The 113,930-nt window shown below is 72.2% G+C and carries 97 protein-coding genes, 1 tRNA gene and 3 pseudogenes (1 of these 101 only partly in view); 45 read left to right on the top strand and 56 right to left on the bottom strand.

The window, feature by feature from the left end; all coding sequences use genetic code 11:
• A protein-coding gene (locus tag R2E43_RS22645) for a hypothetical protein (RefSeq protein ID WP_193486684.1) crosses the window boundary here: on the top strand, positions 1–348 show its 3' portion. 165 nt of this gene lie to the left of the window's left edge; the window shows 348 of its 513 coding nt (coding positions 166–513); the start codon falls outside the window, past its left edge; its stop codon occupies positions 346–348.
• Positions 349–397: 49 nt separating this feature from the next.
• Positions 398–1,297: a hypothetical protein gene (locus tag R2E43_RS22640; RefSeq protein WP_191849742.1), complete on the top strand. Its 900-nt coding sequence runs from the start codon at positions 398–400 to the stop codon at positions 1,295–1,297.
• Positions 1,298–1,364: 67 nt separating this feature from the next.
• On the opposite strand, the gene R2E43_RS22635 is transcribed toward R2E43_RS22640, so the two are convergent.
• The gene (locus R2E43_RS22635; RefSeq protein ID WP_003975704.1) at positions 1,365–2,141 is read right to left on the bottom strand and encodes an HNH endonuclease family protein; all 777 of its coding nucleotides are present in this window, start codon (positions 2,139–2,141) and stop codon (positions 1,365–1,367) included.
• A 146-nt stretch (positions 2,142–2,287) separates the two neighbouring features.
• On the opposite strand from R2E43_RS22635, the gene R2E43_RS22630 reads away from it, so the two are divergent.
• Entirely contained in the window at positions 2,288–2,485 is a 198-nt protein-coding gene (locus tag R2E43_RS22630) for an antitoxin (protein ID WP_003975703.1), read from the top strand.
• Between the two features lie 117 nt (positions 2,486–2,602).
• Here R2E43_RS22630 and mfd read toward each other — a convergent pair whose 3' ends face one another.
• The 4 genes from mfd to R2E43_RS22605 all read right to left on the bottom strand — a co-directional run bounded on the left by mfd (position 2,603) and on the right by R2E43_RS22605 (position 11,033).
• Positions 2,603–6,157, bottom strand: coding sequence for a transcription-repair coupling factor (gene mfd, locus R2E43_RS22625; protein ID WP_332056516.1), 3,555 nt, complete (start codon positions 6,155–6,157; stop codon positions 2,603–2,605).
• A 638-nt stretch (positions 6,158–6,795) separates the two neighbouring features.
• A complete protein-coding gene (locus tag R2E43_RS22620) occupies positions 6,796–9,360 on the bottom strand; it encodes an ABC transporter permease (RefSeq protein WP_011028773.1) in 2,565 nt (854 codons plus the stop codon).
• Positions 9,357–10,145 (bottom strand): ABC transporter ATP-binding protein, encoded by a 789-nt coding sequence (locus R2E43_RS22615; RefSeq protein WP_003975700.1) that lies wholly within the window; start codon positions 10,143–10,145, stop codon positions 9,357–9,359. Before R2E43_RS22615 ends, R2E43_RS22620 begins: the two co-directional genes overlap by 4 nt.
• Before the next feature lie 687 nt (positions 10,146–10,832).
• On the bottom strand, positions 10,833–11,033 hold the full coding sequence (locus tag R2E43_RS22605; protein WP_332056515.1) for a zinc ribbon domain-containing protein: 201 nt from the start codon (positions 11,031–11,033) through the stop codon (positions 10,833–10,835).
• 91 nt (positions 11,034–11,124) lie between these two features.
• Between R2E43_RS22605 and R2E43_RS22600 the strand changes: the two are divergent.
• Both R2E43_RS22600 and R2E43_RS22595 read left to right on the top strand, forming a co-directional pair.
• Positions 11,125–11,286 (top strand): annotated as a pseudogene (locus R2E43_RS22600) (DUF485 domain-containing protein); the annotation flags it as partial.
• Positions 11,276–11,659 (top strand): annotated as a pseudogene (locus tag R2E43_RS22595) (cation acetate symporter); the annotation flags it as partial. The pseudogenes R2E43_RS22600 and R2E43_RS22595, both read left to right, overlap by 11 nt.
• 23 nt (positions 11,660–11,682) lie before the next feature.
• Here the strand turns inward: R2E43_RS22595 and R2E43_RS22590 are convergent.
• The 3 genes from R2E43_RS22590 to R2E43_RS22580 all read right to left on the bottom strand — a co-directional run bounded on the left by R2E43_RS22590 (position 11,683) and on the right by R2E43_RS22580 (position 16,557).
• Positions 11,683–12,579, bottom strand: a complete 897-nt coding sequence (locus R2E43_RS22590) for a coiled-coil domain-containing protein (protein ID WP_030870471.1) — start codon at positions 12,577–12,579, stop codon at positions 11,683–11,685.
• Positions 12,580–12,779: 200 nt separating this feature from the next.
• A complete protein-coding gene (locus tag R2E43_RS22585; protein WP_332056513.1) occupies positions 12,780–15,533 on the bottom strand; it encodes an SUKH-4 family immunity protein in 2,754 nt (917 codons plus the stop codon).
• Between the two features lie 7 nt (positions 15,534–15,540).
• On the bottom strand, positions 15,541–16,557 hold the full coding sequence (locus tag R2E43_RS22580; protein WP_003975697.1) for an SMI1/KNR4 family protein: 1,017 nt from the start codon (positions 16,555–16,557) through the stop codon (positions 15,541–15,543).
• A gap of 293 nt (positions 16,558–16,850) precedes the next feature.
• Here R2E43_RS22580 and R2E43_RS22575 point away from each other — a divergent pair, with 293 nt between their 5' ends.
• Both R2E43_RS22575 and R2E43_RS22570 read left to right on the top strand, forming a co-directional pair.
• Positions 16,851–17,381, top strand: a complete 531-nt coding sequence (locus R2E43_RS22575) for a YwqJ-related putative deaminase (RefSeq protein ID WP_003975696.1) — start codon at positions 16,851–16,853, stop codon at positions 17,379–17,381.
• Between the two features lie 92 nt (positions 17,382–17,473).
• The gene (locus R2E43_RS22570) at positions 17,474–17,971 is read left to right on the top strand and encodes an SUKH-3 domain-containing protein (protein ID WP_003975695.1); all 498 of its coding nucleotides are present in this window, start codon (positions 17,474–17,476) and stop codon (positions 17,969–17,971) included.
• A gap of 21 nt (positions 17,972–17,992) precedes the next feature.
• Here R2E43_RS22570 and R2E43_RS22565 read toward each other — a convergent pair whose 3' ends face one another.
• The gene (locus R2E43_RS22565) at positions 17,993–19,312 is read right to left on the bottom strand and encodes a sensor histidine kinase (protein ID WP_003975694.1); all 1,320 of its coding nucleotides are present in this window, start codon (positions 19,310–19,312) and stop codon (positions 17,993–17,995) included.
• Positions 19,313–19,446: 134 nt separating this feature from the next.
• On the opposite strand from R2E43_RS22565, the pseudogene R2E43_RS22560 reads away from it, so the two are divergent.
• The 6 genes and pseudogenes from R2E43_RS22560 (at position 19,447) to R2E43_RS22535 (ending at position 25,025) form a co-directional block, all read left to right on the top strand.
• A pseudogene (locus tag R2E43_RS22560) lies at positions 19,447–20,172 on the top strand (hypothetical protein).
• A gap of 209 nt (positions 20,173–20,381) precedes the next feature.
• The gene (gene glmU / locus R2E43_RS22555; protein ID WP_030870483.1) at positions 20,382–21,830 is read left to right on the top strand and encodes a bifunctional UDP-N-acetylglucosamine diphosphorylase/glucosamine-1-phosphate N-acetyltransferase GlmU; all 1,449 of its coding nucleotides are present in this window, start codon (positions 20,382–20,384) and stop codon (positions 21,828–21,830) included.
• Positions 21,831–21,961: 131 nt separating this feature from the next.
• Complete coding sequence (locus R2E43_RS22550; RefSeq protein ID WP_003975691.1) at positions 21,962–22,936, top strand: ribose-phosphate diphosphokinase; 975 nt, start codon at positions 21,962–21,964, stop codon at positions 22,934–22,936.
• Positions 22,937–23,148: 212 nt separating this feature from the next.
• Positions 23,149–23,745, top strand: a complete 597-nt coding sequence (locus R2E43_RS22545) for a 50S ribosomal protein L25/general stress protein Ctc (protein ID WP_003975690.1) — start codon at positions 23,149–23,151, stop codon at positions 23,743–23,745.
• A 106-nt stretch (positions 23,746–23,851) separates the two neighbouring features.
• Entirely contained in the window at positions 23,852–24,454 is a 603-nt protein-coding gene (pth, locus tag R2E43_RS22540) for an aminoacyl-tRNA hydrolase (protein WP_003975689.1), read from the top strand.
• A gap of 52 nt (positions 24,455–24,506) precedes the next feature.
• The gene (locus R2E43_RS22535) at positions 24,507–25,025 is read left to right on the top strand and encodes a hypothetical protein (protein WP_011028783.1); all 519 of its coding nucleotides are present in this window, start codon (positions 24,507–24,509) and stop codon (positions 25,023–25,025) included.
• 80 nt (positions 25,026–25,105) lie between these two features.
• On the opposite strand, the gene ppc is transcribed toward R2E43_RS22535, so the two are convergent.
• Complete coding sequence (ppc, locus tag R2E43_RS22530; protein WP_003975687.1) at positions 25,106–27,841, bottom strand: phosphoenolpyruvate carboxylase; 2,736 nt, start codon at positions 27,839–27,841, stop codon at positions 25,106–25,108.
• Positions 27,842–28,147: 306 nt separating this feature from the next.
• Here ppc and R2E43_RS22525 point away from each other — a divergent pair, with 306 nt between their 5' ends.
• From R2E43_RS22525 to R2E43_RS22515, 3 genes are read left to right on the top strand one after another with little or no spacing between them, the layout of a single operon-like run.
• Complete coding sequence (locus R2E43_RS22525; protein WP_030870488.1) at positions 28,148–29,158, top strand: acyl-CoA desaturase; 1,011 nt, start codon at positions 28,148–28,150, stop codon at positions 29,156–29,158.
• Positions 29,155–29,832 carry a TetR/AcrR family transcriptional regulator gene (locus tag R2E43_RS22520; protein WP_003975684.1) on the top strand — a complete coding sequence of 226 codons (678 nt, stop codon included), beginning with the start codon at positions 29,155–29,157 and terminating at the stop codon, positions 29,830–29,832. The genes R2E43_RS22525 and R2E43_RS22520 overlap by 4 nt, the downstream gene beginning before the upstream one ends.
• Before the next feature lie 32 nt (positions 29,833–29,864).
• The gene (locus R2E43_RS22515) at positions 29,865–31,040 is read left to right on the top strand and encodes a CaiB/BaiF CoA transferase family protein (protein ID WP_003975683.1); all 1,176 of its coding nucleotides are present in this window, start codon (positions 29,865–29,867) and stop codon (positions 31,038–31,040) included.
• A gap of 12 nt (positions 31,041–31,052) precedes the next feature.
• Here the strand turns inward: R2E43_RS22515 and R2E43_RS22510 are convergent, their stop codons facing one another.
• Entirely contained in the window at positions 31,053–31,430 is a 378-nt protein-coding gene (locus R2E43_RS22510; RefSeq protein WP_003975682.1) for a VOC family protein, read from the bottom strand.
• Complete coding sequence (locus tag R2E43_RS22505; RefSeq protein WP_093456317.1) at positions 31,427–32,329, bottom strand: trans-aconitate 2-methyltransferase; 903 nt, start codon at positions 32,327–32,329, stop codon at positions 31,427–31,429. The genes R2E43_RS22510 and R2E43_RS22505 overlap by 4 nt, the downstream gene beginning before the upstream one ends.
• Positions 32,330–32,493: 164 nt before the next feature.
• Between R2E43_RS22505 and tamR the strand changes: the two genes are divergently transcribed.
• Entirely contained in the window at positions 32,494–32,991 is a 498-nt protein-coding gene (gene tamR, locus R2E43_RS22500) for a MarR family transcriptional regulator TamR (RefSeq protein ID WP_003975680.1), read from the top strand.
• On the opposite strand, the gene R2E43_RS22495 is transcribed toward tamR, so the two are convergent.
• A complete protein-coding gene (locus R2E43_RS22495; RefSeq protein WP_016326434.1) occupies positions 32,950–33,729 on the bottom strand; it encodes a response regulator transcription factor in 780 nt (259 codons plus the stop codon). The two genes, tamR and R2E43_RS22495, sit on opposite strands and share 42 nt — an antisense overlap.
• A 239-nt stretch (positions 33,730–33,968) precedes the next feature.
• Here R2E43_RS22495 and R2E43_RS22490 point away from each other — a divergent pair, with 239 nt between their 5' ends.
• Positions 33,969–34,424: a GNAT family N-acetyltransferase gene (locus R2E43_RS22490; protein WP_003975678.1), complete on the top strand. Its 456-nt coding sequence runs from the start codon at positions 33,969–33,971 to the stop codon at positions 34,422–34,424.
• A gap of 3 nt (positions 34,425–34,427) precedes the next feature.
• Here R2E43_RS22490 and galK read toward each other — a convergent pair whose 3' ends face one another.
• Genes galK through galT form a run of 3 tightly spaced genes read right to left on the bottom strand, consistent with a single transcriptional unit; the run spans position 34,428 to position 37,650 of the window.
• Positions 34,428–35,591, bottom strand: a complete 1,164-nt coding sequence (galK, locus tag R2E43_RS22485; protein ID WP_030870501.1) for a galactokinase — start codon at positions 35,589–35,591, stop codon at positions 34,428–34,430.
• 35 nt (positions 35,592–35,626) lie between these two features.
• A complete protein-coding gene (galE, locus tag R2E43_RS22480) occupies positions 35,627–36,592 on the bottom strand; it encodes a UDP-glucose 4-epimerase GalE (RefSeq protein WP_003975676.1) in 966 nt (321 codons plus the stop codon).
• Positions 36,589–37,650 (bottom strand): galactose-1-phosphate uridylyltransferase, encoded by a 1,062-nt coding sequence (galT, locus tag R2E43_RS22475; RefSeq protein WP_011028787.1) that lies wholly within the window; start codon positions 37,648–37,650, stop codon positions 36,589–36,591. The genes galE and galT overlap by 4 nt, the downstream gene beginning before the upstream one ends.
• Positions 37,651–37,848: 198 nt before the next feature.
• Here galT and R2E43_RS22470 point away from each other — a divergent pair, with 198 nt between their 5' ends.
• Both R2E43_RS22470 and R2E43_RS22465 read left to right on the top strand, forming a co-directional pair.
• The gene (locus tag R2E43_RS22470) at positions 37,849–39,537 is read left to right on the top strand and encodes a sodium:solute symporter family protein (RefSeq protein WP_003975674.1); all 1,689 of its coding nucleotides are present in this window, start codon (positions 37,849–37,851) and stop codon (positions 39,535–39,537) included.
• Between the two features lie 21 nt (positions 39,538–39,558).
• Entirely contained in the window at positions 39,559–39,855 is a 297-nt protein-coding gene (locus R2E43_RS22465) for a hypothetical protein (protein ID WP_003975673.1), read from the top strand.
• Between the two features lie 463 nt (positions 39,856–40,318).
• On the opposite strand, the gene R2E43_RS22460 is transcribed toward R2E43_RS22465, so the two are convergent.
• The 10 genes from R2E43_RS22460 to rsmI form a co-directional block, all read right to left on the bottom strand.
• A complete protein-coding gene (locus tag R2E43_RS22460; protein ID WP_011028791.1) occupies positions 40,319–40,993 on the bottom strand; it encodes a helix-turn-helix transcriptional regulator in 675 nt (224 codons plus the stop codon).
• A 219-nt stretch (positions 40,994–41,212) separates the two neighbouring features.
• Positions 41,213–43,036, bottom strand: a complete 1,824-nt coding sequence (locus R2E43_RS22455; RefSeq protein WP_319120938.1) for an outer membrane protein assembly factor BamB family protein — start codon at positions 43,034–43,036, stop codon at positions 41,213–41,215.
• A gap of 96 nt (positions 43,037–43,132) precedes the next feature.
• Positions 43,133–44,929 (bottom strand): outer membrane protein assembly factor BamB family protein, encoded by a 1,797-nt coding sequence (locus tag R2E43_RS22450; protein WP_332056512.1) that lies wholly within the window; start codon positions 44,927–44,929, stop codon positions 43,133–43,135.
• Positions 44,930–45,188: 259 nt separating this feature from the next.
• On the bottom strand, positions 45,189–47,003 hold the full coding sequence (locus R2E43_RS22445; RefSeq protein ID WP_332056511.1) for an ABC-F family ATP-binding cassette domain-containing protein: 1,815 nt from the start codon (positions 47,001–47,003) through the stop codon (positions 45,189–45,191).
• A gap of 57 nt (positions 47,004–47,060) precedes the next feature.
• Positions 47,061–47,960, bottom strand: a complete 900-nt coding sequence (locus tag R2E43_RS22440; protein ID WP_011028794.1) for a 4-(cytidine 5'-diphospho)-2-C-methyl-D-erythritol kinase — start codon at positions 47,958–47,960, stop codon at positions 47,061–47,063.
• Positions 47,961–47,974: 14 nt separating this feature from the next.
• Positions 47,975–48,835: a 16S rRNA (adenine(1518)-N(6)/adenine(1519)-N(6))-dimethyltransferase RsmA gene (rsmA, locus tag R2E43_RS22435; protein ID WP_003975667.1), complete on the bottom strand. Its 861-nt coding sequence runs from the start codon at positions 48,833–48,835 to the stop codon at positions 47,975–47,977.
• A gap of 30 nt (positions 48,836–48,865) precedes the next feature.
• Positions 48,866–50,233 (bottom strand): resuscitation-promoting factor protein RpfB, encoded by a 1,368-nt coding sequence (rpfB, locus tag R2E43_RS22430; RefSeq protein WP_319120943.1) that lies wholly within the window; start codon positions 50,231–50,233, stop codon positions 48,866–48,868.
• Between the two features lie 87 nt (positions 50,234–50,320).
• The gene (locus R2E43_RS22425) at positions 50,321–51,211 is read right to left on the bottom strand and encodes a TatD family hydrolase (protein WP_003975665.1); all 891 of its coding nucleotides are present in this window, start codon (positions 51,209–51,211) and stop codon (positions 50,321–50,323) included.
• A gap of 40 nt (positions 51,212–51,251) precedes the next feature.
• Positions 51,252–51,689, bottom strand: a complete 438-nt coding sequence (locus R2E43_RS22420; RefSeq protein ID WP_011028797.1) for a hypothetical protein — start codon at positions 51,687–51,689, stop codon at positions 51,252–51,254.
• A 156-nt stretch (positions 51,690–51,845) separates the two neighbouring features.
• The gene (rsmI, locus tag R2E43_RS22415) at positions 51,846–52,706 is read right to left on the bottom strand and encodes a 16S rRNA (cytidine(1402)-2'-O)-methyltransferase (protein ID WP_003975663.1); all 861 of its coding nucleotides are present in this window, start codon (positions 52,704–52,706) and stop codon (positions 51,846–51,848) included.
• 96 nt (positions 52,707–52,802) lie between these two features.
• On the opposite strand from rsmI, the gene R2E43_RS22410 reads away from it, so the two are divergent.
• The 4 genes from R2E43_RS22410 to R2E43_RS22395 all read left to right on the top strand — a co-directional run bounded on the left by R2E43_RS22410 (position 52,803) and on the right by R2E43_RS22395 (position 58,785).
• Positions 52,803–54,548 (top strand): dolichyl-phosphate-mannose--protein mannosyltransferase, encoded by a 1,746-nt coding sequence (locus R2E43_RS22410; RefSeq protein WP_332056510.1) that lies wholly within the window; start codon positions 52,803–52,805, stop codon positions 54,546–54,548.
• 62 nt (positions 54,549–54,610) lie between these two features.
• On the top strand, positions 54,611–55,141 hold the full coding sequence (locus tag R2E43_RS22405) for a hypothetical protein (protein ID WP_003975661.1): 531 nt from the start codon (positions 54,611–54,613) through the stop codon (positions 55,139–55,141).
• Between the two features lie 230 nt (positions 55,142–55,371).
• Entirely contained in the window at positions 55,372–56,997 is a 1,626-nt protein-coding gene (locus R2E43_RS22400; protein WP_003975660.1) for a penicillin-binding transpeptidase domain-containing protein, read from the top strand.
• 84 nt (positions 56,998–57,081) lie between these two features.
• A complete protein-coding gene (locus R2E43_RS22395) occupies positions 57,082–58,785 on the top strand; it encodes a penicillin-binding transpeptidase domain-containing protein (RefSeq protein WP_238363730.1) in 1,704 nt (567 codons plus the stop codon).
• Positions 58,786–58,800: 15 nt separating this feature from the next.
• Here R2E43_RS22395 and R2E43_RS22390 read toward each other — a convergent pair whose 3' ends face one another.
• Positions 58,801–59,181 carry an SsgA family sporulation/cell division regulator gene (locus R2E43_RS22390; protein ID WP_332056509.1) on the bottom strand — a complete coding sequence of 127 codons (381 nt, stop codon included), beginning with the start codon at positions 59,179–59,181 and terminating at the stop codon, positions 58,801–58,803.
• Positions 59,182–59,366: 185 nt separating this feature from the next.
• Here R2E43_RS22390 and R2E43_RS22385 point away from each other — a divergent pair, with 185 nt between their 5' ends.
• From R2E43_RS22385 to R2E43_RS22370, 4 genes are all read left to right on the top strand, one after another.
• A complete protein-coding gene (locus R2E43_RS22385; RefSeq protein WP_011028801.1) occupies positions 59,367–60,428 on the top strand; it encodes an energy-coupling factor ABC transporter permease in 1,062 nt (353 codons plus the stop codon).
• Between the two features lies 1 nt (position 60,429).
• Positions 60,430–61,191, top strand: a complete 762-nt coding sequence (gene cbiQ, locus R2E43_RS22380; RefSeq protein ID WP_003975656.1) for a cobalt ECF transporter T component CbiQ — start codon at positions 60,430–60,432, stop codon at positions 61,189–61,191.
• Positions 61,179–61,982 (top strand): energy-coupling factor ABC transporter ATP-binding protein, encoded by an 804-nt coding sequence (locus R2E43_RS22375; protein WP_037897854.1) that lies wholly within the window; start codon positions 61,179–61,181, stop codon positions 61,980–61,982. Before cbiQ ends, R2E43_RS22375 begins: the two co-directional genes overlap by 13 nt.
• Before the next feature lie 71 nt (positions 61,983–62,053).
• Entirely contained in the window at positions 62,054–63,262 is a 1,209-nt protein-coding gene (locus tag R2E43_RS22370; RefSeq protein WP_193486733.1) for a serine hydrolase domain-containing protein, read from the top strand.
• 42 nt (positions 63,263–63,304) lie between these two features.
• Here the strand turns inward: R2E43_RS22370 and R2E43_RS22365 are convergent, their stop codons facing one another.
• From R2E43_RS22365 to R2E43_RS22345, 5 genes are all read right to left on the bottom strand, one after another.
• Positions 63,305–63,580, bottom strand: coding sequence for a DUF1876 domain-containing protein (locus R2E43_RS22365; RefSeq protein WP_003975653.1), 276 nt, complete (start codon positions 63,578–63,580; stop codon positions 63,305–63,307).
• An 89-nt stretch (positions 63,581–63,669) separates the two neighbouring features.
• On the bottom strand, positions 63,670–64,515 hold the full coding sequence (locus tag R2E43_RS22360; protein WP_003975652.1) for a DMT family transporter: 846 nt from the start codon (positions 64,513–64,515) through the stop codon (positions 63,670–63,672).
• Positions 64,512–65,051, bottom strand: a complete 540-nt coding sequence (locus tag R2E43_RS22355; protein ID WP_003975651.1) for a YbaK/EbsC family protein — start codon at positions 65,049–65,051, stop codon at positions 64,512–64,514. The genes R2E43_RS22360 and R2E43_RS22355 overlap by 4 nt, the downstream gene beginning before the upstream one ends.
• Before the next feature lie 158 nt (positions 65,052–65,209).
• Positions 65,210–67,447, bottom strand: coding sequence for an MMPL family transporter (locus R2E43_RS22350; RefSeq protein ID WP_011028805.1), 2,238 nt, complete (start codon positions 67,445–67,447; stop codon positions 65,210–65,212).
• Positions 67,448–67,561: 114 nt separating this feature from the next.
• Positions 67,562–68,161 (bottom strand): TetR/AcrR family transcriptional regulator, encoded by a 600-nt coding sequence (locus R2E43_RS22345; protein WP_193486703.1) that lies wholly within the window; start codon positions 68,159–68,161, stop codon positions 67,562–67,564.
• A gap of 169 nt (positions 68,162–68,330) precedes the next feature.
• On the opposite strand from R2E43_RS22345, the gene R2E43_RS22340 reads away from it, so the two are divergent.
• Entirely contained in the window at positions 68,331–71,825 is a 3,495-nt protein-coding gene (locus tag R2E43_RS22340; protein ID WP_193486705.1) for a S41 family peptidase, read from the top strand.
• 88 nt (positions 71,826–71,913) lie between these two features.
• Here the strand turns inward: R2E43_RS22340 and R2E43_RS22335 are convergent, their stop codons facing one another.
• The 4 genes from R2E43_RS22335 to R2E43_RS22320 form a co-directional block, all read right to left on the bottom strand.
• The gene (locus tag R2E43_RS22335) at positions 71,914–72,141 is read right to left on the bottom strand and encodes a hypothetical protein (RefSeq protein WP_003975647.1); all 228 of its coding nucleotides are present in this window, start codon (positions 72,139–72,141) and stop codon (positions 71,914–71,916) included.
• Between the two features lie 88 nt (positions 72,142–72,229).
• On the bottom strand, positions 72,230–73,123 hold the full coding sequence (locus tag R2E43_RS22330) for an SDR family oxidoreductase (RefSeq protein ID WP_003975646.1): 894 nt from the start codon (positions 73,121–73,123) through the stop codon (positions 72,230–72,232).
• Positions 73,120–74,064 carry an alpha/beta fold hydrolase gene (locus R2E43_RS22325; protein WP_332056508.1) on the bottom strand — a complete coding sequence of 315 codons (945 nt, stop codon included), beginning with the start codon at positions 74,062–74,064 and terminating at the stop codon, positions 73,120–73,122. The genes R2E43_RS22330 and R2E43_RS22325 overlap by 4 nt, the downstream gene beginning before the upstream one ends.
• Positions 74,061–75,620 (bottom strand): flavin-containing monooxygenase, encoded by a 1,560-nt coding sequence (locus R2E43_RS22320; RefSeq protein ID WP_332056507.1) that lies wholly within the window; start codon positions 75,618–75,620, stop codon positions 74,061–74,063. Before R2E43_RS22320 ends, R2E43_RS22325 begins: the two co-directional genes overlap by 4 nt.
• A 159-nt stretch (positions 75,621–75,779) precedes the next feature.
• On the opposite strand from R2E43_RS22320, the gene R2E43_RS22315 reads away from it, so the two are divergent.
• Positions 75,780–76,427, top strand: a complete 648-nt coding sequence (locus R2E43_RS22315) for a MerR family transcriptional regulator (protein WP_030870553.1) — start codon at positions 75,780–75,782, stop codon at positions 76,425–76,427.
• Between the two features lie 18 nt (positions 76,428–76,445).
• On the opposite strand, the gene R2E43_RS22310 is transcribed toward R2E43_RS22315, so the two are convergent.
• Positions 76,446–77,249: an exodeoxyribonuclease III gene (locus R2E43_RS22310; protein ID WP_093456342.1), complete on the bottom strand. Its 804-nt coding sequence runs from the start codon at positions 77,247–77,249 to the stop codon at positions 76,446–76,448.
• A 68-nt stretch (positions 77,250–77,317) separates the two neighbouring features.
• Here R2E43_RS22310 and R2E43_RS22305 point away from each other — a divergent pair, with 68 nt between their 5' ends.
• Positions 77,318–77,803, top strand: coding sequence for a GNAT family N-acetyltransferase (locus R2E43_RS22305; protein WP_003975641.1), 486 nt, complete (start codon positions 77,318–77,320; stop codon positions 77,801–77,803).
• A 19-nt stretch (positions 77,804–77,822) separates the two neighbouring features.
• Here R2E43_RS22305 and R2E43_RS22300 read toward each other — a convergent pair whose 3' ends face one another.
• From R2E43_RS22300 to galU, 8 genes are all read right to left on the bottom strand, one after another.
• A complete protein-coding gene (locus tag R2E43_RS22300; RefSeq protein WP_332056506.1) occupies positions 77,823–79,574 on the bottom strand; it encodes a hypothetical protein in 1,752 nt (583 codons plus the stop codon).
• Between the two features lie 214 nt (positions 79,575–79,788).
• Positions 79,789–79,862 (bottom strand) — tRNA-Ala (locus tag R2E43_RS22295).
• 55 nt (positions 79,863–79,917) lie between these two features.
• Entirely contained in the window at positions 79,918–81,186 is a 1,269-nt protein-coding gene (gene sepX, locus R2E43_RS22290) for a divisome protein SepX/GlpR (RefSeq protein WP_003975639.1), read from the bottom strand.
• Positions 81,187–81,359: 173 nt separating this feature from the next.
• Positions 81,360–82,022, bottom strand: a complete 663-nt coding sequence (locus tag R2E43_RS22285; protein ID WP_030870558.1) for a GNAT family N-acetyltransferase — start codon at positions 82,020–82,022, stop codon at positions 81,360–81,362.
• Positions 82,019–82,558, bottom strand: coding sequence for a MogA/MoaB family molybdenum cofactor biosynthesis protein (locus R2E43_RS22280; RefSeq protein ID WP_011028812.1), 540 nt, complete (start codon positions 82,556–82,558; stop codon positions 82,019–82,021). The genes R2E43_RS22285 and R2E43_RS22280 overlap by 4 nt, the downstream gene beginning before the upstream one ends.
• Positions 82,555–83,067, bottom strand: coding sequence for a cyclic pyranopterin monophosphate synthase MoaC (gene moaC / locus R2E43_RS22275; protein ID WP_011028813.1), 513 nt, complete (start codon positions 83,065–83,067; stop codon positions 82,555–82,557). Before moaC ends, R2E43_RS22280 begins: the two co-directional genes overlap by 4 nt.
• 86 nt (positions 83,068–83,153) lie before the next feature.
• Positions 83,154–84,503, bottom strand: coding sequence for a molybdotransferase-like divisome protein Glp (gene glp, locus R2E43_RS22270; protein WP_408649116.1), 1,350 nt, complete (start codon positions 84,501–84,503; stop codon positions 83,154–83,156).
• Entirely contained in the window at positions 84,500–85,411 is a 912-nt protein-coding gene (gene galU, locus R2E43_RS22265; protein ID WP_003975635.1) for a UTP--glucose-1-phosphate uridylyltransferase GalU, read from the bottom strand. Before galU ends, glp begins: the two co-directional genes overlap by 4 nt.
• Positions 85,412–85,504: 93 nt before the next feature.
• On the opposite strand from galU, the gene R2E43_RS22260 reads away from it, so the two are divergent.
• Positions 85,505–86,119, top strand: a complete 615-nt coding sequence (locus R2E43_RS22260; protein ID WP_030870564.1) for a 5-formyltetrahydrofolate cyclo-ligase — start codon at positions 85,505–85,507, stop codon at positions 86,117–86,119.
• Positions 86,120–86,207: 88 nt separating this feature from the next.
• Here R2E43_RS22260 and R2E43_RS22255 read toward each other — a convergent pair whose 3' ends face one another.
• Positions 86,208–89,006, bottom strand: a complete 2,799-nt coding sequence (locus R2E43_RS22255; RefSeq protein ID WP_030870569.1) for a penicillin acylase family protein — start codon at positions 89,004–89,006, stop codon at positions 86,208–86,210.
• Positions 89,007–89,320: 314 nt separating this feature from the next.
• Between R2E43_RS22255 and R2E43_RS22250 the strand changes: the two genes are divergently transcribed.
• From R2E43_RS22250 to mscL, 6 genes are all read left to right on the top strand, one after another.
• On the top strand, positions 89,321–90,868 hold the full coding sequence (locus R2E43_RS22250; protein ID WP_003975632.1) for a potassium/proton antiporter: 1,548 nt from the start codon (positions 89,321–89,323) through the stop codon (positions 90,866–90,868).
• Between the two features lie 248 nt (positions 90,869–91,116).
• Complete coding sequence (locus R2E43_RS22245; RefSeq protein WP_003975631.1) at positions 91,117–92,382, top strand: MFS transporter; 1,266 nt, start codon at positions 91,117–91,119, stop codon at positions 92,380–92,382.
• A gap of 67 nt (positions 92,383–92,449) precedes the next feature.
• Positions 92,450–92,782 carry an FmdB family zinc ribbon protein gene (locus R2E43_RS22240; protein WP_003975630.1) on the top strand — a complete coding sequence of 111 codons (333 nt, stop codon included), beginning with the start codon at positions 92,450–92,452 and terminating at the stop codon, positions 92,780–92,782.
• A 130-nt stretch (positions 92,783–92,912) separates the two neighbouring features.
• Positions 92,913–93,755 carry an S-methyl-5'-thioadenosine phosphorylase gene (locus R2E43_RS22235; RefSeq protein ID WP_093456349.1) on the top strand — a complete coding sequence of 281 codons (843 nt, stop codon included), beginning with the start codon at positions 92,913–92,915 and terminating at the stop codon, positions 93,753–93,755.
• A gap of 285 nt (positions 93,756–94,040) precedes the next feature.
• Complete coding sequence (locus R2E43_RS22230; protein WP_093456350.1) at positions 94,041–94,511, top strand: hypothetical protein; 471 nt, start codon at positions 94,041–94,043, stop codon at positions 94,509–94,511.
• A 111-nt stretch (positions 94,512–94,622) separates the two neighbouring features.
• Positions 94,623–95,093, top strand: coding sequence for a large conductance mechanosensitive channel protein MscL (gene mscL / locus R2E43_RS22225; RefSeq protein ID WP_003975627.1), 471 nt, complete (start codon positions 94,623–94,625; stop codon positions 95,091–95,093).
• A 25-nt stretch (positions 95,094–95,118) separates the two neighbouring features.
• On the opposite strand, the gene R2E43_RS22220 is transcribed toward mscL, so the two are convergent.
• Positions 95,119–95,295, bottom strand: a complete 177-nt coding sequence (locus R2E43_RS22220; protein WP_003975626.1) for a hypothetical protein — start codon at positions 95,293–95,295, stop codon at positions 95,119–95,121.
• Between the two features lie 113 nt (positions 95,296–95,408).
• Here R2E43_RS22220 and R2E43_RS22215 point away from each other — a divergent pair, with 113 nt between their 5' ends.
• The 4 genes from R2E43_RS22215 to R2E43_RS22200 all read left to right on the top strand — a co-directional run bounded on the left by R2E43_RS22215 (position 95,409) and on the right by R2E43_RS22200 (position 100,110).
• Positions 95,409–96,641: a low temperature requirement protein A gene (locus tag R2E43_RS22215; RefSeq protein WP_016326457.1), complete on the top strand. Its 1,233-nt coding sequence runs from the start codon at positions 95,409–95,411 to the stop codon at positions 96,639–96,641.
• Positions 96,642–96,761: 120 nt separating this feature from the next.
• A complete protein-coding gene (locus tag R2E43_RS22210) occupies positions 96,762–97,808 on the top strand; it encodes a P1 family peptidase (protein ID WP_193486715.1) in 1,047 nt (348 codons plus the stop codon).
• Between the two features lie 160 nt (positions 97,809–97,968).
• On the top strand, positions 97,969–99,192 hold the full coding sequence (locus R2E43_RS22205; RefSeq protein ID WP_003975623.1) for a L,D-transpeptidase: 1,224 nt from the start codon (positions 97,969–97,971) through the stop codon (positions 99,190–99,192).
• Positions 99,193–99,360: 168 nt separating this feature from the next.
• Positions 99,361–100,110 (top strand): DUF6227 family protein, encoded by a 750-nt coding sequence (locus R2E43_RS22200; protein WP_003975622.1) that lies wholly within the window; start codon positions 99,361–99,363, stop codon positions 100,108–100,110.
• Between the two features lie 34 nt (positions 100,111–100,144).
• On the opposite strand, the gene R2E43_RS22195 is transcribed toward R2E43_RS22200, so the two are convergent.
• From R2E43_RS22195 to R2E43_RS22180, 4 genes are all read right to left on the bottom strand, one after another.
• Entirely contained in the window at positions 100,145–102,256 is a 2,112-nt protein-coding gene (locus R2E43_RS22195; RefSeq protein ID WP_332056505.1) for a PTS fructose transporter subunit IIABC, read from the bottom strand.
• A gap of 127 nt (positions 102,257–102,383) precedes the next feature.
• Positions 102,384–103,331, bottom strand: a complete 948-nt coding sequence (gene pfkB / locus R2E43_RS22190) for a 1-phosphofructokinase (protein WP_011028823.1) — start codon at positions 103,329–103,331, stop codon at positions 102,384–102,386.
• On the bottom strand, positions 103,328–104,089 hold the full coding sequence (locus R2E43_RS22185; RefSeq protein ID WP_003975619.1) for a DeoR/GlpR family DNA-binding transcription regulator: 762 nt from the start codon (positions 104,087–104,089) through the stop codon (positions 103,328–103,330). Before R2E43_RS22185 ends, pfkB begins: the two co-directional genes overlap by 4 nt.
• 210 nt (positions 104,090–104,299) lie before the next feature.
• Positions 104,300–105,817 (bottom strand): MFS transporter, encoded by a 1,518-nt coding sequence (locus R2E43_RS22180; protein ID WP_030872415.1) that lies wholly within the window; start codon positions 105,815–105,817, stop codon positions 104,300–104,302.
• Between the two features lie 62 nt (positions 105,818–105,879).
• On the opposite strand from R2E43_RS22180, the gene R2E43_RS22175 reads away from it, so the two are divergent.
• Positions 105,880–106,851 (top strand): helix-turn-helix transcriptional regulator, encoded by a 972-nt coding sequence (locus R2E43_RS22175; protein WP_003975617.1) that lies wholly within the window; start codon positions 105,880–105,882, stop codon positions 106,849–106,851.
• 298 nt (positions 106,852–107,149) lie between these two features.
• Here R2E43_RS22175 and R2E43_RS22170 read toward each other — a convergent pair whose 3' ends face one another.
• Together R2E43_RS22170 and R2E43_RS22165 are read right to left on the bottom strand one after the other, a co-directional pair.
• Positions 107,150–107,860, bottom strand: coding sequence for a TetR/AcrR family transcriptional regulator (locus R2E43_RS22170; RefSeq protein ID WP_329431668.1), 711 nt, complete (start codon positions 107,858–107,860; stop codon positions 107,150–107,152).
• A 426-nt stretch (positions 107,861–108,286) separates the two neighbouring features.
• Positions 108,287–109,285 carry a sigma-70 family RNA polymerase sigma factor gene (locus R2E43_RS22165; RefSeq protein ID WP_003975615.1) on the bottom strand — a complete coding sequence of 333 codons (999 nt, stop codon included), beginning with the start codon at positions 109,283–109,285 and terminating at the stop codon, positions 108,287–108,289.
• 215 nt (positions 109,286–109,500) lie between these two features.
• Between R2E43_RS22165 and R2E43_RS22160 the strand changes: the two genes are divergently transcribed.
• Positions 109,501–110,016, top strand: a complete 516-nt coding sequence (locus R2E43_RS22160; RefSeq protein ID WP_003975614.1) for a GNAT family N-acetyltransferase — start codon at positions 109,501–109,503, stop codon at positions 110,014–110,016.
• Between the two features lie 32 nt (positions 110,017–110,048).
• Here R2E43_RS22160 and R2E43_RS22155 read toward each other — a convergent pair whose 3' ends face one another.
• Positions 110,049–110,810 (bottom strand): dioxygenase family protein, encoded by a 762-nt coding sequence (locus tag R2E43_RS22155; RefSeq protein ID WP_003975613.1) that lies wholly within the window; start codon positions 110,808–110,810, stop codon positions 110,049–110,051.
• A 119-nt stretch (positions 110,811–110,929) separates the two neighbouring features.
• Between R2E43_RS22155 and R2E43_RS22150 the strand changes: the two genes are divergently transcribed.
• Positions 110,930–111,421 carry a MarR family winged helix-turn-helix transcriptional regulator gene (locus R2E43_RS22150; RefSeq protein ID WP_011028826.1) on the top strand — a complete coding sequence of 164 codons (492 nt, stop codon included), beginning with the start codon at positions 110,930–110,932 and terminating at the stop codon, positions 111,419–111,421.
• A 100-nt stretch (positions 111,422–111,521) separates the two neighbouring features.
• On the opposite strand, the gene R2E43_RS22145 is transcribed toward R2E43_RS22150, so the two are convergent.
• Positions 111,522–113,066 carry an MFS transporter gene (locus tag R2E43_RS22145; protein ID WP_003975611.1) on the bottom strand — a complete coding sequence of 515 codons (1,545 nt, stop codon included), beginning with the start codon at positions 113,064–113,066 and terminating at the stop codon, positions 111,522–111,524.
• Between the two features lie 141 nt (positions 113,067–113,207).
• Entirely contained in the window at positions 113,208–113,861 is a 654-nt protein-coding gene (locus R2E43_RS22140; RefSeq protein WP_030872400.1) for a TetR/AcrR family transcriptional regulator, read from the bottom strand.
• Positions 113,862–113,930: the final 69 nt, after the last annotated feature.

Raw genomic sequence — 113,930 nt, 5'->3', positions numbered from 1 at the left:
GCGGACGGCGCGAAGGCGGACGGCGCGTCCGAGGCGAAGCCCGCGGAGGACAAGGCCGCCGAGAAGGCCTCCCAGGCCGAGCAGTTCAAGGCGTTCGTGCAGAAGAACGGGACGCCCAAGGAGAAGGACGCCGTCTCCCACGTCACCAAGGTGCAGGGCGCCGACGAGCAGAACGACATCCTCGACGCCGCCGACGTCTACACCGACTTCACCGGCGGCATCATGGGCTCCGGCACGGGTCCGGCCAAGCTCATCGCCTCCGCGTTCGCCGACTGGAAGGACAGCGAGAACGGCCTCGTCACGATCTACGATGCCGACGGCGAACTGCTCGGCAACGGCCAGTTCTGAGCTCCGGACCGCGCTCCCCGTTCACCGAGAATCCCTGGGGGGATCCACCATGCGCCGTCGCGCGCGCCGCACCGCACTCACCGCTCTTCTCCTCGCCGCCGGCGCCACCGCCTGCCTGACCGGCTGCCAGTCCGGCCAGGACGGCGACGGCGCGTCCGACGGGGCCGCCCGGTCCGCCGCGTCCGGCGGATCCTCGGCCGCGTCGCCGTCCGCCACCGCACCCGGCTCGACCGCAGCGCCGGCAGAGGCGTCCGCATCCGCCCCGGCCCCGTCACCGGACGAGCCGTTCGCCGGGCTGAGCGGCGCCGAGATATCCGAGCGGGCGCTGAAGGCCACCACCGGGGCCCGCTCGCTGCGCATGACGGGCAGCGTCCCCGACGACGAGAGCGGCGACACCATAGAGATCGACCTCGCCCTGGACCGGCGGGGCGACTGCGCCGGGACCATGGGCATGGACGGCCAGGGCGAGGCCGAGTTGATCAAGACCGGCGACACGGTCTACCTGAAGTACGACGAGCGGTTCCTGCGGGCCCAGAGCAAGGGCGAGCCGCAGGCCGACACCGAGGCCCTGGTGTCGCTGCTGGCCGGACGGTGGACCAGCATGTCCGCCGACGGCGCGGACGCGAAGGAGATGGCCGGGTTCTGCGACCTGGACAAGCTGCTGGAGGACGCCGGGGGCAGCGGCGACGACGCCCCGACGAAGGTGACCCGCGGCAGGGCCACCACCGTCGACGGCAAGCCCGCGTTCACCCTGTACGAGACGGACGGCTCCGTGCGCAACACGGTGTACGTCGCCACCGAGGGCAAGCCGTACCTGCTGCGCTTCGAGAGCGGGTCGAAGCAGGAGCCCGGCGCCCTGTCCTTCACCGGGTACGACGAGCCGGTGCCCGCCGAGTCCCCCTCCGGAGAGGTCCTCGACCTGGACAGCCCGGACGGGACGAGCACCTGAGCCGCGCGGGACGATCGCGGCGCCGCTCCGCCCTCGCGGCGCCGAGGACACCGGCGACGCAGCCGTGTCAGCCCTCGCACTGCTTCGCCATCATCGCCCGGTCCGCCTCCGTCACCGCCAGCTCGTACTTGGCGGCGACCTGGGCGAAGCGGACCGCGTACGCGCACCGGACCGCCTTGTCCGGCGGCAGCCAGGAGGCCGGGCCGGAGTCGCGCTTGGCGGAGTTGGCGCGGCCCTCGACGGGGAGCAGGTTGAGCGGGTCGTTGGCCAGCTGCTCGCGCTTGTTCTCCGGCCACCGCGAGGAGCCCATCTGCCAGCTGTAGGACAGCGGCACGACGTGGTCGATCTGGACCTCGCTCGCCTTCTGCTTGCGCCACTCGATGCTCGTCCCGGTGTACGGGTCGTCCAGCGTCATCGCGATGACCACACAGTCCGAGCCGGACTTGAAGCGGACCTCCTGGCCGTCGCGTTTGAGCAGGTCGTTGCGGGTGTCGCAGCCGTTGCGGGCGAGCGGGACGCCGTCGGCGGTGTCCATCCAGGCGTAGCCGAACTCGTCCCGGTCGTACCCGGTCTTCGGACCGCGCCCCTTGGTGGGCAGACCGTCGATCAGCTTGCGGGCGGCCGCCTGCGGGCTGTCGCCCGTGACCGGGGCGAGGCCCGGCTCGGTGCCGTCCGGGTTGTCCAGCGGGCTGACGGCGTGGCCCGCGGCGGGAGCCTGGGCGCCGCCGCCCGAGGCCGGGGCGTCGCCGTCGGCCTCCAGGCCTTCGCAGCCGGTCACCAGGGCCAGGGCGAGGGCCGCCGCCCCCGCGGCCCAACCGGTACGGATCCTGCTGTGCCGCGTCATGCGCGCCCCTCCCCTTGCCGTTCGCAGCCACCACCGTAGCGAGGGAGAGGCCCGGCCCATAGGGGGCCTTAAGTGGGCGTTAGTGGGCACCCGGGACATATCTGTCGTACCTTCGACAGTGAGTCACGCCTCGGAAGGAGCTCTGCATGGGCATCCTCGACAAGATGAAGAGCATGGCCGGCAAGGACAAGGACAAGTCAAGGAAGATGTCCGACGCCGCCGAACGCCAGGTCAACCAGAGGACCGGCGGCAAGTACGAGAAGCAGGTCGACGCCGCGCAGCAGCAGGCCGAGGGCAAGCTCGGCTTCGGACGCGAGCAGGGCGGCGGCCGGGAGCAGCAGTAGAAGCCCCTCCCCCGTACCGAACACGTCGAAGCCGTCCACGGAACTGTCCCCGTGGACGGCTTTGCCGTGAGCCGGCCCGGGCTCACGGCTTCCCCGTGAGCCGGCCCGGGCTTCGGGTTACGACCCGAGGATCGAGGTCAGGAACTCGCCCACCCAGCCGAGCAGTTCCCGCCCGACCAGCGGCTTGCCACCCACCTTCGCGGTCTTCGGACGCGGCACGAGCACCTGGTGCGTACCCGGCTTGATGACGCTGCCGGGGTAGAGCCGCTTGAGCCTCAGCTCCTGGGACTCGCGCAACTCCACCGGCGCGAAACGGATGTTGTTGCCCTGGAGCACGATCTCGCCGACGGCGCACGCCCGCGCGAGCATGCGCAGGCCGGCGACCAGCAGCAGGTTCTCCACCGGCTCCGGCAGCTTGCCGTAGCGGTCGACGAGTTCCTCGCGTACGGCCTTGACGTCCTCCTCGCTGTTGGCGGAGGCGATGGACCGGTAGGCCTGGAGACGCAGCCGCTCGCCGGGCGCGTAGTCGTGCGGGACGTGCGCGTCGACGGGCAGCTCGATCTTGACCTCGAGCGGCGGCTCCTCCTCGACGCCGCCCTCCAGGGAGGCCCGGTAGTCGGCGACGGCCTCGCCGACCATCCGCACGTACAGGTCGAAGCCGACGCCGGCGATGTGGCCGGACTGCTCGCCGCCGAGCAGGTTGCCCGCGCCGCGGATCTCCAGGTCCTTCATCGCCACGTACATGCCCGCGCCCATCTCGGTGTGCTGGGCGATGGTGGCCAGGCGCTCGTGCGCGGTCTCCGTGAGGGGCTTCTCCGGCGGGTACAGGAAGTAGGCGTAACCGCGCTCGCGGCCACGGCCGACCCGGCCGCGCAGCTGGTGGAGCTGGCTGAGGCCGAAGTTGTCGCCGCGCTCCACGATGAGGGTGTTGGCGTTGGAGATGTCGATGCCGGACTCGACGATGGTGGTGGAGACCAGCACGTCGAACTTCTTCTCCCAGAAGTCGACGACGACCTGCTCCAGCGCCTGCTCCGACATCTGGCCGTGGGCGGTGGCGATGCGGGCCTCGGGGACGATCTCGCGCAGCTTGGCCGCCGCGCGGTCGATGGACTCGACCCGGTTGTGGATGTAGAAGACCTGGCCCTCGCGCAGCAGCTCGCGGCGGATCGCGGCGCCGATCTGCCGGTGCTCGTAGGGACCGACGAAGGTCAGCACCGGGTGGCGCTCCTCCGGCGGGGTGGTGATCGTGGACATCTCGCGGATGCCGGTGACCGCCATCTCCAGGGTGCGCGGGATGGGGGTCGCGGACATGGTGAGCACGTCGACGTTGGCGCGCAGCTTCTTCAGCTGCTCCTTGTGCTCGACGCCGAAGCGCTGCTCCTCGTCGACGATGACCAGGCCGAGGTCCTTGAACTTCGTCTCCGAGGAGAACAGGCGGTGGGTGCCGATGACGATGTCCACCGAGCCCTCGCGCAGCCCCTCCAGGGTGGCCTTCGACTCGGTGTCGCTCTGGAAGCGGGACAGCGCCTTCACGCTCACCGGGAACTGGGCGTAGCGCTCGCTGAACGTCCCGAAGTGCTGCTGCACCAGCAGGGTGGTGGGGACGAGCACGGCGACCTGCTTGCCGTCCTGGACCGCCTTGAACGCGGCGCGGACCGCGATCTCCGTCTTGCCGTAGCCGACGTCGCCGCAGATCAGGCGGTCCATCGGGACCGTCTTCTCCATGTCGTCCTTGACCTCGGCGATGGTGGTGAGCTGGTCCGGCGTCTCCACGTAGGGGAAGGCGTCCTCCAGCTCGCGCTGCCAGGGGGTGTCCGAGCCGAACGCGTGGCCCGGCGCCGCCATCCGCGCGCTGTAGAGCTTGATCAGGTCGGCGGCGATCTCCTTGACCGCCTTCTTGGCACGGGCCTTGGTCTTGGTCCAGTCGGCGCCGCCCAGGCGGTGCAGGGTGGGGGCCTCGCCACCGACGTACTTGGTGATCTGCTCCAGCTGGTCGGTGGGGATGTACAGCCGGTCGCCGGGCTGGCCGCGCTTGGCGGGCGCGTACTCCACGACCAGGTACTCGCGGGTGGCGCCCTGGACGGTGCGCTGCACCATCTCGATGTAGCGGCCGACGCCGTGCTGCTCGTGGACGATGTAGTCGCCCGTTTCCAGGGTGAGCGGGTCGATGGTCTTGCGGCGCCGGGCCGGCATCCGCGCGCCCTCGCGCCCGGCGGCCTTCTGGCCGGTCAGGTCGGTCTCGGTGAGCACCGCCAGCTTGAGCGCCGGGTCGACGAAGCCGTGGTCGATCGAGCCGCAGGAGACGTGCACGACGGAGGGGCTGAGGGCTTCGAGGTCGTTGTCGAGGCGGGCGGCGATGCCCTCGCCGCCGAGCACCTCGACGGTGCGGGAGGCGGGGCCGTGGCCCTCGGTGAGGTAGACCGCGCGCCAGCCGTCGGCGAGCCAGCCCTTGGTGTCGGCCAGCGCCTTGGCGGTGTCGCCGCGGTAGGTCTCGGGGGCGTGCATGCCGAGCTTGAGGGTGTCCGAGTCGCCCTCCGCGTCCAGGTCGGACGTCAGCGTCTCGTCGGCGGCGAAGGGCGAGACCGACCACCACATCATGTCCAGCTCGCGGGCCCGCTCCCGGACGTCCGCGATGGACCACAGGGAGGCCGGGTCCACGTCGATCGGCGCCTCACCGCCGCCCGCGGTGGCCGCCCAGGACGCCTGGAGGAACTCCTGCGAGGTCGCCACCAGGTCGGCGGCCCGCGTGCGCACCCGCTCCGGGTCGCAGACCACGGACATCGAGCCCTTGGGCAGCACGTCGAGGAGCAGCTCCATGTCGTCGACGAGGACGGGCGCCAGGGACTCCATGCCCTCCACCGCGATGCCCTCGGCGATCTTGCCGAGCAGTTCGCCCAGCTCGGGATGGTCCTCGGCGAGGACGCGGGCGCGCTCGCGCACGTCGTCGGTGAGCAGCAGCTCGCGGCAGGGCGGGGCCCACAGGCCGTGCTCGGCGACCTCCAGGGAGCGCTGGTCGGCGACCTTGAAGTAGCGGATCTCCTCGACGTCGTCGCCCCAGAACTCGACCCGGAGCGGGTGCTCCTCGGTCGGCGGGAAGACGTCCAGGATGCCGCCGCGCACGGCGAACTCGCCGCGCTTCTCCACCAGCTCGACGCGCGCGTACGCCGCTGCCGCCAGGGCCTGGACGATCTCTTCCAGGTCGGCGCCCTGTCCGGTGCGCAGCGCCACGGGCTCCAGGTCGCCCAGGCCCTTGACCTGTGGCTGGAGCACGGAGCGCACGGGTGCGACGACGACGGAGACCGGGCCGGTCTCGGGGTCGTCGGGGCGGGGGTGGGCCAGGCGCCGCAGGACGGCGAGGCGGCGGCCGACGGTGTCGCTGCGCGGGCTGAGCCGCTCGTGCGGGAGGGTCTCCCAGGAGGGGTACTCCACGATGCCCTCGGGGGGCAGCAGGGAGCGCAGGGCCGCCGCCAGGTCCTCCGCCTCACGTCCCGTCGCCGTCACCGCCAGCACCGGGCGGCCCGTCTCGCGGGCCAGGGCGGCGATCGCGAAGGGGCGGGCCGCGGGCGGGCCGACCAGGTCGACGTGCATGCGGTTGCCGTCTGCGGCCGCCGCGATCGCTTCCGCGAGGGCGGTGTCCTTGACTACGGCGTCGAGCAGACCGTGCAGGCTCATTCGGGGCGCTTTCCGTGCGGGGGTGTACAACACGACGGGCCCGACGCGCGCTGCGGGCCGGGGTGTCTCCAGCGTACGTCGCTGCGCTGGGGTGTGTCGGGGGCTGTGGACGACGCCGGGTGCGTGGTGGCCGGCGCCGCGGTGGCCGTACCAGGGGGCTCCGCCCCCTGGACCCCCGGGCCTGCGCCCACCCACCACCCGACTCGGTGGGCTGAAAGGCGAACGCCGGGGTGACGGATGACTCGGGGGCTCGGACGGCTCGGGGCACGGGGCTCGGGGCTCGGGGCTCGGGGCTCGAGGGAGGGAGACTCACGGGGGCGGAGGCTCCGGGAGGAGCGAGGCTCGCAGGACAGGGGCTCGCAGAGGCAGCGGCTCGCGGGACAGCGGCTCGCGGGGCGGAGGCTCACCGCGGCAGCGGCTCACGGAACAGAGGCTCACCGCGGCAGAGGCTCGCAGGACAGGGGCTCGCAGGGGCAGCGGCTCACGGAACAGCGGCTCACGGGGCAAAGACTCGACGGGGCAGAGGAGGTCGCGGTCTGGTCGCGCAGCGCAAAAGGCCCGGCGTCTTCGTCCCCGTGGGACGTCGGCGCCGGGCCCTCCTCCGCAACCCCCGTGTGCGGTGGCTGTCGGGTCGGGTGTTACTCCGTGGCGATGGCGTTCAGGACGTTCATCCGGCCGGCCCGGAAGGCCGGGACCAGTGCGGCGAACAGGCCCACGAAGGCCGAGCCGATGAAGACCCCGATGATCGTGGGCCAGGGGATGTCCAGGACGTTCAGTCCCTCCAGGGCGAGCAGCTTCTGGGCCGTGGCGCCCCAGCCCATGCCCAGGCCGAGGCCGAGCAGGGCACCGAAGAGGGCGATGACCACGGACTCCATGCGGATCATGCGGCGCAGCTGGCGGCGGGAGAGGCCGATGGCCCGCATCAGGCCGATCTCCCGGGTCCGCTCGACCACCGACAGCGCCAGGGTGTTCACCACACCGAGGACGGCGACGATGATCGCCAGGGCGAGCAGGCCGTAGACCATGTTCAGCAGCTGGCCGATCTGGTCCTTCAGCTCCTGCTTGTAGTCGGTCTGGTCGGCCACCTGGTACTGCGGGTAGGCGTCCAGCGACTTCTTCAGCGCGGCGTACGCCTGGTCGGCCTGGCCGTCCTTCGCCTTGGCGAACATGATCATGTTCGGCGGGACGTTCTCGGCCGGCAGGTACTTCTGCATCGTCTCGATGCTGATGTACCGGGCGCCCTGGTCGATGGCCACGTCGTCGCTGGTGATCGCGGCGACCTTGAGCTTCGCGGTCTCGCCGCCCTTGAAGGCGACGGAGACGGTGTCGCCGACGTGCACGCCGTGCTTCTCGGCGTAGTCCGAGCCGACCGACATGGCGTCGGTGCCGTAGGCGGCGGAGAGCTCGCCCTCGGTCGTCGCGCGGCGCACGTCCTCGGCGTAGGTGGGGTCGGCGGCCGTGACGCCGTCGTCGTCCGTCTTGCCGTCGGGCGAGGTCAGCGTGGCGTCGAGCACCTTGTAGCGGGTGACGTGCTCCAGGCCGGGGGTGTTGGTCATGGCCTTCTCGGCCTGCGGCACGATCCGCTGGTTGCCCTGGACGATGAAGTCCGCGCCGACCGTCTTGTCCAGCTCGCTGGTGGCCGAAGCGACCATGGAGGAACCGACGACGGAGAGGCAGGCGACCAGTGCGAGGCCGATCATCAGGGCGGCGCCGGTGGCACCGGTGCGGCGCGGGTTGCGCAGGGCGTTGCGCTCGGCCAGGCGGCCCACGGGACCGAAGGCCCGCAGCAGCACCGCGCTGATCACCCGCACCACGAACCCGGCCAGCAGCGGGCCGATGACGACGAAGCCGATGAGGGAGAGCACGATGCCCGCGCCGAGCATCATCGAGCCGTCGCTCGCCTTGTCGGCGGAGGCGGCCGTGAGCAGGGCGGCGACGCCGGAGCCGGTGAGCACCAGGCCGATCAGGCCGCGTATCCAGCCGGCCTTGGCGTCGGCCGGGGTACCGGCGTCGCGCAGGGCGGCCATCGGGGAGATCTTCCCGGCCCGGCGGGCCGGCAGGTAGGCGGCCAGGACGGTGACGACGACGCCGAGGATCAGGCCGGTCACGGGGGTCGCCGTCTTGATGGTGAGGTCGTCGGTGGACAGGTTCATGCCCGCCGCCGACATCAGCTTCATCAGGCCGATGGCGATGCCGACACCGGCCGCGACACCGAGGACCGAGCCGACGACGCCGAGCAGGAGCGCCTCGACCAGCACCGAGCGGTTGACCTGCCGGCGGGAGGAGCCGATGGCCCGCATCAGGCCGATCTCGCGGGTGCGCTGGGCGACCAGCATGGAGAAGGTGTTGATGATCAGGAAGATGCCGACCAGGAACGCGATCCCGGCGAAGCCGAGCATGGCGTACTTGATGACGTCCATGAACTCGCCGACGTCCTCGCGCCCTTCGTCGGACGCCTCCTTGGCCGTCTGGATCTTGAACGTGTCCCCCAGGGCGCCGGACACGTTCTGCTTGAGCTGCGCGTCGGTGACACCGGCGGCTGCGGTGACGTTGAACTGGCTGAACCGGTCCGCGCCGCCGAGCAGTTCACGCTGGGCGGTGGCGGTGTCGAAGTAGACGACCGCGGCACCGGGGTTGGTCACGGTGAAGGAGGCGATGCCGACGATCTTCGCCTTGAAGTCGCCGGTCTGCGCGATGGTGCGCAGCTCGTCGCCGATCTTCAGGTCGTGCTTGTCGGCGGTGTCGGAGTCGACCATCGTCTCGGTCGGGCCGCGCGGGGCGTGGCCCGAGGTGATCTCCATGGACCGCAGGTCGTTCTTGGTCCAGTTCCCGGCGATGGTGGGAGCGCCGCTGGTGGCCCCGACGTTGTCGTTGTCGGAGTTGACGACGGTCACGTTCATCGAGACGACCGCGCCCTCGACGGACTCCACGCCGTCGACCGAACGGATCTTCTCCAGCGTCGACGCCGGCAGCGACTCGGGCACCCCGTTCTGCGGGGTGTCCTCGTCCTTGACGTCCTTCGGGGCCACCGACACGTCCGAGGAGGTGACCGCGAAGAGCTTGTCGAAGGTGGTGTTCATCGTGTCGGTGAACACCAGGGTGCCGCACACGAACGCCACCGACAGCAGCACCGCCACCGCCGAGAGCGCCATGCGGCCCTTGTGCGCGAAGAAGTTGCGCATCGAGGTCTTCACGACGGTCATGACGTGCGCCCCCGGGCGTCGAAGTCCTTCATGCGGTCCAGCACGGCCTCCGCGGTGGGCTTGTGCATCTCGTCCACGATCCGGCCGTCGGCGAGGTACAGCACCCGGTCAGCGTAGCTGGCGGCCACCGGGTCGTGGGTGACCATCACGATGGTCTGGCCCAGCTCGGTGACCGACCGGCGCAGGAAGCCGAGCACTTCGGCACCGGCGCGCGAGTCCAGGTTTCCGGTCGGCTCGTCACCGAAGATGATCTCGGGCTGGGCGGCCAGGGCCCGGGCCACGGCGACCCGCTGCTGCTGGCCGCCGGAGAGCTGGGTGGGCCGGTGCTTGAGCCGCCCGGCGAGCCCCACGGTCTCCACGACGCGGTCCAGCCACGCGCGGTCGTACTTACGGCCGGCGATGTCCATGGGCAGCGTGATGTTCTCGATCGCGTTGAGCGTCGGGAGCAGGTTGAACGCCTGGAAGATGAAGCCGATCCGGTCCCGGCGCAGCTGCGTGAGCTTCTTGTCCTTCAGGCCGGTGATCTCGGTCTCGTCGAGGTAGATCTGCCCGCCGGTGACGGTGTCCAGGCCGGCCAGGCAGTGCATCAGCGTGGACTTGCCGGACCCCGAGGGGCCCATGATCGCGGTGAACTGGCCGCGCGCGATGTCCACATCCACGTGGTCGAGGGCGACCACCCGGGTCTCGCCCGATCCATAGGCCTTCACGACCTGCCGCGCTCGCGCGGCAACGGCCGTACGCCCTCCAGTGCTCCCGTGCGTGGGAATACTTACGGCCGATGTCATGTCAAGTCTCCTATGTCGGTCATCGAGTGAGCCACCGGTGCCCGGCGCGGCGGCCGTACCGTCGCGCAGGTGCCTCGCTGCTGTCTCGAAGAGTCTGTCCGGAACCGGGGGCCGGCCGCGCTGGTGTTCAGCGCAGTCTTTTACTGAGGAAAACCCCACCCCCGCGGGTCCGGTTCACCGCCCCCCAGCGGCGTAAAGCCAGATTAAGGACGCCACCGGCCCCGTCTCGTCCTCCGTCGGTACGAACCCTCCCCGACCCGTAGTACGGAGGTACCCCTAAGGGCAGTCCACCCTTCGGTGGAGTGCGTGTAGGGGTCGCCCTCCACCCTGAGACGCACCAGGCGTCCACCCGCGCACATACCGACCGACCAGTTCGGCCAGAACGCGGCGCACTCCCCAACCCGCGAGTAACGTGCCTGGCTCCCGCCCCCCCCCCCCACCTCCTGCGGTCCACCGCTCGGACCCTAGCCGCGCAAGGAGAACCGGGATGTCCTACGACCCGTCCCCGTCGTACCCGCACCGCCCGTCGCCACCCTCGCCCCCGTACGCCCCGAGGCACCACGCCCAGCACGCCCAACCCGTCCATCAAGCCCATCGCGCGCCCCGCCGCGACCCGTTGGGACACCACAGCGACCTGCGGATCCTGCGCAGCGCCTACCGCCGGCAGCGGCGCACCGCCACGCTCGGCTACCAGGGTTCATTCGCAGTGCATCGGGCTTCAGATGCCGCCAGTCCGGCGGCCTGTTTGACGTTGATCGCGGCGTTGTGGTCCCGGTCGTGGACGGTGCCGCAGGCGGTGCAGGTCCATTCCCGGACCTGCAAGGGGCCTGCGGAGCGCCGGTAAGACCGGGAGCGATCCCGGCACAGCGCGAAGAAACAGGAAGTCACGGACTCCTGACCGAGTTCCGTGCCGCGTAGCGGCACGGAACTCGGTCAGGAAGGCCAGAATTCTCGGGCTTCAGCCTGAGGAGCAAGCCAATTCACCCTCTTCCTGCTCCTGTCCGCCTACGCGCCCGGGCTGATGACCGGCACCGCCGCCGGCGGACTGCCCACCGGACTGCTGCTCGCCCTGGTCCAGCTCCCCGTCACCTGGCTGGCGATCGCGCTGTACGAGCACACCGCCCGGCGCCGCGTCGACCCTGGTCTACGGCCTCTTCTGGCGCCGCTACACGCGGGCCGGACTGCTCTGCACCCTGATCGGGGACTCGCTGGCCGTGCTGCTGCTGATACCGGGCACCAACCTGGTCTCCGGCTCGCCGGTGTCCGCCTTCCCCGAAGCCGACTTCAACTGGTTCCCGTTCACCACGACGGGCCTGGTCTCCATCCCGCTGGGCTTCGCCTGCGGCTGGCTCGGCACGATGCTCTCCGGCCGGCGCGAGGCGCAGGAACAGCGCCAGCACTACGAGGCGGTGGAGGGCTGGATCCTGGCGGGCGCGGTACGCAGGGGGACTGACGGCACACGGCATGCCTCGGAACCCGGCGCGCCGTACGCCTGGGGACCCGGCGCGCCGTAGTCAGCAGGCTCGCGGCGCCGGCGTCATTCCACCTCCACCGCACGCCCCGTCAGCGCCTGAAGGCTGCTGCGTACGGAGGCCATGTGGGCCTGCAACTCGTCCCAGCGCTCCCCGTGTTCGCGCAGCACCCGTTCCGTGTCGCGGGCGATGCGCTCACGACGTGCCCGGGCCTCGGCGACCACCTCGGCCGCCCGGTCCCGGGCCTCCTCCTGCCGCCGAACTGCCGCCTCCCCGGCGTCGGCCAGCTCCTGCTCCGCCTCGCGCACTCCCTGCTCCGCGCGCGCCAGCAGCTCCGCGTGGTGGGCGTCCAGGGCCCGGGCGCGCTCCTCCTCGGCCCGCTCCGCGGCGGCCCACCGCTCAGCCAGTTCCCTGCTCTGCTCGGCGGCCGTCGCGGCGGTGCGCCTGCGCATCTCGCGCAGCGCGGACAGCGCCTCCGCGCGCCCCTCCTTCACCTCGCGCCGCGCTCCGATACGCGCCTCCTCCGCCTCCGCGCGCGCCGCGAGCAGCAGTTGCCGGGCCCGTTCGTCGGCCTCGGCCCGTACGGCATCGGCGTGCGCCCGGGCCGCCTCCCGCACGCCGTCCGCGTACGCCCGCGCCTCCTCCGCCAGCTCCCGCGCGGCACCGCGCGCCCGCTCGCGCACCGCCGCGGCCTCCTCCTCGCCGAGCCGGAACAGCTCCCGCGCCCGCTCCCCCAGCACCTCGTAGTCCTGCGAGGTGAGCTGCGCGACCACTTCCTCCAGGTCTCCCAGGTCCTCTTCCATCTCCCTGGCCAGCACGGTGAGCCGGGCGGCCCGCTCCCAGGCCGCGTCGCGCTCCTCGGAGAGGGCCGCGGCGCACGCCTCGACCTGCTCCGGACGGTAACCGCGCTCACGCCCGCGCACGGTCGCGAAACCGTGGGGAGACGCCGATGCACCGCTCATGCCCATCACCCCTCAATCACCCTGTGCGTCCCGCTCGTGGTGAACCTGCCGCATCACATGGACCTACACGGACCTGACCGACTTTATGGACCAGACGTAAGCCAACATAATCCGACACACCGCACACAAAAGGGCGGGGCCCGGTCGACTCGCAGGTCGACCGGGCCCCGCCCGTCGGGTACGTCAGCGGCGCGGACGCCTCACAGCAGCCCGTCCCACATCTGCTCCAGCAGCACGGACCACCAGCTCTCCGGCGAGCCGAGCGCCGCCGGGTCCAGCGCGGCCAACTGCGCCTGGAAGTCCACCGTCCAGCGACCCGCCTGCTCCTGGTTCAGACCGAACCTGAGCCGCCACATCCGGCCCAGCAGCGCCAGGCAGCGCGCGAACTCCGGCAGCCCCGTGTTCACGAACTGCGGCGGCACGGGCGCACCGCCCGGACCCGCTTCCACCGGGACCGCCACGATGGCCGCCGTGCCGTACTGCACACAGATCGCCCGGCCGAAGTCGCTGCCCACGACGAGGTACGAACCCGCGTCCGAGGCCGGCTGCACACCGCGCTCGGCCGCCAGCTCCGCCAGCGTCGGCACCGGCCGCCCCGGCTGGGCCTGCGCCCAGAAGAACGGCCCCATGTCCATCGGCAGCCCCGCGGCCACCAGCGTGTGCGCCACGACCGGCGGCACTCCCTGCCGGGACACCGCGGCCTGCTCGAACCGGAAGACCCCCGGGCCGAACGCGCCGGCCAGCTCCTGCCCGACGGCCTCCGGCGGAACCGGCGGCGCGGGCTGCACCTGCGGCAGCGGAGCGCGCACCGGCGCCGGACGCGCCGGCCCGTCGGCCACCTGGTGCAGCTCGCCCTGATGCGCCAGCAGTTGCCCCATGCCCTGCTGCCGGCTCGCGTGGTCCAGGCCGTAGGGCGCGATCGAGGTGATCCGCGCCTGCGGCCACTGCTCCCGGATCATCCGCGCGCAGTACGCGCCCGGCAGCTCGCACGACTCCAGCTCGGTGTGGAGTTCGAGGACCTGGTCCGGCGGCACGTTCATGGAGCGCAGCTCGTGGAACATCTGCCACTCCGGGTGCGGCGTACCCGGCGCGGAACGCCGGATCAGCTGCTGCTCGGAGCCGTCCTGGGCGCGGTAGCGCAGCACGGCCTGGTAGCCGGGCCCGACGGTCGGCTGACCGGTGGGCTGCGGCGGATAGCCGTACGCCGGCGGCTGACCCGGCACGGGCTGCCCGGGCGGCGGCGGTACGGCACCGGGCGGGGCGGGTACGGCGCCGGGCGGGGGCGGCGGCGCGCCGATGCCGCCGGGACCGCCCAGGGAGGGCGCGGCCAGCACGGTCTGCGCGTGGTGCACGGCACCGCCCGCGCCGCCCGCGGAACCCTGCGCGCCGGGCGCACCCGGAGCGGCCGGGGGAGGCGGCGGCACACCGGGACCGGAAGGCACGCCCGGCGCACCCGGAGCACCCGGAGCGGCGGGCGCACCGGGAGGCCCGGGCGGGCCAGGGGGGTTGGGCGGTCCGGGGGGACCGGGAGGCTGAGGGGCACCGCCGCCCGTCCGGCCCGGGTCGGCCAGCATCGTGGCGGCGTGGTGCATCCCGCCCGGCGGCGTCCCACCCGGCGCGTTCGGCGCACTCGGCGGAGGCGGAGGCGGAGTCCCCGGAGCGCCCGGCGGAGGCGTCGCACCCGGCGCGGGCGGCGTGGCCGGCGCACTGGGCGGAGGCGGCGTGCCCGGGCCGCCCGGGCCCTCGGGACCGAGCGACGACACCAGCTGCGTCGGCACGTAGCCGCCCGCCGGGGCACCCGGCGCGGGCGGACCCGACGGCGCCGGCGTGCTTCCCGGTCGCGCGCCCGGCATCCCCGGGGCGCTCGGCGGCGGCGGCGTGGACGAACCACCGCCACGGCGCGGCGGAGGCGTCGCCTTGCTGGTCGCGGCGTCGGCGATGTCCCCGGCGTCCGGCGCGAGCGGCCGGGGCGGCGTGGCGGGCGCCCCAGGACCGGCGGGCGCCCCAGGACCGGCGGGCGCCCCAGGACCGGCGGGCGCCCCAGGACCGGCGGGCGGCTGGGCCGGGGGCGCAGTCGGGGCCGCAGGCGGCGGTGTACCCGCCCCGGCGGGCGCGCCCGGCGCGTTCGGGTCACCGATCGCCGGCGAGAGCGCCGTCGGCGGAAGCCCGCTGCCGCCCGACATCAGCGCCGTCTTGGCGTCCGACGTCGTCGAGGGCGGTGGCGTGTCGTCGTCGACACCGCTCAACGGCGGCGCGAACACGGTCTGCGGCAGCGGTACGGAACGGTCATCACCGGCGTCCGCGTTGGTGTCCGTCCCGGCCCAGGGCGTCGCCCCGGCGGGCACACCCGGCGCACTCGGGGCACCCGACGCGCCCGCACCCGCGCCGGAGCCACCGGCAGACGACCCGGAGCCCGCCGCCGGCCACCCCGCACCGCTCCCGGACGAACCCTCCGCGGGAGACGGCCCCGACGCCGCGGGAGCCGCCGGCACCCCGGCCTGCGTCTGCGGAAGCGCACCGCCGGAACCGCCCGCGCCTCCGGTCGCACCAGCCTCGCCGTCGCCCCGCCGGCGATCCGGAATACCGATCCGGTCCGCCGCCTCCTGCAACCACTCCGGCGGACTCAGCAAGAAGGACGTCTGATTCAGGTCCACCCGCGCCGCCGGCGCCGCGGCAGGCGCCTGCGCCTCCTCGGGACGGCCGTACTCCTCCTCGTACCGGCGGATCACCTCGCCCACCGGAAGCGACGGCCACAGCGTCGCCTCGCCACTGTCCCGGGCGATCACCAGCCGCTGCGCGCCCCCGTCCGAACGGGGACCGTCCGCACGGTCCTCGGCCCACACCACGAACCCGAGGTCGAACTCCCGCACCCGCACCTCGCGGTGCTGGTACGCCGGCAGCTCGCCGTTGACCCACTCCTCCGCGCGCTCCTGCGCCTGCGCGAACGTCACCATCGTCAGCTCACTCCCCCACCGAAGACGCCGAAGACGCCGAAGACGCCGCCGTCACGGGCACCGCACGCGCGAAGCCGCCGTCCACCATCAGGTTCGCCACCGTCTCCAGCTCCGGCGGGGAACCCGCCAGCCGGGACAGGAACGCGTCGAAGTCCGCACCGCAGGGCAGCAGCAGCCGCTCCACCCGATCCGCCGGCGGCCACGACGGATCCACGTCCCGCACGTCGTCGTAGGCGCAGAACCACACCGAACCGATCCGCTCGCCCTTCACCTTCACCGCGAGCAGACCCCCCTGCACGAAGGCGACACCCAGATAGTCCTTCGTCAGATGGTCCCGCAGACACTTGTTCACATAGACCAGGTCGTTGACCGCCGCCTCCTCACGCACCGTGAAGAACGGCTGGTCCACCAGCAGCCCCAGCTCCGCGTCGAGCGCCGTACCCACCGGCGCACAACCGCCCGCCGCCTTCAGGAACGACCGGTAGGCGCCCGGCAGCCGGTACCCGAGGTCCTCCTCGACGCCCTGCACCTGCTGCTCCGTGACCGCCACACCCGACTTCGGCAGACCGAAGTGCACCGGACGCGTCTCCTGCAACGGCCGCGTACCGCGCTTGCCCTGATCCACCACCGCCGTCGAGATCCCGCCGTGGTGGCGCAGCAACGCCTTCACCTCGACCGGAACCAGCTCCATGCGCCGCGACCCCGCCACGTGGTGCCACGTCCAGCCGTGCGGTGTCGCCACCGCGGGCACCGTGTCCCACAGCTCGTGCCCGGAGGCCGACAGGGCCGCGTTCGCCGACACGTAGTCCGTGAGCCGCAACTCGTCGACCCCGAAACCCTCCGGCGGATCCGCGATCTCCGCGACCGCACGGGCGTACGGCGAGAACTCGGGGTAACCACCCGCGTCCACCCGTACCCCTCTCGGGTGACGGGCCGCACGCACCGGATCCGGGAAATGCACGACCTGCCCGGCATAGGCCGCGTTCGGCGGCGCGGCTGCTTGCCCGAGCCGACCTGTCGTCATGGCGGTTGCCCCCTGCGGCGTCTGTCTGCTGCCAGATCCGTCTGATCTGCCTGCACTGTCTGGATTCACCGCGTGCGAGCGCGGTGCCGACAGCCTATGCGGTACGGCGAGAGGGGTCACCGGCGCCGGACCCCGCACCCGGCACCCGGCACCTCCACTTCCGTGACCAGCCGTCACCCTCCCGTGACACACCGCCCATACCCGGGCGTGTCACCCCGCCCCAGCTTCCGCAGCAGCCCCGGGATTTGGCACTCTGTGACCTTCGGGGGGATGCTCAGGAGGGGAAGACGATCATGAGTGCGACACAGACGGGACCCGACACCGGGCGGTCCGACGACCCCCGCGGCGGCGACCCACGCATCGGCTGGAGCAGCACCGACACCCTCCAGACCCCCACCCTCCGGCACCGCCGCGACGGCATACTCCCGACCGTCGCCGCCGCCCTCTCCGTACGCGGCACCACCCTCACCGGCACCGCCACGCGCGCCGACACACCACCCGCCCTGCACCACCTCGTGCAGGACTTCCTCGACACCCTCACCAGCGGCCAACGAGACCGTTACACCGGCCGCTGCGCCGAGACGATCCTCATCTCACGGCACCTGGCCACCGCCGACGCCGCCCGCAGCAAACGCGCCGCACGCAAACCCATGACCAACGGCGAAGCCCGCAAAGCACTCAAACACGCCAAGCTCACCACCCGCCGCATCCGCGAGGACGGCGACCCCCTCCACGGCGCCTTCGCCGCACCCTGCCGCGCCTGCACCGCCCTCAGCGCACACTTCGGCGTCCGCGTCGTCGACCCCGCGACGGAGAAGGACTGACCGAGCAGATCGCGCAGACCGCGCAGATCGAGCCGAACCAGCCGAACGAGCCGACCGAAACGAACCAGCCGACCGAAACGAACCAAGGGCCGATGCAAGCCGACCGCACCTCCACCACCCGCTTTCCCGTCCCCGTCGACGCCGCACTGCGCGACGCCGGCTGGCAACCGGGACGCTGGGACATCAAGCAGGCCGAGATCTGGGCCGACACCCTGCGCGAACACAGCTCACCCGCGGGACACCGCCACACCGTCTTCCCCGCCGCCGTGGAGGCCTGGGCCGAATTCGGCGGCCTGCACATCGCACCCACCGGACCCGGCCGCCAGATCGCCCCCGCCACCCTGCACCTGGACCCCCTGCACGGCCTCCACATGGCCCGCACCCTCGGCGACCTCGGCCGCGCCCTCGGCACCCAGACCTGCCCCCTCGGCACCGAGACCGACAGCCGGGCCCTCGTCGCCATCGACGCCGAAGGCCGCGTCTACGCCCTGGACCACACCGGCGACTGGTACCTCGGCTCCGACATCGACGCCGCCCTCGCCACCCTCGTCGCCGGCACCCAGCCCGCCCGCCTCACCACGACCGGCTGACCCGGGGCGCGACCAGGACGGCTACGACGCCGGGATCACCGCCGACACCCGGAAACCCCCGGCATCCGTCGGCCCCGACACGAACACGCCCCCCAGCGCCGCCACCCGCTCCTTCATCCCCACCAGCCCGTTGCCCCCCGACGGCAACCGCGCCGACGACGCCGACGAGACCTCCGGCGGCGGCTCGTTCTCCACCTGCATCGCGATCTCCGACACCCGGTGCGCCAGCCGCACATGCGTCTTCGCACCCGCCGCGTGCTTGTGCACGTTCGTCAGCGCCTCCTGCACCACCCGGAACGCCGTCGACTCCACCTCCGCCGCATACGCACGCTCCGCCCCCTCCACGGACAGGTTCACGACCATCCCGGCCGCCTCCGACTGCCCGATCAGCTCGTCCAGCTCCGACAGGCACGGCCCCTCCGAGGACGACTCCCCGTCCTCCGCCGCCCGCGACGCGGCCGCGGCGGCGGCCACCCCCACCGCGGCCAGCGGCACCGACGCCCGCTCGGCCCGCGCACCGCCCCCGCCACTGCGCAGCACCCCGAGCATCTCCCGCAGCTCCGTCAGCGCCTGCCGCCCCATGTCCCCCACCAGGGCCGCGTTCTTCACCGCCTTCTCCGGGTCCTTCCGGGCGATCGCCTGGAGCGCGGCGGCATGCACCACCATCAGACTCACCCGGTGCGCGACCACGTCGTGCATCTCCCGCGCGATCCGCGTCCGCTCCTCGCCGCGCGCCCACTCCGCGCGCTCCTCGGCCCGCTCGGCGAGCAACTGAAGCTCGCGCTCCAGGCTGTCCGCCCGCTCCCGCAGGCTCTCCATCAGCCGGCGCCGCTGCCCGACATACAGGCCGAGCAGCAACGGCGGCGCGGTCATCCCGAGCGACGTCGCGATCGACGCGAACGGAAGGAACCAGTCCCCCAGATCCAGGCCGTCCCGCGCCATGTCCTGCCCCAGCCGCACGAACGTGACGACCAGCGTCCCCAGGAACGTCATCCCGGCCAGGGCCCCGATGATCCGCCGCGGCAACTCCGAGGCCGCCATCGTGTACAGGCCGACGACGCCCATCAGGAAACCCATCTCGGCCGGCGTGATGGCAAGCGCCACCAGCACCACCGCGATCGGCCACTTCCGCCGCACCACCAGCATCGAACCGGCCAGCAGTCCGAAGACAACGCCCATCGCCGGCGGAATCCCGGCATCCCTCGCGAACGGAACCCCCTCCGCCGCGCACTCCAGCGCGGACACGACACCGAGGCTCACATCGAGCACCGCGCCGCGCCGCCTGTCCCACCACCAAGGCCCACCCCGGGCCGGTTCGTGGTCTTCCCCCGTCGTGGTCATGCCTCCAGCCTACGGGCGCCGGGCGCCCCTTTTCCGGTGACTTTCGACAAACGATACGACGCGATATCCCGCGAACTGGTGAACCCCGCGCCGTTCACCTCCGGAGGCGAGGATTCCGGCCGGACGGTATGCCCATGGCACGTTCACAGAACAAGTACGCGGACTTCGAGGGGCTGCGGGAGCGGGCGGTGGCGCTGCGGCGAGCCGGCTACAGCCTTCGGCAGATCCGCGACGAGCTGAAGGTCTTCAACAACGACATCCTCAGCCAACTGGTGAAGGGGGAACCGCCGCCGGAGTGGACGAAGCGCCCCCGAGCGAAGGACGACCTGCGCGCCAAGGCCAGGGAGCTACGCCTCCAAGGCTGGACGTACGACCAGATCGAGGCCGAGCTGGGCTGGGCTGCTCCAGGAGTTCGGTGTCGCTGTGGGTGCGTGACCTTCCGAAACCCGAACCTCGATACACGCCACAGCGCCCCAAGGAGCAAGCCAAGCTGGCCGTCGGAGAACTGTCAGCCCGCGAACTCTTCCTGGTGGGCGTAGGCCTGTACTGGGCGGAAGGGGGCAAGGACAAGCCCGTACGACCGCCGCGAGAACGTCGTCTTCGTCAACAGCGACCCCAGCATGACGAGAACGCCGATGCGGCAGGCGCGGAGGAGTTCTGGGCCGAACTCGTCCGCGCCGATCGCAGCGCCTTCAACAAGACGACTCTCAAGGGCCACAACCCCAAGACGGTGCGCAAGAACGTAGGAGACTCCTCCCGCGGATGCCTCGACGATCAAAGTCCTCAAGAGCGCCGACCTGTACCGTCGCATCGAAGGCTCTTGGTACGGCATAGTGTTGGGTGCCGACTCGGCGACTTAACCGAATGTCCGGTTTAGTCGAGTTCTATCCCCCATGGTGTAATCAGGCAGCACTGAGGGTTTTGGTCCCTTAAGTTCAGGTTCAAATCCTGATGGGGGAGCTCTTGTTCGGGCCCTGACATGACCGTCGGGGCCCGCACTCATGTCCCCCACAAACCGCCCCGGTATCCTGCGGATGTCCCCACCTCCTCAACAGCCGAAGGGCATCCCGTGAGCGCCATTCGCCCGGCAGCCGTCGTCGTTCTCGCAGCGGGTGAGGGCACCCGTATGAAGTCGGCCACACCCAAGGTCCTGCACGAGCTGTGCGGCCGGTCCCTCGTCGGGCACGTGCTCGCCGCCGCCGGAGAGCTGGACCCCGAGAACCTGGTCGCCGTCGTCGGGCACGCCCGCGAGAAGGTCACCGCGCACCTCGCCGAGGTCGCCCCCGACGTACGCACCGCCGTCCAGGAGCAGCAGAACGGCACCGGGCACGCCGTGCGGATGGGTCTGGAGGCGATGGGCGGCGCCGTGGACGGGGTCGTCGTGGTCGTCTGCGGCGACACTCCCCTCCTCACCGGCGAGACGCTCAAGGCCCTTGCCGCCACCCACACCGCCGACGGGAACGCCGTGACCGTCCTGACGGCCGAGGTGCCGGACGCGACGGGGTACGGGCGGGTCGTGCGGGACGGGGCCTCGGGTGCCGTGACGGCGATCGTGGAGCACAAGGACGCCTCGGAGTCGCAGCGGGCGATCCGGGAGATCAACTCGGGTGTGTTCGCCTTCGACGGACAGTTGCTCGCGGACGCGCTGGGCAAGGTGCGCACGGACAACAGCCAGGGCGAGGAGTACCTGACGGACGTACTCGGGATCCTGCGCGAGGCGGGGCACCGGGTGGGCGCGTCCGTGGCCGGGGACCACCGGGAGATCGCGGGGATCAACAACCGCGTGCAGCTCGCCGAGGCGCGTCGGATCCTCAACGACCGGTTGCTGACCGGGGCGATGCTGGCCGGCGTGACGGTGGTGGATCCGGCGACGACGTGGGTGGACGTGACGGTGACGTTCGAGCAGGACGTGGTCGTGCACCCGGGTACGCAGTTGCACGGCACCACGCATCTGGCCGAGGGCTGCGAGGTCGGGCCGAACACGCGGCTCACGGACACCCGGGTGGAGGCGGGGGCGCGGGTGGACAACACGGTGGCCAACGGTGCCCATGTGGGTCCGCAGGCGTCCGTGGGTCCGTACGCGTATCTGCGGCCGGGTACCCGGCTCGGGCTGAAGTCGAAGATCGGTACGTTCGTGGAGGCGAAGAACTCGTCGATCGGTGAGGGGACGAAGGTTCCGCATCTCTCCTACATGGGTGACGCGACCGTCGGTGACTTCACGAACATCGGTGCCGCGAGTGTGTTCGTGAACTACGACGGTCAGGACAAGCACCACACGACGATCGGCTCGCACTGCCGTACGGGTTCGGACAACATGTTTGTGGCTCCTGTCACGGTCGGGGACGGTGCCTACACCGCCGCCGGCTCGGTGATCACGAAGGACGTGCCGCCCGGTTCGCTGGCCGTGGCCCGTGGCCAGCAGCGGAATATCGAGGGTTGGGTGGCCCGGAAGCGTCCGGGGAGCGCGGCGGCGAAGGCGGCCGAGGCGGTGTCCCGCGAGGCGGACGGCGAAGACTGACCGGAAACCGGCGCGTCGAACACGGCGTACCGTGATAAGTGCACATCCGCACCCCACCAGCTGAGACGCCCCCGCGGCCAGTCGGGAGAGCGCCCATGAGCTCAGCTGCGAACCTCTGAGGAGAAAGTGCTGTGACCGGGATCAAGACGACCGGCGAGAAGAAGATGATGTTCTTCTCCGGCCGCGCACACCCCGAGCTTGCCGAGGAGGTCGCCCAGCAGCTGGGGGTCGGGGTCGTCCCGACGAAGGCCTTCGACTTCGCCAACGGTGAGATCTATGTGCGGTATCAGGAGTCGGCGCGTGGTGCGGACTGTTTCCTGATCCAGAGCCACACGGCTCCGATCAACAAGTGGGTCATGGAGCAGTTGATCATGATCGACGCGCTGAAGCGCGCGTCGGCCCGCTCCATCACCGTCATCGTGCCGTTCTACGGTTACGCGCGGCAGGACAAGAAGCACCGTGGGCGTGAACCGATCTCGGCGCGTCTGATCGCGGATCTGATGAAGACCGCGGGTGCGGACCGGATCCTGGCGGTGGATCTGCACACGGATCAGATCCAGGGCTTCTTCGACGGTCCGGTGGACCACCTGTTCGCGTTGCCGCTGCTGGCGGACTACGTGGGTGCGAAGGTGGACCGTTCGAAGCTGACGGTGGTGTCGCCGGACGCGGGCCGGGTGCGGGTGGCGGACCGGTGGTGCGACCGTCTGGGCGCGCCGCTGGCGATCGTGCACAAGCGGCGCGACAAGGACGTGGCGAACCAGGTCACGGTGCACGAGGTCGTGGGTGACGTGAAGGGGCGCATCTGCGTCCTGGTGGACGACATGATCGACACGGGTGGCACGATCTGCGCGGCGGCGGACGCGCTGTTCGCGCACGGTGCGGAGGACGTCATCGTGACGGCGACGCACGGTGTGCTGTCGGGTCCGGCGGCGGACCGTCTGAAGAACTCGAAGGTGAGCGAGTTCGTGTTCACGAACACGCTGCCGTCGGCGAGTGAGCTGGAGCTGGACAAGATCACGGTGCTGTCGATCGCGCCGACGATCGCGCGTGCGGTGCGTGAGGTGTTCGAGGACGGTTCGGTGACGAGCCTGTTCGACGAGCAGTGAGCCTTGTGCAGTAACCGTTCTGCAGGCTCCGGTACCGCCTGTTGATCGTTTTGGGTACGGCCTTCCTCTCCGAGTAGACTGCTGAAGTTGCTCGGCGAGGGAGGCCGTACCCGTGTTCGCGGGTGTGGCGCTCCGTTATCGACGCGCTCTTCGTAGCAGGCCGTTCGTGGCCGGGTGACCACGTCCGTTCCTGATTTACACGAGGAGTGATCATGTCCGAGGTGAAGCTCACCGCCGAGACGCGTACCGAGTTCGGCAAGGGTGCCGCGCGTCGTATCCGCCGTGACAACAAGGTTCCCGGTGTTCTGTACGGTCACGGTTCCGACCCGCTGCACCTGACCCTGCCGGGTCACGAGCTGCTGCTGGCGCTGCGTACGTCGAACGTGCTGATCGCGCTGGACATCGACGGCAAGACCAACGAGCTGGCGATCCCGAAGTCGGTCCAGCGTGACCCGATCAAGGGCTTCCTGGAGCACGTCGACCTTCAGCTGGTGAAGCGCGGCGAGACCGTGTCGGTCGAGATCCCGGTGCAGGCCGAGGGCGAGCTGGCGCCGGGCGGCTTCCTGCTGGAGTACGTCCTGGACGCGCTGCCGGTCGAGGCCGAGGCCACGCACATCCCGCAGCAGGTCACCGTGTCGGTGGCGGGCCTGGAGGCCGGTGCCTCGATCCACGCCAAGGACATCGCGCTGCCGTCGGGCGTGAAGCTGGACGTGGACGGCGACACCGTGGTGCTGCAGGTCCTGTCCGCGCAGGCGGAGGAGGCCCCGGCCGAGGGTGAGGGCGAGGGCGAGGGCGCCGCGGAGGCCTGATCCTCCCCGACGGTCATCGTGTGGTCGGCCGCTGTTCCCGTGCGGGGCAGCGGCCGACGCGTATGTGTGGACGGGTACGGACGGGTACGAGGGACACGAAGGAGACATGGACGTGACGACGGACGCGGGCGCTCCGTGGCTGGTGGCCGGCCTCGGCAATCCGGGCCCCGAGTACGCCTCGAACCGGCACAACGTCGGTTTCATGGTGGCGGACCTGCTGGCGGAGCGGATCGGGGCGCGTTTCAAGCGGCACGGCAAGGCGCAGGCGCAGGTGGTCGAGGGGCGGATCGGTCCGCCGGGGCCGGCGAACCGGCGGGTGATCCTGGCGAAGCCGATGTCGTTCATGAACGTGTCGGGCGGTCCGGTGACGGCGCTGCGGGACTTCTACAAGGTTCCGGTCGGCAACATCGTGGCGGTGCACGACGAGCTGGACATCGACTACGGCGTGCTGCGGCTGAAGCTGGGCGGCGGGGACAACGGGCACAACGGCCTGAAGTCGATCACGAAGTCGCTGGGCGCGGACTACCACCGGGTGCGGTTCGGAATCGGGCGGCCGCCGGGGCGGATGCCGGTGGCGGATTTCGTGCTGCGGGACTTCTCGTCGACGGAGCGCAAGGAGCTGGACTACTTCGTCGACCGGGCGGCGGACGCGGTGGAGGCTCTGGTGATCGAGGGGCTCGAGCGGGCGCAGAGCGCGTACAACTCCTGACTTGTCCGGTGATGGTCCGCGGGCGAGTTGACCGAGCGCGCAGATATGGCCAATGATCCCGGCCATGCCTGCCTCAGCCGCCGCCGCTCGTCCCCGTCAGGCCTCCTCCGTCTCCTCCGTCCTGCTGCGGTTCGGCCGGGTCGCGTCGATGGGGACGGTCACGGCGTTGATCCTGATCGCGGGGGTGTGGGCGTCCTGGGGTACGGCCCAGCACGTGCTGCTGACCAAGGGCCGGGAGCAGGGCACGGTCGAGGTGACGCGGTGCGGCGGCGGGACGTGCAGTGGGCCGTACTCGCCGGTGTCGGCGGGGTCGCAGGCGCGGGAGCGGGTCGTCCTGGAGGACTCGGTCGCGGTGGCGAAGGGGCGGACGTACAGCGTGGTGTTGAAGCCCGGTAGTGCGGACGCCGTGCGGTCGGGGCCGGCGGGGGTGTTGTACGCGTGGGTGCCGTTGGGCGGTGCGCTGCTGTTGGCGTCGGTGGTGGTGGCGGGCGGCCTGCGGCGGACGCGGGCGGGATGGGTGATGGCCGGGGCGGGCGTGGCCCTGCTGACGGCGGCGTTCGTGGCGGTGTGAGGCGTGTGCACGTACGGACGTGACGGTGCCCCCGTGCTCTGGGTGAGCGCGGGGGCACCGTCATGTGTACGGGGTGCGGGTCAGCCGGTGTTGCGCAGGCCCGCTGCCACGCCGTTGACGGTGAGGAGGAGGGCTCGGGCGAGGAGGGGGTCCGGGTCCTCGTTCGCGGCGGCGGCCTCGCGCTGCCGGCCGAGGAGGGCGACCTGGAGGTAGGAGATGGGGTCGAGGTAGGCGTCGCGGATGGTGAAGGTCTGCTTGAGGACCGGGTCGGCGTCCAGCAGTTCACTCTCGCCGGTGACGCGCAGTACCTCGGCGACGGTGAGCTCGTGCTCGGCCTTGATGGTGTCGAAGACGTGCTTGAGCTCGTCCGGGACGAGGGTGTCGACGTAGTGCTGGGCGATGCGCAGGTCGGTCTTGGCCAGGGTCATCTCGACGTTGGAGATGAAGTTGCGGAAGAAGTGCCACTGCTGGTGCATCTCGTCGAGGACGGTGTCCAGGCCCGCCTCGCGCAGGGCCTTGAGGCCGGAGCCGACGCCGTACCAGCCGGGGACGATCTGCCGGGACTGGGTCCAGCCGAACACCCACGGGATGGCGCGCAGTCCGTCGAGCGAGACGCCCGAGCCGGGGCGGCGGGAGGGCCGCGAGCCCAGGTGCAGGTCGGCGAGCTGGTCGACCGGGGTGGAGGCCAGGAAGTAGGTCGGCAGGTCGGGGTCCTCGACCAGGTGCCGGTAGGCGGTGTGGGCGGCGTCGGAGACGACGTCCATCGCGGCGTCCCAGCGGGCGAGTGCCTCGTCGGACTGGCGGGGCGCGGTGTGCAGGGCGGAGGCCTGGAGTGTGGCCGCGACGGTCAGCTCCAGGTTCTCCCGGGCGAGGGCGGGGATGAGGTACTTGTCGGAGATGACCTCGCCCTGCTCGGTGACCTTGATCTCGCCCTCCAGGGTGCCCCAGGGCTGGGCGAGGATGGCGTCGTGGGTGGGGCCGCCCCCGCGGCCGACGGTGCCGCCGCGGCCGTGGAAGAGGCGCAGCCGTACGCCGTAGCGGTGGGCGACGTCGCGCAGCCGGCGCTGGGCGCGGTGGATCTCCCACTGGCTGGTGGTGATGCCGCCGAACTTGGAGGAGTCGGAGTAGCCGAGCATGACCTCCTGGACGTCGCCGCGCAGCGCGACCAGGCGCCGGTAGGAGGGGTCGGCGAGCAGGTCCTCCAGGATGGTGTCGGCGGCCTTCAGCTCGTCGGTGGTCTCCAGCAGCGGCACGATGCCGATCTTCGCCCAGCCGGCGTGCAGGTCGATCAGTCCGGCCTCGCGGGCCAGTACCGCCGCGGCGAAGACGTCGTCGGCGCCCTGGCACATGGAGATGATGTAGGACTCGATGACCTCGGGGCCGAAGACCTCCAGGGCGCGGCGGACGGTCTGGAAGACGCCGAGGGTCTTCTCGCCGGGCGCGTCGACGGGGGCGGGGCTGGGGGCCAGCGGCCTGCGGGAGCGCAGTTCCTTGGCGAGGAGCTTGGTGCGGTACTCGCGCGGCATGTCGGCGTAGCGCCAGGACTCCTCGCCGAGCCGGTCGAAGAGCTGGCCGAGGGCGTGGTGGTGGGCGTCGGCGTGCTCGCGGACGTCCATGGTGGCGAGCTGGAGGCCGAAGGCGGCCAGGGTGCGGATGGTGCGGGCGAGGCGCCCGTCGGCGAACAGGCCGCCGCGGTGTTCGCGCAGCGAGGTCTGGACGATGCGCAGGTCGTCGATGAGCTGGGCGGTGCCGAGGTAGTCGCGGCCGTCCTCGTGGGGGGTGCCCTTGGCGAGGCGCTGCTTGGTGTTCTCCAGCTTCTGGCGGATGCAGGTGGCCTTGAGCCGGTAGGGCTCCTCGGCGTTGAGGCGCTTGTAGCGGGGGCTGATCTCGGGGAGGCGTTCCAGGTCGGCCTGGAGCGAGGCGAGCAGTTCCTCGGTCGCACCGGCGTACCGGATGGAGTTGGAGAGGAAGCCGCGCAGCTCGTCGATCATCTCCAGGGCGTCGTTGATGCCGTGCTCGTGCTGGAGGATGAGGACGTCCCAGGTCACCTGGGGGGTGACGTTGGGGTTGCCGTCGCGGTCGCCGCCGATCCAGGTGCCGAAGGTGAGGGGGCGGGTGTCGTCGGGGAGCTTGACGCCGGCCCGCTCCAGCTCGGCGGTGAGGTCTTCGAGGACGTCGCCGACGGCGCCCAGGTGCAGCTCGTCGAGGTAGTAGATGGCGTTGCGGGCCTCGTCGGCGGGCTCGGGGCGCACGACGCGCAGCTCGTCGGTCTGCCAGACGAGGTCGATGTTCTCGGCGAGGCGGGTGTCCAGGCGGCGCCGGTCCGACTCGTTGACCGGGGTGTCCAGGAGGGCGGCGATGCGGCGCAGCTTGTTGAGGACGGAGCGGCGGGCGGCCTCGGTGGGGTGCGCGGTGAACACGGGGCGCACGTTGAGGTTGCGGACCGTCTCGCGCAGGTGCTCGGGGTCGGCGTCCTTCAGCCGGTCGGCCGTACGGGCGAGCAGTCCGCCCTCGGCGGCGCGCTTGGCGCCCAGCTCGCGGCCGCGGTGGACCTGCTCGGTGACGTTGGCCAGGTGGAAGTAGGTGGAGAAGGCGCGGACGAGCTTGGCGGCGGTCTCCAGTTCGGTGCCGCGCAGCAGTTCGGCGGCGGCCTCGCCGTCCTCTCGGGTGAGTCGGCGTACCTTCTCGACGAGTTCCAGCAGTTCGGGGCCCTCCTGCCGGACCAGGGTCTCCCCGAGGAGATCACCCAGCCGGCGGATGTCGGCGCGCAGTTCACTGCTGGTCGTCGTGGTGGTCTGGTCGTCGGCACTGCTCACAGGTGCGGCTCCTTGCAGTGTTGAAGCTCGTCTGGGAGGGAACCCGGACGGTCGGCCTCGCGCGGCGGGCGCCGCTTACCGGGCCGGACGTCCGGGAAGTAATCAGAGCGGACCGCGCTGTCCGACCGACTCCCAGGATAGGTGTCGGCCAGGACGCGCAGGCTCTGGGGCTCTTGCCGCGCGGCCACGCACTGCCATACTTACGTCGCCGTAGGTTACGGAACCGTAGGAAAACCATGCATGGTTCCCGCAGCCCGGCACCGGCCACACCACACGACCCCACCCTCGACCCCACAGGGGACGCGCATGACCACGAGTTCCGATGTGATCCCAGACGCTCCGCAGCCCGCAGGCGACGCCGCGGGACCCTCCGCCACGCTGGGCGGTGAGCAGAAGCGGTCGATCGAGCAGATCACGCTGCTGCTGTTCATCACCCTCCCGTTCCTCGCGCTGGTGGCGGCGGTGCCACTGGCGTGGGGCTGGGGCGTGAGCTGGCTGGACCTGGGGCTGCTGGTCTTCTTCTACTTCCTGGGCTGCCACGGCATCACCATCGGGTTCCACCGCCACTTCACCCACGGTTCCTTCAAGGCGAAGCGGCCGTTGAAGATCGCCTTGGCGATCGCCGGCTCGATGGCGGTCGAGGGACCGCTGGTCCGCTGGGTGGCCGACCACCGCAAGCACCACAAGTTCTCCGACGACGAGGGCGACCCGCATTCGCCGTGGCGGTACGGCGAGACGGTGCCCGCCCTGATCAAGGGCCTGTGGTGGGCCCACATCGCCTGGATGTTCGACGAGGAGCAGACGCCGCAGGAGAAGTACGCGCCGGACCTGATCAAGGACCCCGCACTGCGGGCGGTCTCCCGCCAGTTCGTCCTGTGGACGGTGGTGTCCCTGGCGCTGCCCGCGCTGATCGGCGGGCTGGTGACGATGTCCTGGTGGGGTGCGTTCACCGGGTTCTTCTGGGGTTCACTCGTGCGGGTGGCCCTGCTGCACCACGTGACCTGGTCGATCAACTCGATCTGCCACGCCGTGGGCAAGCGCCCCTTCAAGTCCCGGGACCGCTCGGGCAACGTGTGGTGGCTGGCGATCCTGTCCTGCGGCGAGTCCTGGCACAACCTGCACCACGCGGACCCGACCTCGGCACGGCACGGGGTGATGCGCGGGCAGCTGGACTCCTCCGCGCGGCTGATCCGCTGGTTCGAGCAGCTGGGGTGGGCGTACGACGTGCGCTGGCCGTCACGCTCGCGTATCGATTCGCGCCGCAACACGGATCAGGACGGTGCCCGCCGCCGGAAGGAGACGGCGAAGGCGGCATGATTGACGCCGTGGCGACCGACTCCAGCAGCACCCCAAGCAACGAGAAGCCGCGGCGAGCGCGTCGCACCCGGATGACCGGTGCCGAGCGCCGCCAGCAGCTGCTGGAGATCGGCCGCACCCTCTTCGCGGCGAAGGGTTTCGAGGGCACCTCCGTGGAGGAGATCGCGGCGAAGGCCGGGGTCTCCAAGCCGGTGGTGTACGAGCACTTCGGCGGCAAGGAGGGCCTGTACGCGGTGGTCGTGGACCGCGAGATGCGGCGGCTGCTCGACATGGTGACCGGCTCCCTGACGGCGGGCCATCCGCGTGAGCTGTGCGAGCAGGCGGCCTTCGCGCTCCTGGACTACATCGAGGAGTACACGGACGGCTTCCGCATCCTGGTCCGCGACTCCCCCATCCCGCAGTCGACGGGTACCTTCGCCTCCCTCATCTCGGACATCGCCACCCAGGTGGAGGACATCCTGGGCCGCGAGTTCAAGAACCGCGGCTTCGACGCCAAGCTGGCCCCGCTGTACGCGCAGGCGCTGGTCGGCATGGTGGCGCTGACCGGTCAGTGGTGGCTGGACGTGCGCCGCCCGAAGAAGGCGGAGGTGGCGGCGCACCTGGTGAACCTGGCGTGGCACGGGCTGGACGGACTGGAGCCGAAGCCGCGACTCATAGGGCACCGCAAGAGCTGAGGGCGGAGAGCTGAGGGCTGAGGGCTGAGGACATGCAACCGCTGCGCGGAGTCACCGTCGTCGCGCTGGAGCAGGCGATCGCCGCTCCCTACGCCAGCCGTCAGCTCGCCGACCTCGGCGCCCGGGTGATCAAGGTGGAGCGCCCGCGGACGGGGGACTTCGCGCGGGCGTACGACACCCGGGTGCGGGGTCTGAGCTCGCACTTCGTGTGGGCCAACCGCAACAAGGAGTCCCTCACCCTGGACTTCAAGGATCCGCGCGGCCTGGAGCTGCTGCGCAGGCTGATCGCGGACGCGGACGTCTTCTTGCAGAACCTGGCGCCGGGCGCGGCCGCGCGGGCCGGACTGGGCGCGCGGGAGCTGCGTGCCGCGCATCCGGAGCTGATCGTGTGCGACATCTCCGGCTACGGCACGCCGGGCCCCTACGCGGACCGCAAGGCGTACGACCTGCTGGTGCAGTCCGAGGCGGGGCTGCTGTCGGTCACGGGCACGCCGGACGACATGGCCAAGGCGGGCATTCCGGTGTCGGACATCGCCGCCGGGATGTACGCGTACAGCTCGGTCCTCGGCGCGCTCCTCGAACGCGGCCGGACGGGACGGGGCACGCACCTGGACGTGTCGATGCTGGAGGCCACCGTGGAGTGGCTGGGCTTTCCCCTGTACTACGCCTTCGAGGGCGGCCGGCCGCCGCCGCGGGCGGGCGCCTCGCACGCGACGATCTACCCGTACGGCCCGTTCACGGCGGGCGACGGGAAGGTCGTGATGACGGCGGTGCAGAACGAGCGCGAGTGGCAGGGCTTCTGCGCGGGCTTCCTGGACCGTCCCGAGCTGGCCGGGCATCCGCACTACGCCACCAACGCGGACCGCAACGCGCACCGGGAGGAGCTGGGCGCGCTGATCGCGGCCAGGTTCGCGCGGCTGACCGCCGCCGAGGCGGTCGAGCTGCTCGACGCGGTGCCGGTCGCCAACGCGCGAGTGAACACGCTCGCCGAGGTGTGGGACCACCCGCAGCTGGCCGCACGCGGACGCCTGCACGAGGTGCCCACCCCGGCCGGTCCGGTCCCGGCACTGGCACCGCCGGGACCGACCGGGGACGCGCCCCGCATGGAGGCGGTCCCGGCGCTGGGCGAGCACACCCGCGCCGTCCTCGGCGGTCTCGGGCTGTCGGAGCAGGACATCGACGCGCTCGCCGCGGACGGCGTGGTGTGAGCCCGGCCCGGGTCAGGGACGGGCGGGTCCGACCGGTTCCAGGAACTCCAGGCGGTTGCCGACGGGATCGGCGCAGTAGAAGCGCCGGTGGCCGGGGAGGTCGTGGTCCCAGGTGACCGGCGTGCCGTGGGCCTCCAGGCGGGCGGCGTACGCGTCGATCCCGGTGACCCGCAGCCCGGGGTGGGCCTTGCGGGCGGGCCGGAAGCCGGCCGTCTCGACGCCCAGGTGGAGGTGGACGGCGCCGGCCCGGAACCAGCAGCCCCCGTGCACGGCGAGCACGGGCGGCTTGGGGACCTCGGACATGCCGAGGACGCCGGTGTAGAAGGCGCGCAGCGGCTCCTCGGCGCCGGGCGGCACGGCGAGCTGCACGTGGTCGAGACCGGTGATCATCGGCCCGCCTCCCCAGCGGGCCCCACGGAGCCCGCGGAGCCCGCGGAGCCCGCGGATCCCCCGGACCCCGCAGACCCCGCGGACCTCTCGGGCTTCCGTGCGACGGCGAAGACGCGGCGGAAGGGGAAGGGGGTGCCGTGCGCCTGGGCGGGGTAGGCGGCGCGCAGTACGGCCCGGTACTCGTCGACGAAGGCGTCGCGGGCGGCCGGGTCGTCGTCGAGGGCGTCCAGTACGGGCCGCAGCCCCGTCCCCCTGACCCAGTCGAGGACGGCGTCGTCGCCGGGCAGCAGGTGGACGTACGTCGTCTCCCACACGTCGGCGGTGCAGCCGGCGGCGGTCAGGTGGGCCAGGTAGCCCTCGGGGGTGAGGACGGCGTCGTCGTGGCGCAGGACGCCGGCCAGGCGCTCCCGCCAGCGCCGGGAGTCGGCGAGTTCGCGCATCAGGCGGTGGCTGGGGGCGTCGAAGTTGCCGGGGACCTGGAGGGCGAGGGTGCCGCCGGGGGCGAGTCGGTCGATCCAGCCGGGGAAGAGGTCGGCGTGGCCGGGGACCCACTGGAGGGTGGCGTTGCTGACGAGGAGGTCGCAGGGCTCGTCGGGGGTCCAGGAGCGGGCGTCGGCGGGGGCGAAGTCGAGGTGGCCGCCGCCGGAGGTGGGGCCGGCGTACTGCCGGGCGCGTTCGAGCATCCGGGGCGAGTTGTCGTAGCCGGTGATGCGGGCGGTGGGCCAGCGGTCGGCGAGCAGCACGGTGACGTTGCCGGGGCCGCAGCCGAGATCGGCGATGCGGGGCGGGTCCGCGGGGAGGTCCGGGATCCGGGCGAGGAGGTCGGTGAAGGGGCGGGCGCGGTGTCCGGCGTGGCGCAGGTACTGGGCGGGGTCCCAGGTGGGGGCGGTGGCGGGCATGGAGCCTCCAGAGGGTGTCCGTGCGGGACGGGTACCCAGCGTCACCCGCAAAGTATCTCGACGTCAAGACAGTCATCACGAAGACAGTCACCACAAAGACAGTCGTTATCGAGAGAGTCGACATCAAGAGACTTCACATCGACACAACCACTACACTGATCGTCATGGAGGACGAGGTCGATCGGCTGGTCGCAGCATGGCGCCGGGAGCGCCCGGACCTCGACGTGGAACCGCTCGAGGTGCTGAGCCGCGTCAGCAGGCTGGCCCGGCACCTGGACCGCGCACGCCGGCTGGCCTTCTCCGAACACAATCTCGAGCCGTGGGAGTTCGACGTACTGACGGCACTGCGCCGCGCGGGCACCCCCTACCAGCTCTCACCGGGGCAGCTCCTCACCCAGACCCTGGTCACGTCGGGCACGATGACCAACCGGATCGACCGGCTGGCGAAGAAGGGCCTGGTGGAGCGCCTGCCCGACCCCAGCGACCGGCGCGGCGTCCTGGTCCGGCTCACGGACGAGGGACGGGACCGCGCCGACCAGTCGCTGGCGGGCCTGCTGGCCCAGGAGCGCGCGATCCTGGGCGAACTCTCCCGCGCCCAGCGCACCGAACTGGCGGCCCTGCTACGCCAGCTGACCGCCCCGTTCGACAACATCCCCGGCTGAGGGCCCGTCCAGGTCCGCCGGCCCCACCCCGGCCCTGCGGGCCAGCGCCACGGCGGCCAGGGTGGAGTGCACGCCCAGCTTGCCCAGGACGTTCTGCATGTGGGTGCGGACCGTGTGCGGGGACAGGTACAGCCGCTCCGCGACCGCCTTGCGGCCCAGCCCGGCGACCATGCAGCGCAGCACCTCGCGCTCGCGCGGGGTCAGCGACTCCACCAGCAGCTCGCTCTCGGTGCGGTGCTTGCGGGCGGCGGTCAGCTCGCGCAGGACGCCGGTGAGCAGGGCGGGCGGCAGATGCGTCTCGTCGCGCAGGACGCCCCGGATGACGCTGAGCAGCCGCGACAGGGAGCAGTCCTTGGCCACCCACCCCGAGGCCCCGGCGCCCAGGGCGAGGGCCGCCCGCCGCGGGTCGTCCTTCTCGGCGAGCACGACGGTCCGTACGCCCGGCTGGCCCGAACGCACCCCGGCGACCAGCGAGATCCCGTCCACCAGCCCGTCCTCGTTGCCATCCCGCACGGGCACGGCGGGCCGGACACCGGGCACGTGGCCGCCCAGGTCGGCGTCGACGAGCAGCACGTCGAACCGCCGCCCCTCGGACGCGGCCCGCTCCAGGCAGCGCAGTGCGGCCGGACCGCTGCCGGCCGCGGAGACGTCGACGTCGGGCTCGGCGGCCAGGGCGGCCGCGAGCGACTCGGCGAAGATGCGATGGTCGTCGACGACCAGGACTCGGATACGAACCACGAAACCCCCTCCCCCGAGCTCCGCCAGGAGCAGGGGATACCCATCGTCTGTCCGTCCTCGGACGACGGCACCGGCACGGGTGGACGCCGGGGCCCGCGTCCAGCTGTGCTGTTCCCGGGCGTCGAACCCGGCTGTTTCGCCCCCTGAACGGCACCGGCCCCCACCGGTGCTGCTCATCAGAGTACGGGCGGGGGCCGGGAGGGGAAGGCCCTTTGCAGAACTGACTCCGCGGCACGTTTATGGTGAGCCGCATGTTTCGTCTTGTGACAGAAGTCGACAGGGAACGGCGCGATCTGCTGCGCACCCGCCTGCGGGAGACGAACACAGCGGCCTCCTCCGTCCTGCGTTCCCTGCGCGGCACCCCTCACGAACGCGAATTCCCGTTGCACGTGTGGGTGCTGGACGCCACCGGGGGCCTGGCGGGCGGCCTGGTCGGGCACACCTGGGCGACCTGGCTCCACGTGACCTACCTGTGGGTGGACGGCGGCCACCGCGGCGCGGGCCTCGGCTCCGCCCTCCTCGACGAGGCGGAGCGCACCGCCCGCACCGAACGCGGCTGCGCCGCCGCCCGGGTGGAGACCTGGGACTTCCAGGCCCCGGGCTTCTACACGAAACGCGGCTACGACGTCATGTGCGTGATCCCCGACTACCCGCCGGGGATCACGGAGTACACGCTGGTGAAGCGGCTCGGCTGACCGTCAGACCAGGCGCCGCGCCCCCGCCGAGGGCACCGCCTCGAACACCCGCGGAGCCTTGAGGCCCGCCGCGGCGAAGGCGTCCTCGACCGCCTTGGTGACGGCGTCCACGCCGGCGGCCTCCACCAGGACGATCGCCGAGCCGCCGAAGCCGCCGCCGGTCATCCGGGCGCCGAGGGCGCCGGAGGCCAGGGCCGTGTCGACGACCAGGTCCAGCTCGGGGCAGGAGATGCGGAAGTCGTCGCGCAGCGAGGCGTGGCCCTCGACCAGGACGGCGCCGATGGCCCGGGTGTCGCCGGACTCCAGCAGCGCGACCACCCGTTCGACGCGCTCGTCCTCGGTCACCACGTGCCGGACCAGGCGGCGCACCTCCTCCTCGTCGCCCAGCCGCTCCAGCGCCGCGTCCAGGTCGGCGTACGGCACGTCGCGCAGCGCGTCGACGCCCAGCAGCGCGGCGCCCTTCTCGCAGCCCGCGCGGCGCTTGCCGTACTCGCCCTCGCTGTGGGAGTGCTTGACCCGGGTGTCGACGACCAGCAGGCGCATCCCCTCGGCGGCGAGGTCGAAGGGGATCTGCCGCTGGGAGAGGTCGCGGGTGTCGAGGAAGAGGGCGTGCCCCGCCTCGCAGCAGGCGGACGCCGTCTGGTCCATGATGCCGACGGGGGCGCCGACGTAGACGTTCTCCGCGCGCTGGCACAGCCGGGCCAGCTGCCAGCCGCGCAGGCCGAGGGCGTACAGGTCGTTCATCGCCAGGGCGAGGACGACCTCCAGGGCCGCGGAGGAGGAGAGCCCCGCCCCGGACGGGACGGTCGAGGCCAGGTGGACGTCGGCGCCGGTCAGCTCGTGTCCGGCCTCGCGCAGCGCCCACAGGACGCCCGAGGGGTACGCCGTCCAGGACTTGTCCGAGCCGGGGATCAGGTCGGCGACGCGCAGCTCGACCGGGTCGGCGTCGATGTCGGCCGAGTGCAGGCGCAGGATGCCGTCGTCGCGCCGGGAGACGGCCGCGACGGCCTGGTGCGGCAGGGCGAAGGGCATGACGAAGCCGTCGTTGTAGTCGGTGTGCTCCCCGATGAGGTTCACCCGGCCCGGCGCCGCCCACACCCCCTCCGGCTCCGCCCCGTACAGCTCCCGGAACCGCTCGCCGACGGTTCCCGCGACAGCCTCGCCCATGCCCTGACCCCTCGCCCTTCCGGTAACTGCGGTTACTACTGGCCCGCGCGCCGCTGCGCGAACTCCCACGCGTCCGACACGATGCCCGCGAGGTCCGCGCGGGACGGGTTCCAGCCCAGCTTCTCGCGGGCGGTGCCGGCCGACGCGACCAGGACCGCCGGGTCGCCGCCCCGGCGCGGGGCCATGATCTCGGGGATCGGATGGCCCGTCACCCGCCGCACGGTCTCGACGACCTCGCGGACGGAGAAGCCGTTGCCGTTGCCCAGGTTGCAGATGAGGTGCTCGCCCGGGGCGGCGGCCGCCACGGCCAGCAGGTGGGCCTCGGCCAGGTCGGCGACGTGGATGTAGTCGCGCACACAGGTGCCGTCCGGCGTCGGGTAGTCGTCGCCGTAGACGGAGATGGCCTCCCGCCTGCCCTGCGCCACTTGAAGGACCAGCGGAATCAGATGCGACTCGGGGTCGTGGCGCTCGCCGTACTCCCCGTACGCGCCCGCGACGTTGAAGTAGCGCAGCGAGACCGCGCCCAGCCCGTGGGCCGCCGCCTCGCCGGTGATCATGTGGTCGACGGCGAGCTTCGAGGCGCCGTACGGATTGGTGGGCCTCGTCGGCGCGGACTCGACGATGGGAACCTGCTCGGGCTCGCCGTACGTGGCGGCCGTGGAGGAGAAGACGAGCCGCCGCACACCCGCGCCCCGCATGGCCTCCAGCAGCGCCATGGTGCCACCGACGTTGTTGTCCCAGTACTTCTCGGGCTTCACGACCGACTCGCCGACCTGGGAGAAGGCGGCGAAGTGCAGCACGCCGTCGAACGAGCCGTCCAGCCACTTGGCGGCGTCCCGGATGTCGCCCTCGACGAACGAGGCACCCGCCGGCACACCCTCACGGAAGCCGGTCGACAGATTGTCGAGCACGACGACCTCGTGCCCCGCCTCCACCAAGTGCTGGGCGACGACGCTGCCGACGTATCCGGCACCACCTGTCACCAGGTACTTCCCGCTCATGAACTCGCTACCTCTCGCAGTCGCTCGGCCGCGCGCTCCGGGGGTACGTCGTTGATGAACACGTTCATGCCGGATTCGGAGCCCGCGAGGAACTTCAGCTTGCCGGACGTACGGCGGATAGTGAAAAGTTCCAGGTGGAGCGCGAAGTCGTCGCGCGTCACACCCTCGAACTCCTCCAGCTGCCCGAACGGCGCCTGGTGCCAGGCCGCGATGTAGGGGGTCGGGGGCTCGCCCTCGCCGAAGATCCGGTCGAAGCGCCTCAGCAGCTCCAGGTAGACCTTGGGGAATTCTGTGCGAGCCGCCTCGTCGAGTCCGAGCAGATCGGGCACCCGCCGCTTCGGGTAGAGGTGCACCTCGTACGGCCAGTGCGCCGCGTACGGCACGAAGGCGGCCCAGTGTTCACCCTCCAGGACGACCCGCTCACCGGCCAGCTCCTCCTCCAGCACGGAGTCGAACAGGTTCCCCCCGCCCGTCGCGTCCTTGTGGGCGGCGAGTGAACGGAGCATCAGGGCGGTGCGGGGGGTGGTGAACGGGTAGGCGTAGATCTGCCCGTGCGGGTGACCCAGCGTCACCCCGATCTCGGCGCCCCGGTTCTCGAAGCAGAACACCTGTTCAACGGAGGGCAGATGGGACAGCTCGGAGGTGCGGTCCGTCCAGGCGTCGAGCACCAGCCGGGCCTGCTCCTCGCTCAGGTCGGCGAAGGAGGCGTCGTGGTCGGAGGTGAAGCAGACGACCTCGCAGCGCCCGGAGTCACCGGCCAGCGAGGGAAAGCGATTCTCGAAGACCACCACGTCATAGGCCGAGTCCGGGATCTCGCTCAGCCGTTCCCCGTCCGACGGGCACAGCGGGCACTGGTCGGCCGGCGGATGGTAGGTGCGCCCCTGCCGGTGCGAGGCGACGGCGACGGAGTCGCCGAGCAGCGGGTCGCGTCGCACCTCGGACGTGGTGACGGTCCGCTCCAGCGGACGGCGGTCCACGGCGTCGCGCACGGTGTCGTCGCGCAGGTCGTAGTAGACCAGCTCACGGCCGTCGGCCAGCCGGGTCGAGGTCTTCTTCACTGCCGCACTCCTCTGCACCCACCCATGAGTCACCAGGACGCCCGTCAATCATCCAACACAATCAAACATAACACATCACAACCCACCACCTCCCTGCACATCACAATCAAACAAAGTTCATCACCAAAAGTGTTCAATTACTGAACGCGGAGGCGTAGGTTCCGCTCCGGATCAGTTCGCGAACGAAGCGAGTGCTTAATGCAAACCCCCACAAGCTCCACGTATCTAGCCGCAGAGCTTCGACTCCCCACCAACTGGCTCGACTACACGATCCTCGGGATCTACTTCGTCGTCGTCCTGGGCATCGGCTTCGCCGCCCGCCGCTCGGTCAGGACCAGCCTGGACTTCTTCCTGTCCGGCCGTTCCCTGCCCGCCTGGGTCACCGGACTCGCCTTCGTCGCCGCCAACCTGGGTGCCACCGAGATCCTCGGCATGGCCGCCAACAGCGCCCAGTACGGCGTCTACACGACCCACTGGTACTGGATCGGCGCCATCCCGGCGATGGTCTTCCTCGGCCTGGTGATGATGCCGTTCTACTACGGCTCGAAGGTCCGCTCGGTCCCGGAGTTCCTCCTCCTGCGCTTCGACAAGGCCTCCCACCTCCTCAGTTCGGCCCTGTTCGCCATCGCCGCCATCCTGATCGCCGGCGTCAACCTCTACGCCCTCGCGATCGTCGTCGAGGCACTGCTCGGCTGGCCGGAGTGGGTGGCCATCGTCGTGGCCGGCTTCTTCGTCCTGGCGTACATCACCCTGGGCGGCCTGTCCTCGGCCATCTACAACGAGGTCCTCCAGTTCTTCGTGATCCTGGCGGGCCTCATCCCGATCACCATCCTGGGCCTGAAGAAGGTCGGCGGCTGGGACGGCCTGTCCGACTCCCTCTCCAAGTCCCACGGCTCCGACTTCATGACGGCGTGGGGCGGCACGGGCATCGGCAGCGAGAACCCGCTGGGCGCCAACTGGCTGACCATCGTCCTGGGCCTCGGCTTCGTCCTCTCCTTCGGCTACTGGACGACGAACTTCGCCGAGGTCCAGCGCGCCCTGTCGGCGAAGAACCTCTCGGCGGCCCAGCGCACGCCCCTGATCGCGGCCTTCCCGAAGATCTTCATCGTCTTCGTCGTCATGATCCCGGGCCTGGTCGCCGCGGTCCTGGTCCCGAAGATCGGAACCCCCGGCTCGGACCTCCAGTACAACGACGCGATCCCGTACCTGATGCAGCAACTGCTGCCCAACGGCGTCCTCGGCATCGCGGTGACGGGCCTGCTGGCGGCCTTCATGGCCGGCATGGCGGCCAACATCTCCTCCTTCAACACCGTCTTCACCACCGACATCTGGCAGAAGTACGTGGTGAAGGACCGCGAGGACGGCTACTACGTCCGCTTCGGCCGCCTCATCACGGTGATCGGCGTCCTCGCCTCCATCGGCACGGCGTTCCTGGCCTCCTCCTTCTCCAACATCATGAGCTACCTCCAAACGCTCTTCTCCTTCTTCAACGTGCCGATGTTCGTGGTCTTCATCATCGGCATGTTCTGGAAGCGGGCGTCGATGAAGTCCGGCTTCTGGGGCCTGATCGCGGGCACGACCGCGGCGATGGTGAACTACTTCGTCATCTACAAGCAGGGCATCATCGACATCCCCTCCGACCAGGGCGCCAACTTCGTCTCCGCGATCGCGGGCTTCGTCGCCGGCGCGGTGGTCATGGTCGCGGTGTCCCTGTTCACCGCGCCGAAGCCGACCGCCGACCTCCAGGGCCTGGTGTACGGAACCACCTCCCCGGGCATGGCGGAGGCGCCCGCCAAGGGCGACGACGCGTGGTACCGCAAGCCGGCGCTGCTGGGCTGGGGGGCGGTCGTCCTGGCCGCCGCCTGCTACATCCCGTTCTCGTTCTGATCGCGGGAGGATTGAGAGAGCATGTCTGATTCCTACTCCGACAAGAACGTCCAGGACGAGGTCTCCGAGCTGGAGACCAAGTCCGTCACCGCCGCGCGGCTGTTCGACATCCGGCGGATCATCGGCGGGCTGTTCGTGATCTACGGCGTCATCGTGACGATCGCGGGCTTCGTGGCGTCCGACGAGGACATCGACAAGGCGCAGGGGGTGAACATCAACCTCTGGACCGGGATCGGGATGCTGGTCCTGGGGCTCTTCTTCCTGGCCTGGCTGAAGCTGAGGCCCACGGCGCCGCCGACGCCACCGCGGGAGGAGTGAGCCGGCCCCTTTGACGCCGCTCAGTGCACCGGTGCCTTACCGGCACCCGGGGCGGGCGCGGGTTGGGTCGCGCGCCCCGGCGTAACGGGGTGCCGCTGCGCCCACCCGTGCCGCCCCAGCGGCACGACTGCCCGCAGCGACGGCGGCGTGGCGGCTGCCCGCAGCGACGGCGGGAGAGCCGCGTACGGCGATGAGCGGACGCGGAGCGTGGGCGGGGAGAGCCGCGTACGGCGATGCGCGGGACGCGGGGCGTGGGCGGGGAGAGCCGCGTACGGCGAGAAGGGGGCGTGTCGGGGGGTGTCCGCCCGCAGCGGTTGGCGCGTCAACGGAGTTCGCTTCTGCGGCCGACCGATTCCGCGCCGTTCCGAGGACGGACACCCCCCCGCGCCCCCGACCCACCCACCGGACAAACCGCGCTACCCGCACCCCCACCACCCCGCACAGGCCGCCGCAGGCACCCCGCTCAACCGCCGGAGGCCCCCGCCCGGTCCAGCAACCCCGTCCGCGCCGCCAGCGCCGCGGCCTCCAGCCGCGACCCGACGCCCAGCTTCATCAGCACCCGCTGGACATGCGTGCGCGCAGTCGAGGGAGCGATCCCCATCCCCGCCGCGATCAGCCGCGTGTCCTCGCCGTCCGCGACCCGCACCAGCACCTCCACCTCCCGCGGCGTGAGCAACTGCAACAGCCGCTGCCCCTCGTCGTCGGGCTGGGCCACGGGATTCAGCAGCTCACCGAACGCACCCTGCAACAAGGCCGGCGCCACCGCCGCCTCCCCCGCCCGTGCCTTCATGATCGCCCGCTCGACGCCCTCTATGCGCTCGTCGTGCCGGACGTACCCCGACGCCCCCGACGCGAACGCCGCCGCGATGCCGCGAGGGCTCGGCACCGGGCCCAGCACCAGCACCGCCACCTGCGGACGCTCCCGCTTGATCCGTACCACCGGATCGAAGTTCCCCGGCTCCGCCGGTGTCGCCGTCCCCAGCAGGCACACCTCCGGCGCCCGGCTGATCACCAGCTCCGCCGCCCCCGCGGCCGGCGCCGCCGCGGCCAGCACCCGGTGCCCCCGCAGCTTCAGCGCCGAGGCCAGCGCCTCGGCGAGCAATCGGTGATCGTCGACCACCATGAGCCGTACTCCCATGCGGCAACCCCCCAGTCACCCATTCACCCATTCGCCCATGCACCGGTCCCCGGCATACCCCCCGGCATGTCCCCCGGAAGCTACACGCTAGCCAGCCCTCGCGCTGCCCCTACCGGTGAGAACCGCCCCGGAGTGCCGAAATCCCCCCGGCAATGCGGCCGGCCCCGCCCCTGTGACAGGGACGGGGCCGGAACGGTCACCCGGGGGACACCGACGGCGTCACCCGCTGGTGCCGAACCCGATCGCCAGGTACTCCTTCTCGTCCGCGCTCGTCGGCTCGCTGGCGTACACCTGCGACATGAACAGGCGCCCCTGCGAGTAGATCAGCTCGGAGTAGTCCGGCGACATGCTGGACTCCACGTCCCGCACCGCCTCCGTCGCCGGGTTCTCCAGCAGCGTGGTCTGCTTGAACGTCGTTCCGTCGATGCTCACGACCTGGCCGCCCTTGTCGTACGGCGGGCGCTTGTAGGCGATCACGTTGCCGCCGTCCATGCGCAGCGGCGTGATGGTGTACTCCTCGCCCGAGTCCGCGCGCTGACCGGTCTGCTTCCCGGTGGTCAGGTCGAAGGCGACGACCTCGTTGGTCCGGCTGTACGACTCGCCGCCGCTCTCGTGCTCCTCGGTCGCGATGTACAGCTTGCCGTTGCCGGCCGCGAGCCCGTTGCAGCTCTCGGTCTTGGTGATGCTGTCGCAGCGGGCCGCGAACTGGTCGCCGGGCGCGGAGATGCGGGTGAGCAGCTTGCCGGTCTTGTTGTCGATGGAGAAGAAGTCCGAGATGCCGCTCCCGTCCCCGGCGGAGTCACCGACGTCGGCGGCCACGACCAGCGGGTTCGTCGACACGACGCCCGCGTACTCGATGCCCTTGGCCATCTTGTACTCGGTGATCACCTTCCCGCTCTTCGGGTCGATGGTCTGGATGTTCAGCTGGCGGGCGTCGTACGAGCCGCACTTGCGCACCGCGACCAGCTTCTCGCCGCCGCCGTAGCCCGCGTCGTAGCAGCTGTCGGCCGCCTTCGGCGACCAGAGGATGTCGCCCTTGGCGATGTCGAAGGCGACGCCGCCGTCGCTGCTGCCCGCGGCGACGGTGTCACCGCTGATCGTGACGTTGTCGAAGGAGATCGGCCCCTCGCCGGCGGACTTCGTCCACACCTTCTTCCCGGCGTCCAGGTCGAGGACCGCGACCTGGGTGCAGCCGTGCGAGGGCTCGGCCTTGGTCGGCATGGCGGGCTGGTGGATGATCACCGTCTTGTCGTCGTCGGTGACGTGCCGGGTGACGGCGCACACGGGGCCGTCCAGCTTGATCGTCCACTTCTTGCTGCCCTTGGCGGGGTCGTACCCGTTGACCTCGGCGATGCCGCTCTTGGCGTACACCTTGTCGGTGAGCCACGAGCCGGAGACGACGACGCTGTCGTCCTCCTTGGTCACCGCGGGCATCGGGACCTGGAAGAGCACCTTGGCGGCCGGGTCGGAGGGCGCCTTCTCCTCGGCGCCGGAGGCCTTGCCGCCGTCGCCGCCCTTCTGGTCCGTACCGCCGTCGCCGCCCGTGCCGCCGCTGGAGCCGGCGGTGTCGTCCTTGCCCCCGCCGTCGGAGGACCCGGCGTACCAGACCCCGCCGCCGATGATCAGGGCGATCGCGACGACGGCGGACACGATGATCGCGACCTGCGCGTTGATCTTCCGGCCACCGCCCGCGGCCTGCGGCTGCATGGGCATGGTGGCCGGCTGCGGATAGCCGTAACCGGGCTGACCGGGCTGCCCGTAAGCCGGCGTCGGCTGCCCATACGCCCCGGGCTGACCGGGCTGACCGGGCTGACCGGGATACCCGTACCCGGGCTGCTGCTGCGGCGGCGTCTGCGGATACCCGTACCCCGGCTGCTGCGGCGGCGGCCCCGCCGGCGGGGTGGCCGGAGCCGCGGGCGCCTGCGGCGGGGTCTGCGGCGCCGGCGGCTGCGGCGGCTGGTGCTGCGGCGGCTGGTGCTGCGGCGGGCCGAACCCGCCCCCCTGCGGGGGCTGGTTGGGCGGCGGGGGAGGCGGCTGGGTCATGACGTGAGTACCTCGGAGAGCGGAGACGACGGAGACGGAACGAGCCGCGAGAGACGACGGCAGAAGAGAAGACGGAGAAGGCGGAGAAAGAAGAGGTCACTTGCCGTAGGCGAGCATCAACTTCTCCTTCGACTCGTCGTTCCCGGTCAGGCGGGTGCTGGAGATGAAGAACCGCCCGTCGACCCAGTCGATGTCCTTGGAGTAGAAGCTGTTCTCGATGTCCGCGACGCCCTGCGGGTTCTGCAGCAGCTTGGCGGGCTGGTGGCTGCTGCCCCCGGTCGGGATGGACACGATCTGACCGCCCGCGTCGTAGGACGGCTGGACGTACGCGATGAGCTGGTCGCCCTCGATCTTCAGCGGCATCATCGACTCGTCCGCGGGGGACTTGGTGCGCCACTTCTCCTTGCCGGTGGTGAGGTTGATCGCGACGATCTCGTTGGCGCCGCTGGTCGCCTCGGTCGGCAGGTAGAGCGTGCCCGCGGCGACGGCCACGCCCGTGCAGCCCTGGAGGTCGCGTTCGAGGATGGCCCAGCCGCACTCGGGGGCGAAGTCCTCGTCGACGCCGACCTGTTCCTGGACCTTGCCGCCGGAGGTGAAGCTGGAGATGTTCCAGACCTTCTTGTCCTCGTTGGTGGCGTAGACGACCAGCGGGTCGACGGAGTAGGCGCGGGCGATCCGCCAGCCCTTCTCGTACTTGTAGGTCCACAGGACCTTGCCGGTCTTCGGGTCGAGGCCCTGGAGCTCGTCGTGCGCGTTGTTGCCGCCGGCGCCGCACGAGGCGACCTGGACGAGCTTGTTGGCGCTGCCCGCGAACCCGGCGGGGAAGCAGGCGTCGCCGTACTTCTTCTTCTCGTACAGCTTCTTGCCGCTCTTGACGTCGTAGGCGGTGCCCGACTGGGAGCGGCCGACCATCATGGTGTTGCCGCTGAGCGAGAGTTCGAGGGAGAGCGTGGAGTCGAACAGGTCGCCGTCGGCGACCTCCTCGGACCAGCCCTTCTGGCCGGTGGCGAGGTCGATCTCCTGGAGCTTGTTGCACTTGGCGCGGTCGCTGGAACCGCTCATGTAGGCGACGACGATCTTGTCGTCGGCCGTCTTGTCCGGGGTGACCGCGCAGATCTTCTCCGGGAACGCGATCGGCTCCCATGCGGGCTTGCCGTCGCCGACGTTGTAGGCGAAGACCTGCTTGTACGCCGCCTTCACCGCCGCCTTGCCGGTGATCCACATGCCGTCGGCGTCGGCGCCGGAGCCGGGGGCGTCCGGCGCCTCCTTGTACCAGAGCACCTTGGACTCGCCGGCCTGGCGGTCCTCGTTGAGGTCCTCGGGGTCCTCGCCGCCGTCGCCGCTGCCGTCACCGGGGTCGACCGGGGCACCGCCCTTGGAGCCGGAGGGCTTGGGGTCGTCGGTCTTGGCGACGACGGGCTTCTTGTCCTTCTCGTCGTCACCGCCGCTCGCGGTGACCGCCCACACGCTGCCGCCGATGACGAGCAGGGCCGCGACGGCCGCGCCGACGGCGAGGGCGGGCTTGCCCTTGAAGGGGTTGCGGGACCCGGGGCCACCGGGCGGCGGCATACCGGGGGCGCCGGGAGCGCCGGGGTACTGCTGCTGCGGGTAGCCGTAGCCGGGCTGCTGGCCGTAGGGCCCCGGCTGCTGCGGCTGGGCGTACGGGCCGGAGTTGTACGGTCCGGGCTGCTGGCCGTACGGCCCCGCCTGGGCGGGCTGACCGGGCTGACCGGGCTGCTGCGGATACCCGTACCCCGGCTGCTGCGGCGGCGGGCCGGACGGCGGCCCCTGCGGGGGCGGCGGCGGGGTCGGTGCCCCGAAACCTCCCGGCGGCGGGTCCTGCGGTGCTCCGAAGCCACCCGGCTGCGGCGGCTGATTCGGCGGCTGGCTCATCAGCGCGTTCCCCCTTATTACTCACTGATTTTTAGCCACGCCCCGGGTCACGCGCTGGCCCCGGAGTCGTCTACGGCGATCGTTCACAAGCCTCGGACCGCCTTGGGACAGTCCTCGGACGGCCTTTCTATCACCCGCCGCCAACCGGCCACCGGGCCGCGTCCGCCCCTGTTCCCAAGGGAGGACCGGCCCGTGATGCCTCTGTTACGCGCCTTCACGCGCCCTTTACATCCCCCGCGCGCCCGGCGCACGCGGTCGCTCAGGCGTCCTCGGCCAGTTCCAGCCAGCGCAGCTCCAGCTCGTCGCGCTGCCCCGTCAGCTCGCGCAGCTCGGCGTCCAGTTCGGCCACCTTCGCGAAGTCCGTGGCGTTCTCGGCGATTTGAGCGTGCAGCTTGGTCTCCTTCTCGGAGACCTTGTCCAGCTGCCGCTCGATCTTCTGGAGTTCCTTCTTGGCGGCGCGCACGTCGGCGGCGCTCTTCTCGGGCACGGCGGCGGCGGGCTTGGCCGCCACGGCCGGGGCGCTCGACGCGGCGGCCTCCTCCATGCGCCGGCGCCGCTCCAGGTACTCGTCGATGCCGCGCGGCAGCATGCGCAGCGCGCCGTCGCCGAGCAGGGCGAAGACCCGGTCGGTGGTGCGCTCGACGAAGAACCGGTCGTGGGAGATGACGATCATCGAACCGGGCCAGCCGTCGAGGACGTCCTCCAGCTGGGTCAGGGTCTCGATGTCGAGGTCGTTGGTGGGCTCGTCGAGGAAGAGGACGTTGGGCTCGTCCATGAGGAGCCGCAGCAGCTGGAGCCGCCGCCGCTCACCGCCGGACAGGTCGCCGACCGGCGTCCACTGCTTCTCCTTGCCGAAGCCGAAGGTCTCGCACAGCTGCCCCGCGGTCATCTCGCGGCCCTTGCCGAGGTCGACGCGCTCGCGGACGCGCTGTACGGCCTCCAGCACCCGCCAGTTCGGGTCGAGTTCGGCGACCTCCTGCGACAGGTACGCCAGCTTGACGGTCCTGCCGACCTTCACCTGCCCGCCCGCCGGCTGCCGCTCGCCCTCGCTGCGGGCGGCCTCGGCCATGGCCCGCAGCAGGGAGGTCTTGCCGGCGCCGTTGACACCGACCAGGCCGATGCGGTCGCCGGGGCCGAGCTGCCAGGTGACGTGCTTGAGCAGCACCTTGGGACCGGCCTGGACGGTGACGTCCTCCAGGTCGAAGACGGTCTTGCCGAGCCGGGAGGAGGCGAACTTCATCAGCTCGCTGCTGTCCCGGGGCGGCGGCACGTCGGCGATCAGCTCGTTGGCGGCCTCGACACGGAAGCGGGGCTTGGAGGTGCGGGCGGGCGCGCCGCGCCGCAGCCAGGCCAGCTCCTTGCGGACCAGGTTCTGCCGCTTGGTCTCCTCGGTGGCGGCGATGCGCTCGCGCTCGACGCGGGCGAAGACGTAGTCGGAGTAGCCGCCCTCGTACTCGTAGACGTCGCCCTTCTGCACGTCCCACATGCGGGTGCAGACCTGGTCGAGGAACCACCGGTCGTGGGTGACGCACACGAGTGCGGAGCGCCGCTCGCGAAGATGCCCCGCGAGCCAGGCGATGCCCTCGACGTCGAGGTGGTTGGTGGGCTCGTCGAGGACGACGAGATCCTGCTCCTCGATGAGCAGCTTGGCCAGCGCGATCCGGCGCCGCTCACCACCGGAGAGCGGACCGATCACGGTGTCGAGCCCCTGCGGGAACCCCGGCATGTCGAGCCCGCCGAACAGCCCGGTCAGCACGTCCCGGACCTTGGCGTTGCCCGCCCACTCGTGGTCGGCCATGTCGCCGATGACCTCGTGCCGGACGGTCGCCTCGGGGTCGAGGGAGTCGTGCTGGGTGAGCACGCCGAGCCGCAGCCCGCCGGAGTGGGTGACCCGCCCGGTGTCGGGCTCCTCCAGCCTGGCCAGCATCCGGATCATGGTCGTCTTGCCGTCGCCGTTGCGCCCGACGACACCGATGCGGTCGCCCTCGGAGACGCCGAGGGACACGCCGTCGAGGAGTGCACGGGTGCCGTACACCTTGCTGACGTTCTCGACATTGACCAGATTGACGGCCATTTCTCTCCTGCCTGGGGGATCGCTCGACCCTCCAGGGTAGTCCGGCCGCCGCGGGCCTCAGTCCAGGACGGTGGCCCCCGCCGCCGCCCCCACCGCCGTACGCACGTCCCGGCAGGTCCCCGAGGCCCGCAGCACCCCCGCGATGTCGGAGGCGGACCTGGCGTCGGTGGCGAGGAAGGCCGTCGTGGGCCCAGAGCCCGAGACCAGGGCCGCCAGCGCTCCGGCCGCCCGTCCCGCGGCGAGGGTGTCGGACAGCTCGGGGAAGAGGGAGAGCGCGGCGGGCTGGAGGTCGTTGGTGACGGCGACGGCGAGCGCGGCGGCGTCGCCCTTGGCCAGGGCGTCGAGCACCGCCTGGTCGGCGACCGGCTCGGGAAGGTCCAGGCCCTCACCGAGCCGGTCGAACTCGCGGAAGACGGCCGGCGTCGACAGTCCCCGCGCGGCCAGCGCGAACACCCAGTGGAAGTCGCCCCCCACCTCCAGCTCCGCCAGCCGCTCCCCCCGCCCGGTGCCCAGCGCGGCCCCGCCGACCAGGCTGAACGGCACGTCGCTGCCCAGCCCGGCGCAGATCTCCAGCAGCTCCTCGCGAGAGGCGCCGGTGCCCCACAGGGCGTCGCAGGCGAGCAGCGCTCCCGCGCCGTCGGCGCTGCCGCCCGCCATGCCGCCGGCGACGGGGATGTCCTTGGCGATGTGGAGGTGGACGTCGGGTGCGCGGCCGTACCGCGCGGCCAGTGCCTCGGCCGCGCGCGCCGCGAGGTTGGTGCGGTCCAGGGGGACCTGGCCGGCGTCGGGCCCCTCGCAGGTGACGCGGAGTCCGTCGGCGGCCGGGGTCGCGGTGACCTCGTCGTACAGGGAGACGGCGAGGAAGACGTTGGCCAGGTCGTGGAAGCCGTCGGGGCGGGCGGCGCCGACCGCGAGCTGGACGTTGACCTTGGCGGGAACGCGGACCGTCACGCTCACTTGCTCGTCACTCCCTACACCTTGTGCTCGGCGATACGCGCGAACTCTTCCACGGTCAGCGCCTCTCCGCGCGCCTGCGGCGACACGCCCGCGCCGACGAGCGCGGCCTCGGCGGCGGCGGCCGATCCGGCCCACCCGGCGAGCGCGGCCCGCAGGGTCTTGCGGCGCTGGGCGAACGCGGCGTCGACGACGGCGAAGACCTCGGCCTTGGACGCGGTGGTCCTCAGCGGTTCGCTGCGCCGGACGAGTGACACGAGCCCGCTGTCGACGTTGGGCGCGGGCCAGAAGACGTTGCGGCCGATGGACCCGGCCCGCTTGACCTCCGCGTACCAGTTGGCCTTCACGGACGGCACGCCGTACACCTTCGAGCCGGGTCCGGCGGCCAGCCGGTCGGCGACCTCGGCCTGCACCATGACGAGGGTGCGCTCGATGCCCGGGAAGGTGTCGAGCATGTGGAGGAGGACGGGAACGGCGACGTTGTAGGGGAGGTTCGCGACCAGGGCGGTCGGTGCGGGTCCCGGCAGCTCCCGCACGTGCATCGCGTCGGAGTGCACGAGCGCGAACCGGTCGGCGCGGGCCGGCATGCGGGCGGCGACGGTGGCGGGCAGGGCACCGGCGAGCACGTCGTCGATCTCGACGGCGGTGACCCGGTCGGCGGCCTCCAGCAGGGCCAGGGTGAGCGAGCCGAGACCCGGCCCCACCTCGACCACCACGTCGTCGGGGCGTACCTCGGCGGTGCGGACGATACGGCGGACCGTGTTGGCGTCGATGACGAAGTTCTGGCCGCGCTGCTTGGTGGGGCGTACGCCGAGGGCCGCCGCGAGTTCGCGGACGTCGGCGGGACCCAGGAGGGCGTCGGGGGTGGGGCTGCTCACCCCGCAAGAGTAGCCGGGGGCCGGGCGGCCTCATTCCCGCAGCCGGGCGCCGCAGTGCGGCCAGGCGTCGGCGCCGCTGCGCACGTAGAGCTTCTGCGCCCGGTACGTCTGCTCCGCGGCGGACGCGTCCTCGGGGCGCCCCTCGCCGCCGAGGCCGTGCCAGGTGGCGGAGTCGAACTGGTAGAGCCCGCCGTAGGTGCCGGACGGGTCGACGGCGTCCGCGCGGCCGCCGGACTCGCATGCGGCCAGGCCCTGCCAGTTCAGGTGGTCGGCGCCGTGGACGGAGGCCGGCCGGGGCCGGGTGCCGACCCGCACGATGCGCGGGCTGGGCTCGCGGACCACCTCGGTGCGCAGGCGGCGGGGCTTCTGCCGGACGCCGTTGACGGTGCGCAGGGCGTACGTGGTGCGGCGCAGCCCGGGCCGGCCCGCCTCCTGGACGACCTCGGTGCCCCGGAAGAGGGAGGCGTCCTCGGCCCGTCGCTCGTCGAAGGGGATCGGGTCCTCGCGGACCTCCTGGGACCCGGTGATCCGCAGCACCGTGACGGTCTGCCCGTCGCGCGGGAAGCCGGTCGCGGGGACGGACGTGGTGTCCTCGCCGCGCAGGGTGATGCCGGCCTCCTCGACGACCTCCCCCACGGTCGCGGCGTTGGTGCGGACGGTGCGGGTCCGGCCGTCCGCCATGACGGTCACCACCCGCTCGGTGCGCACCACCAGGGCGAGGCCCTCGCGGCCGATGCGCCGGGAGGGCCCGGTGGACAGGTACGCGCCCTGCGTGCGCACCCCGAGCTGCCGCAGCGCCCCCGCCACCGTCCCCGCGGTCGTCCACACCTGGCGCCGGTGGCCGTCGAGGGTGAGCAGCACGGGCCTTCCGTGGTGGACGGTGACGTCCTCGCCGCTGGTCAGCGGGGTGCCGGGGGCGGGTGCGATCACGTCGTGGGCGCCCACCTGGACGCCTTCCTCGGCGAGCAGTTCACTCACGTCGTCGGCGAAGGTGTGCAGCGTGCGCGGGCTGCCGTCGACGGTCAGCTCGACCGCCTTGTCCTTGGCGACGAACGCGGTGGTGCCGCCCGCGAGGAAGGCCACCACCAGCGCCCGCGGCACCAGCCGGCGCAGGGAGGCGTCCGCGCGCCCCGCGCCCCGCGCCCGGCGCCGGCGCTCGGCCCGCCCGTCGCTCTGCCGGGGCAGCGCGGGCACGGTCGGCTCGTGGACGGGCGGCGGCACGGACGGGTACGTGCCGCCGTACGGCAGGGTCGGCGCGCTGTGCAGGTCGTACGGTGCGGGGCGCTCGTACGTCTCGTACGTCTCGTGTGCCTCGTACGCCTCGTCGTACGCCGTGTACGCCGTGTACGCCGTGTACGCCGTGTACGTCTCTGCCGGCTCGAACTGCGTTCTGCTCACGCCCACACGCTCCAGGGGTCCCGATCGGGCCCCCAGAACCTAGCGGAGGGCCGGTCACTCTCCCAAGCGACGCGACTACTCAGCGTGTCAGTAGCCGAAGGCGCGGGCCGTGTTCGCGGCGAGGGCGGTCGCCAGGGTGTCCTCGTCGACGCCCCGTACCCCGGCCATGGCCCGCACCGTGACCGGCACCAGGTAGGGGGCGTTCGGCCGCCCCCGGTAGGGCGCCGGCGTCAGGAACGGCGCGTCGGTCTCCACCAGGACCAGCTCCGGCGGGGCCACGGCGAGGGCGTCGCGCAGGTTCTGGGCGTTCTTGAAGGTGACGTTGCCGGCGAAGGACATGTAGTACCCGGCGCGGGCGCAGACCTCGGCCATCTCGGCGTCGCCGGAGTAGCAGTGGAAGACGGTGCGCTCGGGGGCGCCCTCCTCCTTCAGGACGCGCAGGACGTCGGTGTGGGCGTCGCGGTCGTGGATGACCAGGGTCTTGCCGTGCCGCTTGGCGATCTCGATGTGGGCGCGGAAGGAGCGCTCCTGGGCTTCCTTGCCCTCCGGGCCGGTGCGGAAGTAGTCGAGACCCGTCTCGCCGACGCCCTTGACCTGCGGGAGCGCCGCGAGCCGGTCGATCTCCGCGAGGGCGTCGTCGAGGGCCGCGTCACCACCGGGCTCGCGGGCCCCCTGCCGGGACCAGCCGTCGGGGTCCCCGTGCACGATGCGCGGCGCCTCGTTCGGGTGCAGGGCGACGGTGGCGTGGACGGCGTCGTGCGCCGCCGCGGTCTCGGCGGCCCAGCGGGACCCCGCGAGGTCGCAGCCGACCTGGACGACGGTCGTGACACCCACCGACGCGGCCTTGGCGAGTGCCTCCTCGACCGTGCCGGACTGCATGTCGAGGTGGGTGTGCGAGTCGGCGACCGGGACCCGGAGGGGCTCGGGGAGCGGGGGCGCGCCGTCCTTGTCGGACCGGCCGGATGCGTTCGAAGGCATGCCCCGATCCTACGAAAGCTCCGGCGCGCCCCCGGTGGGGTCAGCTCGCCCCGCGGTGGAGGTGGAAGGCGTGCAGGAGGTCGGCCAGGTGCCAGTGCCGGCGTCCGCCGGACAGTCCCGGTGCCCCCGGCCCCGGCGCCTCGGGCACCAGCGGCACCTCGAGCGGGCCGGCCGGCGGCACCCGGTGGACGGTGTGGGCGGCGCCGCGCACCGAGGCCACCCGGCCCGGGCGCAGGATCCGTACGACGTGGCTGTCGCAGGTGGCGCAGGTCGGCCGGGTCAGCGGGGAGGGCACGACCCGGCCGTCCGCGACGTAGAGCACGAACTCGCGGCCGTCGGTGTCCGTGTGGTGCTCGATCTCGAACGACTGCTCCCAGCCGTGCCCGCAGCGCATGCAGGCGAACGAGTACGACTCGTGGACGACGGCGGTGGCACCCGCACGTACTCCGGTCCGCACGGCGCTCTCACTCATGCTCATCCCGGCTCCTTGGTTCGTTCTGCTCCTTCCTCCAGTGGACTCCTCCACCAGCGGGAAAGCACCAGGCGCTGCCGAGTGTTTTAGCCGATTTGAGCTGTCCTTGGCAGGAACGCCGGCCAGGTCAGGGACGGGTCAAGGGCGGCCCTATGGATCCCCTCAGATCCCCGTGTTCTTTTCCGCGTTCTTCGCCGCCACCACCGCGTCGAACACCTCCCGCTTGGGCACCCCCACCTCGGCGGCCACCGCGGCGATCGCCTCCTTGCGCCGCTCCCCCGCCTCCTCGCGCACCCGCACCCGGCGCACCAGCTCCTCGGCGCCGACCTCCTCGGGCCCCTTGTCCGGCGCCCCCTCCACGACGACGGTGATCTCGCCCCGCACCCCTTCACCGGCCCACGCGGCCAGCTCGCCCAGCCCCCCGCGCCTGACCTCCTCGTACGTCTTGGTCAGCTCCCGGCAGACGGCCGCCCGCCGGTCGGTGCCGAAGACCTCGGCCATGGCGGCGAGGGTGTCGTCGAGGCGGTGCGGGGCCTCGAAGTAGACGAGGGTCCGGCGCTCCCCGGCGACCTCGCGCAGCCGGGTCAGCCGCTCGCCGGCCTTGCGGGGCAGGAAGCCCTCGAAGCAGAACCGGTCGACGGGCAGCCCCGACAGGGCCAGCGCGGTCAGCACCGCGGACGGCCCGGGGACGGCGGTGACGCGCACGCCGCGCTCGACGGCGGCGGCGACCAGCCGGTACCCGGGGTCGGACACCGACGGCATCCCGGCGTCGGTGACCAGCAGCACCCGCGCTCCCCCGGCCAGCTCCTCCACCAGTTCGGGCGTACGGGCGGACTCGTTGCCCTCGAAGTACGACACGACACGCCCCGCGGGGGCGACGCCGAGCGCCTGGGTGAGCCTGCGCAGCCGCCGGGTGTCCTCGGCGGCGACGACGTCCGCGCCGGCCAGTTCCGCGGCGAGCCGGGGCGGGGCGTCCTGGACGTCGCCGATGGGGGTGCCCGCGAGTACAAGGGTTCCAGTCACGTCCCCATCCTCCCAGCCCTGCCGGAAGGGGAACGTATCCGCACCCGGGAGGGCCATGCACGGGACGTGCACAGCGCGGTTCCCTACGATGGCGCGGTGACCAGTACCGCGTCCTCCACGGACACCCTGCACGACCAGGCCCCGCACGACGAGCGGCCCACCTGGCAGCAGCGGCTGCGCCGCTTCGGCTACCCGGCGGGGCCCGCGACCGGCGACGTCCGCGACCGGCTGGTGCCGCCGTACACGAGCCCGAGCCCGCGCCTGTGGGCGTTCCTGGGGGTGTCGAAGCCGCTCACCGACCGGATGATCCGCTGGTCGGCGTGGGGCGGGCCGCTGCTGGTGGCACTGTTCGCGGGGGTGCTGCGGTTCTGGAACCTGGGCAGCCCGAAGGCGGTGATATTCGACGAGACGTACTACGCCAAGGACGCGTGGGCGCTGATCCACCGCGGCTTCGAGGTCAACTGGGACAAGAACGCCAACGACCTCATCCTGAACTCGGGCGGCGACGTCCCGATCCCCACCGACGCGGCGTACGTCGTCCACCCGCCGGTCGGCAAGTACATCATCGGCCTCGGCGAACTTCTGTTCGGCTTCGACCCGTTCGGCTGGCGCTTCATGACGGCGCTGCTCGGCACGCTGTCGGTGCTGCTGCTGTGCCGGATCGGCCGCCGTCTGTTCCGCTCCACGTTCCTGGGGTGCCTGGCGGGCGCCCTGATGGCGCTGGACGGCCTGCACTTCGTGATGAGCCGCACCGCGCTGCTGGACAGCGTGCTGATGTTCTTCGTGCTGGCCGCCTTCGGCTGCCTCGTCGTCGACCGCGACAAGGCCCGGTCGGGACTCGCCGCCGCACTCCCGGTGGACGAGGACGGCCGCGTCCGCCCCGACGCGCACGTCGCGGAGACCCTCCGCCTCGGGTGGCGCCCCTGGCGCCTGGCGGCGGGCCTGATGCTGGGCCTGGCGGCGGCCACCAAGTGGAACGGCCTCTACATCATGGCGGCCTTCTGCGTGATGGCGGTGCTGTGGGACGTCGGCTCCCGCCGCGTCGCGGGCGCCCACCGCCCCTACCGCGCCGTACTCCGCCACGACCTGGGCTGGGCCTTCCTCTCCACCGTCCCGGTCGCCCTGGCCACGTACCTCCTCTCGTGGCTCGGCTGGATCCTCTCCCCCTCCGACGGCACCGGCGGCTACTACCGCGACTGGGCCACGAAGGACGGCGCGAACAGCTCCTGGTCGTGGCTCTTCCCCGACTGGTGGCGCAGCCTGTGGCACTACGAGACCCAGGTCCTCGAATTCCACACCCACCTGACCTCGCCGCACACCTACCAGTCGAACCCCTGGAGCTGGATCGTCCTGGGCCGCCCGGTCTCCTACTTCTACGAGTCCCCGTCGGCGGGTTCGGACGGCTGCCCGGTGGACGCGGGCGAGAAGTGCGCCCGCGAGGTGCTGGCCCTGGGCACCCCCCTCCTGTGGTGGGTGGGCTGCTTCGCCCTGCTGTACGTCCTGTGGCGCTGGCTCTTCCGCCGCGACTGGCGCGCGGGCGCCATCGCCTGCGGCGTGGCGGCCGGCTACCTGCCCTGGTTCATGTACCAGGAGCGCACGATCTTCCTCTTCTACGCCGTCGTCTTCCTGCCGTTCCTGTGCCTGGCGGTGGCCATGCTCCTGGGCGCGATCATCGGCCGCCCGGGCTGCACCGACACCCGCAGAGTGGCGGGCGCGACGGGCGCGGGCGTCCTGGTGCTCCTCATCGCGTGGAACTTCATCTACTTCTGGCCCCTGTACACGGGCACGGCGATCCCGATGGAGGAGTGGCGGGCGCGGATGTGGCTCGACACGTGGGTCTAGCCGGCCGGGCCCGTCATGAGGGCACGGCGGAGCGCCGCACGGGGCGTGGTTCAATGACGCGCATGGTGGAGGACGGTACATCTCTGGGACCGTTGGAACTGGCCGGTGGGCGCTGGGGAGTCGGAGACGCCTCACGACCGGGCACCTACTGGGTGGAGTTCCGCCCGGACGGGCTGTACCAGCACGAGCCGGACTCCGGGGGACGGTTGATCCCGTGGTCGAGGGTCATGACCGGCGTCTGGCTCACCTGGGGCAAGCACGCCTGGAACACGAACAACAGGGGCAAGTACACGCTGAAGGGGATGGTCGCCGAGCGCACCGGCGGCTGGATGCACCTGACGCTGCGGCACCCGTACGAGGACACGCAGCTGCGCTTCGACCAGCATGAGCGCCCCTACCGCGCGGTGGACGCCCTCCGGCTGGAGCATCTGCTGCGGCAGCTCATCGACGAGGAGAAGCTCCAACTCCTCGGCGACCCGGAATGGGTGGGCCGCGCCGTGGCGCATCTGGCCGGCGGGAAGAACAGCTGGCTGACGGACCGTGCGCTGCGGCGGGTGGCGAAGGAGGCCGTAGCCACGGCCACCGGCCACTGACGGCCGCTCTCATCGAACGGCGTTTCCCACGCGGCCACCGGATGCCACGGCGACGCGCCGGAGGCCGGACGGGTGGGCCGCTCCCGTGCGTCACGCCCCCGGTCTCCTTTAGGCCACCAAACGGAAACAGTCGTACCGCTGGTCACCCCCTGCGCATAGAGTGCACCTACAACTACTTCTGAACGCGTTCAAGAAGGCGGGCGGAAGGTCTGACGGGGAGGGGACTGCCGATGGGCAGGGGGGTCAAGGTCGCCGTCATAGGCGGCGTGTTCGCCGTGATGGTGGGCGGTGCCGGGTACGGCGCCTACAACGTGGTGTCGGCGCTGGACGAGGGCGGGGGCTCCGGGTCCTCCGAGGCCAAGAGCGGGCCGCCGGACAAGGACGAGGTCGCGGAGACCAGCGAGAAGTTCTTCGCGGCCTGGGAGAAGGGCGACGCGACGACCGCCGCCTCGTACACCAACAACGCCTCGATCGCCGGGACGCTGCTGACCGCCTACGGCGAGGACGCGCACATCGGCGGCGTCGAGATCACGCCGGGCACGGCGGCCGGCACCTCCGTGCCGTTCACGGTGAAGGCGAAGGTGTCGTACGAGGGGACGACCAAGCCGCTCAGTTACCGGAGCACGCTGACCGTGGTGCGCGGGGAGACCAGCGGGCGGGCGCTGGTGGACTGGAAGCCGTCCGTCGTCCACCCGGACCTGAAGGACGGGGACACCCTGGTCACCACGGAGTCGGCGACCCCGCAGATCCAGGCCGTCGGGCGCGACGGCACCGTGCTGACGAAGGAGAAGTACCCCTCGCTCGGGCCGGTCCTCGCCACGCTGCGGGAGCGGTACGGTGCGCAGGCGGGCGGCACTCCCGGCGTCGAGCTGGCGGTCCGGCACACGGTGGCGAGCACGCCGGACACCCCGCTGCTGACGCTGACCGAGGGGAAGCCCGGGAAACTCGAGACGACGCTCAGCGCGAGCGTGCAGGCCGCGGCCGAGAAGGCGGTGAAGCGGTACGGCGAGTCCTCCGTGGTCGCGGTGAAGCCCAGCACCGGGGAGGTGCTGGCCGTGGCGAACAACCGTCAGGACGGCTTCAACGCCGCGTTCCAGGGCAAGGTCGCCCCCGGCTCCACCATGAAGATCCTCACCGCCGCCATGCTCATCGACAACGGCGTGACCTCGATGAACGGCCCTGCACCCTGCCCCGAGACGGCGACCTGGCAGAGTCAGACCTTCCACAACATCACCACCATGAAGCCCAACATGAGCGCCACCCTCGCCAACACCTTCATGCGCTCCTGCAACACCGGCTTCATCAAGCTCGTCGACGAGAAGCCCCTCACGGACTCCTCGCTGACCCAGGAGGCCCAGGAGCGCTTCGGGCTCGGGCAGGACAACTGGCAGACCGGCATCGTCTCCTTCGACGGGAGCGTCCCCGCCTCCGGCGGCCCGGACCGCGCGGCCAACGCCATCGGGCAGGGCCAGGTCCAGATGAACCCGCTGAACATGGCCTCCGTGACGGCGACCGCCATCACCGGTGAGTTCCGCCAGCCGTACCTGGTGCCGTTCGACCTGGACGACCGGGAACCGGCCACCGCCAAGGGGCTGCCGCAGGGCACCGCCTCCCAGCTCAAGCAGATGATGCGGCTCACCGCCACCCAGGGCACCGCCGTCAACGCCATGTCCGGGCTCAGCGGCGACATCGGCGCCAAGACCGGCTCGGCCGAGGTCGACGGGCAGGCGGTCTCGAACGCCTGGTTCACCGGCTTCCGCAACGACGTCGCGGCGGCGGCCATGACCGAGGAGGGCGGTCACGGCGGCGACGCGGCCGGGCCGATCGTCGCAGATGTGCTACGAGTCGGCGGCTGACACGGACCGGCGGCCGTGATGCCCCTACTGTGGTCGCCGTCGTAAGCAGCATCCGGCACCGAACGCACCGAGGAACGGGACGCAGTGGGCAGCAGAAGGGGCGCCGCCACCGGGCGGCGCAGGACGAAACCCGCCGTGATCGGCAGTGTGGCCGCGGTGGTCGTGGCCGGTGCCGGGTTCGGTGCCTACGCGATGTACGGCGGCGGCGAGACCGGCGACGACAACGCGCGCACCAAGTCCGCGGCGGCCGCGGAGAAGGTGAAGTCGGGGCCGCTGACGGCGGCCGAGGTCACCTCCACCGCCCAGCGGTTCCTGACCGCCTGGCAGCGGGGCGACGTGGCCGGCGCGGCCGCCGCGACCGACGACGCCGAGGCCGCGAAGGCGCTGCTCACCGGCTACGCCAAGGACGCCCGCATCAAGGACGCCACCTTCACCGCGGGCGCCCCGGCCGGGGAGAAGGTCCCCTTCTCCGTCAAGGCCACGGTCGCCTACGAGAAGGCGGCCGAGCCGCTGGCGTACGACAGCGCGCTGACCGTCGTCCGCCGGGAGGGCGACGGCGAGCCCCGCGTCGACTGGCACGCGGCCGTCGTGCACCCGGAGTTGCGGGACGGGGACAGGCTGGTCACCGGGAAGGCCGGTGATCCGCCGGTCAAGGCGCTGGACCGGAACGGCGCGGAGATCACCGCGGCCAAGTACCCGTCCCTCGGCACCGTGTTGGACGGCCTGCGCGACAAGTACGGCAAGAAGTCCGGCGGCACCCCCGGCGTCGAACTGCGTGTGGTGCGCGGGAAGAGCACCGGGGACGGCAAGGGGTCGCAGGAGTCCGGGGCCGGCGAAGTCGCCGACAAGACGCTGCTGGAGCTGAGCAAGGGCACGCCCGGCACCCTGAAGACGACGCTCGACCCCGCCCTCCAGACGGCCGCCGAGAAGCAGGTGGACGGCAAGAAGGGGGCGTCGGTGGTGCTGCTGCGCGCCTCCACCGGCGAGGTCCTCGCGGTCGCCAACGGCGGGCACGGCTTCAACACCGCTTTCCTGGGCTCGCTCGCCCCCGGCTCCACCATGAAGGTCATCACCGCCTCGATGCTGCTCGAGAAGGACCTGGCGTCGGTGAACGAGAAGCACCCGTGCCCGAAGTACTTCAGCTACGGCGGGTGGAAGTTCCAGAACGACGACGAGTTCGAGATCAAGGACGGCACCTTCAAGGCGAGTTTCGCCCGGTCCTGCAACACCGCCTTCATCAGCCAGGCCCCCGAGCTGAAGGACGACGACCTGACCAGGCAGGCCAAGGAGGTCTTCGGCCTGTCCATGAACAACTGGTCGGTCGGCGTGTCCACCTTCGACGGCAGGGTGCCGGTGCAGAGCAAGGCCCAGATGGCCGCCTCCCTCATCGGCCAGGGCGGGGTGCGGATGAACCCGCTGAACATGGCGTCGGTGTCGGCGACCGTGAAGTCGGGCTCCTTCCACCAGCCGTACCTGGTCGCCCCGTCGGTCGACGGGCGGGCGCTCGCCACGGCCTCGCGCACGATGTCCGGCGAGACGCTCGGCGCGCTGCGCGAGCTGATGTCCTACACGGCGGCGTACGGCACCGCGGCGGAAGCCATGGCCGGGGTCGGCGGTGACGTGGGTGCCAAGACCGGCTCGGCGGAGGTCGACGGGCAGGAGAAGCCCAACGGCTGGTTCACGGCCTACCGGGGGGACCTGGCGGCGGCGGGCGTGGTCCAGCAGGGCGGGCACGGCGGCGACACCGCGGGCCCGATCGTCGCGGCGCTGCTCAAGGCAGGCGGCTGACCCCCGGCGCGCGGCTCAGTGGGCCACCGGCTGCGCGGTCGCCGCGTAGGTGCGGCGCAGGAAGCGGATGAGGGCCTTGTTCTCGAACTGGACCACCGAACAGCCCTGCGGGGAGTGGAACTCGACCACGGCCTGCACCCGGCCGCACGGCCACACCCGCACCTCGCCGCTCCCGGCGGGCGCGCGCAGGCCCTGCTCCAGCAGTTCGCGGGAGAAGGTCCACTCGCGGGAGCCGGACGCACGGCCGCCCCGCCCGGGCAGGGCGACGCACACCTTCGAGGGGTCGAGCTGGGGGTCGTAGCGCAGCACGACGGGTATCGCTCCGCCGTCGTCCTGGTCGGGGAGGTCCCCGTCCGTGAGGATGTTGGCTCGTGCGTACTGTTCGACTACGGACATGGGGTCGCCCCTTACGCTCTGCCACCTGTGTTGAAGCTGTGGGTCCACCCCCACTCCAATGTCCCATATTTCCGGGCTTACGCTCTGCGGGCCGGATACCACATGTGAGATCGACCGCATCGGCGGACCGGCAGCCTTTACCTCGCTCTTGCGAACGAGTTGCAACTGGTCTCTATCATCGAACCGTGCATGTACCTGACGGATTCATCAACGCCCCGACCTCCGCCGTGACCGGAGTCGTCGCCGCGGGCGCCATCGCGGTCAGCCTGCGCGGCGCGCGCCGTGAGCTGGACGAGCGGACGGCGCCGCTGGCCGGGCTGGTCGCGGCGTTCATCTTCGCCGTGCAGATGCTGAACTTCCCGGTCGCGGCCGGGACCAGCGGGCATCTGCTCGGCGGCGCGCTGGCCGCCATCCTCGTCGGGCCCTGTACGGGTGTGCTGTGTGTCTCCGTCGTGCTGCTGATGCAGGGCATCCTCTTCGCCGACGGCGGTCTGACCGCGCTCGGCGTCAACATCACCGACATGGCGATCGTCACCACGGTCGTCGCCTACGCCCTGTTCCGGGGCCTGGTGAAGGTGCTGCCGCGCACCCGCCGCTCGGTCACCGTCGCCTCCTTCGTCGCCGCGCTCGTCTCCGTCCCGGCCGCCGCGCTCGCCTTCACGCTCCTGTACTGGATCGGCGGCACCACCGACGTCTCCATCGGCAAGGTCGCCACCGCGATGATCGGCGTGCACCTGCTGATCGGCATCGGCGAGGCCGCGATCACCGCGCTGACCGTCGGCGCCGTCATCGCCGTACGCCCGGACCTGGTGTACGGGGCGCGCGGGCTCCAGCAGCGGCTCAAGCTGCGGGTGAACGGCGAGCTGGTCGACGCCCCCGGCGCCGGACCCGCTCCGGTCCCCGCCCCCGTCGCCGCCCGCTCCCACCGCAAGGTGTGGATCACCGGCCTGGTCGCCTCCCTGGTCCTGGCCGGCTTCGTCAGCTTCTACGCCTCCGCCGACCCCGACGGCCTGGAGAAGGTCGCCTCCGACAAGGGCATCGACGAGAAGGCGAAGGAGCACGCCAACGCCGACTCGCCGCTCGCCGACTACGGCGTCGAGGACATCACCAACGCCCGCGTCTCGGGCGGCCTCGCGGGCGTGATCGGCGTCGGCGTCACGGTCGTCGCGGGCAGCGCCGTGTTCTGGGCGGTGCGCAGGCGCCGCAGCGAGGACGCCTCCCCGACCAGCACGGAAACGACCGTCTGACGTGGGCGCCGGACACGCCCACCGGCTCTACCGGCACGGGCACTCCCCCGTGCACGGACTGCCGCCGCACACCAAGCTCGCCGCGGTCTTCGCCTTCGTGGTCGTCGTGGTGTCCACACCGCGCGAGGCGATGTGGGCCTTCGGCCTGTACGCGCTGCTGCTCGCGACGGTGGCCTGCGCGGCCCGGGTCCCGGCGGCCTTCCTGCTCAAGCGGCTGCTGATCGAGGTGCCGTTCGTCGCCTTCGCGGTGCTCATGCCGTTCGTGGCCCAGGGCGAGCGGGTCGAGGTGCTCGGCCTGTCCCTGAGCGTCAACGGCCTTTGGGGCGCCTGGAACGTCCTGGCCAAGGGCACTCTGGGCGTCGCCGCCTCCGTACTCCTCGCCTCCACGACCGAGCTGCGGGAACTCCTCCTCGGTCTCCAGCGGCTGAGGCTGCCGCCGCTGCTCGTGCAGATCGCGTCGTTCATGATCCGGTACGGGGACGTGATCGCGGACGAGATGCGCCGGATGCGGATCGCCCGGGAGTCGCGCGGGTTCGAGGCGAAGGGCGTACGGCACTGGGGCGTGCTCGCCAAGTCGGCGGGGGCGCTGTTCATCCGCTCCTACGAACGCGGCGAACGCGTCCACCTGGCCATGGTCAGCCGCGGGTACGCCGGTTCGATGCCGGTGATCGACGAGGTGACCGCGTCCCGGGCGCAGTGGTCGTACGCGCTGGCCCTCCCGTGTGCGGCGCTGGTCGTGTGTCTGCTGGGATGGACGTTGTGACCGACCCAGTGACCGGCCCTGCGGCCGCCCCCGTGCCCGACGCGCCCGCCTCCCTCGACGTCTCCGGCCTCGCCTTCGCCTACCCCGACGGGCACCAGGCCCTGTTCGGCGTGGACTTCTGCGTCGCGCGCGGCGAGCGGGTCGCGCTGCTCGGTCCGAACGGCGCGGGCAAGACGACGCTCGTACTGCACCTCAACGGCATCCTGACCGGCGGCACCGGCACGGTCACGGTCGCCGGGCTGCCGGTGGACAAGCGGAACATGGCGGAGATCAGGCGCCGGGTCGGCATCGTCTTCCAGGACCCGGACGACCAGCTGTTCATGCCGACCGTGCGCGAGGACGTGGCGTTCGGACCGGCGGCGGCCGGGGTGAAGGGGGCGGAGCTGGAGGCCTGTGTGGACCGGGCGCTCACGCTGGTCGGCATGGCGGAGTTCAAGGACCGGCCGCCGCACCACCTCTCCTTCGGCCAGCGGCGCCGGGTGGCGGTGGCGACGGTGCTCGCCATGGAGCCGGAGATCCTGGTCCTGGACGAGCCCTCGTCCAACCTCGACCCGGCCTCCCGCCGCGAACTCGCCGACATCCTGCGCTCCCTGGACGTCACGGTCCTGATGGTCACCCACGACCTGCCCTACGCCCTGGAGCTGTGCCCCCGCGCCCTGATCCTCAGCGACGGCGCGATCGCGGCCGACGGTCCGACCGCCGCCCTGCTCTCCGACGACGACCTGATGCGCGCCCACCGCCTGGAGCTGCCCTTCGGCTTCGACCCGCGGTCGGTGCGGGCGAGCGGGTGAGGAATGGTGGACGGTCGGTGGCGGTTGCATCCACTGTCATGGGCGACCGGAAGGGGCGTACAGAGGTGGGCGTGAACGTGCACGGCACGGTGGCCGAGGGCTTCGGGCCGGTGAGGGACGCGTTCGCCCGGAACTTCACCTCGCTCGGCGAGCGGGGCGCGGCCGTCGCCGTCTACCGGGACGGGCGCAAGGTCGTCGACCTGTGGGGCGGCAGCAGGGACGTCGACGACGCGTCCGGCACCGAGCCGTGGCGTCGCGGCACCGCCCAGGTGGTCCGCTCGGCGACCAAGGGCGTCGCGGCCGCCGTACCGCTGCTGCTGCACCGGCGCGGGGAGCTGGACCTGGACGCGCCGGTGGGCGAGTACTGGCCGGAGTTCAAGGCGCACGGCAAGGAGAGGGTGCTGGTCCGGCATGTGCTGAACCACCGGGCCGGGCTGCCGGTCCTGGACCGTCCGCTCACCCCCGAGGAAGCCCTGGACCCGCGGCGGGGCCCGGCCGCCGTCGCCGCGCAGGCCCCCGTCTGGGAGCCGGGCACCGACCACGGCTACCACGCGCTGACCTACGGCTGGCTGCTGGACGAGCTGGTCCGCCGGGCGAGCGGCGGGCGGGGCGCCGGGCAGTGGATCGCGGACGAGATCGCCGGGCCGCTCGGCCTGGACCTGTGGGTGGGGCTGCCCGCGGCGGAGGAGGCGGCGGGCCGGGCCGGGCGCGTCGGGCGCCTCGACGAACCCGAGCCGTCGGGGTCCGGGAACGGCCCGCGGCTGCGCCCCAAGCGCGCCGTCACCGAGGCGTACGAGAACCCCGGCTCCCTCACCCGCCGCGCCTTCGCCGCGATCACCCCGTTCCCCGACCAGAACGACCCGGAGTACCGCGCGGCCGCGCTCCCGGCCGCCAACGGCATCGCGACGGCCGACGGACTGGCCCGCTTCTACGCGGCGCTGATCGGCGAGGTCGACGGCGTGACCCGCGACGTACGGCTGTTCGACCGGGCGACCATGGAGCTGGCCCGCGCGGAGGAGTCCGCCGGCCCCGACCGGATCCTGGTCGTGGGCACCCGTTTCGGCCTCGGCTACATGCTGCACGGCAGCGCGTCCCCGTTCCTCGGCCCCGGCTCCTTCGGCCACCCGGGCCGCGGCGGCTCCCTGGGCTTCGCCGACCCGGAGACCGGCATCGCCCTGGGCTACGTCACCAACGGCTTCCGCAAGACCGTGACGGCGGACCCGCGGGCGCAGGCGCTGGTCCGGGCGGTACGCGCGTCGCTCGACCGGGACCCGTCCTAGCGACGGGCCCCGGCCCCGGTTCAGACGTGGACGGGGTGCGTGTCAGACGTGGATGGGGTGCGAGGTCCGCCCGGACGCCGCGTCGATCTCGTCGTGGGCCTTGGTAAGCAGCTGCATCGCCAGCTCGTTCAACGCCCGGGCGCCCGCGACCTCCTCACCGACCCGTGGCTGCCGGGAGTCGACCCGGTGCCGGCTGGCGTGGCCGTGCGCGCGGACCTCGGTGCCGTCGGGGAGCCGCACCATCGCGACCGCCCGCGTGTGCTGGTCGTCCTCCGTGAACTCCAGCTCGACATGCCATCCCACTGTGGTGTGCATCATGACGATCACCTCCGGAACACCTTCTTCCACTGTGCGCCTCGCGAGAGCCGTACGCACCATCCCGGTCCTCGCGGCTGTCCCCTGGGTGGCTACCCCGTGTGCAGCATCAGCCCGATCCCGACGACCAGGAGGCCGGCCGCCGCGATCCGGGGCGCGCCGAACCGCTCCTTGAAGAACAGGGCCCCTATCGCGGCGCCGACCAGGATGGACGACTCGCGCAGGGCCGCGATGGGCGCGAGTTCGGCGCGGGTCTGGGCCCACAGGACCAGGGCGTAGGCGGTGACGGACAGTGCCGCGCCGACCAGTCCGAGACCGGCCTGCGGCCGCAGCAGGCCCCAGGCCCCGGCGCGGTGCCGGTACAGGAAGCAGGCCGGCAGGACCGTGCCCTGCACCGCCATCAGCCAGGCGATGTAGCCGAGGGAGGACCCGGAGGCGCGTACGCCGAGGCCGTCGACGACCGTGTACGCCGCGATGGTCACGCCGGTCGCCAGGGCGGCGCCGATGGCCGCCCAGTCGGGCCGGCGGCCGCGCAGCCCCCACAGGGCGACACCGGTCAGCCCCGCGCAGGAGACCAGGACGCCCCCGGTCGCCCAGCCGTCCGGCACCTCGTGGGCGAAGACGGCGGCGAGGACGGTGACCAGCAGCGGCGCGCTGCCGCGGGCGATCGGGTAGGCCTGGCCGAAGTCGCCCAGCCGGAAGGACCGCATGAGCAGGGCGTAGTACGCGATGTGGATGGCGGCGGAGACCAGGAGGTACGGCCAGGCCCCGGCCGCCGGGAACGCCGTGAACGGCAGCAGTGCGAGCCCGATCAGCATTCCGCCGCCGGAGATCAGCGCGAAGCCGGTCAGCTTGTCGGTGATCCGGTGGGCGATGGCGTTCCAGCTGGCGTGGGTGACCGCCGCGAGCAGGACCGCGGCGGTGACCAGCGGGGTCACTCGGAGCGCTCGCGCACGTCCACGAGGGTGGCACCGGCGGTGGCGACGAGGTCCTCGGGCTCCATGGGGAAGACGGCGTACGGGGTTCCGGCGGCGGCCCAGACGACGTCGTGGGCGAGCAGGGACCGGTCGGCGAGCACCCGGGTCCTGGTCCGGTGCCCGAAGGGCGGCACCCCGCCGATCGCGTACCCGGTGGTCTCCCGTACGACGTCGGCCTTGGCCCGCGTGACCTTCCCGGCGCCGAGTGCGTCGCGGACCCGGTCCAGGTCGACGCGGGAGGCGCCGTCCATGAGGACGAGTACGGGCACGCCGTCGGCGGCGAAGATGAGCGACTTGCAGATCTGGCTCAGCTCGCACCCGATGGCGGCGGCCGCCTCGGCGGCGGTGCGCGTGGCCTCCGGGAAGCGCCGGGCCCGTCCGGCCAGGTCGCCGAGGCCCAGTTCGCCGAGGGCGGCGGCGAAGCGCGGGTGGGCGGCGGAGGCGCCGGCGGAGCCGGAGGTGGCGGCGGGGCCGGAGGCGTCGTCGGTCGTCGTCATGGTCCGCACCGTAGCGGTACGTGTAGCCCACAGGCGACCGGGTTACGGAGCCGTCGGGTGCCCCGGGACGGAGGAAGCCGGTGAGGGCAGCCCCGTCCCCACGGAGCCCTCACCGGCTGGTCTGTTGTCGTCCTCCGGTCAGAGGCGGCGGTGGCGGGTCAGGTGCGCACCAGCTCCCGGTCCTCGTCGGGGCCGGTGCCGCGCTCTGCGGCGGTGCGCAGGCCCTCGCCCTCGACGTCCACGTTGGGCAGCGCGCGGTCCAGCCACTTCGGCAGCCACCAGGCCTTCTTGCCGAGCAGGGCGAGGACCGCCGGGACGATGGCCATGCGGACGACGAAGGCGTCGAAGAAGACGGCGATCGCGAGGCCGAAGCCGATCATCTTGACCATGGACTCGCTGGAGCCGATGAAGCCCGCGAAGACCGCCATCATGATCACCGCGGCGGCGGTGACGACCCGGGCGCCGTGCTTGAAGCCGGTGACGACCGCCTGGTTCGGCTTCTCGCCGTGGACGTAGGCCTCCCGCATGCGGGTGACCAGGAAGACCTCGTAGTCCATCGCCAGGCCGAAGACCACGCCGACCATGAAGATCGGCATCATCGACATGACGGGTCCGGTCTCCTCGACACCCATCAGGCCGGACAGCCAGCCCCACTGGAAGACCGCGACGACCGCGCCGAGCGCCGCCATGACGGAGAGCAGGAAGCCGAGGGCCGCCTTCAGCGGGACCAGGATCGAGCGGAAGACCACGATGAGCAGGAGGAAGGCCAGGCCGACGACCAGGACCAGGTACGGCACCAGCGCGTCGTTGAGCTTCTGGCTGACGTCGATGTTCATCGCCGTCGCGCCGGTGACCAGGGTCTCGGCGCCGGTCTTCGCCTCTACGTCGCCGCCCGCGTCACGGATGGCGTGCACCAGGTCCTCGGTCTGCACGGAGGACGGCTTGGAGTCCGGGACCACGGTGATCGTCGCGGTGTCGCCGCCCTTGTTGGGCGCGGGCGGGGCCACCGCCACGACGCCGTCGAGGCCCTTGATCCGCTGCTCGACGTCGGTGAAGGCGTCCTTGGGCGCGTCGCTGCCCTTCGCGTCCACGACGACCATCAGGGGGCCGTTGAAGCCGGGGCCGAAGCCCTCGGAGAGCAGGTCGTAGGCGCGGCGCTGGGTCGTGGACGTCGGCTGGGAGCCGTCGTCGGGCAGGCCCAGCTCCAGGGAGGCCGCGGGGACCGCGGCGGCGCCGAGGCCGATGACGCCCAGGAGGAGGACGGCGAGGGGGCGGCGGACGACGAAGCTCGCCCAGCGGGTGCCCAGGTTGGCCTTCGGCTGCCCGGCCGGCCGGTCCGGCTTCGGCTCACCCTTGCGGGAGCGGCCCAGCCGCTTGCCCTTCGCCCCGGCGGGCTTGACCCTGCGACCGGCGTAGCCGAGCAGCGCGGGGATCATCGTCAGGGCGATCAGGACCGCGATGGCGACGGTGCCGGCCGCCGCGATGCCCATCTTGGTGAGCATCGGGATGTTGACGACCGCGAGACCCACCAGGGCGATGACGACGGTGAGGCCGGCGAAGACGACCGCGGAGCCCGCGGTGCCGACCGCCCGTCCGGCGGCCTCCTCGCGTTCACGCCCCTCGGCGAGTTCGGCGCGGTAGCGGGAGACGATGAACAGGGCGTAGTCGATGCCGACCGCGAGGCCGATCATCATGGCCAGGATCGAGGTGGTCGAGCCCAGTTCGAGCGCGCTCGCCAGCGCGGTGATCGAGGAGACGCCGATGCCGACGCCGATCAGGGCGGTGAGCAGCGGCAGCCCGGCCGAGACCAGGGAACCGAAGGTGATGACCAGGACGACGGCGGCGACCGCGATGCCGATGACCTCGGTGGCGCCGGTCTCCGGGACGGCCTGGAGCGCGTCACCGCCGATCTCGACGGTCAGCCCGGCGTCGCGCGCCTGCTGGGCGGCGTCCTCCAGGGCGTCCTTGGTGGACTCCTCCAGCTCCATGCCGGAGACGTCGTACTTCACCGAGGCGTAGGCGATGGTGCCGTCCTCGCTGACGGCATTGCCCGTGTAGGGGTCGGCGACCGAGGCGACCTCGGAGCCGTCCGCCAGTTCGTCGACGGTCTTCTCGACGGTCGCCTTGTTTCCGGCGTCCGTCATCGTCTCGCCGGCGGGCGCCTTGAAGACGACCCGTGCGGTCGCCCCGTCGGCGCTCGCCCCGGGGAAGCGCTGTTCCAGCAGGTCGAAGGCCTTCTGGGCCTCCGTTCCGGGGATGGAGAAGGAGGAGTTGCCGGCGGGCGGGGCGCTGGCGGCGCCGACGCCGGCGAGCGTCAGCAGGGCCACCCAGATCAGGGCGACGAAGTGCCGTCGGCGAAAGGCGAGCCGGCCGAGTTTGTAGAGGAACGTGGCCACGAGGGCGTACTCCCGGTCAGGTCGTGGGTCTTCAGGGCAGGGGTGATCAGCCCGACGACGTGAGCGGTTACGTCAGGTGGGGCTCAGGTGGGGGTCGGAGACTGCGTGGGGAGGTCAGTGGGTGGAGACGCCGAGGGCGGGGAGGATCACGGCGTCGATGTAGGAGGCGAGGAACTCCCGGGTCGGCGGCTGGTCGTCCAGCAGCGTGCGGGTGGCGAATCCGCCGACCATCATGTGCACGAGGAAGTCCAGCGCCGGACAGTCCGCTCTGATCTCACCGCGGTCGACGGCGCGTTGCAGCACGCGCTGGAACTCCGCCATCTCCGGTTCGATGAGCTGTTCCCGGAACGCCTGGCGCAGGTCCGGGTTCTGGTGCAGCGCCATGGCGACGCCCCGCATCAGCGCGGAGTTCTGTTCCATGGTGCAGTCGTCCTCACGCACCATCAGGGCGTGCAGGTCGCCGCGGAGCGACCCGGTGTCGACGCCGCCGATCTCGCCGGGCTTGTTGTGCCGGATGGCCTTGACCACCAGCTCCGGCTTGCCGCCCCACTGGCGGTAGAGCGTCGCCTTGCTGGACCGGGTGCGGGCGGCCACGGCGTCCATGGTGAGGGCGTCGTAGCCGACTTCGCGGAGCAGGTCGAGCACGGCCTCGTACAGCTCGGCCTCGCGCTCGGGAGTGATCCGGCTGCGGCGCGCGGTGGCGGTCTCCGTCATCTCGCTCACTCCTCTCCGTCCGGTCGGCCGGTCCACTCGACCGGAACGACACCGTTTCGTACATGACGAATGTACCCCAGCGCCTAGCGAAACGAAACGGTTTCGTTCGTGGTCTGGGTCACGGTTGTCGGCACCGCATAAGTTGCCGGTGCGCGGCGCCCGGAAAAGCATGGGGCGGGTGAGTTATCTGCGCCTTCCGCACCTCAGTGGCGACCAGCTGTGCTTCGTGGCCGAGGACGACCTCTGGCTCGCGTCCCTCGACGGTCCGGGCCGGGCCTGGCGGCTCACCGTCGACCGCACCAAGGCCGGTCCCCCGCGCTTCTCCCCCGACGGCCGGCACATCGCGTACACCAGCTGGCGCACTCTGGTGCCGGAGGTCCATCTCGTGCCGGTGGACGGCGGCCCCGGACGGCAGCTCACCCACTGGGGCGGCCTCGACACCCGGGTCTGCGGCTGGTCGCCCCCCGACCCCGACGGCACCACCGCGGTCCTCGCCGTGGCCTCGCACGGCGAGCCCTTCTCGCACCTCACCTGGGCCTACAAGGTCACCCCCGACGGCGACCCCGGCCGCAAGCTGCCCTGGGGCCCGGTCACCGACATCCAGGCCGCCGACCTGGACGGCGAACGCAGGACCCTCCTGCTCACCGGCACCCCGCCGCACGAGCCCGCCGCCTGGAAGCGCTACCGGGGCGGCGCCACGGGCCGGCTCTGGCTGCACGGCGAGCGGCTGCTGCCCGACCTCGGCGGGCACCTCTCCGCCCCGATGTTCGTCGGCGGCCGGATCGCCTTCCTCTCCGACCACGAGGGCGTCGGCAACCTGTACTCCTGCGCCCAGGACGGCACCGGCCTGCGCCGCCACACCGACCACGACGCGTTCTACGCCCGCAACGCCGCGAGCGACGGCACCCGGGTGGTGTACCAGTGCGCGGGCGACCTGTGGATCGTGGACGACCTCGCGCCCGGCTCGGCGCCGCGCCGGCTCGACGTACGGCTGAGCGGTCCGCGTGCAGGGCGCCGTACGCACCAGGTGCCCGCGGCCCAGCACGTGGGCGGCATCTCCGTGGACGAGACCGGCCGCGCGAGCGCCGTCGTGGTGCGCGGCAGCCTGTACTGGCTCACCCACCGCGACGGCCCGGCCCGCACCATCGCGGACACCCCGGGGGTACGGGTGCGGCTGCCGGAGATGCTCGGGGAGAGCGGGCGGATCGCGTACGTGACGGACGCGGAGGGCGAGGACGCGGTCGAGATCTCCTACCTGCCCCGGGCGACCGGCGGCCGCGCGGCCCGGCGGCTCGCCTCCGGGCGCCTGGGCCGGGTACTGGAGCTGGTCTCGGACCCGGCGGGCGACCGGCTCGCCGTCGCCTCGCACGACGGACGGCTGCTGATCCTCGACGTCGCGGAGCCGGACACGGAGGTGACGCTGGCGCTGGAGGCGGTGGACGCCGGGTATCCGCCGGACGCGGGGGACGAGGACGCGGCGGGAACGGCCGCCCGGGCGGACAGCGCCCCGGACGCCCCCGCCGAGGACACCGACACCCGGGACATCGCCGCCGGCACCGGCACCGGCACCGGGGACATCGCCGACGCCGCCGCCGGGGGCACCGTGACGCCGGGCTCCCAGGGCTCCCCCGCGACCGCCGGAGGCCAGGTCACCGAGCTGATCCGGTCCGTCAACGGCCCCGTGCGCGACCTCGCCTTCTCCCCCGACGGGACCTGGCTCACCTGGTCGCACCCGGGCATCGGACGCACCCTGCGGCAGATCAAGATGGCCCGGATCGACGGCCCGGAGGGCACCCTCGTCGTCGACGTCACCAACGGCCGCTTCGAGGACGAGAACCCGGTGTTCACCCGGGACGGCCGCTACCTCGCCTTCCTGTCCTGGCGCGGCTTCGACCCGGTGTACGACGTGCACACCGGCGACCTGTCCTTCCCGCTGGGCTGCCGTCCCTATCTGGTGCCGCTGTCCTCCGCGACCCCCTCCCCCTTCGCCCTCAACCCCGAGGGCCGCCCGGCCGCGGGCGGCCTGGACCCGCTGGAGGACGAGCCCGGCGAGGGCGGCGCGGTGATGGTCGAGGTCGAGGGTCTGGAGAGCCGGGTGACGCCGTTCCCGGTCACCGCCTCCAAGTACTCGGCGCTGGAGCCGGTCGCGGGCGGCGGCCTGGTCTGGCTGCGCTGGCCGATCTCCGGCGCGCTCGGCGAGACCTTCGCCAACCCGGCGGACCCGAGCGAGCGTCCCACCCTGGAGCACTTCAACCTGGCCAAGGCGAAGAAGTCGGAGCTGGTCGACCACCTGGACTGGTTCCGGGTCAGCGGCGACGGCAGCCGCCTGGTCGTGCTCGACGAGGGCGAGCTGCGGGCCGTACCGGCGAGCGAGGTGGGCGACGGCGACTCGACCACCTGGATCGACCTGCGCCGCATCCTGCACGAGGTCGACCCGGCCGCCGAGTGGCGCCAGGCCTACGACGAGGCGGGGCGGCTGATCCGCGCCTACTTCTGGGACCCCGGCATGTGCGGCATCGACTGGGACGCGGTCCTGGACCAGTACCGTCCGCTGCTCGAACGGGTCGCCTCCCCCGACGAGTTCGCCGACCTGCTGCGCGAGGTGCTGGGTGAGCTGGGCACCTCGCACGCCTACGTGGTCGCCGCCCGGCGCAACGAGGGCCCGGCGCACTACCAGCGCTGGCAGGGCCTGCTCGGCGCCAACCTGGCCTGCCGGGACGGGCGATGGCTGGTCCGGCGGATCCTGCCGGGCGACTCCTCCGACTCCAAGGCCCGCTCCCCGCTGGCCGGCACGGGCATCCGCGACGGGGCGGTGCTGACCCACGTCGACGGCCGCCCGGTGGACCCGGTCCTCGGCCCGTCCCCGCTCCTCGCGGGCGCGGGCGGTACGACGGTGGAGCTGACCTTCGCGCCCGCCGAGGGGTGCCAGGGTCCCTCCCGCCGGGTCGCCGTCGTGCCGCTCGTCGACGAACGCCCCCTGCGCTACCAGGACTGGGTGGCCAAACGCCGCGAGGTGGTACGGGAGTTGAGCGGCGGCCGGTGCGGCTACCTGCACATCCCCGACATGGGCGGCTCCGGCTGGGCGCAGTTCAACCGCGACCTGCGCATGGAGGTGTCCCGGCCCGCGCTCATCGTGGACGTGCGCGGCAACGCGGGCGGGCACATCAGCGAGCTGGTCATCGAGAAGCTGACCCGCACCATCCTGGGCTGGGACCTGACCCGGGACGCCCAGCCGGTGTCGTACACCTCCAACGCGCCGCGCGGTCCGGTCGTCGCGGTCGCCGACGAGGCGACGTCCTCCGACGGCGACATGATCACGGCGGCGTTCAAGCTGCTGCGCCTCGGCCCGGTGGTCGGGCAGCGCACCTGGGGCGGGGTGGTCGGCATGACCGGCCGGCACCGCCTCGGCGACGGCTCGGTGATCACGGTGCCGATGAACGCGGCCTGGTTCGACGCCTACGGCTGGTCCGTGGAGAACTACGGCGTCGCCCCCGACGTCGAGGCGCTGCGCACCCCGCTGGACTGGGCCGAGGGGCGCTACCCGGTCCTGGACGAGGCGGTGCGGCTGGCGTTGGAGCTGCTGGAGACCAATCCGCCCGCCACACCGCCCGGTTACGAGGCCGTACCGGACCGGTCGCGTCCGCCGCTGCCGCCGCGGGAGTAGAAGCTCCGGGGAAAACCTCGGTGGCACGGGAAAGGGCGCCCACCCGGATCGACCGGGGAGGGCGCCCTCTCACCTCAGCGGCGGCGCGTCAGGCGTCGAAGCTGTCCTGGAGGCGCTCGTCCTCGTCACGACGGCGCGAGGACGGGTCCTGGTGCTCCGACTCGCGGCGACGCGAGGCCGGGGAGGACGGGTCGATCTCGTCCTCGTCGCGACGGCGGTCGCGGTTCTGGAACTGGTCCCGCGCCTGCTCGGCCCGCTGCTTGCCCTGCTGCTGCATGCGCTCGGCCTTGTCCTGGAACTGGTCCTTCATACCCATGTGGGTTCACTCCTGTGGTGATCGGGCCCGACCGGATCGGCCGGGCGCTCGATCAGATTCACACGAGCGGTGACCCTGCGCATGTCGATCACTTACGGACCGTAGTCGCGCTGGTCGGACGGTGTTCGTCGGCCGCTCCACCGGCACCGACCAGGCCGATCCGCCTGCCGTTCAGCCGGTCGCCGAAGCGCCGCATCTCACGCTGTCCGACGGTGCCGACGAGGGCCGGCAGGTAGCCGCGCACACCTTGCATGCCGCGCAGCCACCACTGCCCGTAGACGTGCGCGGAGCGGCGTTCGACGCCCTCCACCAGCCGGTCGACGGCCGGGCCCAGCGGGTAGGTCCTGTTGGTCGGCCAGGGCAGCCGCTGCCGCAACTCCCGCATGACGTCGTCCTGGTCGGCGCCGCGCACCATGTCGGTGTCGGTCCAGGACAGGTAGCCGACGCCGACCTTCACGCCGCGGTGCCCGACCTCGCCGCGCAGGCTGTGCGCGTACGCCTCGACGCCGGACTTGGAGGCGCAGTAGGCGCTCATCATCGGGGCGGGGGTGAGGGCGGCCAGCGAGGCGATCTGGAGCAGGTAGCCGCGGCTCTCCAGCAGGGCGGGCAGGAAGGCGCGGGCGGTGACGGCCGAGCCGATCAGGTTGACCTCGATCACCCGGCGCCAGGACTCCGGGTCGGAGTCGACGAAGGGTCCGCCGGTGGCCACCCCCGCGTTGGCGACGACGATGTCGACCTTCCCGAAACGATCCTTCACCTCCTTCGCCACCCGGGCCATCGCCTCGTGGTCGGTGACGTCGGCGTGCCAGTGGTCGCTGTCGCTGTGCAACCGGGCGGAGACCTGCTTGAGTTCGTCCGGCTCCAGGCCGACCAGCGCCACCTTCACCCCGCGCGCGGACAGCTTGCGGGCCATCAACTCCCCCACGCCCCGCGCGGCTCCGGTGACGACGGCGACGCGTCCTTCCAGGCTCACCCTGCTCATGCGCTCTCCTCGACGGGTACGGCACGCTCACCGCGTGCGCTGGATATGTAGGTGGCGGCGAGCGCCCGTATCTTGCCGGTGACCAGGTCCGGGGCCTCCACCGGCGTCATGTGGCCGACTCCCGGGAGTTCCGTCAGGCCCACGCAGTCGGGCAGCGCGGCGGCCAGCGCGCGGGCGTGCTCGGGCGGCGTCAGCCGGTCCGCCGTACCGACCACGATCTCCGCCGGCATCCGCAGCTCCCGCACGCCGTGGTCGAGGTCGAGCAGGTCCAGCACCTGGGACCAGCCGTGCCGGACCCGGCTCGGGCAGGAGTGCACGATCCGGGCGCAGGCGTCGACCATGTGCGGGGCCGAACCGGGCCCCATCGTTCCGTACTTGAGGATCCGGCGGGCGAGCGGTGTGACCGGCCCGAGCGGGGCCCGGGAGCCGAGGATGCGCCGGGTCAGCCAGGTGCGCACCCGGCCCGCCCGCATCGGCACCACGGTGGCGGACGCCACCAGCCGTGCGCTGCCCGTGCTGGTCAGCAGGACGGCCGCCGCGTGCTCGCGCACCGCGGGCCGCGTCGCCGCCGCCATCAGCGTCATCCCGCCCATGGAGTGACCGGCGATCACGGCCCGCTCGCCCGGCGCGAGGGTGGCTTCCAGCACGGCTTCGAGGTCGTCGGCGAGCGGCTCGGTGCCGTACGCCGGGTTGGCGGGGCTGCGTCCGTGGCCGCGCTGGTCGTAGGCGATGACCCGGTGGTCGGCGGCCAGTGCGCGGATCTGCGCGGCCCAGAAGGCGGTGGAGCAGCACCAGCCGTGCGCGAGGACGACCGCGGGCGCGTTCTCGGGGCCGTGCACCTCGACGTGGACGCGGGCGCCGTCGGCGGCGGTGACGGTCAGCTCGCGGGCGGGCACGGGCGGGGCGTACGGGCCGTCGGCGACGCGCAGCAGGCGGCTCACGCGCTCACCTCCGCGTCCGCGCCGGTGTCCGCGCCGGTGTCCGCCTCGGCGGCCTTCGCCCCGACCTGCGCGGGGGCCGGGCGCAGCACCTGGTACTCCGCGAGGTCCACGCGCCGCGTCTCGCGCCGGAACTCGGCGGTGGTGCCGGGCCAGACGGTGGTGTTGCGGCCGCTGGCGTCCAGGTACCAGCTGGTGCAGCCGCCGGTGTTCCACACCGTGCGCTTCATGCGCTCCTGCACGCGGTGGTTCCAGTTGCGCACGGCGGCGGGGCGCGGGTCGAGGGCGGTGCGGCCGCCGAGGACGTTCAGCTGGCGCAGGTAGTCGGCCAGGTAGTTCAGCTGGGACTCGATCATCAGGATCATGGACGAGTTGCCGAGTCCGGTGTTGGGCCCGATGACCGTCATGAAGTTGGGGAAGCCGGCCGCGGTGCCGCCGCGCAGCGCCTCCATCCCGCCCTTCCAGGTCTCGGCGAGGGTCCGCCCGTCGGCGCCCACGACCCGCTCGGCGATGGGCATGTCGGTGACGTGGAAGCCGGTGCCGAAGACGATCGCGTCGGCCTCGGCCTCGGTGCCGTCGGCGGCGACGAGCGTCGACCCGCGGACCTCGCTCAGGCCGCTGGCGACCACGTCCACGTTGGGCTTGGCGAGCGCCGGGTAGTAGGTGCTCGACAGCAGGATCCGCTTGCAGCCGATGCGGTAGTCGGGGGTGAGCTTGGCGCGCAGGGCCGGGTCCTTGATGGCGGCGCCCATGTTGCGCTTGGCGATCTGCTCGACGAAGCCCAGCTCGTTGGGGTGCTTGGTGAACGCCTGCACCTGGAGCTCGCGGATGCCCCACAGCAGCCCGCGGCGGAGCTTGGTGGTGGCGGGCAGCGCCCGGTGCAGGGCCCGCTCGGCGCCGCTGATGGCCCGGTCCACGCGCGGCATCACCCAGGCCGGGGTGCGCTGGAAGAGGGTGAGCCGGTCCACCTTCGGCTGGATCGACGGCACGATCTGGATGGCGGAGGCGCCGGTGCCGATCATGGCGACGCGCCGGCCGGCGAGGTCGTAGTCGTGGTCCCAGCGGGCCGAGTGGAAGACCTTGCCGGGGAAGGTGTCGAGCCCCGGGATGTCGGGGACCTTGGGGTCGGACAGCGGCCCGGTCGCGGAGACGACCACGTCGGCGGTGAGGGTGCCGCGCACGGTCTCGATCTCCCACCGCAGCTGCTCGGTGTCCCATGCCATCCGCTTCACCTCCGAGTCGAAGCGGAGGTGGGGACGGAGCCCGAAGGTGTCGGCGACGTGTTCCAGGTAGGCGCGGATGTGCTCCTGCCCGGAGAAGGTGCGCGGCCACTCGGGGTTGGGCGCGAAGGAGAAGGAGTACAGGTGGGACGGCACGTCGCAGGCGCAGCCGGGATAGCTGTTGTCGCGCCAGGTCCCGCCGACACTCCCCGCCCGCTCCAGTACGACGAAGTCGGTGATCCCTTCGCGCCGCAGCCGCACGGCGGCCCCGAGGCCGCCGAAACCGGACCCGATCACCGCCACCCGTACGTGTTCGTGAACCTGCTCGTGCTCGGCCATTCCGGAGCCTCCACGCTTGCCTGGACCGTCTGGAACCGTTCGGAACCACTGGAACCGTGCCAGTGAACACTGGCGCAATGGGAGCGTAGAACAGCTCCGTACTCATGGGTAGGGGGCGGACGGAGGAAAGTTACCCCGGGTACGCCATAGGGTCGTGCCGTGACCGAGAAGCGCGAATACCGCATGGCGGAACTGGCCCGGCTGGCCGGCATCACGGTGCGCACCCTGCGCTTCTACCGCGAACGCAAACTGATCCCGCCACCCCGCCGCGAGGGCCGCATCGCCTGGTACGACGACCACCACCTGGCCCGGCTGCGCACCATCGCCGCGCTGCTGGAACGCGGGCACACCCTCAACGGCATCGCGGAACTGGCCGACGCCTTCGACCACGGCCGCGACGTCGGCGACCTGCTCGGCCTCGGCGAGCCCACCGAGGAGACCCCGGTCCGCCTCACCCCCGAGGAACTCGCCGCCCGCTTCGAGGGCGAGGTCACCCCGGAGAACCTGGCCGCCGCGATGGAGCTGGGCTACCTCGGCACCGACGGCGACGAACTGGTCCACATCAGCCACCGCCTGCTGGAGGTCTCCTCCGCCCTGGTCCGCGAGGGCATCCCGCTCGGCGAGGTCCTCCAGGCCGGCGTCCGCGTCCGCGAGCACGCCGACGCCCTCGCGGAACTCTTCGCCGACCTGATACTGCGCCACGCCCCCGAACCGGAACTGCACCGCCTGCGCCCGCTGGCCCGCAGCGTGGTGGAGGCGGAGCTGTCCCTGGCGCTGGACCGGCGGATGCGCAAGCAGACGGACTGAGCGGACGGGGCGGGGCCCTCAGCGGTCGTAGACCACCGTGACCGGCGCGTGGTCGGACCACCGCTCGGCGTGCGTGGCGGCACGCTCGACGTACCCCTTGACGGCCTTGGCGGCCAGCCCGGGAGTGGAGACGTGGTAGTCGATCCTCCAACCTGCGTCGTTGTCGAAGGCCCGCCCCCGGTACGACCACCACGAGTACGGTCCCTCGACGTCCGGGTGCAGCGCGCGCACCACGTCCACGTACCCGCCCTCCGCCGGGTCGAGGATGCGGCCGAGCCACTCCCGCTCCTCCGGCAGGAACCCGGAGTTCTTCTTGTTGGCGCGCCAGTTCTTCAGGTCGGCCTCGCGGTGGGCGATGTTCCAGTCGCCGCAGACGACGACCTCGCGCCCCTCGGCGGCGGCGCGCTCGCGCAGTTCCTTCAGGTAGGCCAGGAACTCGCCCATGAAGCGCACCTTCTCGTCCTGGCGCTCGGTGCCGACCTCGCCGGAGGGGAGGTAGAGGGAGGCGACCGTCACACCGGGCAGGTCGGCCTCGACGTAGCGGCCACTGGTGTCGAACTCCGTCGAGCCGAAACCGACGCGGACGGCGTCGGGCTCACGGCGCGTGTAGAGGGAGACACCGGCGCGGCCCTTGGCGGCGGCGGGGGCGTGCGTCACGTGCCAGCCCTCGGGCGCGCCGGCGTGGTCCGGCAGTTGGTGGGGTTCGGCCCGCACCTCCTGGAGGCACAGCACGTCGGCGGAGGTGCCGGCGAGCCACTCCACGAAGCCCTTCTTCGCGGCGGCGCGCAGGCCATTGACGTTGACGGAGGTCACGGTGAGCATCCCGGCACGATACCGGCACACTGGACGGTGTCCCGCTCCGGACTCCGCATCGATATACGGTAGGAAGAATGAACATACGCCGGGTCCCCTTCGACCACCCCGACGCCGTCAAGCTCAACGACGAGGTGCAGGCCGAGTACGACGTCCGCTACGGCGACGGCGGCGACGCCACGCACCTGGACCCGTCGGACTTCGCGCCGCCGAACGGCCAGTACCTGATCGCGTACGACGAGAACGACGTCCCCGTCGCCTCGGGCGGCTGGCGCAGCCAGGACGCCAACGACGAGGGCAATCTCGACGGGGACGCCGAACTCAAGCGGATGTTCGTGATCGAGCAGGTGCGCGGGCGCGGGCTGGCCCGCCGCATTCTGGCCGCCCTGGAGGAGGACGCCCGTGCGGCGGGCCGGACCCGGATGGTGCTGGAGACGGGCACCAAGCAGCCGGAGGCCGTGGCCCTGTACACGTCCAGCGGCTACGAGCCCTGCGGGAAGTTCGGCTATTACCGCTTCCACGAGGACAGCCTCTGCTACGCGAAGGCACTCCGGGTCCGGTAGCCGCGCGTCGCGGCCGGTGTCAGGCCGCGGTGCCGCCCGTCCTGCGGCGGCGTGAGACGGCGTACAGGACGCCGCCCGCCGCGAGCGCGAGGGCCGCGCCGGCCGAGCCGAGCAGCACCGTGGAGCCGGTGGAGGCCAGCACGCCGCCCCGACCGCCCTGGGGCGACTGGCCGCCGGTCGTACCACCGGTCGTGGAGCCGGTGGTCCCGGCGGTGGAAGTCCCGCCGGTGGTGCCGCCGGCCGTGTCCGAGCCGCCGGTCGTCCCGGTGCCGCCCATCGTCTGCGAGCCGCCGGTGGTGTCCGTACCGCCCGTGGTGTCCGGGCCGCCGGTGCCGCCGCCGCTGTCGCCCGGCGTCTCCTCGTCCCCCGTGCCGTTCAGCACGATCCAGCCGGTGTCGTTGGAGGGGTCGCCCTCCCAGGGGTTGTCGTGGTCGGGCAGCGCGATCTTGCCCTTGGCGCCCGCGACGACCTTGTCGATGCGCAGCTCGAAGGGGAAGGTGCGCGCGTCGTCCTCCAGGAACGGGGTGTTGGTGAAGCAGAGGTACTCGGACGGGGACTCGTCGTTCACGGGGTTGCAGGGGCTGTCCACGACGCTGGCGCCCTCGGGGATCTGCACGCTGAAGCCGAGCGGTTCGCCGCCCGCGCGCAGCGACCCGATCCAGGCGGGCCCGTGGTTGCTCATGCGGACGTCGACGGTGACCGTCTCGCCCTGCTCGCCCGCGACCCGCGCCCCGGTGAGGTCGAGGTCGTAGGTGTTCTGCGTGGGCAGGTCGATCTCGGCGTACTTGGAGTAGTCGCCGACGTGGCCGCTCTCGACCGGCTCGAGGGTGAGCGTCCTGCCGGTTCCCTTCCGGTGCCCGGCGCCCGCCCGCAGTTCGTCGGCGGCTTCTGCGCCGACGGCGTCGAAGCCGTAGGTGAAGATGTCGCCGAGCGCGAAGTCCGCGGTCTTCACCTCTACCGGCTCGCTCAGTTCGTAGGCCATGCCGTGCAGGAACTCGCCCTCGAAGGTGCACAGCGCGACCTGGCGGTAGCGGATCAGGTTGTCCTTGTTCTCCTCGGCGTACGAGCAGTTGTCGTACGACTCGGGGAAGGAGAGGCCGCGGGTGCCGGCGAAGCGGAGCACGACGCCGTGGGCGGGCATGCTGCCGACGTTGCGGAAGCCGAGCGGCGCGTCGTAGGTGTCGCCGGGACGGAAACCCGCGGGTTCGGCGGGGAGCTTCTTCTTCAGCAGTTCCGGGCCGCCGACGAGGACGTCGACGGTGTGCTTGTTGAACTCCAGGCCCTCGCCCTTGCCGGTGACCTTGATGGTGCCGTGGTCGCCGGCCTCGGCGGTGTCCAGCAGGTCGAGCCGGATGTCCCAGAACGGGTTGTGGATGTCGCCGGGGTAGAGGCTGCTCTCCCGGCAGACCGCGACCAGGTCGTCGACGTCGCAGGAATCCGGCAGGCCGACCTTGGCGAAGCCCTTGAGCGCGGTGGCGTCGATGGTGACCTTGTAGCCGCTGTTGGGGATCGGCTTCGGGTCCGTGTCGCTGTCCGGGTCGTACTCCCCCGGGCCGGCGAGCCCGAGTTCGATCTGCGGCCGCCCCGGTTCGCCCTCGGCTCCGTCGAGCGCCAGGTCCACCCGGTCCGGACCGGTGATCGTGACGGGCAGCGGTGGCTGGTCGTCCGCCGCGTGGGCGACGCCGGCCAGTCCGGCCGCGGCGAGCCCGGCGGCGGCCGCCCCGGCCACGGCCGCACGCGTCCACGGCGAGCGCAGGGAGCTAGGTCTCATGTGTGCTTCTTCCGTTCCCCGGACGACAAGAAGGTGCCACTGCGTGACACCGCGCACAGGTGACCCATGGGAAACACCGATGGTTGCGCTGTACATGATCACGGATGCGTCTCGGCGGCGCGGGCGGTGCCGGGGCCGGAGTTGAGTCTGGGCCGGGGAACGACGAAGGTCCCGTCCGATCGTGATGATCGGACGGGACCTTCGTCAATGTGCGTGGACCTGTGGGGATTTGAACCCCAGACCCCCTCGATGCGAACGAGGTGCGCTACCAGACTGCGCCACAGGCCCTTGCAACGAGTGAAACTCTAGCACCCCGTCCGGCCTGCACAAAAATCCCTTCCGGCTACTCGTTGGCCGCGCGGGGTCGGTCGCCGTCGTCGTACTGGTCGAAGAGCGGCGTGCGGCCCCGCTCCCGGGCCCGGCGGGCCGACGCGGCACGGCGGGCACCGCTGCGGGCAGGGGCCTCCGGGCGCTCCTCGGCCGGTGCGTGCGCCGGTGCGTCCGCCGGGCGGTCCCGGTCCGCGCCGGAGGCCCGGGCGGCGTCCTCCTGGTCGGGTGCGACGGCCGAGGAGCGGGCCGAGCTCCACGCGTCCGGCGCCGCGAGGTCCACGTCGGGCGTGGCGCGGGGGGCGACCGGGGCGGTCACGTAGGTGGGCAGGGGCACCGGCACCGGGTCCCAGCTGTCGCCCTGCGGGCGCCCCCGGCGTTCCCGCTGCTGGTCGACCCATTCGGCGTGGTCGGTCTGCTCGACCAGGGCGCGCCGGTCCGCGGCGAGCGCGGACATTCCGGCGCCGGACTCCGTCTCGGGTCCGTCGTCCGGCTCCTCGGCGTCGAGGTCGCCGACGGTGCCGGGAGCGGCGGGGGCGGGTCCGCGCCGGCGCGGGCGCGGGTCGCGGTCGCGCAGTCGCTGTGCGGCGGCCTCGGCCTGGCGGCGGTCCATCTGGAAGGCGAAGCGCCGGCGCTCCTGCGCCCGCAGATGGGCGATGTAGGCGCTGAGCAGCACCGCGGGCACTCCCGGCGCCCACAGGAACGCGAGCCCGCCGACCGCCGCGACGACCGAGCCGAGCGTGAAGGCAAGGAACAGCATCACGGTGGTGCGCCGGCGGCGGGCGAGCGCCTTGCTGCGCCGGGCCCGTGCCGCGGCCCCCGGTGAGACGGGTGCGCGACGCGCCTGCGGCACCCGCTCCCGCGCCGGTGCCGCGCCGGTGCCGGCCTGGCGGCCGGGTTCCGCGGACTGTCCGGGTCTCGGCCCGTCCTCGGGGCCGCCCGCCCGCGGGCGCGCCGTTTCGGGCCGCTCCGCCGCCTGCCGGGGCGGGGTCGGCCGGGTGTGCCGTCGGGTCCGGGACACGGCGAAGGCCCGGACGTCCACCGAGTCGGTGACGGCGTCCGGAGCGTCGGCGTCGGGCCCCGCCTCGTCGGCGGGGCGCGACCGCAGGTCCTTGGCGTACCGGCGCTCCATGCCCGCCCGTCCGGACAGGAGCCGGATGGCGGTGCTGAAGCGTTCGGTCGGACGGGCCTCGTTCAGCTCGTCCTGCCTACGGAGCCACATCGGCACCAAGTAGGCGGCCCAGGCCCCGACGATGACTGCGTAGATGAGGCCGCTGCTGCTCACGCCTCACACGGTAGAGGGGTTTGCGTGAGGCCATCCGCCAATTGAGCCGGTGTGTCGCACGATCTGGCTGATATTTCGAACTTTTCTTGTGATCGATCCGATCAGCCGACTGCCAGGACCGCGAAATTATCCGCTTCGGGATGGTCACGGCCCGATCAATTTCGAACGTTTATTCAATTCCCGGCGTTGCCGGTGCTGCCGCTGTTCCCCGCGTTGGGGGTACTGCGGTGCCGTGACCGGTGCCATCGCCGCAGCAGTCCTTCGGGAACCTCTTCCGCGGTGAGCGCGAAGACGAGATGGTCCCGCCAGGCTCCGTCGATGTGGAGATAACGCGGCCTGAGACCCTCCTCGCGGAATCCGAGTTTCTCCACCACCCGGCGGCTCGGCGCGTTCTCGGGGCGAATGCAGACCTCGACGCGGTGCAGTCCGACGGTGCGGAAACAGTGGTCCACGGCCAGCGCCACGGCCGTCGGCATCACCCCGCGGCCGGCCACCGCCTCGTCCACCCAGTAGCCGACGTGTCCGGAGCACATCGAGCCCCAGGTGATGCCGGCCACCGTCAACTGGCCGACCAGCCGCCCCTGGTACTCGATGACGAACGGCAGCATCCGGCCCGCGTGGGCCTCGGACCTCAGGTGCCGCACCATCTGCCGGTAGGTCGGCCGGTGCGCGATCGGGCCGCCGGGCCCGGGCGGCGGGATGGTGGCCTCCCACGGTCGCAGCCAGTCCCGGTTGCGCCGGTTGACCTCGCGCCAGGTCCGCTGGTCGCGCAGCTTTATCGGCCTCAGGACGATGTCGCCGTCCGTCAGCTCGGCGGGCCAGGACGGGCCGTTCAGCTCGCACCCCCACCGCTGGCTGGTCTCGGGTGGTCGCCGCCGCGGATCTGGTCCACGGCGTGCTTCAGCAGCGGCTCCAGCACCGCGAGGCCGTCCTTCACCCCGCCGGAGGAGCCCGGCAGGTTGACGATCAGCGTGCCGCCCGCCACTCCGGCCAGTCCCCTGGAGAGCGCCGCGGCCGGCACCTTGTCGCGGCCGTACGCCCGGATCGCCTCCGCGATGCCCGGGACCTCCCGGTCGATCACGGCCCGGGTGGCCTCCGGGGTGCGGTCGGTCGGCGAGATGCCGGTGCCGCCGGTGGTGACGATCACGTCGAAGCCCGCTTCGACGCCCGCGCGGAGGGCGGCCCGCACGGGGTCGCCGTCGGGCACGACCTGCGGGCCGTCGACGGCGAAGCCGAAGCGGCGCAGCCCCTCGGCGATCAGGGGTCCGCCCCTGTCCTCGTAGACACCGGCGGCGGCCCGGTTGGACGCCGTGACCACCAGGGCGGCGTACGGCCCGAGGAGGGCGCCTCCCACGCCGGCGTCCGGCGTCATGACCTGGTCCAGTCGCCGGACTTGCCGCCCGTCTTCTGTTCCACCCGCACGTCCGTGATGACCGCTCCCTTGTCGACCGCCTTGACCATGTCGACCACGGTGAGGGCGGCGACGGAGACCGCGGTGAGCGCCTCCATCTCGACGCCCGTGCGATCCGTCGTCCGCACCGTGGCGGTGATCTCCACGGCGTCGTCCGCGACCGACAGGTCCAGTTTCACACCGGAGACCGACAACGGGTGGCACAACGGGATCAGGTCGGGGGTGCGCTTGGCGCCCATGATGCCCGCGATCCGCGCGGTGGCCAGGGCGTCGCCCTTCGGCACGCCCTCGCCGCGCAGCAGCTCGACCACGCGGGGCGCGACGAGGACGCGTCCACTGGCGCGGGCGGTGCGGGCGGTCACGTCCTTGCCGGACACGTCGACCATCCGGGCGGCGCCCGCCTCGTCGATGTGCGTCAGCCGGTCCTGCGGGTCCTGCCCGCTCCCGGACGGCCGGTCCTGGGTACTCATGCTCGTGTGGCGCTCCCGGTCCTGGCCCGGCGCGGTGCGGCGCGTGGGCCTGCTGTGCGCGACACGCTACCGCCATCGGGCCCCGCTCAGCCGAGCAGGACCACCTCGACCTCGGTGCCGGGCTCGACGGACTCGGTGTCCTCGGGGACGACGATCAGCGCGTTCGCCTGCGCGAGGGCGGCCACGAGATGCGAGCCGGAGCCGCCGACGGGAGTGACCGAACCGCCGGCGTGACTGCCCCGCAGGAACTGCCTGCGGCCCTTCGGCGAGGTCAGCGCCTTGTCCGCGGCCAGGGACGCGGTGACCGTCGGACGGTGCACGTCGGGCAGCCCCATGAGGGTGCGGATCGCGGGACGCACGAACAGCTCGAAGGAGACGTACGACGAGACCGGGTTGCCGGGCAGGGCGAGCAGCGGGGTGTGGTCGGGGCCGACGGAGCCGAAGCCCTGGGGCTTGCCCGGCTGCATGGCGAGCTTGCGGAAGTCCACGCCGCCGCCCGGCTCGTCCTCGTCGCCGACGTGCGCCAGCGCCTCCTTGACCACGTCGTACGCACCGACGCTCACCCCGCCGGTGGTGACCATCAGGTCGGCGCGCACCAGCTGGTCCTCGATGGTGGCCCGCAGGGTCTCGGCGTCGTCGGCGACCGCACCCACCCGGTAGGCGATGGCGCCGGCGTCGCGGGCGGCCGCGGTGAGGGCGAAGCTGTTGGAGTCGTAGATCTGACCAGGCGCCAGCTGTTCGTCGGGCTGGACGAGTTCGCTGCCGGTGGAGAGCACCACCACGCGCGGGCGCGGGCGCACCCGTACCGTGCCCCGGCCGATCGCGGCCAGCAGGCCGATCTGCGGGGGGCCGAGGACGGTGCCCGCCGCCAGGGCGCGGTCGCCGGAGCGGACGTCGCTGCCCTTGGCGCGCACGTGCGCGCGTTCCTCGGCCGGCCGGTACACCTGCACATGGCCCTCGGCGCCCTCCGGGGCCAGACTGCGGGCCCGCATCCCGGCGACCGGGCCCGCGCCCGACCCGCCGTCGGTCCACTCCACGGGCACGACGGCCTCCGCGCCGCGCGGCAGCGGGGCGCCGGTCATGATGCGCGCCGCCTGGCCGGGGCCCACGGCGATCGGGTCGGTCTGGCCGGCGGCGACGTCCCCGACGACCTCCAGGACGGCGGGGAACTCCTCGCTGGCGCCCGCCACATCGGTGACCCGCACCGCATACCCGTCCATGGAGCTGTTGTCGAACGGCGGCAGGGACAGCGGCACCGTGATGTCGTCGACCAGCATGCAGCCCTGGGCGTCGAGCAGGTTCAGCTCGATGGGGTCCAGGGGGCGGACGGTGGCGAGGACGTCGTCCAGGTGGTCCTGCACCGACCACAGCCGGTCCGGGCCGGGGCCCGCGGCGGCGTGGTCGTGGCCGGTGTCACGGTGCGCGCTGCTGCTCAACGTCCCTGCATCTCCTCGGCTACGTAACTGCGGAGCCAGGTCCGGAAGTCCGGGCCCAGGTCCTCACGTTCGCACGCGAGTCGGACAATGGCACGCAGGTAGTCGCCGCGGTCGCCGGTGTCATAGCGGCGGCCCTTGAAGACGACGCCGTGCACCGGGCCGCCGACGGACTCGTCCTCGGCGAGCTGCTGGAGGGCGTCGGTCAGCTGGATCTCGCCGCCGCGGCCGGGCTCGGTCTTGCGGAGTATGTCGAAGACGTGCGGGTCGAGCACGTAGCGGCCGATGATGGCGTAGTTGGACGGGGCGTCGGCCGGGTCCGGCTTCTCGACCAGTCCGCCGACCTTGACCACGTCGCTGTCCGCGGTGCTCTCCACGGCCGCGCAGCCGTAGAGGTGAATCTGCTCCGGCGCGACCTCCATGAGGGCGATCACGCTGCCGCCGTACTGCTCCTGGACGTCGATCATGCGCTGGAGCAGGGGGTCGCGCGGGTCGATCAGGTCGTCGCCGAGCAGGACCGCGAAGGGCTCGTGGCCGACGTGCGGGGCGGCGCACAGCACGGCGTGGCCGAGGCCCTTGGGGTCGCCCTGGCGGACGTAGTGCATCATCGCGAGGTCGCTGGATTCCTGGACCTTGGCCAGGCGGCTCGCGTCGCCCTTCTTCTGGAGGGCGGACTCCAGTTCGTAATTGCGGTCGAAGTGGTCCTCGAGGGGGCGCTTGTTGCGGCCGGTGACCATGAGGACGTCGCCAAGGCCGGCGGTGACGGCCTCTTCGACCACGTACTGGATCGCCGGCTTGTCGACGACCGGCAGCATCTCCTTGGGAGTGGCCTTGGTGGCCGGCAGGAACCGGGTACCGAGACCGGCTGCTGGGATGACAGCCTTGCTGATCCTGGGGTGGGACTGAGTCATGCGCGCCACCATATCCGGTGCCTATCGGGAGAATCTGTGTCGCCTGAGCCTCTACGCTCATATGAGCAGATCAGAGTGGTACGGGAGTGACCATTGCCTCACAACGACCCCGCGGACGGACCCGGCAAGCGCCTCCTGCGGCGGGACCTCCTCGCGGCGCGTAACAGGATGACGCCGGATGACGTGCGGGAATCCGCGGACGCGCTGGCCCGGCGGGCACTCGGACTGCCGGAGGTCGCGGGGGCGCACGCCGTGGCGGCGTACGTCTCCGTGGGCGCCGAACCGGGCACCCTCGCGCTCCTGGACGCGCTGCGCGCGCGGGGGGTGCGCGTGCTGCTGCCCGCACTGCTGCCGGACAACGACCTGGACTGGGGCGAGTACACCGGGGAGGGCTCCCTGGCGCGCGTGCGCCACGGCGGGCGGATGGAGCTGTTCGAGCCCGCCGGTGAGCGGCTGGGGCCGGAGGCGGTGACGCGGGCGGACGTCGTGCTGCTGCCGGGGGTCGCGGTGGACGGCCGCGGGCTGCGCCTGGGGCGCGGGGGCGGCTCGTACGACCGGGTGCTGGCCCGGCTGGAAGCGGCGGGCGCGCGCCCCGCGCTGCTGGTGCTGCTCTACGACGGGGAGGTCGTCGAGCACGTCCCCGCGGAGCCGCACGACCGGCCGGTGGACGCGGTGGTGACGCCGTCGGGGGTGCGCCGGTTCCGCTGACGCCCGGACCCACGGGTGCCGGACGGCGAAACGGCCTCCACGCGTGCGTGGAGGCCGTTTCGCCGTCCGTCGGCGGGGACGGGTCCGGCTACGGCTTGAGCACCAGCGTGTCGCTCGTGCTCTCGTCGACGGCCTTCCTCGTGAAGGACCACGGCAGCAGCTCGCCGTTCGCCCACTTGTCGGTCTGGTCCGTGTAGTGGGCGCTGTAGGCGTGCCCGGAGGCGCCGGTGAGGTTGATCCAGCGGGACTTGTCGAGGTCGCCGAGGTTGACCACCATCCGCATGGACGGCACCCAGATCACCCCGTAGCCGCCGGCCGCGTTCCAGCCGGAGGCGTTGACCGCCGCCTCGCCGCCGCTGAGCTTCCAGGGGCCGCGGTTGAGGGCGTACTTCAGGAAGCCGGGGCCCTCGGTGCCCAGGGTCTGGTTCTTCAGGAACAGGCGGTGCAGGCGGCCCCAGTTCCAGGTGTCGATGTCCTTGCCGAGCTTGGCGGTCAGCTCCCAGCGGGCGTCGGTCATGGCGCGCTTGAACAGGTCGTCGCGGTTGTGGTCGGCGCCCTTGCGGGTGCCGTTGGCCGGCGTCGTCCACCAGTCGCTCTTCGGCTTCTCCAGCAGCGTGCGGACCACCTCGAACCAGCGGTCGCCACCGTCCGGCTGCGCCTGGTCGGCGTCGCGCTGGCCGCATTCGCGGACCTTGTTGGTCTCGTCCGCGGGGCCGGTGGTGTTGACCGGGTCGACCCACAGGCACTGGCCCTCGACCCGCAGTTCCTTGGGCAGCTTGTTGCCGAAGGCGAGCTTGAGGATGTTGCGCCAGACCGCGTTGAAGTAGGCGGCGGCGGCCGAGTCGGCGTCCTGGGTGTAGTCCCAGCCCTCCAGCAGCTTCTGCGCCTCGCGGACGTCCTTGTCGGCGATGTCGATCTTCAGCAGCTGGGGCACGAGCAGCTTGGCCATCTCGCTGCTGTTGTCCAGCTGCATCTGGCGCATGTCGTCGGTGGAGATCTTGCCGCCGTCCTTGATCTTCTGCTCGATCAGGGAGGTGATGCGCTGGCTGCGGGCGCCGTAGCCCCAGTCCGTGGTGAGCGTGTACGGGTACTTGTCCGCGTCGACGACGGCCTGGTTGGCGGTCACGATGTAGCCGCGCTCCGGGTCGTACTCGTAGGGCAGTTCGTCCTGGTCGATGTACTCGCCGGTCCAGCGGAACTTCGGGTCCCAGCCCGGCGCCGGGACGGAGCCGTCGTGGCCCTCCGCGCGCACCGGGATCCGGCCCGGCAGCGTGTAGCCGATGTGCTCCTCGTCGGCGTAGACCAGGTTCTGCGAGGGCACGTCGAACAGCGTGGCGGCCTCGCGGAAGTCGTCCCAGTTCCGCGCCCGGTCGATGGCGAAGACGGCGTCCATGGAGGTGCCCGCCTCGAGCGCGGTCCAGCGCAGCGCCACGCCGTACCCGTCGCCGCGGTCGGGGGCGGCGGTCTCGACGGTGGCCTTCTTGCCGGTCTTCACCAGCTCGTCGTCGCGGTCGGAGAGCAGGGGGCCGTTGTTCGTCTCACGGACGACGATCTTCTTGGAGTCGCCGCCGGCGACCTTGATGGTCTCCTCGCGCGTCTCGAAGGGGACCACCTTGCCGTCGTACTGGTAGCCCTCGCCGGTGATCTTCTCCAGGTAGAGGTCGGTGACGTCGGCGCCGGAGTTGGTCAGGCCCCAGGCGATCTCCTGGTTGTGGCCGACGACCACGCCGGGCATGCCGGCGAAGGTGTATCCGGCGACGTCGTACCGGCACTTGTCGGAGACGGTGCGGCAGTGCAGGCCCATCTGGTACCAGACGGAGGGCAGGGACGGCGACAGGTGCGGGTCGTTGGCCAGCAGCGGCTTGCCGGTGATGGTGTGCTTGCCGGAGACGACCCACGAGTTGGAGCCGATGCCGTTGCCGTTCACACCGACGGCGGTGGGGACGTTGTCCAGGACGTTCTGGAGACCGGCCAGTTGGCCCTCCAGGGCGCTTCCGGATCCCGTACCGGTGCCGGTACCCGTGCCCGTGCCCGTACCGGTCCCCGTGCCGGTGCCCGTGCCGTCGCTCTCGTCGCCGCCCGACGCACCACCGCCGTCGAACGTCTCGGTCAGCTCGTCGTACTGGCCCTCCTGGACGATCGCCTTGTTGCGGTCGTACGGGTAGGCCGGGTAGAGGTCGGCGATCTGCTTGGGGCCGAGGCGGCTGGTCATCAGCGCGCGGTCGACCTCGTCCTGCATGTTGCCGCGCAGGTCCCAGGCCATCGCCTTCAGCCAGGCCACGGAGTCGACCGGGGTCCACGCCTGGGGCTTGTAGTCGTTGGTGAAACCGAGGGCCGCGTACTCCAGGGAGAGGTCCGCGCCGTCCTTGCCCTTCAGATAGGCGTTGACGCCCTTGGAGTACGCCTGGAGGTACTTCTTCGTGGAGTCCGAGAGCTTCTCGTCGTACTCCTTCTTCGCCACCCGGTGCCAGCCCAGCGTGCGCAGGAACTCGTCGTTGTCGATCTGGCTCTTGCCGAACATCTCCGACAGGCGCCCGGCGGTCATGTGCCGGCGTACGTCCATCTCGTAGAACCGGTCCTGCGCCTGGACGTAGCCCTGCGCCATGAACAGGTCCTCCTCGGTGGAGGCGTAGACCTGCGGGATGCCGTACCCGTCGCGCTTGACGTCGACCGGGCCCGACAGGCCGTCCAGCGTGATCGAGCCCTTGGTCTGCGGGAAGGACGCCCGGACCGTGCTGATCGACCAGTACGCCCCGTAGGCGAGGCCGCCGATGAGGGCCAGGACCAGCACGAGGACGAGCAGGCGGCCCTTGCGCCCCTTGCGCGCCTTCTTCCTGCCGGACGTGCCGGCCTGCTGACCCGTGGAGGCGGTGGTGGTGGGGGGCATCGCTGTCCTTGCTGTCCTAACACGAGCGGCAGGGGCGGGCTGTGCTTCGTACGGAGCGCCGGGCGCTGAACGCCGGACGCTGGGGCAACTCTAGGCGCAGGCCCGGCTCCGCCTTGACGCGGAGTCGGGTACAGGGACGCACGGGCGTTCGATCTTGCCAAGCCGAGCGTCAAGAAAGCGTCAAGAGTTAGGTAAGGTAACGAAGTAGTTGCCCGCAGAGTGTGGCGGATTCGTGTGCCATGGGGTGGTGCGCCGGTGCACCACCGGTGTACGCCTCACGCGCCGAGCGGGCGCGCTCGCCCGCGCTGTGATCCATGCGGTGCGCCAGGGAAAGGGAACGGCCGCTGACTGTCCACCACCTCAACCAGCTCCTGCTCGTCTGCTCGCTCGTCCTGCTCATCGCCGTGGCGGCGGTCCGGATCTCCTCGCGCAGCGGGCTCCCCAGCCTGCTCGTCTACCTGGCCATCGGCGTCGCCATGGGCCAGGACGGCATCGGCGACATCCAATTCGACAACGCCGAACTCGTCCAGGTCATCGGCTACGGGGCCCTGGTCGTGATCCTGGCCGAGGGCGGACTCGGCACGAAGTGGAAGGAGGCGAAACCGGCGCTCCCGGCCGCCTCCGCGCTGGCGCTGGGCGGCGTCGCGGTGAGCGTCGGCGTGACCGCGGCGGGCGCGCACTACCTCACCGGGCTGGAGTGGCGGCAGGCACTGATCGTCGGGGCCGTGGTCTCCTCCACGGACGCCGCGGCCGTCTTCTCCGTGCTGCGCCGGATTCCGCTGCCCAAGCGGATAACGGGCACGCTGGAGGCCGAGTCCGGCTTCAACGACGCTCCGGTGGTCATCCTCGTGGTCGCCTTCTCCACGGCGGGACCGATCGAGCACTGGTACGTGCTCCTCGGCGAGATCGCCCTGGAGCTGGCCATCGGCGCGGCCATCGGGCTCGCGGTCGGCTGGCTCGGGTCGTGGGGGCTCAAGCACGTGGCGCTGCCCGCCTCCGGCCTCTACCCCATCGCCGTCATGTCGATCGCCATCGCCGCCTACGCGGCCGGTGCGATGGCCCACGGCAGTGGCTTCCTGGCCGTCTACCTCGCCTCGATGGTCATGGGCAACGCGCGGCTGCCGCACTGGCCCGCCACCCGGGGCTTCGCCGACGGGCTGGGCTGGCTCGCCCAGATCGGCATGTTCGTGCTGCTCGGCCTGCTGGTCACCCCGCACGAGCTGGGCGACGACATCCTGCCCGCCCTGGTCATCGGGCTGGTGCTCACCATGGTGGCGCGCCCGCTGAGCGTCGTGCTGTGCCTGGTGCCCTTCCGGGTGCCGTGGCAGGAGCAGGCCCTGATGTCCTGGGCCGGGCTGCGCGGCGCGGTGCCCATCATCCTGGCGACGATCCCCATGGTGGAGGGCGTCGCGGGCAGCCACCGCATCTTCAACATCGTCTTCGTACTGGTCGTCGTCTACACCCTGGTGCAGGGCCCGACGCTGCCGTGGCTGGCCCGCAAGCTGCGCCTGGGCAAGGGCGACGAGGCGGCCGACCTCGGCATCGAGTCGGCGCCCCTGGAACGGCTGCGCGGGCACCTGCTGTCCGTGACGATCCCGGAGGGTTCCAGGATGCACGGCGTCGAGGTCAACGAGCTTCGGCTGCCCACCGGGGCCGCCGTCACCCTGGTCGTCCGCGACGGGACGTCCTTCGTGCCGCTGCCGACCACGGGGCTGCGCCGCGGCGACGAGCTCCTGGTGGTCGCCACGGACCCCGTGCGGGACGCCGCCGAGGCGCGGCTGCGCGCGGTCGGCCACGGCGGCAAGCTGGCCGGCTGGCTCGGCACCGGGGGCACCGAGGGCGCCCGCGGCAATCGCAGGTGAGCATACGAGGGGTGCTCCCTTTCACAGGCCACCCCTCCGCCGCCCCCTGTACGATGAAGGCCGCACCTGATCGAACCACCTCTGTCTGAAGCAGAGCTGGCGCGACCGTATGGCGGCCGGATCGCCCCCTCGTCCACGCGGGCTCCGGCATCTACCGCAGTCCGCGCAAGTGGACAGCTCTCGGCGCTCCCGCACGACGACCGTCACACAGCGGGACCGCGCTACCAGGCGGCAGAAAGGCACGGGCCGTGGCATCCACGGTCACCCGTCCGGGATACGGGCAGCTGCTGCGCACCCGCGGCGCCTGGACGTTCCTGCTCCCCGGCTTCGCGGCACGCCAGCCGTTCGCCATGCTGACGCTCTCCATCGTGCTGCTGGTGCAGCACACCACCGGCTCCTACGGCGTCGCGGGCGCCGCCGCGGCCGTCACCGGTGTTTCCATGGCCGTGTTCGCCCCGTACAGCGGCCGGCTCGCCGACCGCTACGGGCAGCGCGCCGTCCTGCTGCCCGGCGTGCTCGTGCACACGGCGTCCGGGCTGACCCTGACCGTCCTCGCGCTCGCGGACGCGCCCCTGTGGGCGCTGTTCCTGGCGGCGGTACCCACCGGCGCCTCGGTGCCGCAGGTCGGGCCCATGGTGCGGGCCCGCTGGGCCGTGCAGCTCAAGGACTCCCCGCTGATGAGCACGGCGGCCGCCTTCGAGTCCGTCACCGACGAGCTGACCTTCGTCCTCGGCCCCCTGGTGGCGACCGCCCTGTGCACGGCCGTCGACCCGGCCGCGGGCCTGGTCACGGAGGCCGCGCTCACCCTGGTGGGCGGTCTGCTGTTCGCCGCTCGGAAGAGCACCGAGCCGAAGGTCGGCAGCGCCGACGGCGGGCACGCGCGCGTGGAGCACGTTTCCGCGCTGCGGGTCCCCGGCGTGCGGGTGCTGATCGTCGCCTTCCTGGGCATCGGTTCCGTCTTCGGCGGCATGCAGGTGTCGCTGGCCGCGTTCACCGAGTCCATCGGCGAACCCGGTCTCAACGGCGTCCTGTACGGCGTCTTCGCGGCGGGCAACATGATCTCCGGCCTGGCCTGCGGCGCCATCGCCTGGAAGGTGGCCCCGCAGCGGCGCCTCCTGGTCGGCTACGCCGCCCTGGCGCTGACCGCGTCCGGCCTCTGGGCCGCGCACTCGGTGCTCGTGCTGGCGGGCCTCGGCCTGCTGGTCGGCATGTGCGTCGCGCCCGCCATCGTCACCGGCTACACCCTGGTCGAGGACCTGGTCCCGGCGGGTGCCCGCACCGAGGCCTTCACCTGGCTGACCGGCGCCGTCGCGCTGGGCCAGGCGGCGGCCGTGACCGTCGCCGGACAGCTGGAGGACCGGTTCCGGGACGGCGCCGGTTTCCTGGTGCCGATGGGCGGCACGGTCCTCGCGCTGGCGGTCCTGGTGGCGCTCCGGTCGCGGCTGGCGACCCGGTCCCACGGCCGCACCGTCGCACGTGGTGTCGGTCACCGCGCGCCCGCCACAGTGGACTGATCCCGCGGAATAGGTCACTATGGACCGTCGTTAGCACTCATCGAGTGAGAGTGCCAGGAGGAAGACAGTGCCGACGTACCAGTACCAGTGCACCGAGTGCGGCGAGGGCCTCGAGGCGGTGCAGAAGTTCACCGACGACGCCCTCACCGAGTGCCCGAACTGCCAGGGCCGCCTGAAGAAGGTCTTCTCGGCGGTCGGCATCGTCTTCAAGGGCTCCGGCTTCTACCGCAACGACAGCCGCGGCAGCTCGTCGAGCAGCTCGCCGGCGTCGTCGTCCTCGAAGACGGCCTCGTCGTCGTCCTCGGACTCGGGTTCGTCCTCGTCGTCCTCGGCGTCCTCCTCGGGATCCGGTTCGTCGTCGGGCTCCGGCAGCTCCTCCGCGGGCACCACCGCCGCGTAGCACCCGGCTCCCACCGTCGCGCGGGACCCGGTTCCCTCCCTTCCGCCGCGCGGGACCCACTTCTTACGAGACCCTGTCGTCGCCCGACGACGGGGTCCTCGGCGTTGTGCCGGGCGGTTAGGGTGCGGGCATGGCGAACAAGGTGAAGGCCGAGATCGGCGTGATCGGCGGCTCCGGGTTCTACTCGTTCCTCGACGACGTGACCGAGGTCCGGGTGGACACCCCGTACGGGCCGCCCAGCGACTCCCTCTTCCTCGGCGAGGTCGCCGGCCGGCGGGTCGCCTTCCTCCCCCGGCACGGTCGCGGCCACCATCTGCCGCCGCACCGGATCAACTACCGGGCCAACCTGTGGGCGCTGCGTTCGGTCGGCGCACGCCAGGTCCTCGGCCCGTGTGCGGTCGGCGGCCTGCGCCCCGAGTACGGGCCGGGCACGCTGCTGGTGCCGGACCAGTTCGTCGACCGCACCAGGTCCCGCCCGTCGACCTACTTCGACGGGCTGCCGATGCCCGACGGCACGGTGCCCAACGTGGTGCACGTGTCGCTGGCCGACCCGTACTGCCCCACCGGCCGGGCCGCCGCGCTGAAGGCGGCCCGGGGGCGGGAGTGGGAGCCGGTGGACGGCGGCACCCTGGTCGTGGTCGAGGGGCCCCGTTTCGGGACCCGCGCGGAGTCGCTGTGGCACCGGGCGCAGGGCTGGTCGGTGGTGGGGATGACCGGCCACCCGGAGGCGGCGCTCGCCCGCGAGCTGGAGCTCTGCTACACCTCGCTGACCCTGGTGACCGATCTCGACGCCGGCGCGGAGAGCGGCGAGGGCGTCTCGCACGAGGAGGTGCTGCGGGTGTTCGCGGCGAACGTGGACCGGCTGCGGGGCGTCCTGTCCGACGCGGTGGCCGCACTGCCGGCGTCCGGGGAGCGGGACTGCCCGTGCGGGGCGGCGCTGGGCGGGATGGATCCGGGAATCGCTCTGCCGTAGGGGTACGGAGGGCCAGCAGGCCGGGGGAACGCCACGTTCCGGTGAGGGAGTTGTCCACAACCGGTCCGCGGTCCACGGGCCTCGGCGGGACGCGGCGAAAAGCCCCATCGTGGGAGCGCAAGCCGGTCCCTCGTCACAGGTGGTGGTCCCGTGTTCCGTCCCGCCCTGCCCTCCCCCTCCCCCTCCCCCTCTCCCTCCTCCTCCCCCTCTCCCTCCCCATCCCTTTCCGCTTCCTCGTTCCCGTTCCCCCTTCCGCCCGGCACCGATGCGCCGCCCACCTGCGAGGTGCCGCAGTTCGCCCCCGTGCGGGTGCGCGGCGGACGTCACCGGCTCGTACGGCACCGGCGGCGTGCCCTGGCCGCCGGGCTCGTGGTCACCGCCGCCGCGCTGGTGGCGGCGGGCCCGCATCCGGGGGCCGGCGGGCAGGAGACGCGGCGGGCACGCGGACATCCGGTGGCCGATCCGGTGGGCGAGCGGCCCGCCACCCGGTTCGTGGCGGCACCGGTGCGCATCGCCGACGCGGCCACGGTGCGGCTGCTCAGGCCGGGCGACCTGGTCGACGTCGTGGCGGCCGGGGACGGCGGTGCGGACGACGCCTCGGTGGTCGCACGCGGTGTGCGGGTGACGAAGGTGCCGGAGCCCGTGGCGGACCCGGCGGCGGGCGGGGCGCTCGTCGTCGTCTCGGTACCGCGTGCCACCGCCCACCGGTTGGTCGGCGCGGGTACCACGGAGCGGTTGGCGGTGACCCTGTGCTGAGCCAGTCAAGTCCCTCGTTCGTGGGATGGGATTGGACAGGACGGCCCAACGCTGTCGTAGGTTGCGGAGCGTTTGGTTCCTACACCTGTTCAAGCGAGGAGTGCTCCCACCGTGAGCGAGAAGAACGAGCCGAGCGTCTGGCAGGGCTTCAAGGCCTTCCTGATGCGCGGAAACGTCATCGACCTGGCGGTGGCGGTCGTCATCGGCGCCGCCTTCACCAAGATCGTCAACTCGGTGGTGGACGGGGTCATCAACCCCCTGGTCGGGGCGTTCGGCACGCAGAGCCTGGACAGCTACAGCTCCTGCCTGAAGGGCCCGTGCACCGGGACCGGCGACAGCGCCACAGGCGTGCGGATCCTCTGGGGATCGGTGCTGGGCGCCACCCTCACGTTCCTGATCACGGCTGCCGTCGTGTACTTCCTGATGGTGCTGCCCATGTCGAAGTACCTGGCCCGGCAGGAGGCCCGCCGCAAGGCGAAGGAGAGCGCCGAGGAGGTCATCGAGGTCTCCGAGCTGGAGGTGCTCAAGGAGATCCGCGACGCCCTGATCGCACAGCGCGGTTCGGGGCACGACCGCCCGTAGCCCGGGCGGCACGGGCCCGGGCGGCTCACAGGTGGTGGGGCGGCTTCTCGTCGAGGAAGCGCTTCAGGTCGGCCGCGCTGTCGCCCTCGGGCCGCTCGCCCCAGCCGCGGTCGGTGTCGTCCGGGCTCTGCTGGTCCAGCGGGTCGTCGAAGAACAGCGCGGGCCGGGGCGCGCCGGGCTCGGGCTCGGGGGTGGTACTCATGCGTCCAGGGTACGGCTCACCCCGTGGACGACGTCCCCTGCGCCCCGCCCGCCCCGGCAAAACGGGGGGCCCGCAAGCACGTCCGCGCCCCATCTGCTGTGCTGGGAGCCATGATGTCCAGTCCCTCCTCCGCGAGCGCGCCCTCGGGGCCGCCGCCCGACGGCCACCCTCCGGTGCGCCGCCTGAAGGCCCGCCACCGGCACGAGTCGCACCGCGCCGCCACGCCGCTGGAGCTCTTCTTCGACCTGTGCTTCGTCGTCGCCATCGCCCAGGCGGGCGTCCAGCTGGTGCACGCCGTCGCGGAAGGGCATGCCGGCGAGGGCGTCCTCAACTACGCGATGGTCTTCTTCGCCATCTGGTGGGCGTGGATGAACTTCACCTGGTTCGCCTCCGCGTACGACAACGACGACGTCCTCTACCGGGTGGTCACGCTGGTCCAGATCGCCGGTGTGCTGGTCCTGGCGGCCGGGGTCTCCCGGGCCTTCGAGGACCACGACTGGGTGGCCGTCGTCATCGGTTACCTGATCATGCGGGTCGCCATGGCGGCGCAGTGGCTCAGGGCGGGCCGGTCGGCCGCGCCTCCGGAGAGCACCATGGCCCGGAGCTACTCGGCCGGCGTGCTGCTGTGCCAGATCGGCTGGCTGGGGATCCTGTTCCTGCCGGAGGACGACCGCGGCTGGCTGTTCCTGGTGATGGTGGTGCTGGAGCTGTGCGTGCCGGCGTACGCCGAGCGCAAGCACCCGTCGTCCTGGCACCCGCACCACATCGCCGAGCGGTACGGGCTCCTCACGATCATCGTGCTCGGCGAGACCATCGCCGCGGCCACGGTCGCGGTGAAGTCGGGCATCGAGGAGAACGACGCGCTGGGCGAGGTGCTCCCGATCGCGGCCGGCGGACTGCTGATCGTCTTCGCGGCCTGGTGGATCTACTTCGTGGTGCCCGTCCACAGTTATCTGAGGTCCAGCAGACAGTCCTTCCTGTGGGGATACGGCCACTACCTGGTGTTCGCCTCGGCGGCGGCGATCGGCGCCGGACTGGAGGTGACGGTGGAGCAGGCCGTGGGCAAGGCGCACATCTCCGCGGTGGCGGCGGCCGCGGCGGTGACCCTGCCGACGGCGGTGTTCCTGCTCACGGTGTGGGCGCTGCACGCGCGGCACTTCAAGGTGGGCATCGCCGAGCAGCTCGTGCTGCCGACGGCCGCGCTCCTGGTGCTCGGCTGCACCTTCCTCGGTGCCGAGGCGGTGCTCGTGGCGGGGATCGTCCTGGCCCTGACCGTGGCGGCCGGGGTGGCGCTGACCGCGCGGCGTACCGAGCGGGAGCGGCGCGCGGCGGCACCGGCCGCCTGAAGCTCCGCCGCCTCCGACCGCCTCCGTCCGCCTCCGTCCGCCTCTCATCGTCTCCAGCCGCCTCCCATCGTTTCCAGCCGCCTCCCGCGCCGCCGCGGGTGGCTGGCCGAGACTGGCCGTATGACAGTTGACGCATTGACGGACGTCGCCGGTCTGCTGGTGGGGCACGCGACCCGCACCGGGGACGGGTGGCTCACGGGGACGACGGTGGTGCTCGCGCCGGAGGGCGGGGCGGTCGCCGGCGTGGACGTGCGCGGTGGCGGCCCCGGCACCAAGGAGACCGACGCCCTCGATCCGCGCAACCTGGTGCAGAAGGTCCAGGCGGTGGTGCTGACCGGCGGCAGCGCCTACGGACTGGACGCGGCCTCGGGCGTGATGGCCTGGCTGGAGGAGCGCGGGCGAGGCGTGCGGGTGGGGCCCGATCCGGCCCACGTGGTGCCGGTGGTGCCCGCGGCCTGCGTCTTCGACCTGGGCCGCGGGGGCGATTTCCGGGCCAGGCCGGACGCGGCCACCGGGTACGCGGCGGTGGCGGCGGCGCACGCGAGCGCTCCGGGCGCCGCGGTGGCCGAGGGGTGCGTCGGGGCGGGCACGGGTGCCGTGGTCGGCGCGCTGAAGGGCGGGGTGGGCACGGCGAGCACCGTGCTGGACTCGGGGATCACGGTGGCGGCGCTGGTGGTGGCCAACGCGGCGGGTTCGGTGACGGACCCGGAAACGGGGGTGCTGTACGGGGAGTTGTTCCGCGGCGGGCGGGTCGAGTACCCGGCGCCGGAGGTCCACGAGGCCGCGGGACGGCGGCTGGCCGAGGTAGCGGCGAGGAACGCGCCGCCGCCGCTGAACACCACGCTCGCCGTGGTCGCCACCGACGCCGGACTGTCCAAGGCGCAGGCGCAGAAGCTGGCCGGCACCGCGCACGACGGGATCGCGCGTGCGGTGCGGCCCGTGCATCTGCTCAGCGACGGGGACACGGTGTTCGCCCTGGCGACCGGGGTACGTCCGCTCGACGCCGGGCAGCCGCTCGCGCTGAACGAGGTGCTGGCGGCCGGCGCGGACGTGGTGACGCGGGCGATCGTGCGCGCGGTCCGGGCCGCCGAGCCGGTGGACGGCCCGGGCGGGGCGTGGCCGTCGTACGGCGGGCTGTACGGCAGACCGGATGGCCGAGGGGTCTGAACGGGCCGTCACCGACGGCCGGTTGACCCGGCCGTGTTGCGATTGTCCGGGTTTTGTCACGTGACGGCGTTTCCGGCGGCCGGCGGGAACCCCACGGGCCGCCGGGCACCTCTACCCGGCTGAAGCGGACATCGCACAACACCCGAACCTGGAGCAGCCCGTGACAACGCCGGACATAGCCAAGCGGCGCGTACTGGGGGCCTGTGCCGCCCTGGTGGTCGGCGCCCTCACCCTCACCGCCTGCGGCGGGAGCGCCAGTGCCGACGACAAGCAGGACGGCAAGGGCGGCGCCGGGTCCGCCGACACCTCGGTCGCCAAGCTCGTGATCTCGGCGAAGGACGGGTCGACCGGCGCCTCGATCAACTCGACCGGTGTGAAGGTCAGCGACGGCAAGCTCACCGACGTGAAGATGACCGTGGCGGAGAGCGGTGCCGCCGTACCGGGCGCGGTGTCCGGCGACGGCGGCAGCTGGAAGCCGAAGGGGCAGCTGGAGCGGGGCACGAAGTACCGGATCACGGCGCGGGCGAAGGACGCCGACGGCCGCACGGCCGCCGCCGACTCGGTCTTCACGACCGTCTCCTCGGACAACAGCTTCGTCGGCACGTACACCCCGGACGGCGGCAGCACGGTCGGGGTGGGGATGCCGGTGTCGTTCACGTTCGACAAGGCGATCACCGACCGGAAGAGCGTGCAGTCGCACATCTCGGTCACCTCCAGCAGCGGGCAGGAGGTGGTCGGGCACTGGTTCGGCGGGCAGCGGCTCGACTTCCGGCCCGAGGAGTACTGGAAGGCCGGTTCCAAGGTCACGATGAAGATCGACCTGGACGGGGTGGAGGGCGCGAACGGCCTCTACGGCGTGCAGAAGAAGACCGTGACCTTCACCGTGGGCCGCGCGCAGGTCTCCACGGTGGACGCGAACACGCAGACCATGACGGTGGTGCGCGACGGCAAGACGCTCAAGTCGGTCCCGATCTCCGCGGGCAGCGCCGCGAACCCGACGTACAACGGGCAGATGGTGATCTCGGAGAAGTCCGAGCAGACGCGCATGAACGGGTCGACGGTCGGGTTCGGCGGCGAGTACGACATCCCGGACGTGCCCCACGCGATGCGGCTGAGCCAGTCGGGCACCTTCATCCACGGCAACTACTGGTACAACCGCGGCAACCCGCCCTTCGGCGCCCAGGGCACCAGCCACGGCTGCGTCGGACTGGCGGACGCGCAGGGCGCGCAGGGCGACACCCCGGGCAAGTGGTTCTACGACAACTCGCTCGTCGGGGACGTCGTCGTCGTCAAGAACTCCCCGGACGACACGGTCGCGCCGGACAACGGACTCAACGGCTGGAACATGCCCTGGAGCGAGTGGACCGCGCAAAGCGCGGCATGATCGGGCTGTGACCAGGGTATTTTGACGGTTCGTCGGGCCGCGCGGAAACTTTTCGCGCGGCCCTCGCGTTTTTCGTGCGTACGTTTTCTCGGTTCCCGGACATGATGTCCGACCGAGGGGCTACGGTATGCACCCACAAGGTGACATGCAGCAACGCCGGGAGAAACCTTGAGCGTTCCGTACGAGACGGCAGCGTACGAACCACCCGAGTCGCCCGAGTCTCCGGAGGAGCACCTCATGCGGCTGCTGGGTCGCGCCCTGAACTCGTTCGAGCTGCCCGACGAGACGATACGGCTGCTGGACTGCGCGCTGGCGCACGACGGTTCGCTGCACTCCGCGCACCACAGCGCGGGGCTGCACCGCGAGACGTACCGGCACACCTGGCTGCTCGCCGACGGTTCGGCGCTCACGCTGTGGGAGCTGGTCCACAACACCGCCCCGGGCAGCGAGCCGCAGCACGAGGTCTATCTGGACGAGGAGGAGCTGCGCGCCGCGGGTTCCCGGCTGGCCCTGCCGCCCGAGGCTCCGGACTTCGAACTGCCGGTGCAGGTGCAGTTGTCGCCGGTCCCGGCCCCGCGCCACGCCTATGTCCCCGACGCCTCCGCGGACCACGCCCGCAGGCTGCTGCGGCGCGCGGAGAACGCGGACCGTCCGGACGCCGACCTCGCCGCCCGGCTGTCGACGGCGTGCGGGCACCAGATCACCCAGGCCTTCGGCGGTCCCGGCCGTGCGGGCCGGGCCCGGGTCGGCTTCTCGCTCTACGAGCACGCGTTCCTGCTGCGCGACGGTGTGGAGGTCTCCCTGTGGGAGGTCGAGCACACGGCCACCCCGGACGGGCGCCACATGTGCGAGGTCTACGACAGCGAGGACACGGCCCGCCGGGCGATGGAGCGGCGCGCGGCCCAGGTCTCCCCGTAGCGCGCCCCGCTCCACCGGCCCGTCGAGTCGCGCTTTACGCGGCCACCGCCTGCTTCGCGCCCGGCGCCCGGGACGACGGGTCCGCGCCCCCGCCGGGTCCCTGGGCCTCCGCCGGCGGCACCGTCTTGCGCAGCCCCTTGAGGACGATCACCAGGGCCGTGGTGACACAGACCCCGGCCGCGACGGCGACCAGGTAGAGCAGCGGGTTGCCGATCAGCGGGACCACGAAGATGCCGCCGTGCGGGGCGCGCAGCGTCGCACCGAAGGCCATCGACAGGGCGCCGGTGACCGCGCCGCCCACCATCGAGGACGGGATGACGCGCAGCGGGTCGGCCGCGGCGAACGGGATCGCGCCCTCGGAGATGAAGGAGGCGCCCAGGACCCAGGCGGCCTTGCCGTTCTCGCGCTCGGCGGCGTTGAAGAGCCGGCCGCGCACGGTGGTGGCCAGGGCCATCGCCAGCGGCGGGACCATGCCGGCCGCCATCACCGCCGCCATGATCTTCATCGCCGAGTCGCTGGGGCTGGCGACCGCGATGCCCGCGGTGGCGAAGGTGTAGGCGACCTTGTTGACCGGGCCGCCGAGGTCGAAGCACATCATCAGGCCGAGCAGCGCGCCGAGCAGGACCGCGTTGGCGCCGGACAGGCCGTTCAGCCAGTCGGTCATGCCCGACTGCGCGGAGGCGATGGGCTTGCCGATCACGACGAACATCAGGAACCCGACGACCGCCGCCGAGACGAGCGGGATCACCACCACCGGCATGATGCCGCGCAGCGCCTTCGGTATCGGTACCCGCTGGATCGCCAGCACCACCGCGCCGGAGATCAGACCGGCCGCCAGACCGCCGAGGAAGCCGGCGTTGATGGTCAGCGCGATCGAGCCGCCGACGAAGCCGGGGACCAGGCCCGGCCGGTCGGCCATGCCGTAGGCGATGTAACCGGCCAGCACCGGGACCAGGAAGGCGAAGGCCACGCCGCCGATCTGGAAGAGCAGCGCCGCCCAGCTGTCCGCCTGGGTCCACACGAAGTGGTCCATCACGGAGGGCGCCTTGTTGATCTCGTAGCCGCCGATCGCGAAGCCCAGGGCGATCAGCAGACCGCCCGCGGCGACGAACGGGACCATGTAACTGACGCCGGACATCAGCCACTTGCGGAGCTTGGTGCCGTAGCCCTCGCCGGACTCGCCGCCGCGCTCGACGGGGGTCGCGCCCGGGGAGGCGGAGGTGACCTCGCCGCGGGCCGCTCTGTCGCGGACCTCGCCGATCAGCTCGCCCGGCCGGTTGATGGCGGCCTTGACGCCGGTGTCGACGGTGGGCTTCCCGGCGAAGCGGCCCTTCTCGCGCACGGCGACGTCGTGGGCGAGGATCACGCCGTCCGCCGCCGCGATCACCGCCGGGTCGAGCCGGGTGAAGCCGGCCGAGCCCTGCGTCTCGACGACGACCTCGACGCCCGCCTCGCGGCCCGCGTTCTCCAGCGACTCGGCCGCCATGTAGGTGTGCGCGATGCCGGTGGGGCAGGAGGTGACGGCGACGATGCGGAAGGGGCGCCCGGGCCCGCCGGAATCCTCACCGGTGCTGCCCGGGGCGGCCTCGGCGGAGGCCGCCGCCGAGACCGCCCCGGTGTCCGCGGTCTCCTCGGTGGTGTCCTCGACGACGTCCTCGGTGCTTTCCTCGGTGCTGTCCTCACCGGTGTCCGCGGCCGGTGTCGGCTCCTCCCCGCGGATGAGCGCGGCGGCGGCCGCCGGCTCGCCCAGCGAGCGCAGCGCGGCGGTGAACCCGGCGTTCATCAGCCGGCGGGCCAGCGAGGAGAGGATCGTCAGGTGGGCGTCGTCGGCGCCCGCCGGAGCGGCGATGAGGAAGATCAGGTCGGCCGGTCCGTCCGCCGCCCCGAAGTCGACGCCGGCCGTGCTGCGTCCGAACGCGAGCGTCGGCTCGGTGACGTGCCCGCTGCGGCAGTGCGGGATGCCGATCCCGCCGTCGAGGCCGGTCGGCATCTGCGCCTCACGGGCGGCCACGTCGGCGAGGAAGCCCTCCAGGTCGGTCACCCGGCCCAGGGCCACCATCCGCTCCGCCAGGGCGCGCGTCGCCGCCTGCTTGGTGTCGGCGGACAGGTCGAGGTCGACCAGGTCCGCGGTGATCATGTCGCTCATCGCGGGCTCCTTAGCTCGCGTATCGCCCCGGACGTGGAGTGAGGGGCGGGGGCGGGGAGGGGGACGGGGGCACAGCGGTGGGGGCCTGGGGCGGCCCCGGGGAGGGGGCGGTGGGCGAGGCGGGGAGTCATGGCGCCGGCTCCCCCAGTACGCGGTCGACGGGCACCTCGGCCGTGACCGTCACGGCGGCCGGGTCCAGGTCGTGCGGCGTCGGCATCACGCTGCCGGGCAGCTGGACGGCGGCGGCGCCGTGTGCGACGGCGGAAGCGAGGGCGCCGGGCCCGGTCCCGCCGGCGACGAGGAAACCGGCGAGCGAGGAGTCCCCGGCGCCGACGTTGCTGCGTACGGCGTCGACGCGGGCGGTGCCGAACCAGGTGCCCGCGTCGTCCACGAGCAGCTGCCCGTCGGCGCCCAGGCTGGCCAGCACCGAACGGGCGCCCAGCTCCCGCAGCTCCTCGGCGGCCTTCACCGCGTCGCCGACGGTGGCCAGCGGTCGCCCGACGGCCTCGGCGAGCTCCTCGGCGTTCGGCTTGACCACGTCGGGCCGCTCGCGCAGCGCCCGCAGCAGGGCCGGGCCGGAGGTGTCCAGGGCGATGCGGACCCCGGCGGCGTGCGCGCGGGCGACCAGGTCGGCGTACCAGGAGGGGGCCAGGCCGCGGGGCAGGCTGCCGCAGCAGGCGATCCAGTCCGCGCCGGGCGACTGGCGGCGCACGGTCTCCAGGAGCAGTTCCCGTTCGTCCGGGGTGAGTTCGGGACCCGGCGCGTTGATCTTCGTCAGGACGCCGTCGGCCTCGGCGAGCGCGATGTTGGACCGGGTGGGCCCGGTGATCGGCACCGGCGCGACCTCGATGCCCTGTGCGTCGAGCAGGTCGGCGACCAGGGCGCCGGGTGCTCCGCCCAGCGGCAGCACCGCGACGGTGCGCCGTCCGGCGGCGGTCACCGCGCGCGAGACGTTCACGCCCTTGCCGCCGGGGTCGACCCGCTCGCCGGTGGCGCGGACGACCTCGCCGCGGTCGAGGGAGGGCACCTCGTAGGTGCGGTCCAGCGACGGGTTGGGGGTGACGGTCAGGATCATGCGCGTACTACTTCCGTGCCGGCGCGCTCGATGTCGCCCGCGTCCTCGGGGGTGAGTCCCTGGTCGGTGATCAGCAGGTCCACGTCGCCGAGGGCGCCGAAGCGGGCGAAGTGCTCCTGGGCGTACTTGGAGGAGTCGGCGAGCAGCACCACGCGCCGGGCGGCGGTCAGGGCGGCCCGCTTGACGGCGGCCTCGGCGAGGTCGGGGGTGGTCAGTCCGTGCTCCACGGAGAACCCGTTGGCCGCCACCACGGCCACGTCGGCGCGGATCTCGCCATACGCGCGCAGCGCCCAGGCGTCCACGGCGGCGCGGGTGCGGTGGCGCACGCGCCCTCCGACGATATGGAGCTGGATGCCGGGGTGGTCGGCGAGGCGGGCCGCGATGGGCAGGCTGTGGGTGACCACGGTCAGCGAGGCGTCCGGCGGGATCGCCGCGGCCATGCGGGCCACCGTGGAACCGGCGTCGAGGATCAGCGTGCCCTCGGCCGGCAGTTCCGCGAGGGCGGCTCTGGCGATGCGGTCCTTCTCGTCGGCGGCCGTGGACTCGCGCTCGGCGAGGTCGGGTTCGAAGTCGAGCCGGCCGGCCGGGATCGCGCCGCCGTGCACCCGGCGGAGCAGCCCCGCGCGGTCGAGCGCCTTGAGGTCGCGGCGGATGGTCTCCGCCGTCACCTGGAACTCCTCGGCCAGCGACACCACGTCCACCCGGCCGCCGTCCCGGGCGAGCCGGAGGATCTCCTGCTGCCGCTCCGGTGCGTACATGACCGTTCACCTCCGACCCATGCCCGAACCTGTGGTTTCGGTCGGAGGCTACGCCTGGTTGTCCGGAATGTAAACAGGAAGCAGAAACACTCGGACTCAAGCAGGCATGAACGGGCATCAGGCATGAGGAAGGGCGGATCCGGCACCCCCGTGCCGGATCCGCCCCTTGTCCATCCGTCCTGCCCACCGTCCCGTCGCGCGCCCGCGGTCTCAGACCAGCGCGGGCTCCTGCTCCTGCGCGCTGTCCTCGGCCGGGCCGCCTTCCACGTGCTGGGCCGGCCGCCGGGGCAGCGCGAACATCAGCAGGAAGATGACGGCCATCACCGCGGCCACCCACCCCAGCGCGTTCTGGAAGGCGTCCACGTAGGCGGGGCCGATGCGGTCGGGGGTGAGGCGGTCGCTCATCGTGCCGAAGAAGACCACCGACACCAGCCCGAGCCCGAGCGCGTTGCCCATCTGCTGCACGGTGTTGATGAGCCCCGACGCCGCTCCGGCGTGCTCGCGCGGTACCTGGGAGAGGACCGCGTCGGTCAGCGGCGCGACGATCAGGCCCATGCCGAGGCCCATCACGACCAGCGGCAGCGCCATCTGCCAGGAGGTGATGGCGAGCCCGTAACGCCCGGACTCCACCATGTAGAGGAGTACTCCGGCCGCCATCACCAGTGCGCCGGTCTGGAGCACCTTGCGCCCGAAGCGCGGGACCAGCGTCTGCACCGAGATCCCGGCGGCCGTGGACACGGCGATCGAGAACGGCACGCCGGTCAGTCCGGCCCGCAGCGGGCTCCAGCCGAGGCCGAACTGCATGTACAGCGTCCACACCAGGAAGAAGACGCCGAGCGCGACCCCGAAGACGGTCTGCACGGCGATCCCGGCCGCGAAGCTCTTCACCCGGAACAGCGACAGCTCCACCAGCGGCGAGCCGTCCCGCGCGCTCTTGCGCCGCTCGTAGGCGACCAGGACCGCGAGGACCACCAGCGAGCCGGCCATCGACAGGTACCCCCACAGCGGCCAGCCCAGCTCCTCGCCCCGGGTGAGCGGGTAGATCAGCATCAGCAGGCCGAGGGTGACCAGCGCGACCCCGACCAGGTCCAGCCGGAGGGCGCGCGGCGCCTTGGACTCGGTGATGAAGCGGCTGCCGAGGACGAGGCCCGCGATGCCGACCGGCAGGTTGATGAGGAAGATCGGCCGCCATTCGAGGCCGAAGAGGTTCCACTCGGTGAGCAGGGCGCCCAGCAGCGGGCCCGAGACGGCACCCAGACCCACGATCGCGCCGAACAGCCCGAAGACCTTGCCGCGTTCGTGCGCCGGGAAGGTGGCGTGCACGATCGACAGCACCTGCGGCACCATGAGCGCCGCCATGCCGCCCTGGAGGATGCGGGAGGCCACCAGCATCTCCGGGTTGGCCGCCAGGCCGCACAGCGCCGAGGCGAGGGTGAAGCCGCCGATGCCGACGAGGAAGACCCGCTTGCGGCCGTGGATGTCGCCGAGCCGCCCGCCGGTGATCAGACCGGCCGCGAACGCGAGGGCGTAGCCGGCGGTGATCCACTGGATCTGGCTGAAGGAGGCGCCCTCGTCCCGCTGGATGGAGGGGATGGCGATGTTCACGATGGTGACGTCCACCAGGTCCATGAAGGCCGCGGTCATCACGATCGCGAGGGCGAACCAGCGACGCCGGTCGCCCGCCGCGGGCGGGACGGGAGCCGGTTGCGGGGTCTGCTTGAAGGTCATGGGAGAAACGTAGGCGGCCAGTAGGTCGGATCGTGTCCTAGATGTGCGGCATCCTCGAGCACATGACGACGGACACTCCGGCCCGGCTGCTCACCCTCCTCTCCCTCCTCCAGACGCCCCGGGAATGGCCCGGCGGCGAGCTGGCCGACCGGCTCGGGGTCTCCCGGCGCACGGTCCGGCGGGACATCGACCGCCTGCGCGAACTGGGCTATCCGGTGCAGGCGACGATGGGCGCCGACGGGGGCTACCGGCTGGTGGCGGGCAAGGCGATGCCGCCGCTGGTCCTCGACGACGAGGAGGCGGTGGCCATCGCGGTCGGGCTGCGGGCCGGTGCGGGGCACGCGGTCGAGGGCCTGGACGAGGCGTCGGTGCGGGCCCTGGCCAAGCTGGAGCAGGTGCTGCCCTCGCGGCTGCGGCACCGGGTCACCACGCTCCAGTCCGCGACCACGCCGCTGACCAGCGGGGACGGGCCGAGCATCGCGCCCGAGACGCTGACCGTGATGGCCTCGACGGTGGCCGGGCACGAGCGGCTGCGGTTCGCCTACCGCGCGGCGGACGGCACCGCGACGCGGCGCTCGACGGAGCCGTACCGGCTGGTCTCCACGGGGCGGCGCTGGTACCTGGTCGCCTACGACCTCGACCGGGACGACTGGCGGACCTTCCGGGTGGACCGGGTGAGCGAGCCCTTCGCGACGGGGGCGCGGTTCGCTCCCCGGGAGCTGCCGACCGGGGACGCGGCCGAATACCTGCGGCGCTCGATGCAGCGGCGGCACGAGTCCTACGAGATCACGGTCGTCTTCCACGCACCGGCCGAGGCCGTCGCGCCGCTGCTGCCGCACTGGATGGGAACGCCCGAGCCGGTGGACGGCTGCGCGTCGTGCGTGGTGCGGGCGACCGTGTCCGGCCCGGTGGAGTGGACCGCGGCCCGGCTGGCGACGACCGGGCTGGAGTTCCGGGTCCGGGAACCGGCGGAACTGGTGGAGTGCGTACGGGAGCTGGGGGCCCGGCTGGGACGCGCGGCGGAGCCCGGCTGACCGGCGGGGCCGAGGAGCTGTTGGGGGCCCGGCTGGGACGCGCGGCGGAGCCCGGCTGACCGGCGGGGCCGAGGAGCAGTTGGGGGCCCGGCTGACCCGCGGGCCGACGGAGCAGTTGGGGGCCCGGCTGGGAGGCGCGGCGGGGTCCGGGGGGCCGACGGAGCGACCGGCACACCGACCGGCGGAAAGACCGGCGGCGGCGCCCGCCCGAGGTCTCACCCCCGACGGAGAGACCGGCGGCGGCGCCCGCCCGGGGCCTCACCCCCGGCGGAGAGACCGGCGGCGCCCGCCCGGGGTCTCATCCCTCTTCCGCGGGCCCGGCCTCCCAGGCGAACCCCCGCAGCACCTCCAGGTTCAGCAGCGCCTGCTCCAGGGGGCTGCGTGCTCCTTGCGGGGAGGACGACGCCCAGTGCTCCGCCGCGACGCGCACGGACGCACCCGCCACCGCGGCCGCGAAGTGCAGCCGGGGCGAGGCGGCCAGGCGTGCGGCAACGTTGTCGTCGCCCCCGGACATCCGCGCGGCCAGCGCCTGGACCAGCCCGCGCTCCGTGGAGTGGCAGACCTCCGCCCACACCTTGCGCAGCGCCGGACTGCTCTCGGCCAGGAGGATAAGCGTGCGGGCCCACTCCCAGGAGGGCGCCGACACACCGGCGCCCGGGGTCAGCGTGTGCCGCACGGCGCGTTCCAGTGCCTCGGGCGGCGACAGTTCGGCGGGGGCCTCGCGCACCGCCCGCACCCAGCGCTCGGCGCCCAGGGCGTAGAGCGGGGCGACGGCCTCTTCCTTGGTGGCGAAGTAGCGGTAGAAAGTGCGCGGGGCGACACCCGCCGCCCTGGCGATGTCCTCGGCCCGGGTGGCCCGCAGGCCCTGTCCGACGAAGAGGCGGGCCGCCGCCCGGGCGATCTCCATCCGGGTCTCGGCCTTGCGCCGCTCGGTCAGGGAGACCGGTCCGGCCGGCTCGGGCCCGGGGCCGGGTTCGGGTCCGGGAAGTGCTGGAATGGTGCTGCTCACTTCGGCAGGCTATGCCGCTGTGGCAGAATCTGCCATTCGGCGGGCCACCCCGGGGTTCAGGTTCGGGGTGCCCCGCCTCCCCGCTCTGCCCCGCCTGGCGCTCCGCTCCGGCTCGCGGCCGACCCGGCCCCCGTGACACGGAAGGAGCCGGGCTGCGGCGCCCCAGGGGGGTAGGGGCAGCCGAGCCCGGCTCGGGAAGTCCCGGCGCCGGGGGGAGTGCGTCGGGACGTGGTCTTCGGTGGTTGGTCTCCGGTGGTGCCGCGGTACCGGCTCGAACGTCTTGTTCCCGGCACCCGCCGATTGAAGCAGCGTTGTACGGCCATGTTTGCGCCGGGTCCGGCACCCGGCGTACGCCCCATCCGCCCCGTCACGCCCCCACGTCACGCGGCATCCGGGCCGTACGGCCGGCGCCGTCCTGCGGCGGGGTCAGGCCGCCGCCTCGAAGCCGGTGTCGCGGGCCAGCTTCTTCAGCTCCAGCAGCGCGTGCTTCTCGATCTGGCGGATGCGCTCGCGGGTGAGGCCGTGCTCCTTGCCGACCTCGGTCAGCGTGCGCTCACGGCCGTCGTCGATGCCGTACCGCATCTTGATGATGGAGGCCGTGCGCGGGTCCAGGCGGCCGATGAGGTCGTCCAGCTCCTCGCTGCGCAGCAGGGTCAGCACCGACTGCTCGGGCGACACGGCCGAGGTGTCCTCCAGCAGGTCGCCGAACTGGGTCTCGCCCTCGTCGTCCACCGACATGTTCAGCGAGACCGGGTCGCGGGCCCAGTCGAGCACGTCGGTGACGCGCTCCGGCGTCGAGCCCAGCTCGGCCGCGATCTCGGCGGGCTCCGGCTCGCGGCCGTGCTCCCGGTTGAACTCGCGCTGCACGCGCCGGATCCGGCCCAGCTCCTCCACCAGGTGGACGGGCAGCCGGATGGTGCGGGACTGGTCGGCGATGGAGCGGGTGATGGCCTGCCGGATCCACCAGGTCGCGTACGTGGAGAACTTGAAGCCCTTGCGGTAGTCGAACTTCTCGACCGCGCGGACCAGGCCGGCGTTGCCCTCCTGGATCAGGTCCAGCAGCGGCAGGCCGCTGCGCGGGTAGCGGCGGGCGACCGCGACGACCAGGCGGAGGTTGGAGCGGATGAAGACGTCCTTCGCCCGCTCGCTCTCGTCGATCAGGGCCTGGAGCTCCTCACGGGTGGCGTCCGCCCCGGTCTCCTCGTACCCTTCGAGGACCTGCCGCGCGAACACACCCGCCTCGATGGTCTGGGACAGCTCGACCTCCTTGGCGGCGTCGAGCAGCGGTGTCCGGGCGATCTCGTCGAGGTACATGCCGACCAGATCGCGGTCGGCGAGCTCGCCGCCGTTCGCGCGGACGCTGGTTGCCGAGCCGGAGGTCTCGCCGGCGGCGGACTTACGACGGGCGACGGCACGGGTTGCCATGCGTGCTCCCTTGCGATGGTGGTTCAGCGGGTGGTCCGGTGGACGCTCGGGCGCCTTGCGGGGTTGTCTCCGTGTCTCCAGCCCCTCTCGGGACTCTCCTCGGGTGCCCTGCATCCGATGGAAACAACGACTGGAATCCGGACAGAATTCCCAACCTGCCCCTCGATTTTTCTGATCATGCAGTACCCTGTGCCGCCACAGAGGGAGGGGCGGTTATGCCGGGAACTGCCGAGGTCCAGGTCAGACCGGGAGTCGAGGAGGATCTCAAGCCACTCACCGACCTCTACAACCACTACGTACGTGAGACGCCCATCACGTTCGACACCGAGCCGTTCACTCCGGAGGAGCGCCGACCGTGGCTGCTCTCCCACCCTGAAGACGGCCCGTACCGCCTGAGGGTTGCCACGGACGCGGAGTCACAGGAGATCCTGGGGTACGCCACATCCAGCCCCTACCGCGCGAAGCCCGCCTACGCGACCTCGGTGGAGACCACCGTCTACGTCGCCCCGGGGGCCGGCGGCCGCGGCATCGGCTCGCTCCTCTACGCGTCCCTCTTCGACGCCCTGGCCGCCGAGGACCTGCACCGCGCCTACGCGGGCATCGCCCAGCCCAACGAGGCCTCCGCCCGGCTGCACGCGCGCTTCGGTTTCCGGCACGTGGGCACGTACCGCGAGGTGGGCCGCAAGTTCGGCCGGTACTGGGACGTGGCCTGGTACGAGAGACCGCTCTAGCCACGCCATTCCCCCGCGGCCGGTCCGGACGCTCAGCCGAACTGCACCGACCGCTTGGCCAGGCCCATCCAGAACCCGTCGATCACCGACCGCCGCAGGTCCAGCTCGCCGGCCGCGTCCGCCGCGCCCATGGTCACGAACAGGGGCGCGAAGTGCTCGGTGCGCGGGTGGGCGAGCCGTCCCGCCGGGGACTTGTGGGCGAAGTCGAGCAGTCCGTCCACGTCCCCGCCCTCCAGCGCGCGCCGGCCCCAGTCGTCGAACTCCGCGGACCAGGAGGGGATGCCGCCCTGGCGCAGCGCGGCCAGGTTGTGGGTGAAGAAGCCGGAGCCGACGATCAGCACGCCCTCGTCGCGCAGCGGCGCGAGCCTGCGGCCGATCTCCATGAGCCGCGCCGGGTCGAGGGTCGGCATGGAGACCTGGAGGACCGGGATGTCGGCGCCGGGGTACATCTCCACCAGCGGCACGTAGGCACCGTGGTCGAGGCCGCGGTCGGGGACGTCCTGCACGGGCGTGCCGGGGGCGCGCAGCAGCTTGCGTACGGACTCGGCGAGCGCGGGCGCGCCGGGCGCTCCGTAGCGCACCTGGTAGTAGTGCTCCGGGAAGCCCCAGAAGTCGTAGACGAGGGGGACGGTCCGGGTGGCGCCGAGGGCGAGCGGGGCCTCCTCCCAGTGGGCGGAGACGACGAGGATCGCCTTGGGGCGCGGCAGGTCAGCGGCCCAGGCGGCCAGTTCGCCGGGCCAGACGGGGTCGTCGGCGAGCGGCGGGGCGCCGTGGCTGAGGTAGAGGGCGGGCATGCGCTCCCGGACGGCGGCGGCCATGGCTACTCCAATACTTGAACTCTCAATCTTTACGTGCCGTCAATCTACGCCGATTTTGTTTAATGTTCAAGGAACCGTCTCGTACAGTGGGACACATGAACGACGAACCCCGTTGGCTCACCGCCGAGGAGCAGCTCGTCTGGCGCTCCTACATCGAGGCCGCCACCCTCCTCGAGGACCACCTCGACCGGCAGCTCCAGCGCGACGCGGGCATGCCGCACGTCTACTACGGCCTGCTGGTCAAGCTGGCCGAGTCACCGCGCCGGCGGCTGCGGATGACCGAGCTGGCCAAGTACGCGAAGATCACCCGGTCCCGGCTCTCGCACGCGGTGGCGCGGCTGGAGAAGAACGGCTGGGTCCGTCGCGAGGACTGCCCCTCCGACAAGCGCGGCCAGTTCGCCATCCTCACCGACGAAGGGTACGAGGTGCTGCGCCGGACCGCACCGGGCCACGTCGACGCCGTGCGCCAGGCGGTCTTCGACCGGCTCACCCCCGAACAGCAGAAGTCCCTCGGCGAGATCATGCGGATCGTCGCCGAGGGACTTCAGCCGAGCGAAGCGGGTGCGGACCTGCCCTGGCTGCGCTGAGCGCGCGGCCGGGGCAGGTCCGGGGGAACCGTGTGTACGGGGCGTCCCCTCCCCGTACACACGGGTGGAACAGGGGCCCGAGCGGGTACCGGGGCGGTCGTCAGTGGGCGACGACCGGCACTCGCAGCTCGTCCTCGGCCTCGTCGCCCGCACCGGACCCGGTGACGGCTCCGCCGCCCGGGCGCCCGGCGTTGATGAGGGTCAGGGCGATCGCGGCCGCGACGACCAGGATGCCGACGGCGAACCAGATCGCGCTGGTGTAGCCCTGCACCTGGCCCTCCAGCTGGACCAGCTGCTGCTGGGACCGGGAGGCCGCGCCGCCCATGTGGTCGGCGATGTAGGACGTGGTGGCGGAGGCGGCGATCGTGTTCAGCAGCGCCGTGCCGATCGCGCCGCCCACCTGCTGCGAGGTGTTGACCATCGCGGAGGCGACACCGGCGTCCCGCGCCTCCACGCCCATGGTGGCCATGGACATGGCCGGCATGAACGCCGTACCCATGCCGAGGCCGAGCAGCAGCATGCCGGGCAGCAGCACACCGGCGTAGGAGGTGTCGACCTCCAGCTGGGTCAGGAACAGCATGCCGACGGCGGCGACCAGGAAGCCGGGGCCCATCAGCAGCCGGGGCGCGACCCGGGTCATCAGCCGGGCACCGATCTGCGTGGAGCCCGTGATCATGCCCGCGATCATCGGCAGGAAGGCGAAGCCGGTCTTCACCGGCGTGTAGCCCTTCACGATCTGCAGGTAGTAGGTCAGGAAGAGGAACAGGCCGAACATCGCGATGATGGCCAGGCCCAGCGAGAGGTAGATCCCGCCCCGGTTGCGCTCGGTGATCACGCGCAGCGGCAGCAGCGGGGCCTTGACCCGGGCCTCGACGAGCACGAAGGCCAGCAGCAGCACGGCCGAGCCGACGAACATGCCGACCGTCACGGCGTCGCTCCAGCCGTTGGACTCGGCGCGGGTGAAGCCGTAGACCAGCGCGACCAGTCCGAGGGTGGACAGGATGACGCCGGGGATGTCGAGCGGCGAGCGGTTGCGGCCGCCCTTCGGCTCACGGATGACGAGGTACGCGCCGGCCGCGGCGACGATGGCGAACGGGATGTTGACGAAGAACGTCCAGCGCCAGTTCAGGTACTCGGTGAGGAAACCGCCGAGGATCAGGCCCACGGCGCCACCGCCACCGGCGATCGCACCGTAGATGCCGAACGCCTTGGCACGCTCCTTGGCGTCCGTGAACATCACGGCGAGCAGGGAGAGCGCGGCCGGCGCGAGCAGGGCACCGAAGACGCCCTGGAGGGCGCGGGAGCCGAACATCATCGCCTCGTTGGTGGCCGCGCCGCCCAGCGCGGAGGCGACGGCGAAGCCGGCCAGACCGAGGACGAAGGTGCGCTTGCGGCCCCACAGGTCGGCTATCCGGCCACCGAACAGCAGCAGACCGCCGAAGGCGAGGGCGTAGGCCGTGACGACCCACTGCCGGTTGCCGTCGGAGATGCCGAGGTCCTGCTGCGCGGAGGGGAGGGCGATGTTCACGATGGTGGCGTCGAGGACCACCATCAGCTGGGCGAGCGCGATGAAGACCAGCGCTTTCCAGCGGCCGGCGTCCGGGGCGTCGCTGACGCCGGAGGCCTTGACGGCTGTTTGAGACATGGGGATACCCACTTCGGACTTCGTGACGGAAAAAGATGAGAAAAGGGACGAGTATGCCCGCACCGACGGCCCGCTGTCAGCGGCGGAGCCGAGAACCCGGCGTCGGTGGCGGTACTGGCGCTACTGGCGTTACTGGCGTTGCTACTGGTCGCAGGGCCGGCGCAGGTCCTCCAGGGTCACGGCCGCTCCCGGCAGGACGGAGCGGGCGGGAGCCCGCAGCCCGTCCAGGAACAGCTGAAGATGGCGATGGACGAACCGGTCGGCGTTCACGCACCCCGTACCGGCCGGGGGCCGGCTGAGCTGGGCCGCGGCGATCATCAGATCGCCGACGCCCACGTCGCCGCGGAGCTGACCGGCCGCCTTCGCCCGGTCCATGACCTCGGCGACCAGGCGCTCGACCCGTCCGCGGGCCGCCTCCAGGTCGGGGTGGTGCTGGTCGAACGTGCTGGCCACCATGGGGCACAGGGCGCTGATCCGCTCGTCGGCGGAGGCGTGCACGAAGCGCTCCAGCGCCTCGAACGCGTCACCGGTCTCCGCGAGGGCCAGCTCGGCCGCCCGTGCCGTGCGGTCCATGACCGAGCAGACGACCTCGCGGACGAGGGCGTCGCGGTCGGGGAAGTTGCGGTACACCGTGGCGTTGCCCACGCCGGCCCGGCGGGCGACGTCGTCGAGGGGCACGTCCGGCCCGTGCTCGACGAACATCTCCCGGGCGGCGAGGACGATCCGCTCCCGGTTGCGCAGAGCATCGGCGCGGGGCCGGGCCACCTTGCGCTGATCGGGAATCGCGGTCTGCACGGCGTACTCCTTCGTGTCTGTGGTGTCTGTGAGGGTGTCGGTCACGGGTGTGACGACTGGGTTCACGAT

The sequence above is a fragment of the Streptomyces violaceoruber genome, assembly GCF_033406955.1.
Taxonomy (GTDB): Bacteria; Actinomycetota; Actinomycetes; order Streptomycetales; family Streptomycetaceae; genus Streptomyces; species Streptomyces violaceoruber.
The sequence above is the reverse complement of the archived record's forward strand: the minus strand, read 5'-3'. Positions and strand labels throughout refer to the sequence as shown.

What these genes read in the sequence shown, in the direction of transcription:
- R2E43_RS22640 (WP_191849742.1), top strand. Translation starts at nt 398, where the DNA reads ATGCGCCGTCGCGCGCGCCGCACCGCACTCACCGCTCTTCTCCTCGCC.
- R2E43_RS22635 (WP_003975704.1), bottom strand. Translation starts at nt 2,141, where the DNA reads ATGACGCGGCACAGCAGGATCCGTACCGGTTGGGCCGCGGGGGCGGCG.
- R2E43_RS22630 (WP_003975703.1), top strand. Translation starts at nt 2,288, where the DNA reads ATGGGCATCCTCGACAAGATGAAGAGCATGGCCGGCAAGGACAAGGAC.
- mfd (WP_332056516.1), bottom strand. Translation starts at nt 6,157, where the DNA reads ATGAGCCTGCACGGTCTGCTCGACGCCGTAGTCAAGGACACCGCCCTC.
- R2E43_RS22620 (WP_011028773.1), bottom strand. Translation starts at nt 9,360, where the DNA reads ATGACCGTCGTGAAGACCTCGATGCGCAACTTCTTCGCGCACAAGGGC.
- R2E43_RS22615 (WP_003975700.1), bottom strand. Translation starts at nt 10,145, where the DNA reads ATGACATCGGCCGTAAGTATTCCCACGCACGGGAGCACTGGAGGGCGT.
- R2E43_RS22590 (WP_030870471.1), bottom strand. Translation starts at nt 12,579, where the DNA reads ATGAGCGGTGCATCGGCGTCTCCCCACGGTTTCGCGACCGTGCGCGGG.
- R2E43_RS22585 (WP_332056513.1), bottom strand. Translation starts at nt 15,533, where the DNA reads ATGGTGACGTTCGCGCAGGCGCAGGAGCGCGCGGAGGAGTGGGTCAAC.
- R2E43_RS22580 (WP_003975697.1), bottom strand. Translation starts at nt 16,557, where the DNA reads ATGACGACAGGTCGGCTCGGGCAAGCAGCCGCGCCGCCGAACGCGGCC.
- R2E43_RS22575 (WP_003975696.1), top strand. Translation starts at nt 16,851, where the DNA reads ATGAGTGCGACACAGACGGGACCCGACACCGGGCGGTCCGACGACCCC.
- R2E43_RS22570 (WP_003975695.1), top strand. Translation starts at nt 17,474, where the DNA reads ATGCAAGCCGACCGCACCTCCACCACCCGCTTTCCCGTCCCCGTCGAC.
- R2E43_RS22565 (WP_003975694.1), bottom strand. Translation starts at nt 19,312, where the DNA reads ATGACCACGACGGGGGAAGACCACGAACCGGCCCGGGGTGGGCCTTGG.
- R2E43_RS22545 (WP_003975690.1), top strand. Translation starts at nt 23,149, where the DNA reads ATGTCCGAGGTGAAGCTCACCGCCGAGACGCGTACCGAGTTCGGCAAG.
- pth (WP_003975689.1), top strand. Translation starts at nt 23,852, where the DNA reads ATGGACGTGACGACGGACGCGGGCGCTCCGTGGCTGGTGGCCGGCCTC.
- R2E43_RS22535 (WP_011028783.1), top strand. Translation starts at nt 24,507, where the DNA reads ATGATCCCGGCCATGCCTGCCTCAGCCGCCGCCGCTCGTCCCCGTCAG.
- R2E43_RS22525 (WP_030870488.1), top strand. Translation starts at nt 28,148, where the DNA reads ATGACCACGAGTTCCGATGTGATCCCAGACGCTCCGCAGCCCGCAGGC.
- R2E43_RS22520 (WP_003975684.1), top strand. Translation starts at nt 29,155, where the DNA reads ATGATTGACGCCGTGGCGACCGACTCCAGCAGCACCCCAAGCAACGAG.
- R2E43_RS22515 (WP_003975683.1), top strand. Translation starts at nt 29,865, where the DNA reads ATGCAACCGCTGCGCGGAGTCACCGTCGTCGCGCTGGAGCAGGCGATC.
- R2E43_RS22510 (WP_003975682.1), bottom strand. Translation starts at nt 31,430, where the DNA reads ATGATCACCGGTCTCGACCACGTGCAGCTCGCCGTGCCGCCCGGCGCC.
- R2E43_RS22505 (WP_093456317.1), bottom strand. Translation starts at nt 32,329, where the DNA reads ATGCCCGCCACCGCCCCCACCTGGGACCCCGCCCAGTACCTGCGCCAC.
- tamR (WP_003975680.1), top strand. Translation starts at nt 32,494, where the DNA reads ATGGAGGACGAGGTCGATCGGCTGGTCGCAGCATGGCGCCGGGAGCGC.
- R2E43_RS22490 (WP_003975678.1), top strand. Translation starts at nt 33,969, where the DNA reads ATGGTGAGCCGCATGTTTCGTCTTGTGACAGAAGTCGACAGGGAACGG.
- galK (WP_030870501.1), bottom strand. Translation starts at nt 35,591, where the DNA reads ATGGGCGAGGCTGTCGCGGGAACCGTCGGCGAGCGGTTCCGGGAGCTG.
- galE (WP_003975676.1), bottom strand. Translation starts at nt 36,592, where the DNA reads ATGAGCGGGAAGTACCTGGTGACAGGTGGTGCCGGATACGTCGGCAGC.
- R2E43_RS22470 (WP_003975674.1), top strand. Translation starts at nt 37,849, where the DNA reads ATGCAAACCCCCACAAGCTCCACGTATCTAGCCGCAGAGCTTCGACTC.
- R2E43_RS22465 (WP_003975673.1), top strand. Translation starts at nt 39,559, where the DNA reads ATGTCTGATTCCTACTCCGACAAGAACGTCCAGGACGAGGTCTCCGAG.
- R2E43_RS22460 (WP_011028791.1), bottom strand. Translation starts at nt 40,993, where the DNA reads ATGGGAGTACGGCTCATGGTGGTCGACGATCACCGATTGCTCGCCGAG.
- R2E43_RS22455 (WP_319120938.1), bottom strand. Translation starts at nt 43,036, where the DNA reads ATGACCCAGCCGCCTCCCCCGCCGCCCAACCAGCCCCCGCAGGGGGGC.
- R2E43_RS22450 (WP_332056512.1), bottom strand. Translation starts at nt 44,929, where the DNA reads ATGAGCCAGCCGCCGAATCAGCCGCCGCAGCCGGGTGGCTTCGGAGCA.
- R2E43_RS22445 (WP_332056511.1), bottom strand. Translation starts at nt 47,003, where the DNA reads ATGGCCGTCAATCTGGTCAATGTCGAGAACGTCAGCAAGGTGTACGGC.
- R2E43_RS22425 (WP_003975665.1), bottom strand. Translation starts at nt 51,211, where the DNA reads ATGCCTTCGAACGCATCCGGCCGGTCCGACAAGGACGGCGCGCCCCCG.
- R2E43_RS22420 (WP_011028797.1), bottom strand. Translation starts at nt 51,689, where the DNA reads ATGAGCATGAGTGAGAGCGCCGTGCGGACCGGAGTACGTGCGGGTGCC.
- R2E43_RS22405 (WP_003975661.1), top strand. Translation starts at nt 54,611, where the DNA reads ATGGTGGAGGACGGTACATCTCTGGGACCGTTGGAACTGGCCGGTGGG.
- R2E43_RS22400 (WP_003975660.1), top strand. Translation starts at nt 55,372, where the DNA reads ATGGGCAGGGGGGTCAAGGTCGCCGTCATAGGCGGCGTGTTCGCCGTG.
- R2E43_RS22390 (WP_332056509.1), bottom strand. Translation starts at nt 59,181, where the DNA reads ATGTCCGTAGTCGAACAGTACGCACGAGCCAACATCCTCACGGACGGG.
- R2E43_RS22375 (WP_037897854.1), top strand. Translation starts at nt 61,179, where the DNA reads ATGGACGTTGTGACCGACCCAGTGACCGGCCCTGCGGCCGCCCCCGTG.
- R2E43_RS22365 (WP_003975653.1), bottom strand. Translation starts at nt 63,580, where the DNA reads ATGATGCACACCACAGTGGGATGGCATGTCGAGCTGGAGTTCACGGAG.
- R2E43_RS22355 (WP_003975651.1), bottom strand. Translation starts at nt 65,051, where the DNA reads ATGACGACGACCGACGACGCCTCCGGCCCCGCCGCCACCTCCGGCTCC.
- R2E43_RS22345 (WP_193486703.1), bottom strand. Translation starts at nt 68,161, where the DNA reads ATGACGGAGACCGCCACCGCGCGCCGCAGCCGGATCACTCCCGAGCGC.
- R2E43_RS22340 (WP_193486705.1), top strand. Translation starts at nt 68,331, where the DNA reads ATGGGGCGGGTGAGTTATCTGCGCCTTCCGCACCTCAGTGGCGACCAG.
- R2E43_RS22335 (WP_003975647.1), bottom strand. Translation starts at nt 72,141, where the DNA reads ATGGGTATGAAGGACCAGTTCCAGGACAAGGCCGAGCGCATGCAGCAG.
- R2E43_RS22330 (WP_003975646.1), bottom strand. Translation starts at nt 73,123, where the DNA reads ATGAGCAGGGTGAGCCTGGAAGGACGCGTCGCCGTCGTCACCGGAGCC.
- R2E43_RS22320 (WP_332056507.1), bottom strand. Translation starts at nt 75,620, where the DNA reads ATGGCCGAGCACGAGCAGGTTCACGAACACGTACGGGTGGCGGTGATC.
- R2E43_RS22310 (WP_093456342.1), bottom strand. Translation starts at nt 77,249, where the DNA reads ATGCTCACCGTGACCTCCGTCAACGTCAATGGCCTGCGCGCCGCCGCG.
- R2E43_RS22305 (WP_003975641.1), top strand. Translation starts at nt 77,318, where the DNA reads ATGAACATACGCCGGGTCCCCTTCGACCACCCCGACGCCGTCAAGCTC.
- R2E43_RS22300 (WP_332056506.1), bottom strand. Translation starts at nt 79,574, where the DNA reads ATGAGACCTAGCTCCCTGCGCTCGCCGTGGACGCGTGCGGCCGTGGCC.
- R2E43_RS22280 (WP_011028812.1), bottom strand. Translation starts at nt 82,558, where the DNA reads ATGACGCCGGACGCCGGCGTGGGAGGCGCCCTCCTCGGGCCGTACGCC.
- moaC (WP_011028813.1), bottom strand. Translation starts at nt 83,067, where the DNA reads ATGAGTACCCAGGACCGGCCGTCCGGGAGCGGGCAGGACCCGCAGGAC.
- galU (WP_003975635.1), bottom strand. Translation starts at nt 85,411, where the DNA reads ATGACTCAGTCCCACCCCAGGATCAGCAAGGCTGTCATCCCAGCAGCC.
- R2E43_RS22255 (WP_030870569.1), bottom strand. Translation starts at nt 89,006, where the DNA reads ATGCCCCCCACCACCACCGCCTCCACGGGTCAGCAGGCCGGCACGTCC.
- R2E43_RS22250 (WP_003975632.1), top strand. Translation starts at nt 89,321, where the DNA reads ATGCGGTGCGCCAGGGAAAGGGAACGGCCGCTGACTGTCCACCACCTC.
- R2E43_RS22235 (WP_093456349.1), top strand. Translation starts at nt 92,913, where the DNA reads ATGGCGAACAAGGTGAAGGCCGAGATCGGCGTGATCGGCGGCTCCGGG.
- R2E43_RS22220 (WP_003975626.1), bottom strand. Translation starts at nt 95,295, where the DNA reads ATGAGTACCACCCCCGAGCCCGAGCCCGGCGCGCCCCGGCCCGCGCTG.
- R2E43_RS22215 (WP_016326457.1), top strand. Translation starts at nt 95,409, where the DNA reads ATGTCCAGTCCCTCCTCCGCGAGCGCGCCCTCGGGGCCGCCGCCCGAC.
- R2E43_RS22210 (WP_193486715.1), top strand. Translation starts at nt 96,762, where the DNA reads ATGACAGTTGACGCATTGACGGACGTCGCCGGTCTGCTGGTGGGGCAC.
- R2E43_RS22195 (WP_332056505.1), bottom strand. Translation starts at nt 102,256, where the DNA reads ATGAGCGACATGATCACCGCGGACCTGGTCGACCTCGACCTGTCCGCC.
- pfkB (WP_011028823.1), bottom strand. Translation starts at nt 103,331, where the DNA reads ATGATCCTGACCGTCACCCCCAACCCGTCGCTGGACCGCACCTACGAG.
- R2E43_RS22185 (WP_003975619.1), bottom strand. Translation starts at nt 104,089, where the DNA reads ATGTACGCACCGGAGCGGCAGCAGGAGATCCTCCGGCTCGCCCGGGAC.
- R2E43_RS22180 (WP_030872415.1), bottom strand. Translation starts at nt 105,817, where the DNA reads ATGACCTTCAAGCAGACCCCGCAACCGGCTCCCGTCCCGCCCGCGGCG.
- R2E43_RS22175 (WP_003975617.1), top strand. Translation starts at nt 105,880, where the DNA reads ATGACGACGGACACTCCGGCCCGGCTGCTCACCCTCCTCTCCCTCCTC.
- R2E43_RS22165 (WP_003975615.1), bottom strand. Translation starts at nt 109,285, where the DNA reads ATGGCAACCCGTGCCGTCGCCCGTCGTAAGTCCGCCGCCGGCGAGACC.
- R2E43_RS22160 (WP_003975614.1), top strand. Translation starts at nt 109,501, where the DNA reads ATGCCGGGAACTGCCGAGGTCCAGGTCAGACCGGGAGTCGAGGAGGAT.
- R2E43_RS22155 (WP_003975613.1), bottom strand. Translation starts at nt 110,810, where the DNA reads ATGCCCGCCCTCTACCTCAGCCACGGCGCCCCGCCGCTCGCCGACGAC.
- R2E43_RS22150 (WP_011028826.1), top strand. Translation starts at nt 110,930, where the DNA reads ATGAACGACGAACCCCGTTGGCTCACCGCCGAGGAGCAGCTCGTCTGG.
- R2E43_RS22145 (WP_003975611.1), bottom strand. Translation starts at nt 113,066, where the DNA reads ATGTCTCAAACAGCCGTCAAGGCCTCCGGCGTCAGCGACGCCCCGGAC.